We start from the raw sequence: 110,175 nt of genomic DNA on the forward strand, positions 1-110,175 counted from the left end.
AGCTATTGTCATCTTCTGGTGGCGCGTTACCAGCACCGCCGCCTTTGGTGCCCAGGTTAAACGGCAGAAAGAACGTCTCTTTACCCGCCAGCTGGGTGGTCATCGCCACTTCTGCTTGGCTGACGGCAAAATGCACTAGTGCGCCGCGCTTAAACGCTAGCAGCGGCTCTATCTTGCGAGTAATTGGGTCTTTTAGTGGACGATCATTGCGGTACTGACGCTTGGCATTTTCTACGGACTGCTTGAACTCGCTTTTCAACTCCAGCGTAGCAGTAGGTATGCCGTTAACAAATAGCACCAAATCCAGACGCGGGTTGTAGCTTTGATCACCGCTCCCTTTTTCACGCGCATGGGGTGAATAGGAGACTTCTGGTACCACGCGGAGACGGTTGGCGCGGTAACGGGCGAGTGCCTCGGGGTTCATAGCGTGGTCAGGCTGGAAACTGCACAGGTCGAACGCCACCCCCGGCACTTTAAAGCCATGGCGCAGCACTTCCAGAGTGCCCACCCGCTCCCGCTCACGCACCACCTTCTGCACAAACACCTGTTCGGAGGCTTGTGGGTTGGCCTTACAGAATTTTTCCCAGCGCTCGGGCCAGGCCTCTCTCACATAACTCAGCAAGTCTTCAGTATAGAGCGCTGTGGTGCGGTCATAACCGCTGGCGGTGCCCACTTTCCAACCACCGGTAGCCATGGCGTCGATGATATCCTGCTGGAACCGGCCTTCCCTGCTATCGGCCATAAAACCCTCTGCGCTTCGCGTAATTATTCGTGACAGCCTACCGCTTCAGTGAGAAGAGGAAAAGCATACTTAGGCCGTGGTGTGTTCTATCGGCAAAGACGTAATAAGAGAAACTATTCGGCAAGATATACCTGGTCATAGCGGCAAACCAGGCCGCTGGTACCTAGCATGCTCAGACTGGCAATCGGAGTGAGTCAAAGCCATCGGCTTTTGATAATTGCCTGAATCACCACGTCCCGGTGCTGCATCTGCAGGCGCAGGATGGTTTGATTCATGTCTACTGCCCATTTCTCGAAAACTCTTAAGCTTGCAGGCCATGTTCAGCTGCGGCAGCGGCAGCGTTGACCTGTTGTTCCTGCCAATCGGCATAGGTCTGTCCCGTGGCCTCAACTTTCCAATCAACGCGGCCGTTAGCGGCGCGCCCTGCGACAGCGGCGGCGGCCGAGCTGGGGCTCGTGAATCCATAGTCACGCGTGAACGTCTTGAATCCATTACCATCGTCCATCAGCACACCTTCATCGCAAAGCTGCTTGTAGAGATGCCGGTAGTTGTGCTTCAGGTCTATCCACTCCCCCCTGGCGAGAGACCCCTCAAGAACGACAAACTCACCTTCAACTTCTTGAGCGAAGGCGACAATATTTTGTCTTTTAACTTCCATCTTCAGCCTAGGGCTTACTGAAATGCTTTGGTTTGGCTCTAGCTCTGTGAGTGCTTGACGCTCAAGGCCAGGACTTGGTGAAATCTTTGTAGTGCTGCGTAAAAAATCCAGACCAAGAACGGGAAGTACCGTGCGAACCTGCTCGATAAAAAAGGCCATATCGGCGCGATCAGATTCTGGAAGTCCCACATACTCATGTGCCGTACCATTGGCTAGCTTACAACGCCCAACAGCCCCCGCTTTCTGTATCAGCAAGCTCTCCAGATATTTCACATGTGCCTTGGTCAGGTTCTGGTCTTTACTCGTGATGAGACACACCTTCTCCCAGAAGTCCTTGCCTCCCTTATCCTCCGGTCGATTGTGCTGTTTAAGCCGTGTAGCAACATCATCACTTTCACCGATATATACCAAAGGGCGTAAATCACCCTCGGGATCTGTACCGACCAAAAAGTATATTCCGGTTCTCCCACACTCGGGGCGCTGAACTAACTCGCTGAGTCTGCTGCGCGGCCCTGTCAGCACATGCCCTGTCCAGTTCATAATCTCAGCGGTAAGCAGGCCATTAGGCGTGCCATCCACTAGAAACAGTCGGATGCTGCGTCCCTGTGTCATATCAACTCCGTTAGTGCTAGCCGTTCTCGCCATTTTGCGAGTTGGCTATACACACTTATTGGAATACTCAGCATTGCTCAATGGCGTGTCTTGCCCTGCTGATCATCATCGGAGGCTGTGTCGTCAGGATTGCGCGGAGCATCCTCACCGATGAAAACGGGCTTACCTTCCTGCCAAAACACCGCGTATTGCCCAAGGCGCCGCTTGCGCTCTAAGGTTTCGGCTACGGCTGTGCGAAGGCTATTGAGCATTTCCTGGGTGTCAGGTGGAAGTTGGGTCATGATTTTGCCTCCTGGGAAAGCGCGTCAAACAGTGAAGTATTAAACACCTGGCGTTGATTGCCATGCTGCTCGAAAACGGGTTCTGGTTGGTCTCTGTCATTCATGAAGCAACGCGCACGGCTGACCAATGGTGCATAAAGCGTCAGCAAATTATTCAAGCTGCGCGGGAAGCGCCGCTGAATATCTTTGAGCGCGATATTGTGCCCGCCGTGCGACACACGCTCTGCAACGCGCAGACGTGACATCTCAACGGAAGGTAACGCAAGATACACTAGCTCAACTTTCCAGCCTTCCGCTAGCAGGCGCTTTACCAGCCGTGAGTAGCCACGCCCCGAGAGCGTGGTTTCAAAGGCAAAGTCTTCTCGCTCATCAATCGCCTCGTTGATTTCGCGCAGAAAGATACGGCTAGCCGCGACAAGATCACGCTCAGGCGCAAACGGCGAAAGGCCAGCGGCAATCAAGTCAGCATTGATAAAGCGCGTACACTGGGCCACTTGTGGCAGATAGTTAAAGGCAAAGGTGGTTTTGCCCGCCCCATTGGGCCCGGCCACTATCCAGCATACGGGCGCTTGGGGTTCATTTTGCTGGGTCATACCGCCTCCATCTGAGTGGCCTCACCAGTAGCCACCACTGAATCTGCTGGCAGCTGCCAGCCACGCACATCAATCTTGCCTGTAACGGCGGCGGAGATAAGGGCGGAGCGGCGTTCAACTAACAAACTCTGTGATTTGTCCGCAGTCACAAGCAAACCTTTTATTTTATCTATCTCAGAGTCTATACAGCTTATAATACGTCGTTGCTCACTGATGGGCGGCAATGCCAAAGAAAAATCAAGCATATCTGTAACATTTAGGCTTGCTTGGTTGGCAGTGCCGTGAGCATTTAAATCTAAATGATCTCTATACCCACGAGATTGCAGCATAAAAAGAAGATACCCAGGAAGTATTTCTTTATCATCAATATCAAAAACAACTGTATTTTGATTAAGAAGCGCCCCATTATACTTCGCTGGAATGCTAGCAATTTGTCCGACCGCACTCTTTTTCACTACCGGGTTACTTCCTACTGTACTTAATACAATGTCACCAGTTTTGAGAACAGCTTTTGGGTGCTTCGATAAAAAATCTTTTGATATACAACTTGAAGTGTCTTTTATAGTCAATGATTTGATATCACTCGCCTTGACCACAGGAATACCAGCTTGTGAAAACTCAGACGCATTAAAAGCAACTCCCTTCCTTGTAGTTATATGGTATTTGAGGTTTGAAATAACCCAATGCTCAGGTACTTCCCCCAGCCACTCCACACCAGAGTCTTTCATCAGCACATCAGGGTCGAGCCCCTTGGTCACGGCATGCGAAATCACCGCCTGGCGCTTTTCCTTGAGTAGCTCGATCAGGCGCTGCTGCTCTTCCACCAAGGCGTCGATGCGGGCGGTTTCGTGGTCAAGGAATGCCGCAAGCTGAACCTGCTCTTCAATGTCTGGTACGTAAAAACGCACTGCGCCTATCAGCTCTTGATTTAAAAGCAATGCTCCGTATATGTTCTCCCTACCATACTTAGGAATGAACTGAGGTGCAGCATAGCTCCAATATTTCAAGTCAAGGTTTTCGTTAGGCTCAAAGGAAGCGATAGCTTCATTTGTGTATGCTGGCAGGCCAAGAAAGGAGACATTACCAACAGTCAGCTTGAATGAAAAAAGCATGCTCCCAGCAGGTGATAGTCTCCCACCTCTATCATCTACAGCTTTGTTGCTAATTTTTGATTTGGTGTCAAAAATTACTGGCTTGTTCAAATCAGCTATCGTCACCCAAAGGTTATCGCCATCGTAATATTCCTCTTTTCCTGAAGAGGGTGTCCATCCCACCGAATAAGGAACATGCCAAGCTATCTTTTGTAGTCCCCAATGCGCTGGCACTTCCCCTAACCACTCAACGCTAGAGTCCTTGTATTCGGGATAGGCAGGATAGCTCATGCCGATAGCCCCTCGATCATCTGCTTGATCTTATCGGTGCAGGCTTTGAGGTCGGCGTCGATCTCTTCCAGCGGGCGCGGCGGCGTAAACGTATAGAAATGGCGGTTGAACGGTATCTCGAAACCGACAATGCCGATGCGGCCATCTAGCTCGTCGCGTTTTTCTTCGTCTATCCAGGCATCCGGCACGTGGGGTTTAACCTCACGCTCAAAGTAGTCAAACACCGATTCGTTATATGGCACGTTTTCATTATCGCGCAGACCGGTGTCTGGCTCGGGGTTGCCGTTTTTGTCGAGGCAAATATCTGCCCCGGCGTCGCGTTCGGACAGCGCGTTGAGAATGGCCTTCTGTACCGGCGTGCTAACCTTCAAGCCTTCAGCCTTGAGCGCTGCATTCAAGGCCTTGGTAAACGCTTTGCGATTGGTGTAGCGATGCTCACCTAATTGCTCGCAGGCAGCTTTGAGCGCGGCTTGCTCGCCTTCATCCAGTTTCTGGATGGCTTTTTCGTCGTACAGCTTGGCTAGGCGTTCTGGGCTGGCTTCGAAGTTCAGGCGCAGAGGGCGCTCGACGGTAATACGCCGGTAGCCAAAGGTTTCTATCGGGAAGATTTTGCTCTCGTCGTTTTCTTCAAAGGCGCCATAGCACCGCACTATGTCGTCAATATCGCGGTCGTTAATGTATTGGCGTTTGCTGCCCAGCGACTTGCGCATCTTACTGGCGCGGCCAGTGGCGTTAATCAGCTGTACTTTGCCTTTGCGCTCGGCGGGTTTGTTGTTGGAGAGCACCCATACGTAGGTGGCGATGCCGGTGTTATAGAACATATCCGTGGGCAGGCCAACGATGGCTTCCACCATGTCATGTTGCAACAGATAGCGGCGAATTTCGGATTCCCCACTGCCCGCGCCGCCGGTAAATAGCGGCGAGCCGTTAAGAATGATGCCAATCCGCGAGCCGCCGTCTTGGCGGTTGCGCATTTTGGCCACCAGGTGCATCAAAAACAGCAGCGAGCCATCGGAGACACGCGGCAGGCCAGGGCCAAAGCGGCCATCGTAGCCGCGATGCTTGTGCTCATCAGTGACTTGCTTCTGCACCTTTTTCCACTCGACGCCAAATGGAGGATTGGAGAGCATGTAATCAAAGTGCCCGCCCGCCAACTGGTCATCAGAGAGCGTGTTGCCCAACTTGATCTGCTCGACCTCCTGCCCCTTTACCAGCATATCGCCCTTACAGATAGCGTAGGATTCGGGGTTGAGTTCCTGACCGTGCAGCGAGACGGTTACGTTCTGGCTGACCTGCTGAATGTAGTCGTCGCTTTCAGAAAGAAACCCGCCAGTGCCCGCAGTCGGGTCATATACGGTGACGATGCTGTTGGGCTTGAGCTTGGCTTCTTGCCCGGTAAGCACTAGAGAAGTTGTTAAATGAACGATATCGCGGGGTGTAAAGTGCTCCCCGGCCGTTTCGTTGGAGCTTTCGGCGAACTTGCGAATCAACTCTTCAAAGATGCCGCCCATGCCGTGATTGGTCACCCGCGCCGGGCTTAGGTCAATGGCTGCGAATTGCTGTACCACCTTATAGAGCAGGTTATTGGCGCTGAGCTGCTGTACGAAACTCTCGAACTCGAAGTGCTCGAAAATCTCCCGAGCGCTTTGGCTGAACGACTGCACATAGCTCATCAGGTCGTCGCTGGTCTGGGTATCTGACAGGCTGATCAAGCTAAAGGGGGAAGCATTAAAAAATGGCTGATTGGCTGCGCGCAGCAGCAGCTTCTCACGCACTGCCTCGGGCTTGTTCTGGTGGTCTTCAGCGGCTTTAAGCACCTCGGCCTTGGTAGGCTCCAATACGCATTCCAGGCGACGCAACAGCGTAAACGGCAGAATGATGCGGCCATATTGGGACTGCTTGAAATCACCGCGTAGAAGGTCAGCGACCGACCAAATAAAAGCAGCAAGCTGAGAGTGACTTTCCGTGTTCACGGATGCTTCCCCAAATTCAGTGAAAATTAATGAGCCCTATCATACACATCTGTGCCGCTAACCGAGTAGCTTCTATGCTAAGTAGACCCCTTACAAGCGGCATGGTAGCTTTAATAAAAACTCATATAAAAACGTCAAAGGAAAGCATCATGTCTCGAGTGTCTCTAGGGGTTGCTACCGTTTTAACATCGTTAATGTTCGCCCTGCCCGCCTATTCTGACGCCCCATTACGGCTGGCTGTTGACGTTCCCTTCGAACCCTTTCAGTACCGTCTTCCCGACGGCACGTTGACTGGCTTCGAGGTCGAACTCGGTGAAGAGGTATGTCGGCGTATTGAGCGGGAGTGTGTATGGGTCGAGCAAGGCTGGGATGGCATCATTCCCGGTCTATTGGCACGCAAATATGACGCTATTGTCTCTTCCATGGCGATTACAGATGCACGCCGTGAACAGGTGCTCTTTTCTGAGCCTTATTACAGCAACCCAAGTGTTTGGGTAACACCAGTAGACAAGGAAATCGATATTGAAGACCGAGACGAATTGGAAGGGTTATCGGTAGGCGTACAGCGTGGCACTATTCGTGATGCCTATATTACCGATACCTACGGCGATCTGGTTGTTGTGCGCCGCTATGCGACCGGGGAAGATTTAGCGGTCGATGTTCAATCCGGACGCCTAGACGCAGCGTTTATGTATTACCCGCTCGCGCTAGCGTCTCTTCAAGTTAATCAGGAAGGCAGTGACATTGTTACCAGCTCGCCGTTGATTCGTGAGCCCAAACACTATTTCGGCCACGGCGTCGCTGCTGCTTTCCATCCGCGAAACGAAGCATTAGCTGAGCAGTTCAATGAGGCGCTGCGTGAGATTAAGGAAGACGGTACCTACGACGAGCTGATGCATAAGTACGTCGATTACGACATCAAAATCTAAGGCTGATTTCGCAGTTCTTTACAAGCCACGTTGTTAAAAGGGCAACATCTCTGTGTTGTCCTTTTGCTAACGAAAATAACCAAGATCTATTCATAGTCTCAGCTCGACAGCTTTAGCTACTCTCATTTGTGACCACGAGTGTCGCTGACCTACATTGTTTCCAAACAAAAAAAGCCCCTGACGAATCAGGGGCTTTAGTATCGAGGTGGCGGAGGGACAGGGATTCGAACCCTGGATAGGCTATTAACCTATGCCGGTTTTCAAGACCGGTGCATTCAACCGCTCTGCCATCCCTCCGGCTTACGGGTGCATATACTAACAGCTTTCCCTTGGAAGTCAACGCCTTTTAATACAAACGTAAACCTATGCGCGTTATTTTTCCGCCTTCCATATCGCTCACGACCCAATGAATACCATGCCAGTCGACATCGTCACCTACGACCGGATGCCCACCTACCCGCAGCGCGACGAAGTCAGACAATGTCATGTCCTGCTCTCCAGGGCTCAAGGTCAGACCATACGCTTGGGCAACATCCTGCATGCGCGCACTGCCATCCAGAGTAAACGTACCGAAGAAGGCGCGTTCCTGCTTCAGTTTAGCGTCACCATTAAATAGTCGGTTAAGGGCGTACAAGTCTTCTGAACGGCCAATCACACAAATCACGTCGCCTAGCTTTAAGCGGGTGCTGCCTTTTGGATGAAGCATGGTGTGGTTGCGAAACAGCGCCGAGATCAAGGCGCCAGAAGGGAAACGCAGAAGCCTAATGGGCACGTCCTCTAAATCCTGGTTCTCAACCCCATACACGAATAGCTCAAAGTCGTTTTCAGGCAGAATACCCAGAGGACCACGCCGATTAGGTACGGTGCCCACCGGCACTTCTACCCTGAGCCACTTGGCCACCAGCGTCAGCGAGCCTCCTTGAATTAGCAGCGACATCAAGACCACCGCAAACGCGACGTTAAAGTACAGCGACGCATTCTCGACCCCACCGATGACCGGAAAAATGGCCAGTACAATAGGGACGGCACCGCGCAAGCCGACCCAGGCAATAAAAAAGGTTTCTCGCCAGCGGAATTTAAAGAAAGGCTTGATAGAAATGAATACGGCCAGCGGGCGGGCAATAAAGATAAGTGCCAGGGCGACGAGGCTTGCAGGCAGCGCTACTTCCCATAGCTCACTCGGTGTCACTAATAACCCAAGCACGAGGAACAAGCCGATTTGGCTTAACCACGCTAAGCCGTCGTGGACAGGCAGAATAAAGTTAAGGTGGCGTCCTGGTTGATTACCAATCATTAAACCCGCCAGGTAAATCGCTAGAAAACCACTACCGCCGAGCACACTGGTTAACCCGAACACGCTGAATCCAAGCGCTAAAGCCAACATCGCATAAAGACCTGGCGCGAGATCAAGCCAGCGGAGCAGTTTGGCACTCAGCCAGCCCCCGCCAAGACCAACGATTAAACCGACACCAAACTGTGAAACAAAGAAAATCAGCGTATCAATGGGGCCGCCAATATCCCCTACGAGCAGCTCAACCAGCATTAGGGTGAGGAAAATGGCCATCGGGTCGTTGGTGCCCGACTCTATTTCAAGCGTCGCCCCTACCCGCTCATTAAGGTTGACGCCTCGACCACTCAGCATGGAGAAAACCGCCGCCGCATCGGTCGAACCGACAATGGCACCGACCAGCAACCCCTGCACAATACTAAGATCAAAGACCCACATTGCGATAAAACCGACTATCGCACTGGTGATAAAGACACCGAAGGTAGCCAGAGACAGCGCTGGCTTGAAACCTACCCGAAAGGTTTTAAGGCGAGTGCGCAGGCCACCATCTAACAGAATCATGGCCAGTGCCAGGTGGCCAATCGCAAAGGCCATTGAGTAGTCATCAAACTCAACGCCCAATACGCCCTCTTCACCCGCCAACATGCCTAGTGCCAGGAAGATCAGCAGTAGCGGCACGCCCATAATGGACGATAAACGACTGGCCAGAATGCTCAGGGCCATCAAGCAGCCACCGACTAAAAAGAACGTATAAATTGCGTCCATGAATCTCCGTCTCTACATCGTTATAGCACCATTATTACATGTAACCGTTGAATTTACTGTGCCTTCTCGGCGCTCTGTTATCGTCAAAAAGCTAGTCAGGCACTTTCTCTGGCGGCTACACTTCGCCGTTACAACTGTTGGAGTTACTGACTATGTTGCGTTGCCTATCACGCTATTGGCACCCTGTGCTGTTTAGTCTCGTTGCTACATTATTGTTTTTTCATACCGCCTGTTATGCAGACGAAGAGAACGATACAAGCGCTCAAGAAGCGTCTTCCCTGTCGCTTGATACCGATGTCGAGGTGCCGCCTACGCTGTGGCAAAACGATGATAGTGAAGAGACCGAGCTGGTCGTGCCTACCATGGCCCTTGCTCCAGCGCCTCCTCTTCAGCCGCCACCGATGACAAGCGTATCGGTGATGCTGGATTGGTATTTGAGCCCCCAGCACGCAGCCTTGTTGATTGCGAAAGAACGTGGCTTGTATGCCGCCCAAGGACTTGACGTTGATATTCAGTCGCCCGCCGACCCCTCAATTGCCATCAAACTGTTAACGGCAGGCGAAATCGACTTGGCGTTAACACGTCAGCCACTTCTGCATTTGCATGCCCATCAAGGCGCGCCGATTACGCGTATTGCGACGTTAATTGAAACCCCACTAACAGCTGTCATTGTAAGAGGCGAACCTACCCCAGACGCTGAAACCACATTGGCGGGGTTACATTATGGATATACCACTGCTGAAGGACGCGATCTGAGCATCCCGCGATTAGTGCCACGCTCGGTGCAACAAACAGACGATTTCAGTCCACCGGTTAACTTGCATTTCGACCCCATTAGGGCAATGAGAGAAGGCCAAATTGATGCGATAGCGGATGGTTTTTATCACTATCTACCCGAACAGCTAGCGACTGAGGGCATCGACACGCACGTTATTCGGTTCAACGAGTTAGATATACCAAACAACGACGGATTGATCGTCGTGGCCAACAGCGATAGCTTGGTTCGCCGCGCCGAGACCTGGTCACGCTTTGTCGTCGCTATTGAGCAAGCGAGCCATTGGATCATCGACCATCCTAGCGAAGCATGGGATATGCTGATCAGTGCCTACCCTGTGCTGGAAAACGACATTGACGCCGCAGCCTGGGAGGATATTCTACGCCGCATAGCGCTAACGCCATCGGCATTGGATAGTCGGCGCTATGCCGGGTTTGAAACCTTTTTGCATCAAATGGGCCTTACTGATGCAATGCTTCCTGTTTCTCGTTTAGCGGTAGATCCGCACTTACTGTAACTTTTTCACCATGGCGATGCATGACCGAACCCGCTTTAATTTTTATCGACGTTGAGACAACGGGGACCCGCGCAACTCGTGACCGGATTACTGAAATAGCCGCCCTAAAAGTCGTCAATGGACAGGTGATCGACCAATGGTCGAGTCTAATTAACCCAGCGTGCACTATCCCCGCCCAAATCAGCCACCTTACCGGTATTCACGCTGAGATGCTTATTGACGCTCCACGCTTTGGGCACATCGCAACGGCATTTCGGGAGTGGCTGGGCGATGGGCTATTGGTGGCTCACAATGCGCGCTTTGACTACAGTTTTCTGCGCAATGAATTTAAGCGCGCCGGGCAGGATTTTCGTGCCTCGTTGATATGCACCCTGCGCTTATCACGCCGACTAGCACCTCAAGAGCGCCAGCATAACCTCGCCGCGCTGCTTGACCGCTACGGTATCACCACGATTCGTCATCACCGTGCTGAAGACGATGCGAAAGCGCTATGGGCACTTTGGCAGGCCTGGCAGGAAGAACATAGCCAAGCAACTTGGCAGCGCCTGTTAAGCGATGAGCGTCGGCACCGTACGCTGCCCGCGAATTTGGATAGTGCACAGCTAGAAGGACTGCCCACGCGCCCAGGCGTTTATCTTTTTTATGGCCACAATCGGTTGCCCTTGTACGTAGGCAAAAGCGTTAATTTACGCAGCCGTGTATTGGGCCATTTTCAGCGCGACCATCAAGACGATAAAGAAATGCGTCTTGCCCAGCAGGTACAGCATATTGAGTGGGAGGAAACAGCGGGCGATTTAGGTGCCCAATTACGTGAAGCACAGCTGGTTAAAACCTTAATGCCCATTATGAACCGGCAGCTACGTAAACAACGCAAACTGACCACTTGGCATTGGCCTCACGCTGGCACGCACCCGGAGCTACTCAGCGGCGACGCCCTGCTTAGTCAGCCACTGAGCGGTACGTTATATGGTTTATTCCGTAACGCACGGGATGCAAAGAACACGTTGCGTGCCATTGCTGAGGATCATCAGTTGTGTCCTCGCGTGCTGGGGCTTGAGAAAGGCAAGGGACGCTGCTTTGCCAGTCAGGTTGGTAAGTGCCGGGGGGCGTGCTATGGCCAGGAGCCGACTGAACTACACGCCCAGAGAGCGAAGACCGCACTGGCAGAACTTCAGGTGTCGGTATGGCCCTGGCCAGGCAGCATTGCCGTTAAAGAGCAACCAACCGGCACTGCAGTGGCTGCATGGTACGTTGTTCGCCAATGGTGTTATTTAGGTAGCGCAGCCAGTTTGGAAAAAGCACAAACGCTAACAGATGTTCCCGCAAGCTTTGACCTGGATAGCTACCGTATCTTGAGTCGTTTTTTGCGCTATCCAGATCAGCACGGGCTCACCATCACGCCGCTTTAAGCATTTTTAAGCATTACCCGCTTGAGCATCAATAAATGCCGTCACCGCCTGCTGGAAGGCCTCCGGTTGGTCAGCATGAAGCCAATGGCCAGCATTTTTGAGCGTCACGACACGAACACGTGGCATGACATCGCGCAGCGTAGGCAGCATGTCATCGGCGACATAGTGCGAGTCAGCCCCGCGCAGCACCAGTGACGGCCCCTCGAAAGGCTGCTCACCATCGGGTTCGCCAATAATATCGCTATAGCCGCGCTTAATTTGATCTAACCCCACTCGTAATGCCATCACGTTATCGTCGTTGCGAACAAGATTGGTCGCTAAAAACAAGCGCGTTGGCCTTGAATCTACATATTCACTAAGCAAATCATCGGCTTCACGACGATTAGCGGGCTGACCTTTTTGTACGTTAGCTAACGCGGCAAATACATCATCGTGGCCATGTTCATAAGCGACCGGGGCGATATCCGCCACTATTAACGAGGCCACACGCTCAGGCGCCAGACGAGCCAGACTAATCGCCACTTTCCCGCCCATTGAATGACCCAGCACGTGCGCTTGCTCAATCGACAGCTTATCAAGTAGCGCCACCACATCCCCCACCATGTCGGTGTAACGCATGCCCTCGGTGTGGGGAGAACGTCCGTGGTTACGTAAGTCGACCGCGATGACACGTCGGAAACGCTGCCAACCTTTTATATGCGAACGCCAATTGTCGGCACTCCCCAACAAGCCATGGATCACCAGCAGCGGCGTTGTATCCGTTGCGGCATCCTCGGCGGGCATGTCGATAAAATGAAGATCAACGGTAGCAGTGTCACTCATGCTAGCTCCTAAGCCTTGGCACAATGGGGTAACGCTTTTTAGGCATTTTCTTTAGGTAATGTCTGTTAAGCACTGCCTTTTAGGCCGTGCGCGGCGAGCTATCCACCTGACCTGTCCAAACGACCAGCCGACGCGTTAGCCAGGCAAGCAGCAAGCCGTAGAGAGGCAAGAAAAATAGCAGGCTGATGGCAAGCTTGATGGCATAATCGACAGCGGCGATTTCTACCCAATTGGCGGCCATAAAGGGGTCTGGGCTGTTATAAAACGCCACTGAGAAAAACGCAAAAGTGTCAGCCAGGTTACCCAGAACCGTGGAACAGACTGGCGCTACCCACCACGACCATTGGCGTAGCCGGTCAAATACCTGTACATCCAGCAACTGACCAATAACGTAGGCTAAAAAACTGGCCATGGCGATACGGGCAACAAATAAATTCCACTCAGTTAGCGCTTCAATCCCGGCAAAACTGCCGCGCGGAAAAATGACCGATACGCTGTAGGAAATAAGCAGCGCGGGCAACATAACGCGTAGGATAATGGCTCTCGCAGGCCCTTTACCAAATAAACGTACCGTCAGGTCGGTGGCCAGGAAGATAAACGGAAAGCTGAACGCTCCCCAGGTGGTATGAAAGCCAAATAGCGTAAAGGGAAGCTGAACCAGATAGTTACTGGCGGCAATAATACCAATATGGAAAGCCACCATTACCATGAGGCAACGGCGATGCTGAGTCTCACTCAATGCAAACATGCAGATAGACCTTTTTTTAACAAGAGAGGGGTTAGGGAACCCTCGAGGTAATAAGCGCAACCAGTATGATTAAGCGGCGCCATGCTGGGGAGCGGTATTATACGGCTTCTGTGTACTATTAAAAGTCGGGGAATCAATCAGCCTTGGCTTAGAGCTGCCTGCTGACATTCTCTGCAGCGATGCTATATGGATTACGGTTGGAAATGGGCCTACCGTTTTGTCGCCCTACGCCAATAATGATTAGCAACGCAAACTGGCGCCTAACCTTCATGGCTATGAACAGACCACGACTCTTACGTTAGCCAAGGGTAAGCATGGTCGGCAACATGAGCACACAGCCCTACCATTGATTAAGCGTTAAACCACAGTTTGGACAAAACTCGCTAAATTATTGATCATTAAATAACGTGATCCTCGCGACGCGACGATAGACGATGCCTGACAATTTATAATAATGCTGATAAACACGTTGCCGTAACCAGTGTAGGCAAGGAGATCATTATGTCTGCTTCTACAAGCGCCGCTACAAGACTGCTTGAACACAACTGTCGCGCTATTGAGGCAGGAACCAACCTGCTCAAGGCGCTTGCAAACGAAAAACGCCTACAAATTCTCTGCCTTCTTGCTGAGAAAGAGCTATCGGTCACGCAAATTAATCAAAAACTTGCGTTAAGCCAGTCAGCCCTTTCCCAGCATCTGGCCATTTTGCGACGCGACGGACTGGTGGATACACGACGAGAGTCTCAAACGATCTATTACTCAATGAGCAGTGAAAGCGCCAAAGCAGTGATTGCTACCTTGGCGCATCATTATGCTGCATAAACTTAACCATTTACCGGCGCAGAGTAGGCCGTGCAGCGCTGCCCATTAAATTTTACTGTTTTGACATTCACCGCCGCTGCCAGCCAGCGGCATCAATTAACCCCAGGGTTTTGATCACGGCTTTTTCTACCCCTTCTGAAATTGCCAAACCTAACTTACGCGTGACGGTTTTAGGCGGCTCAAGTTTTACTGTGAATACCTGAGCCTGGGCCATGCGCTCAACCAGATAGGCTTCGCTGGTACCTATGCTGTCGACCAACTGTTGAGACACTGCTTCACTCCCATACCAAATTTCCCCTGTGGCGAGGGCATCTATGTCCATCGCAGGCCGACGCTCTGATACATAGCGTTTGAACAACCGGTGCGTATTTTCTAAATCTTCCTGGAATTTCGCTTTTCCCTCGGGGCTATTTTCACCTAGCACGGTTAGCGTGCGCTTATACTTACCGGCCGTTAGTAGCTCAACATCGATATCGTGGCGTTTAAGCAATCGATGTACATTAGGGACTTGCGCCACCACACCGATGGAGCCGATGACCGCAAATGGAGCTGCTTTGATGTGCTGGGCGGTACATGCCATCAAGTAACCACCACTCGCCGCTACTTTATCGATACATACCGTGGTGGTTAGACCTGCCGTGCGAAGGCGGTCTAACTGAGCCGCCGCCAGTCCATACGCATGTACCAGCCCACCGGGTGACTCCAACCGGACAACCACCTCATCGTCATGGGTCGCCACCTCGATAATAGCTGACACCTCTTGTGCGAAATGCTCGGTTTGCGAGGCTTTAAGATCACCATGAAAATCGAGCACCCAGACGCGTGGTTGTGTTTCAACCTCAGCCTCTTTTTTGTGAGCTTTGTGGCGCTTTTTGTCTTCGTTACGAAACGCTTTTAATAATTTTTTGCGCGCACCCACCATGGTTGCCGCTAACCGCAAGCGCCGGGCGCGACGCCGACGCTGGTCATTAAGCGGCTCAATAAAAAGTTTTAGGTCGTTCTCTTTGTCCTGTTTCGTTCGCGCTAACATCAGCAGACCGATACCTACCAAGGCAAGCACGATAGTCGTTTGCACAATAAAAGTGCCTATTTCTGCTAGCCACTCATTCATTCATGTTCTCCATAAGAAGGGTGTTGTGTTTACCATTGGCGATAGGCTAGCCCGTATGTGAAGCGTTACGCTAGCGCTTGATTGAAACGATCGTATGAAATAATCTTACCTGCTATTACCGTTGTTTCTTTTAACGACTATCGCTAGTCTGTGCTGAATTTACATAAAGAGAGAGTTGGCATGTCAAACAATACCCTCGAGAAACTAAAAGCACGTTTTAACCCTGAGGCAGCTCAGGGCATGGACGAAGTATTCCAGTTCCATTTTACCGACGCTGGCAGCTACTATCTAAATATCCAGGATGGCACGCTAGATGTACAAGAGGGTGAACATGATGATCCTTCGGTTAGTCTGAGCCTCACCACCGAGACGCTAAAAGGCATCATGAGTGGCGAGATCAATGGCATGACTGCTTTCATGACCGGAAAGTTAAAAGCCACCGGCAATGTCATGCTAGCCACTAAGCTAACCAGCTTATTCCCCAGTCAATAACCGAAAAAGCATGGCTTAACCCCCATTGGGCACGCGGCGCTACTTAGCGCCAGCGTGCCAGATGAGTTTCGATCAGCTCACGCGATATCGAATAGGGAGGTGGCAGCGAGGGCAGCTGGCGAGGAGAAAACCACGCAGCATCGCTGATTTCCACCCCATCAATCCTGATGCGACGAGTCGTAGCCTCAGCGAAATAACCGAACATCAGTGAGTGAGGAAAAGGCCAGGCCTGGCTTTGATAATAACGAAGCTGATCAATATACACGCCCACTTCTTCGAACACTTCGCGATGCACCGCTTCTTCTGCTGACTCACCTGGTTCAATAAACCCGGCTAATGTGGAGTACCGCCCTGCCGGAAAGCGCGGGCTGCGTGCGAGTAGCATCGCCTCTCCACTGGTCACCAACGTGATGATGCATGGTGAAATGCGCGGATAGTTACGGTGCCCGCAAGCATGACAGTGCATGGCAAACTCGGAGGTCAGCTTGGTCGCCGGGGCGCCACAGCGACCACAGAAACGATGATTCTCAAGCCAAGCGCCTACCTGTAATGCCGTGGAAAGCAAGCTGAACCAGGTGACAGGAAGCTCGCTCATCCATTGACGACCGTCAATCCAGCCATTCCCCGCCTGGGGCTCAACCTGTAGCGCTACCGGCTCGTTGTCCCAATAGCACAGCGGCTGCATGTCCGCGGTCCAGGGTTGATAAGGCTGCAGTGGCGTAAGAACCTCATTGGCCGTCACTGGCGCCGGCGCCAACATACTGCGCGATAAACGAATGACTCGCCCGGCCTGTTCCTGGAAAGGAATTTCTCGCCTAAGCATCACTAACCGAACCTTTAAACCAATTCAATTGAAACGTCTCACACTTGGCCTGATGCGCTGCCTTTTCTTGCTCGCTTGGACGTACGACACGCAACTGGCCCGGCGTCAACGAAAGTCGTTGAACCGACAGCCCCTCGCTGGACGTGTCGGTCTGCTCCTGCTCGGAGGCTGAGGCGGTATCTAAGGTCAGCGCAGTCTGCCCGCCGGTCATTGCGAGATAGACCTCAGCGAGGATTTCCGCATCCAGCAAGGCGCCGTGAAGTACCCGATGACCATTATCGATATCGTAACGTTTACAGAGCGCATCGAGGCTATTGCGCTGGCCGGGATGCATTGCCCGTGCCATGGTCAACGTATCTAAAACAGCACAGTAATCGCGTACCGGGCCTAACGCGGACGCGCTACGCTGGCGGTTCAGCATGCCTAATTCGTGATCGATAAACCCCACATCGAAGGGGGCGTTATGAATGACCAATTCGGCCCCTTCAATAAACGCCCAAAATTCATCGGCAATTTTGGCGAAAACCGGCTCGTTGGCGACTTTGGCATCATCGATCCCGTGAACAGCGACCACTTCGGCGTCAATATGGCGTTCGGGATTGATATATTGGTGATAGGTACGGCCAGTGAAGCGTCGATTGACCATTTCAACAGCCCCAATCTCTACCAAGCGATGGCCATCTTTAGGGTCGATACCGGTGGTTTCAGTATCCAGAATCACTTGGCGCATCATGCTCTCCTCTTTTGATGCTCATCAATGGCTTCATTGGCCAGCGCGTCGGCGCGCTCATTACCGGGATGGCCGCTATGACCCTTTACCCAATGCCATTCGATCTGATGACGCTGGGTTTCTTCATGCAGGGTTTTCCACAGCTCAGCATTCTTAACGGGTTGCTTAGCGGCGGTTTTCCAACCCCGCTTTAACCAGTTATGAATCCATTGGGTAATACCTTGGCGGACATATTGTGAATCGGTCCATAACGCGACTTCACAGCGAGTATTTAGGGTACGTAGTGCCATGATCGCAGCCATTAATTCCATACGATTATTCGTCGTATCTGCTTCGTACCCTTTTAAGGTTTTCTCATGCTGCCCACTCGCCAGCACCACTCCCCACCCACCGGGGCCGGGATTACCCCGACATGCCCCATCGGTATACACGGTCACGCGGGGTAAAGGTTCTGCTTCATTCGTCACACTGTTGATTCCTGGTTAGATGCGGTTGAGCTAGATCCGTTTGAGCTGGATGCTCATGATGTAGATGCTCTTGATATAGAGGGTAGCGGGCCGACGAGCCTGAGCGGGTAACACCTAGCGATGCGGGGGAAACAGGTGCTTTTAAGCCAAACTTCAAGCGCTGCACCGGCGCCTGGCGCTGTCGCCTGCGCGCTTGGATCATATAGCTTTCACCCAGCGGCAGATTATGCCTGCGCCCCAGCGACTCCCAGTACTCGCTACAGGCAGCGCTCGTACGGCCACGAAAACAACAATAGTCTACCCGCTCCACCTCAAAATCGACAAACGTCAGCCAGTCGCGCAGGCGATTGGCAGAGCGCCATGTTCCATTCCAAGGAAACTGTGGTTGGCGTTTACGCCACTGGCGTACCAAGCCCCCTACCCCTATTGGGTTAAAGCCAAACAGTACGAGAATTCCGTTATCAGCGGTTACCCGAGCAGCCTCCTGCAGCGTGAAGTGAGCATCGGTCAGGTGCTCAAGCCAGTGGTGAATAACCACCGCATCCAAGCAGCGATCAGGCAGCGCCAGGTGATCTGGCGGACAGACTAGCGTGGCGTCGCTAAGCGCCAGATCACGGGTGGGCGCCCAGCAAATAGCATGAGAAACCGCCGACATGGTCATTAACGCAGGCCCCATGCTCATTTCCAAGCTATGACCACCCACCCGCGTTTCAACCACCGGCCCTAGACAGGCGCGCTGTGTTTCCCACAGCGAATGCCCCGCCTCTGTTTGCCAATAAGGCTGACTCATGGTTAAGCGCTTAGCGAGTGTTGAGGCCGTTGTCGAATTTGACATAAACAGCGCTTCCCTCCACAGTGACGGTTTTTCAACGCCTTATTTAAACCGATTAAACGGCATAATAAGCGCCATATTGTGCGTGATGCCGCATGTTGGTTACTGACGTCAGTATTTTGCAATTTAAAGTTAAAGGATCTCGCCGATGATGAGCGTGACACCGATCCCTGCCCTTAGCGACAACTATATTTGGCTACTAAGACAAGATAACAGTCAACGTGTTTGCGTAGTGGATCCTGGAGAAGCAGCGCCAGTGATTGAATTTCTAGAACGCGAGTCGCTGACGCTGGAAAGTATTTTGATTACCCACCACCACCATGATCATACCGGTGGGTTGGCAGAATTAATTAAACGCTATTCACCCTACGTCATCGGTCCAGACAATCCCAACATTGAAGGTATTGATGAACGAGTGAGTGATGGCGATGAAGTGCGTATTATGGGTCGCCTGTTCGACGTTATGGCGACACCTGGGCATACGCTGGATCACATTAGTTACTTTACTGCTGGCATTCCGGCCCTATTATTTTGTGGTGATACGCTTTTTTGCGCTGGATGTGGCCGGCTATTTGAAGGCACCCCAGAGCAGATGTACACCGCACTCAAACAATTTGCGGAACTCCCGGAAGATACGCTTGTCTTTGCAGCGCATGAATATACACAAGCGAACCTGACGTTTGCGCGTGCTGCGGACCCTGACAATGACGATGTTAAATACGCCTTGCAGGAGTGTGAAAAGGCACGGGCACTGGACCGCCCAACCTTACCCAGCACGATAGGACGCGAGCTGACCATTAATCCCTACTTGCGTGTGAGCACTGAAAGCGTGCGCCAAGCGGCAGGTACCCAGGGAGCTAATGATACTGATCTCGCGACGTTTACCACTCTACGAGAGTGGAAAAACCGTTTTTAAGAACGCTATCGACACTAAACGAATGCAACTATGACCTATCGAACGATTCGCCAGCGAGTGATGCTGAGCGCTGGCAGTACCGTCATTATGAGCCTGTTGTTAGCCGCTGCTGCAAACTCTCAGGCTTCAGACCCCGCATCAACTGGAGGGAAAAGCGCGTCAATCGCTCCTACAGCGTTTGCTTCAGATAGAGCGATTACTACCTCAACACCCAGCGCTGCGCCGTACAACTCACATTTTTGGGAGGCGTTGCTACTGGAGCCGCAAGACGCTTGGACCACGTTGCGAAATAGCTTTCAGTGGCAAGAAAAAACATTGCCAGTGGCAGCTCAAGCACGTGTGGATGAGTGGATTGAACACTACCGTTCAAGCCCAGAGAACATCGCTGCGATTACCCAGCGCGCCGCGCCTTGGCTTGCCTGGATTACTCAGCAAGTGAGTGAACGGGGCCTGCCGGGTGAAGTGGCGTTAATTCCCTTCGTAGAAAGCTCTTTTGATCCAGGTGCGCGAAGCCATCGCGGTGCCGCCGGGTTATGGCAATTCATGCCCGGCACGGGTGATGCCCTAGGGCTGGTTCGTAATGGCAGTTACGATGGCCGACTTGATGTATTGACGTCTACTCAGGCTGCCCTGACCTATTTGGAAATGCAGGCGGATCAGTGGTATGAGGGCGATCTCATGTTATCTCTGGCCGCTTACAATGCGGGCGCAGGTACGGTTAACCAAGCCCAGCGGCAAGCCCAGGCGCAAGGTCTTAACGGTGAGTATTGGGACCTCTCTCTACCTTACGAAACCATGCAATACGTGCCCAAGCTCAAAGCCATCGCGACAATCATCAATAACCCCGAGCAGTACAACGTTAGCTTACCGGACATACACGTCGACCCAGCGTTTGCGAAAGTAAAACTGGGGCATCCGGTCAGCCTTTCTGAAGCATCGCAATTGTTGGATGTCAGCAAAGCGTCGCTGGTCGAGTTAAACCCAGGTTTGCTGAACGGCAGTATAGACCCGCGTAGCGCGCAAACATTGTTGGTTCCTGAAGATGTGGATACCCAAGTGTTAGCGCAGCTTTCACAGGGTAACGACCAGACGTTAGCCCAAGCTGATGCGGCGGCGACCTATCGGGTTGAACGCGGCGACAGTATTTCCGCGATTGCCGCACGCTATGATGTCGACCAGCAAGACCTTATACGCTGGAACTCGCTTGATCGCCCCAGCGCTATCCGACCCGGTCAACTGCTGACACTGTCGGGGCGATAACCCCCTATGACGGAAAATGCGATTGGCTCCCTGTCAGCTCATTATCGAGCTCAAATGCCTGATGGGGATCTAAACAAAGAGCTGGTCGCTTATTGAGGAAGGCTTTAAGGCTGGATTAAAAAATACGCTGTTAAGATAGGGTCGAAGAGTTGGTTTTGCTCACATAGGATGTCACCAATGGCGCGTGATTTTTTTTTGGCGAAAACGCTTTCATTACTGTTACTGATGTTCGCCAGCCTCCCGTTACTGGCGGATGAAGAAACAAGCGATATAAACGCCTCTTCACCCCCTGCCAGCACGAGTATCGTGGGTGACCTGCATACGGATGAAAATAATGGCGTGCCGGTGAAGACGGTGCACGGTCTATCGCTTTACGACACGCCAGAACTACCCGCTGACTTCCCCTACTTTCCCCATGTTAATCCTCAAGCGCCCAAGGGCGGCACTATTGCGCATACCGCCGTGGGCAGTAGTTTTGATTCAACCAACCCTTTTATTATTCGCGGCACGCCCGCCACCGGTATCTCAAATATTTACGATACCCTGATGGTCAGCAATCCTAACGAACCCTTCAGTGTCTATGGCCTGCTGGCGAAGGGAGTGCGCCTGGATCCGGACAGGCAATGGATAGAGTTCGACCTGCGCCCAGAAGCGCGCTTTCAAGACGGCGAGCCGGTGACGGCCTACGATGTGGTGTTCTCTTTCAATCTTCTTCGCGAAGAAGGTAATCCGTTTTATGGCAGCTACTATGCGGGAGTCGACGAAGCCATCGCAATTAACGAGCATCAGGTGCGTTTTACCTTAAACGATACCGAGTCCCGTGAGCTGCCGTTAATCGTCACTCAACTGCCGATACTCCCACGTCACTACTGGGAGCCCCGCGATTTTACATCCCCCACACTGGTCGCTCATCCCGGGTCTGGCCCTTACCAGATCAGCGAAGTCGACCCGGGCAGGCGGATTGTCTATCAGCGTGACGAAGACTACTGGGGTAAAGATTTACCGGTCAATGTCGGGCGTTACAATATTGATCGTATCATTTACGACTATTACCGCGATCGCGATATTGCCTGGGAAGCATTTAAAGCAGGCCTGACTGACTTTCGCGAAGATGCGCGCGCGGCCACATGGGCCATTGGCTATAATTTTCCCGCCTATGAGGAAGGCCTGGTGAAGCGACTGACGGTGCCAGATGTCAACCCATCGATGATGCAGGCGTTTGTGTTTAACCTGCGCAAAGAGAAATTTCAGGATCCGCGGGTGCGAGAAGCATTGAGTCTTACCTTCGATTTCCCCTGGCTCAATACCAATATTTTTTACAATACCTATCGGCGGACCAACAGCTATTTCCAGAATTCAGAAATGGAGGCCATCGGCCTGCCCTCAGAAGAGGAACTGGCGTTGCTGGCGCCCTTCCGAGAAGAGTTGATTGCCTCTCACGGCTCCGATCGTCTTTTTACACAGCCGCTGCCCATTGAACAGCCCACCGACCTGCGCGAGCGTCTGCATAAAGCGCTGGAGCTACTACGCGAGGCGGGTTATCGCGTTGAGGATGGCACTCTGGTTAACCAAGAGACCGGTGAACCACTACAGCTTGAAGTACTGCTGTACGATTCAGGGCTTGAGCGGGTAGTCCAGCCGATGCTGCGCAATATGGCCCGCTTGGGCATCCAAACCTCGCTACGCATCGTTGATATCAATCAATATTTAAACCGGCAGCGCAATTACGACTATGACATAGTGGTTAGCCATTTCCCGCAGTCGAATAACCCGGGCAATGAACAGCGTGATTTTTGGACCAGTGCCGCCGCTGAGGCACCGCAAAGCCGCAACCGAATGTCGCTGGCGCACCCCGCAGTGGACGCCCTTGTGGAAGCGATCATTAGTGCCGAAAGCCGTGAGGAGCTAGATACTGCCACGCGCGCCTTGGATCGAGTGCTGCGCTGGGGCTTTTATGCCATTCCCCATTACCACTCAGGAGAAAAACGCATCGCGATTTGGGATAAATTTGGCTATCCCGACCCGTTCCCTGCCTACGCTATGGATTTAGATGCATGGTGGGTTGACGCCGAACGTGAAGCAGCGCTACAGCAACGACAACGCGGTCGCTGAACCTGGCTTATTCACACTGATTGATGGAGTGCGCTGTGGCACGCTATACCCTACGCCGTCTTCTACTGATGATTCCGACGCTGTTCGGCATCATGTTGCTTAATTTCATCATTGTACAGGCGGCGCCAGGCGGCCCCATCGATCAAATGTTGGCCCGCTTTGAGGGGGCTGACGCCATGGCCAGCACGCGTCTGGACATGGGCGGCGCCGATCTTCAGGTCAACGATGACTCCCGAGGGGCTCGAGGCATCGATCCCCGCTATATCGAGCAACTCGAGCAACAATTTGGTTTTGATAAACCGGCCCATGAGCGGTTTTTAGGCATGATGGCCGATTATCTGAGTCTAGATTTCGGCACCAGCTTTTTTCGAGATCGCCCGGTCACCGAACTGATCATTGAGCGTTTACCGGTGTCTATTTCATTAGGTCTATGGGCCACACTGATCGTCTACTTAATTTCCATTCCTTTAGGCATACAAAAAGCACTGCGTCATGGTTCTAGGTTTGACGTATGGTCATCAGGGCTGGTGATTGTCGGCTATGCCATCCCAGGCTTTCTGTTTGCCATTATGCTCATTGTGGTCTTTGCAGGCGGGACGTATTGGGATTTATTTCCCTTACGTGGTTTAACGTCTCCAGACTTTGCTCAGCTCTCCGCCTGGGGAAAGGTAAAAGACTACTTCTGGCATATCACTCTTCCAGTTATTGCCACGGCCATCGGCAGCTTTGCGACACTCACCATGTTGACCAAAAACAGCTTTCTCGATGAAATTCATAAGCAGTATGTGATCACTGCACGCGCAAAGGGAGCTGACGAACGACGTGTACTCTATGGGCATGTATTTCGTAACGCCATGCTGATTATCATTGCCGGGCTGCCTGCTGCCATGATCGGTATTTTCTTTACCGGTGCGCTCCTCATTGAAGTTATCTTCTCGCTGGATGGCTTAGGACTGCTGGGCTTTGAAGCAGTCATGCAGCGTGATTATCCGGTTATTTTCGGTACATTATTTGTCTATACCGTGGTCGGCTTACTGCTCAAATTAATTTCCGATTTGACCTACGTGTGGGTAGACCCGCGTATCGACTTTTCGACGCGGGAGTCATGATGATGGCCTCTTTCTTACCTCCGCTATCGCCCATTACCCAGCGCCGTTTGGCGGCCTTCAAGGCTAACCGTCGAGCTCATATATCACTCTGGCTGTTTGCCATACTGTTTGTCATGAGTCTGTTTGCCGAACTGATTGCCAACGATAAACCCGTCATTTTGAAGTACGAAGGCGAATGGTATCTGCCGATGCTGGTAGATTATCCAGAAACTGAATTTGGTGGCTTTCTGCCCACTCGAACGGACTATCTGGCCCCCTTTGTTCAGCAGCAAATCAACGACCATGGCTGGGCGCTATGGCCACTGATTCCCTTCTCGTATCAAACGCTGGATATGAACATGAGTCGGCCTTCGCCGGCGCCGCCGGATAGCCGCCATTGGCTGGGAACCGATGACCAGGGGCGAGATGTTCTGGCGCGCGTTATTTACGGTTTTCGCCTCTCGGTGGCCTTTGCGCTGGTTCTCACCACCGGATCGTTAGTGATAGGCGTCGTGGTTGGCGGAATTCAGGGATATTTTGGAGGCAAAATTGATTTGATTGGCCAGCGTTTCACCGAAATATGGTCGGGGTTGCCCGTACTGTTCCTGCTGATCATCTTGGCCAGTTTCGTCCAGCCAGGTTTTTGGTGGCTGCTCGGCATTATGCTGCTGTTTTCGTGGCTGGGACTCGTGGATATCGTACGCGCAGAGTTCCTGCGCGCGCGTAACTTGGAGTATGTACGTGCTGCAAAAGCCATGGGTCTACCGTCGCGCTTGATCATGTGGCGCCATGTGCTGCCCAACGCCATGGTCGCTACGCTGACGTTTATTCCCTTTTTGTTTACCGGCGCCATTGGCACCCTAACCGCGCTGGATTTTCTCGGTTTCGGCTTACCGCCCGGTGCTCCCTCGCTCGGCGAGCTGGCGGCGCAGGGCAAAAACAACCTGCATGCCCCCTGGCTTGGCATCACGGCCTTCATGACACTGGCCATCATGCTTTCGCTACTGGTATTTATCGGCGAGGGTCTGCGCGACGCCTTTGACCCCCGTCATGTTCAGCAACGCCGTGTCGCCACTGCCCAGGAGACCCACCATGCCTGATCCTCTCCTGCGGATTGAAAATCTCAACATCAGTTTTGACGAAAGCCCGGTTGTTAACTCTCTGTCACTGACACTTAACGCGGGTGAAACCCTGGCCATTGTCGGTGAATCCGGGTCAGGTAAATCAGTCTCGGCTCTTGGTATGGCCAATTTACTGCCCAGTAATACGCTTATTCAAGGTGAGCGTTGGCTGGAGGATACCAACCTTGCCAACTTGACCGAGACTCAATGGAATGCCGTGCGTGGTAATCGTATCGGGTTTGTCTTTCAAGAACCCATGACCTCGCTTAATCCACTTCATCGTGTCGGTAAGCAAATTGGGGAAACCTTGCGTTTACACCAAGGACTACGCGGCCAAGCCGCCCGTCAACGCAGTAAAACGCTGCTTGAACAGGTCAAGCTGCCACGCCCTGACGAGTTACTTGATGCCTGGCCTCATCAGCTGTCCGGCGGCCAGCGCCAGCGGGTAATGATTGCCATGGCGATTGCCAACAACCCAGCGTTGCTGATTGCCGATGAACCCACCACCGCTCTGGATGTGACGGTTCAGCAGGACATACTCGCATTGTTACGTGAGCTACGTGATCACCATGGCATGGGGATGCTATTTATAAGCCATGACCTGAATCTTGTCCGCCGCTACGCGGATCGTGTTTGCGTCATGTACCAGGGTCAGATACAGGAAATAGGTCCTGTTGAGCAGGTCTTTCAGCACCCACAAAGTGACTATACCAAAGCGCTGCTAGCCGCCGAGCCCGAAGGCAGACCGCAAGCAATTACTCCTGCACCTGCGCTGTTAACCGCTAAACAGGTAAGTATCAGCTTCAAGCGCCCTAGCCCCGGCCTGTTCAAGCGCCAACCGCCTCCTTTTGTGGCGGTACAACCCGTTGATTTTGAGATAGCCCCCGGGGAGACTCTCGGCATCGTGGGTGAATCCGGGTCGGGTAAGACCACCCTGGCGTCGGCAGTGATGCGGCTAGTGTCTAGTCAAGGTGAGATCACCTTGGGCAATGATCAGCTCAGTAGCCTCAGCGGCGATGCTTTACGTCGCCAACGTCACCGCCTACAGATGGTGTTTCAAGACCCCTATGGCGCGCTCTCTCCACGTATGCCGGTATTCGACATTATCAGCGAGGGGCTACGTTTTCACTATCCCCATCTCAGCACTGAGGAGGTGACCCGCCGGGTCAATCAAACTCTCCACGAGGTGGGACTACCCGAAAGCTGTGCCTCCCGCTATCCACACGAATTTTCAGGCGGTCAACGCCAGCGTATTGCAGTAGCAAGAGCGATTATTTTAGAACCGGAACTCCTGGTGCTCGATGAACCTACCTCGGCCTTGGATCGTACCGTTCAAAAACAACTGGTAACGCTGCTGCGCGACCTTCAGGCGCGTCGCCAGCTGAGCTATTTGTTTATTAGCCATGATTTAGCTGTTATACGCGCCATGGCGCACCGCATCATGGTGCTCAAGGATGGAGAAGTGGTCGAACAAGGCCCCTGCCTTGAGGTGCTTTCATCGCCTCAACACAGTTACACCCAGGGTTTGATCGCGGCAGCCCATCTGAGCTAGCTTCCTGCGTCTGCTAACGGCCAGGTCAATAGACATGGCCGTTAATCGTTGACTCGCCTACATAACCACATCAACCCGGCTGCTCTGTCCTGCCTATTTCACTTACATCGCCCTCACTGTCCTGTTTTCTTTCTGCCGGTTGCTCATCACTTGCTCCTATCTCCATTAATTTGCAAAGCAAGATAACGGTATAAAATACTCCCTATTAGACAATAATAGATCCTGTTAGACACAAAAATGCCGCCTCCTGATCAGGAAGGCGGCAGCTGCAACGCTTCAATCAGACTTAGAAGCGGGCAATCTCATCGGCGGTTAACTCACGCCACTCACCGGGGGCCAGGTTTTCATCCAAGCTTAAATCACCGATGGCACTTCGGTGCAGGGAGTTCACATGGTTGCCAAGCGCAGCAAACATTCGTTTGACCTGATGGTAACGGCCTTCGCTGATGGTCAGCTCAGCCTGAGTAGGCGACAGCAATCTGAGCGTCGCCGGTTGGGTAAGCGTTTCTTCACCGTCGAGCATCAACCCCTCGGCTACCTGGGCCATCGCCCACTCGACCGTGGCCCCTTCCATGGGCTCTGCAAGCTCGGCGAGATAGACTTTAGCGCAGCGATGGCGTGGCGACGTCACCCGATGCGACCACTGCCCATCGTCGGCTAACAACAGCAGTCCCGTTGTGTCGACATCCAAGCGCCCTACTGGCTGTAAACGATCAACCTTGGGTAGATCAATCAGATCGATGGCCCGAGGATAGAGTCCACGGCGAGCATTACATTCAACATCTACTGGCTTATGAAGCATGATGTAACGCAAGCCGACTAGCGCCAGCCGCTCACCGTTGAGCACCACGACGTCATTGTCTGTATCAATTTGGGTAGCCGACTGTTTAATCGGCTCACCGTTAAGCGTTACTTCACCGTTTTTAAGTGCCCGCTTGGCTAAGCTGCGGGTTAAAGGCGTTGTTTCACTCAAAAAACGATCAAGTCGCATCATTGACCCACTCCAGGCAGTAGCTCAAAACGGTCGGCATCTTGCCAGGCAGGGAATTTTTCACGAAAAGCATCAAGGGTAGTTTTATCCAGCGTGCCCGTTTCAATAAACGGGGTATGGGCAGGTTGATCAATGAGAGGTTCACCTTTGAAGTCCACCAACAGGGAGTCGCCGCTATAGGCGAGTCCTTTGGCATCCTCTCCAACGCGGTTGACACCAATCACATAGCTTAGGTTTTCGACCGCTCTGGCTTGAAGCAGCGTACGCCATGGATGACGACGCGGTGCTGGCCAATTGGCAATACACAGCAGAGCATCATACTCGAAATGCTCCCCTTCTGCTGGCTGCTGGCGCATCCACACCGGAAAGCGCAGGTCGTAGCAAACACTCAAGAGTATTTTAAAACCGTTCAGCTCGACGATTTTGCGCTCATTGCCCATGCCGTAGCGCTCATGTTCGCCGGCCATACGAAACAGATGACGCTTGTCGTAATGGTCTATCTGGCCGTCGGGCATGGCCCAAATCAACCGGTTAAAAAAATGACCGTCTGCTTTAATGGCCACACTCCCGGTCATCACGCAATCGCGAGCTTTTGCTTGCGCCCGTAACCAGGCAACGCTTTGGCTGTCCTCCATTGGCTGAGCCATTTCACGGGAGTTCATGGTAAAGCCGGTGGCAAACATTTCGGGCAATACAATAAGGTCTGTGTCACGACTATTCAGATCACCGAGTAGATGCTCCAGATGCTCATGATTAGCCGCAGGATCCTCCCAACGCAGATCGCATTGGACAAGGCTGGTTCTAAGTTGACCGGCGCTAGCTTCGCTATCGTGTGGTTTACTCATTTAACATCTCCATTCCACCAGTGTTATGGGCATGTTTATGCTAGATTAGCATTTTTAAATTAATGAGGCTGCTATGCTTCCTACTCCAACACGCGATCCCGAAGCAGTCAAAGGGGTAATGTTCGGGCTTGCTGCCTACACCATGTGGGGCTGTTTTCCGTTATTTTTTGCCCTGTTTGATGGCGTGCCGGCATTTGAAATTTTGATTCATCGCATCCTCTGGGCATGCTTGTTTCTAGTAGGACTGATCACCTTATTACAGCGCTGGTCTCCTGTGGTAGCCGCACTCAGTGAACCTAAGCGTCTTGGTCGCGTATTGGCATGCGCAATATTGATAGGGTTTAACTGGGGGCTCTATATCTATGCGGTTGAGTCCAAACAGGTATTGCAGGCAAGTCTAGGCTACTTTTTAACGCCCTTGGTCAACGTTGCCTTGGGCATGCTGGTATTGCGGGAAGTGATGGCAAGGCTTCAGCTGGTAGCTCTTGGTTTAGCCAGTATCGCCATTGTGACGCAGTTTGTAATGCTGGGCGAGCTGCCCTGGATTAGCTTGTTATTAGCATTCAGCTTCGGCAGCTACGGGCTGTTTCGCAAACAGGTTCCTCTGGATGGTTTATCAGGTCTATTTGTTGAGACTCTGATGCTTTTCCCCCTCGCCTTGGTGGCCATAACCTGGTTAAGCTGGAACGGTAGCTCACACTTTTTACAAGACACCTTCCATACGAGCCTGCTAGTTGCCAGCGGCGCGCTAACCGCGCTGCCGCTGATGGCGTTTGCAGGTGCGGCCCGCCGACTGCGCTTGGCAACCTTGGGATTTTTAATGTACATCAATCCCACTATTCAATTTCTAATTGCCTTAACCGTATTCGGCGAACCGTTGGGCGCCATTCAATTAGCGACCTTTGTGCTGATCTGGATTGGGCTCGCGCTCTACTCGTGGTCGGCGTGGCAATCACGCCCGCGCTATGCGGCGGCTAGTCAAGGCTAATGGCGCTGGCAAGGCTGACTCAGCGGCATTTTCAGACGTCGCCGCTGGGGCTTCATTGCGTTCAGGCTGGTAGCCAACCCGGAAGCCGCCCCAATGCTTACCCAGTACGTAAACCGGTACAGAAAGATCATGCATGATCTCGCCGGTATCGCGCTTGTACGTTTGTAGCAACAACGGCTTTTCATGGGCACCGCAGCGGCTACCCGTCGGGTCATCAAAAATACGTTTGCTGCGGCAAAATTTTAAATCATGCTGATAGTCGCCCGTTGGCGCCAGGCTTACCGCGTTGTTATGAGTGGGCACATACCCTTTTCGATCACAGGCAATGGCATAGCTTAAACCGTACTGACTGAGAAGAGGCTCTTGCAAGCTTGGTAAATGCCTATCGGTAAAGGAATCAAACTCCGTTTTGTACAACGGGGGTTGGGTTCCAGGTATCTTTTCATAGTGAGCGTCGAAAAGTGCCGATTGCGGAATTTCACCGCTGGCAATCGCTTTTTCCAACAGCTTGCCTAATGCATCCGCCGTGGCACGCGCGGCAATAAACACCTGCTGGTGGCGACCTTCAAGATGCTGCTGAGCAAGTTCCGCGTCGACCCCTTCAGCGGCATCCATTAATGCACGCGCCTGTTCGGCCAAATCGTGCATATTACGATTACCCTCATCCACGTCCGTCTGCAGCTGGTTAAGACTGTCTGCCACGGTTTGGCTGTGTTGGCGGGTATTTTCCATCGCATCAGCCACTCGGGTAATTTCGCTTTGTACCTGGTCGAACTCACCTGTCATGGTCCCCAGGCTGTTACCGACAACCTGCAGCCCCTTAGCGCGCTCACTAACGCGCGTCATTAAATGCCCCATTGTGGTCACTACCGACTGACCACTTTCATGCATATCCTTAACTAACTCATCGACATTCTGGGTCGCGGTGGACGTCTTCAACGCTAAGTTACGTACTTCCCCCGCTACCACGGCAAACCCTCGGCCATGCTCACCAGCGCGCGCGGCCTCAATGGAGGCATTGAGCGACAGTAAATGTGTCTGTTCGGCGATATCTTCAATCATCGACGTGACGTTACGCACCCGCTCAATTTTATTGTTTAGCTCGGTCAGCATCTCCAACGCTTGATGTGAACGCACGGAGACATCACTCATGTCCTGAATAATATCATCCAGTTCGGCATGGTTATGGTGACTGGCATCTCGGGCGCTCTCGGCTAGCGCTGCCACTTGGCTGGCGCTGGCACTGACCTGCATAATGGCCGCATTAATGGCTGTCATGCTGGTCGAGGCTTCGCGAGTCATCGTTTCTTGCTGGGTAAGTCGCTGATCCATAAGATCGGCGTAGTGCGATACTTCCGCTGAAGCAATGGCGGTACTGCTGGCACGGTTCATCAAGCGATAGGCCATGGCCCGCAGTGAGCGGTAATCACGCAGCGGTTTCAAACCACGTTGACGCTGCTCTAGGCGTCGTTGATCAGCACGGTAGATACCCTCCAGCGCGTTGAGCAACACGCCTGCGCCCCCCAAGGCGGCACTAAACAGTGCTACAAACCGCCATATACCCCCTTGATCGACAATACCGACAGATAGAACCAACAACATAATCGGAACCAGCAATAGCATTACGCGCATGAGCTGCACTCTTTATTGTTTATTGAGTTAATGTTTTTTGAGCATCTAAGACGTGAGACAAGAAACACTAATTTCCCTTTACGCCTAAGCTTAACGGGTTACGCTTGCGAATGAAGTAGCACTTTGGGGGAATAAAAAGGTATTAATCATTTCGGCATTCTTACCTCTGCGTAGAAGCGATCAATATAAGCGCTGAAACGAGATGAAATATCCCTTACCCTCTGTCTATTGCTTCACACGACATCTGGAATCCATGCTAAAGCGATACTTGCCAATTCTGACGTGGTTACCCCACTACCACAAACGTCTGCTCGGTGCTGATCTGCTGGCTGGCTTGATCGTCACCGTGATGGTCATTCCTCAGTCATTGGCTTACGCGCTGCTGGCAGGCCTGCCCGCGGTAGTAGGCCTTTATGCCAGTATTCTCCCGCAGTTAATTTATACTCTGTTTGGCACCAGCAAGACGCTGGCGGTCGGGCCGGTGGCCATTATTGCGCTGATGACCGGGGCGGCGCTATCGTCGGTGGCTGCCAGCGGAACAGAGACCTATTTACAGGCAGCCCTAATATTGTCCCTGCTGTCGGGGGCCATGCTAGTGATTATGGGCCTGCTAAAAATGGGCTTTTTTAGCAATTTCCTTAGCCACCCTGTTATTTCCGGCTTTTTAACAGCCTCGGGTATCTTGATTGCAGCAAGCCAGCTGGGCAGTTTGCTAGGTGTGCAAAGCAGTGGGTTCACGCTGGTCGAGCGTCTCATGACGTTAGTACCCAATCTCGATGCCTGGCATATGCCTACCTTTTTGATCGGCAGCGGCACCTTATTGTTCTTAATTGTCATGCGTCGTTACGGCAAAGCTACCCTACATAAGATGGGGTTGCCGCTTCCCTTAGCGGACCTGATCGCCAAAGCAGGCCCTGTTTTCGCTGTCGTCATTACTACCTTAACCACCTGGCACTGGCAGTTGGCTTATACCGGCGTGGACGTGGTGGGCCAGATCCCCAGCGGCTTACCCTCTTTCAGCTTTCCATGGGCAGACTACTCCTTATGGCGGTCGTTGGTGATCCCCGCCCTGTTGATCTCACTAGTCGGCTTTGTGGAATCAGTCTCCATGGGCCAAATGTTGGCAGCAAAACGGCGCCAGCGAATTTCGCCCAATCAAGAATTAGTTGGCCTGGGAGCCAGCAACCTAGCTGCCGGTTTTTCAAGTGGCATGCCGGTCACAGGTGGTTTATCCCGTACGGTTATAAACTATGATGCCGGTGCTCAAACCCCCGCTGCTGGGGCATTTGCGGCACTGGGCATTGCCCTGGTAACGATGTCGTTTACCGGCTGGCTCTACTACCTGCCTATCGCCACCCTGGCCGCGACCATTACCGTGTCGATATTGACACTCGTTGATATTGCGATGCTTCGCCGAACATGGCGCTACTCAAGAAGCGACTTTGCCGCGATGGCGGTGACCATTCTGCTGACATTAGTTGAAGGGGTCGAAGCAGGCATTATCAGTGGCGTCACCCTTTCTATTGCGCTTTATTTATATCGTACGAGCCGCCCACACAGCGCGTTAGTCGGTCGTGTTCCCGGTACCGAACACTTTAGAAACACGACGCGCCACGATGTCGAAACGGTTAATAAAGTGGCTCTGCTGCGTATTGATGAGAGTCTCTATTTTGCTAATGCCCGCTATTTGGAAGATACCGTCTATAACTTGGTGGCAAGCCACCCCGAGCTAGAACACGTCGTGTTGATCTGTTCAGCGGTTAATCTTATTGACGCATCGGCATTAGAGAGTCTGGAAGCGATCAATGCTCGCTTAAAAGACTCCGATGTAAAAATGCATTTGTCTGAAGTGAAAGGTCCCGTCATGGACCGGCTCAAAAAAAGCGACTTTTTGGATTCCCTGACGGGACGCGTCTTTCTCAGCACCTACGCTGCCTGGCGGGAATTTTCCTAGCCCTTTATTTTCCAAGCTCTCTTTTCCAACCCATCTTTTCCAACCTATTGAAAACCAGGCACTCGCCTGGTTTTTTTTATGATAATTAGCGGCTATTCAAGTCGCCTTGTCAGATCAGCGTTGACACTCCCCCCTGCTCTTACCTACTATCACTCGACCACCAAGCAGAACCAGATACCGCACAGCAAAACAAAAAGTAAAGAAACGTAACTAAAATCACAGTGCAACAACCACAATAAAGAGGCATTTCAATGCGTCCACTAGCTCAACGCCTACTCATTGCCGCACTTCCCCTTTCACTGTTGGGTGCAGCTGTCAGTCATGCAAGCGATGTCGACTTGCCCAACACAATGGCCTGGACGGCCTACGGCACCAACTCGAGTGGCTACGCCCAGGCCGTGGCTATCGGCAACATGTTGCAGAACAAATACGATTCGTCAGTGCGAATTTTGCCGGGGGATAACGATGTTTCCCGCATGACACCGCTGAGACAGGGCCGCGTTGACTTGTGCGCCTGTGGCATTGCCAGTTACTACGGTGCTGAAGGGGTCATGATGTTCGCGGACCGCGACTGGGGCCCTCAGCCCCTTCGCGTGATTACCACCTCCACCGCCTCGTTTGGCCTCGCGCTGGCAGTGGCCGGTGATTTGGACGTCAAGACTCCCGCCGACCTGGCCGGTAAGCGGATCGCCTATATTCGAGGAGACGATGCCTTGAACAAGGGCACCGAAGCCTACCTGGCCTTTGGAGGTTTAACCTGGGATGACGTTGAACGCGTTGACTACCCAGGCTACGCGCGCTCTTTTGACGGCATTATTGCCGGCGATGTGGATGCCTCGTTCACCACTACCGTCACGCCGCCTGCCCAGCAGCTTGCCAGTAGCCCGCGGGGTATCAGCTGGCCGGTGCTGGACCCCGACGATGAAGCAGGCTGGGAGCGCATGGCAGCAGTGGCGCCTTACTTCCGCCCTCACGAAGTCACTGCGGGGGCAGGCGGCATTAGCGCTGACAACCCGGTGCCCAGCGCCAGTTATCCGTACCCCATCGTGGTAGCTAACCAGGACCTTGAAGATAACGTTGCCTATGGCCTGATCAAAGCGATGCAGGAAAACTTTGACGACTACAAGGACAACGCACCCGGTGCCGCGGGCTATGCCTTTGAGCAACAGGACCTTCAATGGGTAGTGCCGTTTCACGATGCGGTAGTGGAGTACTACAAGGAAGTCGGGGTATGGACCGAGGAGATGCAAGCGCACCAGGATGAACTCGTGGAGCGCCAGAACGTGCTGTTATCAGCGTGGGATAGCTTTATGCAAGACGCCCCCGATGATGATGAAGCCTTCACCTTCCAGTGGATGGAAGCCCGGGCCAGTGCGTTAAGCGACGCTGGCTTCGAGCCGATCTTCAAGTAATACCCCACGGGCGGCGTCAGCCGCCCCTGCTGAGTGACGGAACGCCCTATGACCACCGAGACCACCCCTGCCAATAGAGAGCAGGCTAAAGAAAAGATCAGCCAGGTTCGCGAGCTCCCCGCCGCCCTTCGCTGGATACCCGCCACGGTCACCGTCATCTTGATGCTGATGACGCTGGATTACCTGTTCAATACAGGCTTGCTGACCTTCGTCACCGGGCTGGAAACGCAGTTTTATTACGCGGTAGTGGCACTATTACTACCACTGGTTTTTCTGCTTTGGCCGCTGCGTAGCCGCCAACAAGAGCAGTCCATTCCCTGGTATGACTATATTCTGAGCGCCATCACGCTGATTGTTGGCGGTTACTTTGTTTATAACGCAGTCCCTATTCTGGAGCGTGGTTGGGCGTTTGACGCCCCCCAGTTAGCTATCTATGCAAGCTACGCTTACTGGCTGCTCATTATAGAAGCGGCTCGGCGCGCTGGCGGTTTGCCAATCGCCATTATCGCGGGGCTATTCTCTCTTTATCCGCTGGTGGCTGACATCGTTCCGGGCCCCATCCAGGCGTTCCCCTCGACCCTGGAACAAACCGCCATGTACCACACCATGAGCACCGAAAGCATCATGGGAGTTCCGCTGCAGGCATTCGCGGGCCTGGTCATCGGCTTTCTGGTGTTTGGCGTGGTGCTTCAAAAAAGTGGTGGCGGCAAGTTTTTCATTAACCTGGCGTTTGCCCTGCTTGGCCACGTGCGTGGAGGCCCGGCCAAAGTCTCCATTTTCTCCAGTGGGCTGATGGGCTCCATGAGCGGTAGCGTCATCAGTAACGTGCTGACCACCGGCGTGCTGTCCATTCCGGCTATGCGTCGTATCGGCATGAGCCGGTCGTTTGCGGGTGGCGTGGAAGCCTGCGCCTCGACCGGTGGTGTACTGATGCCCCCGGTCATGGGTGCCACCGCGTTTGTAATGGCCATGTTCCTGGATATTCCCTACTCGGCCGTTGCCCTGGCGGCGGTCATTCCGTCGATTCTCTATTTCCTGGGTCTGTTTATCCAAATCGATGCGTACGCTGCTCGCAACGACATCAAGGGCTTGCCTGCCGTTGAGCTGCCTTCCATTAAGCAAACGCTCAAGGAAGGCTGGTACTTCATTTTCGTATTCGGCCTGCTGGTATGGATGCTGCTGGTGATGCAACGCGAAGCCGTCGCGCCTTTTTATGCGACTGCCCTGCTGCTGGTGCTCAACCAGCTTTCTAAACACAACCGTTGGGGCTGGAAGGATGTCACCGAGACACTGTCGTCAGCGGCCAAACTGTTTGCCGAACTCATCGCCATTCTGGCTGGCGTAGGCATGCTGGTGGGTGCGCTCTCGATGACCGGCTTGTCGGGCACCATTGCCAACGACTTTATCAATATCGCCGGTGGCAGCGTGCCGCTGCTACTGATCATGGGCGCGGTCACCAGCTTTGTCCTGGGTATCGGCATGACCGTCACGGCCGCTTATATCTTTCTGGCGGTGGCACTCGCTCCCGCGCTGATTCAAGGCGGCGGCCTGGACCCGATGGCGGTGCACATGTTCATTCTCTACTGGGGCATGCTGAGTTTCATTACCCCACCGGTGGCATTGGGCGCCTTTGCTGCTGCCACGGTTGCCGGTGCCCGTCCGATGGAAACCGGCCTGCAGGCCATGCGTCTGGGTAGTGTCATTTACTTTATCCCCTTCTTATTTGTGCTTAACCCCGCGCTGATCATGCAGGGCGAGCCGCTGATGATCGTCGCCGTCTTTATCCAGGCGGTCATCGGCATCATCTTGTTTGCCTCAGCGATGCAAGGCTATCTGATGGGAGTGGGGCGCTTAGGCTACGGCGCGCTACAGGAGCTGGTTATTCGTGCGTTGATCCTGGTCGCCGGTCTGCTACTGGCACTACCTGGGGGCGGTATGGTGCCGTTAAGCCAATGGGAATTGATTGGGTTAGCCGCCGCGGCACTGCTGCCGGGCGTGGCGCTTGCCCGTCTTAGCCAGCGCCACCATCAGCGCTCGCTGACAGCCAGCGTTTAATAGCAACCCTATATTCCACACAACGAATTCCACAAAGCGAATGCCAGACAGCGCATTTCACATAGCAATATAAGGGAGCCACTATGAGTGTTCACTACCAGCGACATGGCGAGGTTGGCGTTATTTGCATCGCCAATCCACCCGTCAACGCGTTGAGCCAAGCGGTGCGTAGCGGCTTAGTTAGCGCCCTTGAAGAGGGAGTGGCCGATCCACAGGCCAAGGCGCTGGTGGTGATGGCAGAGGGACGCACCTTTATCGCCGGGGCCGATATTCGAGAATTTGGCAAGCCATCCCAAGCACCGTTGCTACCTGATGTGATCGCCCAGTTGGAAACCTGTTCCAAGCCGCTCATCGCTTCGCTACATGGCACCGCTCTGGGCGGTGGTTTGGAGGTAGCGCTTGGCTGTCACTACCGCGTTGCACTTGCAGGCACGCGTGTGGGGCTACCGGAAGTGAAGCTGGGGCTGCTGCCCGGTGCGGGGGGCACACAACGGCTGCCTCGCTTGGTAGGCGTAGAACGCGCGCTTGAAATGATCACCAGCGGTCGTTTTGTAGACGCAGAAGAAGCGCTTGATAGCGGTGTTATCGATGCCATCAGCGCAGCAGGTACGCCTCTGGAAGCGGGATTGGAGGCGGCTCAAGCGGTACTGGCCGGTCAACGGCATGCTCGTGTCACTGGTCAGTTACCCGCACCGGAAGCAAATCCTCGGGCGGTGGTCGAGATGCGCGAACAGCTTGAAAAGACAACACCTGAGCTATTTTCGCCGTTTCGCATTGTGGAAGCCGTTGAGGCCTGCAGCATGGCGGCATCGCTTGATGAAGGCCTGCTGCGTGAACGTGAACTGTTTCTAGCCTGCATGGATTCCCCTCAGCGTGCCGGACTCATTCATCTTTTCTTTGCCGCCAGAAACCCGCATATCGTCCCTGGGGTGGAAAACGCGACACCGTTTGAGCATGTCGCTCTCGTTGGCAATCATCCCTTGTTTGAGCAGCTTCATAAAGCCGCCCAGCGCGCCAATGTTCAACTCACTCAGGCACCTGAAGACAGCACCGAGCTTTGCCTGCTTGCCTCCGACGTGGACGCCATCAGCTTACCCGCTCACGCTATCGCAGTGTCATTACAGTCGTTAACCACGGAGCCATTAACCGCAGGCGCGCCCGCCACTCCGCTTAGCCTTGTGCTCACCGAGCAAAGTCCGTTTTGTGAGCTGGTAAATCAGGATGCTAGCGCCGATACCCAGCAGCGGACAGCGCTGACGTTAAAAGCGTTGCGGGTCAACGTGGTGGTAAGCAAGTCGCGTAGTGTGCTCACCACCCTGTACCAGGCCGCCGAGCAAACGCCCAACGACACCCAACCAGCACTTGAGCAGGCGAGCCTAGCGCTTGCCCAACAAGGCGCCTGTTACCGCGAAAGCGATATCGATTTACTCGCTGTGGAAGCCCTTGGCTACCCGCGCCATTTGGGCGGGCCGCACCGCCAAGCCACGCTGTTATCGGCTCACTCAGCCCATGACGAAACGACGCCTTCCAAGGATGCGCAACCATGAACCTGACATTTAGCCCTGAAGAGCAGGCATTCCGCGAGGAAGTCCGCCGATTTTTAGCCGATGCGTTACCCAGCGATATTCGTGACAGGGTTCGCCTTGGCCGTCATCTACCCGCCGAGGACCATCTGCGTTGGCAGAACATTCTCAGCGACCAGGGGTGGCTTGCCGCGAACTGGCCCACCGAACAAGGCGGCCCTGGCTGGGGGCCGGTACAACGGCATATCTTCGATGAGGAGTGCGCAGCCGCTCACGCCCCTACCGTGGTGCCCTTTGGTGTCAACATGGTAGCGCCGGTCATTATGAAGTTCGGTAGCCGTGAACAGCAGCAGTACTATCTGCCGCGTATTCTCAGCAATCAGGATTGGTGGTGCCAAGGCTATTCCGAACCGGGCGCTGGCTCGGATTTGGCAGGTTTATCGACCCGCGCCGTGCGTGATGGCGACCACTATATCGTCAATGGTCAGAAAACATGGACCACGCTTGGCCAACACGCCAACATGATGTTTTGTCTGGTACGCACCGACCCCGCGGCTAAAAAGCAGGCAGGTATCAGTTTTCTGCTGATCGACATGCAGTCTCCCGGCATCAGCGTTCGTCCGATTTTCACCCTCGACGGCGCCCATGAGGTAAACGAGGTGTTTCTGGACAATGTACGCGTACCGGTAGACAACCGTGTAGGCGACGAGGGCCAGGGGTGGACCTGCGCCAAGTTCCTGCTGACCCACGAACGCACCGGCATTGCAGGACTCGGACACGCCAAACAAGCGCTACGTCATTTGAAAGCCCTGGCTTCTCGGGTCAAGCATCGTGGCAAGCCGCTGCTGGCGTTGGAAAGCTTTCGCCAGCGGGTGGTAAAAGCTGAGCTGGAGTTGATGGCGCTGGAAGTGACTAACCTGCGTGTCATTGCCGCTGCTCGCGATGGTGGTCTGCCCGGCGCGGAAAGCTCGTTACTCAAGGTGCGTGGCTCTGAGCTTCGCCAGGAAATCAGCGAACTGACGCGCCGCGCGTTGGGGCCCGCTGCCCTGCCGTTCTTCCCCGACTTTCTGCATGGTGATGAACCGCTGGATGACGACTACGCACTGAGTGCTGCTGCCAGTGCTCAGTATTTTAATCGTCGCAAACTGTCGATTTATGGCGGCGCCAACGAAATACAAAAAAGCATTGTCGCCAAAACCATTTTAGGTATGTAAGGAGGTCACCATGGATTTTGCACTTACCGACGAGCAACGCATGCTCGAAGAGACCCTCACCCGTTTGGTGGCCGACCAGGTTTCCCCCGAGCAGCGCCGCGCCATGCTAAAAGCCCCTTCGAACGAGGCCAGCCCGCTTTGGCACACTTTCGCGGAGTTGGGTCTGCTGCACATGCCGTTCAGCGAAGAAGTGGGCGGATTAGGCGGGGACGGCACTGATCTTATGATCATCATGCAGGCCCTGGGGCGCGGTTTGGTCCCCGAAGCCTACCTGTTTGGCCTGGTGATGCCGGGACAGCTGCTCGCCCTATGCGCCAACCAGGCGCAGCAAGAGAGCTGGCTTGCCCCGTTGCTTGAAGGCGATCACCAGCTCGCTCTGGCCTGGCAGGAGCATAGCGCCCGCTATGACGCTTTTGACATCACGACGCAAGCGAGTCAACAGGGTGACCAGTGGCAGCTCAATGGCCGTAAGGATGTGGTGATGAACCTTGAGAACGCCGCAGCGTCGCTGGTCACCGCCAAGCTGCCCAGCGGCAAGTTGGGACTATTCCTGGTACCCGCTGGCATTCAGGGGATATCGACACATACGTATCGTACTCTGGATGACCAGCCTGCCGGCGATCTGAGCTTGGATAACGTTACCCTGCCGCCGGAGCACTGCCTAAGCGATGATGTGACTGATGCCCTGGCGGAAGTACTGGCCCTTGGCCGAGCAGCGCTGTGCGCAGAGGCTATTGGCGCAATGGAGACCGCCTGCGATCAGACGCTTGAGTATTTGAAAGAGCGCAAGCAGTTTGGGCTGCCGCTGTCGACATTCCAGGCGCTGCAGCATCGTATGGTGGATATGCACCTGCATTTGGAGCAGTCACGCTCCATGGCTATTCTGGCCGCTACCAGCCTGACATTGCCGCCCCAGGAGCGTGATTACAAGATGGCCGCTGCCAAGGCCTACTGCGGCGAGTCTGCACGCTTTATTGCAGAACAAGCCATTCAGCTACACGGTGGGATGGGCATGACCGAAGAGTGTTATGTTGCTCACTACGCGAAACGCCTGGTCATGTTCGATCACTACCTGGGGGATAGCGACTTCCATCTCGAGACGGTCAGTGAACAGATAGGCACCGCCGCCTAAGGAGAAAGGCATGGACGATACCGCTAATCCCCCCGTACGCCTTGATTATACTGACGATGGTATTGCCGAGATTACCATTGCGCGCGCTAACGTGCGTAATGCGCTCGACGAGCTCACTGCCCTTGCATTGAACAAGGCACTGGCAAGCGTTGCTGACGACCACCAGGTACGCTGTGTGATTCTAAGCGGTGAAGGTAGCTCATTTTGCGCCGGTGCCGATTTGGCAGAGTTCGAGAAGGCTAACGCTCAGCCTGCCAGCGAGCGGCTGGAGACGCTGTTCCTGCCCGCGCTGCGCAGCATGATGGAAATGGAAAAGCCAGTAATTGCAGCGGTGAGCGGTGCCGCCGCAGGTATTGGCGTTTCCTATGTGCTGGCCAGTGACATGGTGGTGATGGGCCGCTCTGCTTATCTTAAACTCGCGTTTATCAATATTGGCTTGATTCCCGATGGCGGTGCCTGCTGGCACTTGGTACGCACGCTTGGTCATGCTCAAGCCTTTGAAATGGCGGCACTGGCCACCCCCATTGACGCCGAGCGCTGCGTGTCACTTGGTTTAGCCAACCGGGCAGTGGAGGATGATCAGGTGTTAGCGGAAGCTCGCGCGCTCGCGCACGCCCTGGTCGCTCAATCACCTCAAGCGTTGAGGGCCACTAAACGGGCTATGCGGCAAGCCGCTACCCTGTCACTCAACGACACTCTTCAGCTTGAGGGCAAGCTGCAGGACGACTGCAAGGACTCAGACGATTTTCAAACGCGGGTGGCCGCGTTTCGTCAAAGTCGCCGTAAGTGATCTAGCGCTTTTTGATAATCCTCGCGCAGCGTGGCCACTTCCTCAGCCACGCTGTTGCGGGTATGAACGCCGCCGACCCCCTGCCCGGCGCCCCAAATATCGCGCCACGCTTTTGCCTTGCTGCTACCACCCGAGCCATAGCGCATAGCAGTTTTATCGCTTTCTGGCAGTGCATCTGGGTCCAACCCCGCAAGCTCAATACTCTGACGCAGATAGTTACCGTGAACGCCGGTAAACAGATTGGTGTAGACAATATCCCCCGCCGTTGCCTCCAGCACCATCTGCTTGTAAGCGGCTTGTGCGTTGGCTTCCTGGGTGGCAATAAAGCGCGTGCCCATATAGACCAAATCAACGCCCAGGGCTTGGGCCGCCACAATCTGCTCGCCTTTGGTGATGGCTCCTGCCAGTACCAGGGGACCCTCATAAAACTGCCTTACCTCGGCCACAAAAGCGAAGGGATTTAACCGTCCGGCATGGCCGCCCGCCCCCTGACAGACCAAAATCAACCCGTCGACCCCGGCATCAATGGCTTTCTTGGCGTGCCTTAGCGTCGTCACATCATGAAAGACGAGGCCTCCATAGGCGTGTACCTGTTCGACCACACGGTTGGGCGCATGCAGGCTGGTAATGATCAATGGCACCTTGAACTCAGCGCATAGCGCTATATCGTGCTCGAGACGATCATTGGTGGGGTGGACAATCTGGTTCACCGCGAACGGCGCAGCGGGCTGTTGCGGGTGTCGGGCGTTATAGTCTGCCAGCGTAGTGGTAATCTTCTCAAGCCACTCTCTCAGCGCCTCGGCGGGCCTGGCATTAAGCGCTGGAAACGCGCCAATGATGCCTGCCTGACACTGGGCAATCACCAGTTCAGGACCAGAGATGATAAACATCGGAGAGCCAATTACCGGCAGCGTGGTTGAAGCAGTCAGTTGGGTTAGCATGGAAAACTCGCTAGTTATTATTGTGAACCAATACTGCAAAAGGCCCCACTGGGCCCTTCGATAAGATGTCACACTGCAGTGGCATGGTCGGAACAACCCTACGCAGGGGCGCTGTGAACCCATCCATGGGCGCTACTTTCGCCATCCATGGCGAAAGCCCCCGCTACGGGTTATTCCGACCAAGACCTGGATGCAAGAAGCTTTTACAGCTTGCTTTCAAGCTCGGGCAGCAGCTCGAACAGATCGCCCACCAGACCGTAGTCGGCCACCTGAAAGATCGGTGCCTCGTCGTCTTTGTTGATCGCGACGATCACCTTGGAATCTTTCATGCCCGCCAAGTGCTGAATCGCACCGGATATACCCACCGCAATGTACAGCTCGGGGGCGACGATCTTACCGGTCTGGCCGACCTGCATGTCGTTGGGCACGAAGCCGGCGTCGACCGCCGCACGGGAAGCGCCAATGGCAGCGCCCAGCTTGTCGGCAATGCCGTCGAACAGCTTGAAGTTCTCGCCGTTGCCCATACCACGACCACCGGAGATGACGATCTTGGCGCCACCAAGTTCCGGGCGGTCACTCTTCGCCAGCGCCTCCTTGACAAAGCTCGACTGGCTGTTTTCCACCACCACATCGACCGCTTCGATAGAAGCGCTGCCACCTTCACCGCCTCTATCAGGGCAGGCATCAAAGCCAGTGGTGCGAATGGTGATGACCTTGAGTGTATCGTCACTTTTCACCGTGGCGATGGCGTTACCGGCATAAATCGGGCGCAGGAAGGTGTCGGCACTCTCGACACCAATCACGTCGGACAGCTGGCTGACATCCTTGAGGGCGGCCAGGCGCGGCAGGACGTTTTTACCCGTGGTGGAAGCGCTCGCCAGCACGTGGCTGTAATCATCGGCCAGCTCAACCAGCAGCGCGCCCATGGGCTCGGCGAGCTGGTGGGCGTAAACGGCATTATCCGCCACGCGCACCTTGCTGACGCCATCGAGTTGGGCGGCGGCCTCGGCGGCCTCCTGGACGCCTTCACCGGCAACCAGCACGTCGATATCGCCACCGATGGCTTGGGCCGCGGCCACCACGTGGGCAGTCGTGCCCATCAATTGGCCTTCGTGTACATCCGCAAGAACCAGAATGCTCATGGAATCCACTCCTTTCAAAGCTACAGAACTTTGGCTTCGTTTTTCAGTTTGTCGATCAACTCGTCTACCGAGGCCACTTTGATACCGCCTTTACGCTCGGCGGGAGATTCCACTTTCACCAGGCTGACCCTGGACGCTACCTCGACGCCGTAATCGGCGGGGGTCTTGACGTCCAGCGGCTTTTTCTTGGCCTTCATGATGTCCGGCAGCTTGGCGTAGCGCGGTTCATTGAGGCGCAGGTCGGTGGTGACAATCGCGGGTAGGGTTAGCGAGATGGTTTGCAGACCGCCATCAATTTCCCGGGTCACATTAAGCTTGTCGCCGTCCACCGCCACTTCCGAGGCAAAGGTGCCTTGCGGCAGACCGGTCAGCGCAGCGAGCATCTGGCCGGTCTGGTTGTTGTCGGTGTCGATCGCCTGCTTGCCGAGAATGACCAGGCCGGGCTGCTCTTCATCCACAACTTTGGCCAGCAGCTTCGCGGCGGCCAGCGACTCAACTCGCTCGTCGGTTTCAATATGAATGGCGCGATCCGCCCCCAGCGCCAGCGCGGTGCGCAGCTGCTCTTGAGCGGCTTTGGGCCCTACCGTCACGGCGACGACTTCGGTGGCGGTGCCCTTCTCCTTGAGGCGAACTGCTTCTTCCACGGCGATTTCGCAGAAAGGGTTCATGGCCATTTTGACGTTGGTCAGATCGACGTCAGAGTGATCCGCTTTAACGCGAATCTTGACGTTGTAATCTATGACGCGTTTTACCGCGACGAGTACTTTCATAAGGCGTGCTCCAACAATTGAAGGAATAGCGCTACTATTTCGCATAGCAAAACAATATTTTACTTTATACTAATAACAATAAAAAAACGCCTGTCAAAGGTCAAGCGCTTATTCAAGTCCCGGAGGTGCAGATGTCTGGAATGGATACAGGCACCCGCTAATCAGCGAGCCAGGCCACCGCGAGTCAGAACGGCGACTTGCCAAACCATAATGCGAGCAGCGGTATCGCCGCGATCAGAAACCGGCCATTCCAGCGGTAGCCAATCCTGGTGGCGGGTAGGCCCGTAAAGCGCGAGAGAATCAGCATCGAAGCGGTCATTGGCGAGGACATCAACGCCAGCGCCCACCCCACCATTAACGATGCCCCGATCAGCTCGGGCGTAAGCCCTTCAATTGCCAGCGTCGGTAACAGACCCACCAACAGCGTCACTGTCACAATGGGGTTAATCCCGACTTGCGCCAGCCCTACCACCATCAACATGGCGAAAACGGCATTCAAGGTGCCCAGCGGGTCCAGTACTGACAATAGCGGTGCGAGCTGCTGGGTATCCACCAAGCCAACGCACACATGCCCTAGATACCCCGCCGCACCCAACACCACTATCTCATTGGCACTGGGAGTAAGCAGCCAGGGCAGTTGGCGATGTAGGGTCATTAAAGCGGCAGGCAAGCCACCATAGCCAAGCCTGCGGCGCTGCCAGGCAAGCCAAATCAGCGCCGCACTGGGCGCGCCTAACAGCGCGGCAATGGGCAGGCGTAGGTCAAGCAGCCAGGCAATGGTGAACACCAGTGCCACAATACTTATCAGCAACACGCTAAACTGCGCCAACGGGCGTAACGAAGGCGGCACCTTTGCCTTATTGGCGGGCGGATGCGGGCCGGTCAGGTAATCTATCCCCCACCCCACCAAAAAAAGCAGCCCTGCGGCCCCCAGAATATAGGGCGCAAGCCCAAGCCAGGTCACCTGTGGAAGGCTTGATAGCACCACCGCCACCCCGATCCCCATGGGGGAAATCAACGGCGCCAACGAGAATCCACGCAGCAGTGCCAGCATCATTCGCCGTTGACGTGCCTCTTGTACCCAGGCCCGCCCCTGGGCCGCGCTCAAAGTGTTGCTCTTCTCGATCATGGCGGCAAACAGATTGAGCACGCCGATATTCAAAATGATGCCAAATAGCGCAGAGCCAAGCGATAAAATGGGATAGCGACGGCTGGGTGGTTGAAGCAGCATGCTTTGCCCACACCGGCGCACTAAGCGTGAACGATAAGCGGGTAAACGCAACATGCTTAACGCCACCACAAAGGTCGCAAAAAAGGCGAAACGTCCGCTCGCCTCAAACAGTAGCTGGCCAGGAGTGGGTGAGCGCCACAATGCCAGCACCGTCAGTACAAAAGCGGCGAACAGCAGACCCTTGGCCATCCGCGTAAGCTGCCCTGCCAGGGTAGTTAAATAGAGCAGCAGCGCTGCAATGCCAGCGGTTTGCCACGCCACGCTGCCACCCACTAAATGAATCAGTGTCGCCAGCGTGACCAGCAGCAAACAGGAGACCCGCAGGCGGGCTTGGCTCACTCCTCAGGCTCCCCCAGCAGTGGGTCGGGAATACCTTGCGAGGTTTCGCTGCCGCTGCGACGACGAAACGAGCCTTCGCCCATGGCAACAAGATTGCCCTGTTCGTCGACGATGTCACCGCTGCCCATGTAGGTTTTTTGGCCGCCCCCGCGCAGAGTGCCCGTGGCGCGCAGCACGCCCTGCTTGGCTGGCCCGACAAACGTGGTGGTGAGGGATAGCGTCATACCACGACGAATATTGCCCGGCACATCACAGTGAAGTCCCGACAGGCTTAATGCACTATCGAGCATCGACGTCAGCACGCCGCCATGCACATTGCCACTGCGGTTAAGGTGCTTGGGCTCAATGGTCAGCTCAACCACGGTGCGCCCTGCCTGCCACTCCACTACGTGCAGGCCCAAAAGCTCGTGATAGCCCATCAGCGCCTGTGGCGTGGTCGATGAAGGAGTGCTCTCAGACTCGGTCATGAAGCGCTCTCCTGCTGAGCCAAGTCTCTTAACCGGCCTTTTAATATCTTGCCAGTGGCGGTTGAGGGCAGCGCATCCATCAAGATAATTTGTGTAGGCCGCTTGTAGGGCGCTAACCGTTCGGCAATAAAGCCTTTGAGTTCCGCCATATCCACCTCTACACCCGGCTCACACTGCACAAAGGCCACCACTTCCTCATTGCCCGCCACCTGTCGTCCCACCACCGCCGTCAAGGTCACCGCCGGGTGTTCGTTGATGACCGCCTCCACATCCGGGGGGTAGATATTGAAGCCCGAGCGAATGATCAGCTCTTTACTACGCCCGACAATATAGAGCTGGTCGTCGTGGTCCAGCTTGGCGATATCACCGGTGTTGAGCCAGCCATCGTCAGTCAGGGTGGCACGGGTAGCTTCCGGCTGACGGAAATAGCCTTTCATGATATTGGGGCCACGCACCCATAGCTCACCAATTTCCTCGCCCGCCTTTTCGCTGGTGCCGCTACTGCCCAATGGCTCCAAGCGATACTCCAGCAGCGGCAGCACGCGACCAACGGTACTACTGGTATGGCGATCTTCGATACGCGTCTGGCTAATCGTCGGGCTCGCTTCGGTGAGACCGTAGCCGTTATGTAGCGTTAAGCCAAAGGCGGCTTCCACACGGGTTTTGGTATCGCTATCCAGAGGCGAACCGCCCGCTGAAATATAGATAAGCTCGGGCGCTTCTAAAGCACGCTGTTCGCGTTTCAGGTACTCCAACGCGCGAGCGTACATGGCAGGCACGCCCTGCAATACGGTGATGCGTTCCTCTTTAAGCGTTGCCAGTAGTTGCCTCGCGTCGAAACGCGGCACGGTATAAAGGCAAGCGCCATTATAAAGCGACCCCATGCAGACCGAGGAAAGCCCAAATACATGCGACATCGGCAGCACGCCATACACCCGCTGCCCTTCGCTTAAGTGGCGCATACCACCGGAAATCGACGCGATATAGAGAATGCCTCGATGAGTGAGCATCACCCCTTTTGGAGTGCCGGTAGTGCCGGAGGTGTAGATCATCGCCGCTACCTGCTCAGCGCCACTGGCATGAACGGGTTCGGGGTCGCTAGCAAACAACGGTGAAATCGCCAGGCCGCCTAGCTGCGGGTGCTGGTAGTGGTCAGCCACGTTTCGCTCGGCGTGCTGGCTCGCTTCGGGGGAGGCTTCGCAGGTATAAAAGACACGGCGCGGCAGGCAATTGCCCTGGATCAAATCCACTTCCTGAGCCGAGAGGCGCGAATTGACGATCGCCACCCATACGTCCATTTCACTGGCGGCCAATAGCAGAACCACCAGCGCACGACAGTTCTCGCCGACCGTCATGATGCGATCACCAGGGCGCACGTCCAGCGTGCTTAACCAGTGACAGGCTGCCTGTATCTCCTGACCCAGCTCGGCGTAGCTCCAACGAACAGCGTCATCCACGATGGCGGGCTGGTCACCCAGCCGACGAGCGTTTTCCAGCACGCGAGTACTCAGACGCTCAGGCAGCTCAGCCATCAGTTCACTAGCCAGGCGGCCGAAGATATCTTCGTCGGGGGCTTGGTAAGGGAACGAAAGAGCCATCAGGACGCCTCCCGCACCATGTTCCGGGCGATCACCAGTTGCTGAATCTGGGTCGTTCCTTCGTAAATACGGAACAGGCGAACATCACGATAGAAGCGTTCAACGGCATATTCAGACATATAGCCTGCCCCCCCATGTACCTGCACCGCACGATCAGCCACCCGGCCCACCATTTCGGCACAGAACAGCTTGCAGCAGGAAGCGAGCGTGGAGACGTTTTCCCCCTCATCCTTGCGTCGTGCGGCGTCCATTACCATGGTCTTGCCTGCGTACGCCTCGGTCTTGCTGTCGGCCAGCATCGCCTGCACCAACTGATGCTCGGCAAGGGCGGCACCAAACTGCTTACGCTCCATGGTGTAGCGCAGCGACTCTTCTACCAGGCGCTCGGCAACGCCCACGCAGACGGCTGATATATGCAGCCGACCGCGGTCTAGCACTTTCATGGCGGTTTTGAATCCCTGCCCCTCTTTACCACCGATAATGTTTTCGGCGGGGACTCGGCAGTTATCAAAAATGATATCGCAGGTATGTGCGCCCTTTTGGCCCATTTTATTATCCGCCGGCCCGCGCACCAGGCCGGGGGTATCACCTTGAACGATAAACGCAGAAATACCGCCAGCACCCTTGTTATCAGGGTCGGTACGCGCCATCACGGTAAACAGGTCCGCTTCCGGGCCGTTAGTGATATAGCGCTTGGTGCCGTTCAAGATATAGTGATCACCGTCACGCACAGCCGTGGTGCGCAGGCTAGCCGCATCGGAGCCTGAGTCGGGCTCGGTCAGACAGAACGAGCTCAGTATCTCGCCGGTGGCTAAACGCGGCACATATTTGGCTTTCTGCTCTTCAGTGCCATCGATCAAAATACCCTGGGCGCCAATGCCATTATTGGTGCCAAACACCGAGCGAAATGCCGGTGAGGTCTTGCCGATTTCCATCGCCACCAGGGCTTCTTCTTCCATGGTGAGACCCAAACCGCCGTACTCTTCAGGAATCGACAGCCCAAACAGGCCCATCTCCTTCATTTCTGACAGAATCTCAGGAGGCACTGCATCTTCTTCAGCCAGACGGGCCTCATTGGGGATCAAACGCTCCCGGACAAAACGGGCAATGGTATCAACCAACTGGTTCAGCAGTTCGGGATCACGGATCATAACGGCTCCTGGCGGCAACGGTTTTTTATGATTGGCGTTCGCACGGGCAGTTAGGGCTGCCAGTATTTTGCATAGCGAAACTACCGTTCACTCTCTTGTCAGGCACTTTTGCATAGCCTAGGATGGCAGTCAATAAACGAAATGCTATTTTGCAATGCAGAACAAAACACTTTTGCAGCGAGGATTTGACCATGTCCAACGACGCAGCCGCTCATGCGTTTAGCACCCTGGGTATTGTTGGCACCGGGGCCATGGGCCGAGGTATCGCTCAGCTAGCCGCTCAGGCCGGGCTTAATGTCATCCTGTTTGATGCCAAGGAGGGGGCGGTAAAAGAAGCCACCACCTTTATCAATGGCCTATGGCAGCGCAGCGCCGATAAACAGCGCATCACCCAAAACCAGGTGCAGCAGTACAGCGAGCGGCTGATCGAAGCCAGTGAACTATCCGCCCTTGCTCCCTGCGATATCGTGGTCGAAGCCATTATTGAAAAGCTTGAGGCAAAACAAGGGCTGTTCAGCGACCTGGAAGATATCCTCAGCCAGGAGGCCGTATTAGCCACCAATACCTCCTCACTTTCGGTAACCGGCATTGCGGCAGCCTGCCAGCACCCTGAGCGCGTGATTGGCTTTCACTTCTTCAACCCCGTTCCACTAATGAAGATTGTTGAAGTGATTCCAGGGCTACGTACCGCTGACGAGGTGACCCAACGAGTCAACGCACTGGGCACTGCCATGGGTCACTTTACCGCCCAGGCCACCGATACGCCGGGCTTTCTCGTGAATCACGCCGGACGCGCCTTCGGCACTGAAGCGCTACGGATCCTCAGCGAGAGCGTAGCCGACCCCGCCACCATCGACCGCATCATGGTCGACCAGGGCGGCTTTCGGATGGGGCCTTTCACCCTGCTGGATCTAACCGGTCTGGATGTGTCCCATGCGGTAATGGAGTCGGTATATCACCAATATTATGAAGAGCCCCGCTTTCGACCTTCCCCATTAACTCGGCAGCGTCTCACGGCAGGCTTGCTGGGACGTAAAACCGGTGAGGGGTTTTATCGCTACGTGGATGGTCAGCAACAAATGCCGGATGAGCCCGCTATTTCGCCGGCCTCCCCCTGCCCGGTATGGATCAGCCAAGACGACCCTGAAAGCGCCAGCCAACTGGCCGAACTGGTAACGGCCGCGGGCTGGTCTCTGGAAACGGCTGAAAACCCCTCTGCACAAGCGCTCTGCCTGCTGACACCGCTTGGTGAAGACACCACCCAATGCGCCCTGCGTCAGGGCTTGAAGGCGCAACAGTGTGTCGCGGTGGATATGTTGGCGGGGCTGGAAAAACGCCGCAGTCTGATGGCCTCACCGATGACCCGGCCAGAGGTGATTAACGCTGCTGCCAACCTGATGCAGGCTGACGGCACACCAGTCAGTACGCTTGATGACAGCAACGGTTTTGTACTGCAACGCGTGGTTGCCTGCATCGTCAATGTGGGGGCCGATATTGCTCAGCAGGGGGTGGCAGCCCCCACCACCATCGACCGAGCGGTGGAACTTGGCCTGGGCTACCCGTTTGGCCCACTGCGTATGGGCGATCATTACGGTGCTTCGCGCATCCTGACCATCTTGAACAACCTGCTGGCGGCTACCGGCGACCCCCGCTACCGCCCTAGCCCGTGGCTACGTCGCCGCGCCGCGCTCGCTATGCCCCTCACTGACGGGCCAACAGCCATGACACAACTAGGCTTGACAAAACCAGGAGAATAACGATGCAAGACGCCTATATTTACGATGGATTACGTACCCCTTTTGGTCGTCATGGTGGCAGCTTGGCGGCTATTCGCCCTGACGAGTTGCTGGGTCTTACATTAAAAGCGCTGGTGGCACGCAACCCCTTCGCCCCAGAAAGCTATGAAGAAGTGCTGGCAGGCTGTACCAACCAGGCGGGTGAAGACTCGCGTAACGTCGCCCGTCACGGCGCTCTGTTGGCGGGGCTGCCTATCGAGGTAGCTGGGCAAACCGTCAACCGCCTGTGCGGTAGCGGATTAGCCGCCATCATGGATGCTGCCAGAGCCAGCAGGCTGGGCGAAGGCGAGCTATTCTTGGCAGGCGGCGTCGAATCCATGTCGCGTGCGCCTTACGTGCTGGGCAAAGCAGAGTCGCCTTACGCTCGCAATCAGCCCATGTTTGATACGGTGATTGGCTCTCGTTTCCCCAACCCATGGATTGCCAAAGAGTACGGCAGTCATAGCATGCCCGAAACGGCCGATAACATCGCACATGATCTCAACATAGGTCGCGATGCCAGCGACGCCTTTGCTGCCCGCTCTCAGGCACGCTATGCAAACGCGCTAGCCAACGGTTTTTACGACGGCGAACTGCTAGGCGTCGAAGTGCCCCAGGGGCGTAAACAGCCCCCGCTATTGGTGGATAAGGATGAGCACCCTCGCCCCGAAAGTAGCGAAGAGAAGCTGGCCAAACTGGGAGCACTCTTTGAAGACGGTGTTGTCACGGCGGGTAACGCTTCTGGCTTGAACGACGGGGCCGCGGCAATGATCGTGGGTACCCGCGCGGCTGGCGAACAGGCTGGGATTGCCCCCCGTGCCCGTATTGTGGCGAGTGCTGTAGCAGGCGTTGCCCCGCGTGTGATGGGGCTGGGTCCAGTGCCCGCCTCACAAAAAGCGCTGGCCCGGGCTGGCCTTTCGCTTGAGCAGATGGATGTCATTGAAATTAACGAAGCTTTCGCGGTTCAGGTACTTGGCTGCGTTCAGCAGTTGGGACTTTCCGTTGACGACCCTCGCCTGAATGCCAACGGCGGAGCCATCGCCATTGGCCACCCGCTCGGTGCCTCCGGGGCACGCTTGGCGCTCACCGCGTTGCGTCAGCTAGAAGCCGTTGGCGGCCGCTACGCGCTGGTTACCATGTGCATTGGCGTAGGCCAGGGTATTGCCACCATCATCGAGCGTCTGGACAGTTAGCCACTCTCCACTGGCGGCGCTGCCTCGCAGCGCCGCCAGTCAAGCGTTGACTAAATTCTGCAATAGCGCTTTGCAATGCCCTGGCGCAGGTATGAGATACTTGCCCTTCAATGATTGATTAGCCGAGACGCTTGATGGAACCGACCGATGCTGCCGCTGAAGAGCCACAGTCACCTGAAAAAGATCGCAATTTTGTCACCGCCCTAGCGCGTGGCTTAGAGCTATTGAGAGCCTTTGGCACAGGCGAGGAGTACTTGGGGAATGCGGAGCTTTCTAACCGCACCCATATTCCACGCCCAACGGTGTCGCGGTTAACCTACACGCTGACCCAGCTAGGTTACCTGCAGCACAATCGTCATCTTGAAAAGTACCGTTTAGGGCCCGGCGTGTTGGCCTTGGGCTATCGGTTTCTCGCCAATATGGGTATTCGTGAGATTGCCCGTCCGCACCTGCAGCACTTTGCCGACGCTACCGACTGCAACGTCAGCCTGGGAAGCGCTGACCGCAGCGATATGGTGTATCTGGAAACCTGCCATGGGCATGGGCCGCTGATCATTCGCCTGGATGCTGGCTCGCGGCTACCTATTGCTACGTCCGCCATTGGCCGTGCTTGGCTATGTGGGTTAACCAGCGAGCGTCGCCAACAGGTAATGCGTGAACTGGCTGAGTTCCACGCTAACGACTGGCCGCAGCTTGAGGCGGGAATTGAGCAGAGCTTGCGCGACTACGCCGAGTACGGCTTTTGTTTTTCAGAACAGGATTGGCAACGCGATATCAGCGCGGTGGCCATGCCGTTGATTCTGGAAGATGGCGCCGAAGTCATGGCGATTAACTGTGGCGGCTCCAGCCTGCGTCTGGATCATGATCGTCTCGTCAATAATCTTGGGCCACGATTAAAAGAAGTCGCTGCCAAGATCAAGCAGGAACTGTCTCCAAGATATCGTGTACCACGTTAAGGAACCACGACTTATCTTTCACTAACGCTCGTTTGAATGCATCATAGACCTCCGCTGTCATGTAAAGGCAATGATGAGGAGCACGGATGCCAAACGAGTGGATCACTCAAGAGAGTGGGAATGTCTCGCTGCATGGCGAATGGACCCTGCGCCACTACGCTGAACTAAAGCGCACCCTACAGCAACACGACAAGCTAAATCCCGAGACAGTGACGCTACCAGGGTTTGAGGGGTTGGACACCGCTGGTGCCGCGCTGATCGTCGAGCTGATGGGTGTTGAGAAGACCAAGCAGATTGACGAATGGGCTAGCGACTTGCCTAGTGCCCAACAGGCACTGCTGGTGCGCATCGCTGAGGCGATGGACGCACCGCTTGAGAGTAATCAACAGCGCCCTAATCGAATAACGGAAGCGCTCGCTACGGTGGGGCAACAAATGCTGGCACTGTGGTCTCAACAGCGCCAATTATTAGCGTTTATTGGCCTTGTACTGGCGACGTTTGCCTCCCTTGTTTTCCGCCCTCGCCGCTGGCGCATAACCGCGACGGTTGCCCATATACAACAAAGCGGCTTGAATGCGGTGCCTATCGTTGCGCTGTTAACCTTCATGGTCGGCGCTGTGGTGGCGTTTCTTGGCGCCACCGTGTTGCAGGACTTCGGCGCAACGGTTTACACCATTGATCTGGTTGCGTTTTCGTTTCTGCGCGAATTCGGGGTATTGCTTGCCGCGATCTTATTGGCAGGCCGCACCGCCAGTGCCTTTACCGCCCAGCTCGGTGCGATGAAATCCAACGAAGAGGTCGATGCGCTAAAAACACTGGGGCTAGACCCTATCGAGCTGCTGGTGCTTCCTCGCGTCATGGCAATGCTGATCAGCCTTCCCCTACTGGCCTTTGTAGGCATGCTGAGCGGCCTGGTAGGCGGAGCGGTAGTCGCCACCCTCTCGCTGGATATATCTGTCAGTCAGTTCATGACCACTCTGCAAAAAGACGTGTCGGTCACTCACTTTCTGGTTGGCTTGAGCAAGGCGCCGGTGTTTGCCTTCGTGATTGCGGTCATCGGCTGTCTGGAAGGGTTCAAAGTCAGCGGTAGCGCCCAGTCGGTGGGTGCCCACACCACCTCAAGCGTCGTGCAGTCCATCTTCATGGTGATTTTGATAGATGCCTTGGCAGCACTATTTTTTATGGAGATGGGCGCATGACGGAATCAAGAGAAAGCACTTCACGCGACCATCACGACGACGAAGCGGTCATTCGTGTGCAAGGACTGGTTAATCGCTTTGGCTCCACTACCGTTCATGAAGGCCTGGACTTGACCCTCTACCGAGGTGAAATTCTCGGCGTGGTGGGTGGTTCTGGTACCGGCAAATCAGTGTTACTTCGCAGTATCGTGGGCTTAAAGCGACCTGACGAGGGCACTGTGGAGGTGCTCGGCAAGCGGTTGAATGAGCTAAGTGATTCACAGCGCAGCCAGGTAGAACGACGTTTTGGGGTGCTGTTTCAGCAAGGCGCGCTGTTCAGCTCGCTTAGTTTGCAGGAAAACGTGGCGCTGCCCTTGATTGAGCACGCTAACCTCTCCCGAGAAGAGGCCGAATACCTGGCGCGCATCAAGCTGTCGCTGGTGGGCCTTCCCCCTGACACCGCAAGGCAGTTTCCCGAGTCGCTCTCTGGCGGGATGATCAAGCGCGCAGCACTTGCCAGGGCGTTAGCGCTTGATCCGGATATCTTGTTTCTCGATGAGCCTACCGCAGGACTAGACCCTATTGGCGCCGCCGCGTTCGACCAATTGCTGGTCACGCTACGCGATGCGCTGGGCTTCAGCGTGTTTTTGGTCACTCACGACCTCGATACCCTTTACGCTGCCTGTGACCGAGTCGCCGTGCTGTCGCAAAAGCACGTACTCGTTGTCGATACCATTGAAAACGTCGCCAAAACCGACGATGAGTGGGTTCAAGATTACTTTAACGGCCCGCGTGGACGCGCTGCACAGCGCTCTGCAGGCTCAACACCATCACAGGAGTGACGCCCATGGAAACCCGCGCGCACCACATTTTAATCGGCCTGTTTACAGTGTTAACAGCCGCCGCCGCCCTGCTGTTTGCCTTATGGATGAGCTATGCCGCAGGCGAACGCGACTATCAGCCTTACCGCATTCTGTTTGAGCGCAGTGTTAGCGGTCTGTCGGTAGGCAGTACCGTGCAATACAACGGCATTGAAGTGGGCGATGTCACCGAGCTTACGCTTAATCCCGATGATCCAAGGCAGGTAGTTGCCCGCATTCGCGTCTATGAGGATGCCCCCATCAAAGTCGACACGCGCGCGAAACTGGCCTTTGCCAGCATTACCGGGAGCATGTCCGTGCAGTTGCATGGCGGCACCCCCGAGAGCCCTCGCCTGCGCGAGCAAAGCGATGATGATGCTCCGTTCATTGATGCCGATCCTTCGCCTATTGCCACGCTTTTTGATGAAGGCGAAGAAATGATTGAGAACGTCAATTCGATCTTGAAAAACGTCAACGAACTATTTGACGATAACAACCGCGAACAGGCTGGCAACATCCTGACCAATATCGCTCAGATTACCGATATGATTGCCTTGCAGCAGGCAGCATTAGACGAGAACATGGCACTGTTTGGCGATGTATCACGCCAGGCAACGACCACCCTTGAAAGTATCGAATCGCTTAGCCAGGAGGCGAATCAACTGCTGGGCCAAGAGGGTCAGCAGGTAATGCGCAGCGCTGAAAATGCCAGCCGCGATGTAGCAAGAGCTGCCCAGCGCATAGAACAGTTGGTGAACGACAACGCGGCGGCAGTGGAAAGCACGTTGCAGACCACCAACGACATTGCCCCCGCGCTTGCTGCATTGCGCTCAACGTTTGCGACACTTGATCGCATTACCCGCCAGCTGCAAGAGAGCCCCATGGACTTTTTCCTGGGCCGCGATCAGGTAGAGGAGTTTAGTCCATGATGATTAAATCGTTACGCATTAGCCTTGGTCTAGGCGCTTTTTTAACAATATCGGGCTGCTCAATTCTGCCTGAGAGCGACCCAGCCACCCTGTATCGTTTACCAGATGCATCAGCAGGCAGTGACCCAATCGCCGACACCCTCCCGTTCCGGCTTGGCATCGCCACTCCTGAAGCGGGCTACCTGCTAAGCAGCAATCGCATCGTGGTGTTTCCCGAAGGCAATGTGGTGAATGTGTATGAAGGCGTACGCTGGCATGAAGATGCCCCGGACATGCTTCAGGCCCAGTTGATCACTGGCCTGCAGCAACGCGACCTGTTCGCCAATGTAGGCAGTGACCGCCTGCCTCACGATCTTCAGCTGTTGAGTGAGCTGCGTCACTTTCAAAGTGAATACGATGACACACCACCCAGCGTCAACCTTCAGCTAGACGCTCAATTGCTAGGAACTGATCAAACGCCTTTGGCGTCTACCAGCTTCGCCATTAGGGAGCGCGCCAGTAGTGCGGATATACCCGATGTGGTCAACGCGTTTGGCCAGGCAACCGACCGCTTGACCGAGCAGTTGGCTAGCTGGTTAGCCACGAACGCCCCTGATTCATAGACCTCGTATTACCCGTGCGTTGAAGGCAGCGAGCATTTTCTTAAATACTCCCGAGGATCCTTGGGATAGAAGTGCTCCGGCTGCCGCTCAAGGTGAGTGAAAAAACGCGTATCTTTATAAGGCATCTTCATGAAGCCAGACACCCCCAGCCCCTCGATCTGGCTGACAGAGGCCAGTATTCGGCTTAACAGACGTTGAAACTCCTGCTCACGGCGAGGGTCCAGCAGCCGATAATAGCTATGGATCTTCAAATGCCTGGGCAGCGCTTCAAAGATAATCATACCGGTATGGTGGATGTCGTTAAGCTGCTGAAGCACCTGCATGATCGCCTCTGGCAGCATTAACAGCTCTTCCGGGTCGGGGCCATCTTCAAAATAACTGTGCTGACGGCTGCGATCCTCCAGTTCGGGGACAGCACTCAGCTCATAGCCAATCGCCATGTCCGGTTCACTGACGAATGCTTCTTCGGCAAAATCGCGCTCCAGATGAAGGGTTTGCCTGGCATTGAACAGGCAGCTTTTAAACACACCCTGGCGATGAATGGCCCGCGCCAGGTGGACCATGTTATTGACCGCTTCAATAAAGGCAGGCTTCAGCGCGGGGTCGTGAAGATTCAGCGATGAATCGATATACACCCCTTCCCGCTCCCAGCGCACTGCCAGCCCGCCCACGACAGGATACTTCCCTAGCCGACTTACCGAGGCCAAAAAGGCCTTTTCGGTTTCCCCCATGCCCTGCATGAACTGCTTGTAGTAACGGTCAAGCTGCACATCGTTGACATCATTAAGCGTCTCTTGCGCATTGGCTTCACGTAGAAAGGCTTTGCGTGAGCTATACACGACGGTATCAATTTCCTGATGAGCGGGACGCACCCATACCGGCACCAACGGCACCTGCACTGGAGCAGGTAAATCGATCATCACCACCCTGGCCATTTGTGCCATATGGTTCAAAAAGTAGTTGCCCGCCTTGCGCCGAACCAAGGGATCGGGGTCCAACATACCATCCAACGTACGCGCAAAGGCCATGGGCAGTCCTAGCGAACTTGCCGGAATGGCCCGGTGACCAAAGCGGCAGGATTGCGCCGACGCCAAGGCATACAGCGTGCCCGCCATTCCCTGCTCATCGAACCGCGGCGAAGAGAGCGCACCGTTCAACTGCTCCTCCCCAATAAAATACACATCGCCCAGACGCGCATTGGTTTGCTGCAAATTACCCGACATCAACTCCATGACATTGGCGCCGACAAACTGCAGTTGTGCATCAAGCTGAGCAAACACCGACGAGCCCCAGTCAATCAACGCGATGGTTTCATTAGTGGCGTCGAATACCAAATTGGAGGGCTTGATATCACCATGCACGACAGGTCGCGCGTTAGGTCCTGCTTCACGCCGCAGCGCCAGCAGAATATCCGCCAACTGCGCCGCTATACGTACGATCAAGCGTGGTGAGAGGCGCCCCTGCTTAAGCGACACTTGTTCTAGATTCCAGCCCGGAGCCCGCTCCATGACGAGAATGGATTGTCCACGGGAGCGTTGGTAGCCGATCAAGCCAGGAATAAGCGGGTGCGATACCTGCTCGAGCATGAACGCCTCTTCCTCAAGGCGCTCCTGCAGGTGGGTCGGTAGGGTAATACGTGAAAACTTGAAAACGTAATGAGCAGTTTTGCCCTTTTCCAGGGCACTACCGGCAAACACAAAGCCGTAGGCCCCTTTGCCAATTAGCTCAATGCCTTGATACCCCAACTGGGTAAGCTGTGCCTGGCACAGCGCCACCCAGTCCTTGAGTTTACGGGCATCGTGATGGTTCAGCAGATAGACCGATTGCTCTTCGGGGATATAAAACTGCTGAAGCGGGGCCTGGGACATAATGGCTAGGCCAAGTGAAGCAGCATGGCGTCCGGCTCCTCCAGAAAGGCTTTCCAGCGATTGCAGAACCGCGCGATCGTGCCGCCGTCGATAAAGCGATGATCGCCTGCCCAGGTAACGGTCATGATCGCACGGCGCTGAACGGCCCCCTGTTCGTCAAACCGCGGCAGCCACTGGGATCTGCCAATCGCCACGATGGCAGCCTCAGGGGCGTTAATGATGGGGGCGGCGTAAGTGCCGCCCAGCGCACCGATATTGGAGATACTGATGGTGCCGCCCTTCAGATCCGCCTGATCTACGCGCCCTTCTCGCGCTGCATTCGTGAGCCTCCCCACCTCCCTGGCGATCTCCAGCAGGGTCAAGCGCTCAACGCCTTTGACGTTAGGTACCATCAGCCCTGCCTTGCTATCAACCGCCATGCCAATATTGCACTGGGAGTAATAGTGCAGCTCATCCCCAGCGGTATTTAATTGCGCATTGAGAATGGGCGTTTCGGCAACGGCCAGGGCCATCGCTTTCATGAAGAATGGCATCAGCGTCAGGCGTTCGCCCTGCGCCTCGGCGATTAGTTTTAAACGCTCCCGTAGCGCCAGCAACTCAGTGACGTCGATCTCTTCGCCATAGTGGAAATGGGGGATTGAACTGGCGGATTCGACCATCCGCTTCGCCATCACCGCCCGCACGCCGCGCAGCGGCTCTACCTTGTCAGGCTGTAAGCCTGAGGCCGATGAAGACGTTGAAACTGCAGACGTTGAAACAGAGCTTTGCTGAGCTGACCCCGTAGAGGCAGCGTCCAGATGCGCCAGCACATCTTCCTTGAGCACGCGTCCCTCTTTTCCGCTACCGGCAATGTCATTTAGCGCAAGTGAATGTTCGCGGACCAGCCGTCTGACGGCCGGGCTGGCGGGTACTTTTCCGACCGCTCCTTGCTGACCATCGCGGGCTGAACTCGTCACTGCCTGAGGCGCTACTGCCTGGCCGTCAGGCTTACCTTGAGCACTCTGTTGACTGGCGTTTGATGAAGCATTTGAGGCGTTTTCTTCCTTGCCTTGAGGGCTTGGCTCTTCTGCCTGCTCATCCGACTGGTAGGCGTAAAGGGGTGCATGCACTTTAGCCACCTGCCCCTGGGCCACATACAGCTTGGTGACCACTCCTGCTTCGTGGGCGGTAATTTCCACGAGGGCCTTATCGGTCATGACCTCAACGATCGGCTGGTCTTCGGCAATCGTGTCGCCCTCGGCCACCCGCCACTCAACCACTTCACATTCGACAATGCCTTCGCCAATATCAGGCAGTAAAAAATCGCTCATTGTTATTCTCTCCATGCGTTCTTGGGCACGTAAAGCGGTTAGAAATTAACGCTTTCGCGAATCGCTTCAAAGATTTTCAGGTGATCAGGCAGATACTCTTTTTCCAACACCAGCGGGAAAGGCGTATCAAGCCCTGTCACCCGGGCAATGGGCGATTCCAGGTAGAGAAAACAACGCTCTTGAATAGTCGCGGCAATTTCGCCTGCAAAGCCACCGGTTAACGGGGCTTCGTGACTCACCACCAGACGGCCCGTTTTCAGCACCGACTCAACCACGGTGTCCGCATCCCAGGGCAGCAGTGAGCGCAGGTCGATCACTTCACAAGCGATGCCCTGCTCTTCGGCCAATTCAACCGCCTTGCCGATCACCTCCATCTGCGCGCCCCAGCCCACCACGGTGATATCGGATCCTTCCTTGATGACCTCGGCCTCACCAATGGGCAGTTGGTAGTCTTCTTCAGGCACCTCGCCCACGGCGGCGCGATAGAGCCGTTTAGGCTCTAGAAACAACACCGGATCGGGATCGCGGATAGCCGCCAGGAGTAGCCCTTTGGCTTGATAGGGATTGCGTGGCACAACCACTTTCAAGCCAGGCGTATGGGTGAAATAAGCCTCGGGTGATTGGGAGTGATAAAGGCCGCCTGCGATTCCGCCGCCGTAAGGTGTTCGAATGGTCAGTCCGCCGACATTGAAGAGATCTCCAGAGCGATAGCGAAACTTGGCGGTTTCATTGACGATTTGATCAAACGCGGGAAAGATGTAATCCGCAAACTGAATCTCCGCGACCGGAACAGACCCTTGAGCCGCCAAGCCATTGGCAAAGCCGATAATGCCCTGCTCTACCAGCGGCGTATTGAAACAACGCGCCTTGCCGTACTTCTCCTGCAAGTGGCTGGTGGCACGAAACACGCCGCCGAAAATACCCACGTCTTCACCAAAGCAGATCACCTTTTCGTCCTCTGCCATGGCGATATCCAGCGCATTGTTAATCGCCTGGAGCATATTCATGGTAGCCATGTTACGCCTCTCCCTGAGAATCAGTCTCTGTACCCACGTCCAGATCCAATGACCGTGCACCACGGGGGTACGCCTCTGGATAGCGACGAATATGGCGTTTCAAGTGATCGAACTGGCGCTGTAGTGCCGGGGTGATATCGGCGTAGACATCGCTTACCAGGCTATCCAGTGTCGGCGAGGGGCGCTTTTCAGCCCGTTTCAAGGTTTCCAGCACCTCACGACGCAGCGATTCCTGCTGAGAGGTTTCTTCCTCTTCACTCCACCACTGCTTTTTCAGTAGCCATTTTTGCATTCGCAGCACGGGATCTTTCAGCCGCCAGACCTCCTCTTCATCTTTCGAGCGGTAGCCCGAAGGATCGTCGGACGACGAGTGGGCGGCAAGGCGATAACTCATGGCTTCAATCAGGACAGGCTGATTGCGTTCAACCGCGATCTTGCGAGCCTGGCGGGTCGCCTCAAAGACCGCCAGGATATCGTTGCCATCCACCCTGATCACATGCATGCGATAACCAAACGCACGCGGTGCGATACCGTCTGCCGCGAACTGCTCGACAGCAGGCGTTGAAATGGCGTAACCATTATTACGGCAGAAGAAAATGACCGGCACTTTATGCACCGACGCCATGTTAAGCGCAGCGTGAAAGTCGCCCTCGGAGGCAGCGCCTTCACCAAAGAAGGTCAACGTACAGTGGCCGTTACCTGCCAGTTTTTGGCCGTAAGCGTAGCCCGTTGCTTGAGGTATCTGAGTTGCCAGGGGAGAAGAGATGGTCATGTAATGCAGCTTACGCGACCCATAATGAACCGGCATTTGGCGACCCTTGCCATAATCCAGGTCGTTGCCAAACAGCTGATTCATGAACTCATCAATCGAGAAACCGCGATACAGCAACGCCCCCTGCTCTCTATACTGCGCCATGATCATATCGGCATCATCAAGAGCAGCGGTAGCCCCGACCACAGCGGCTTCTTCGCCAGTGCACTGCATATAAAAGCTAAGCCTACCCTGGCGCTGGGCAGCCATCATGCGTTCATCTAACAGCCGGGTAGCCAGCATCGCCTGATACATACGCCGCGCGTGGTCTCGCTCAAGCGCCGGTTCAGTAGCACCATCATAGAGCTCGCCTTCCGGTGTCAGCAGGCTAAAGGTGGGAATAGAGAATTCATCACCGGTCATGAAATCCGGCTGGTACACATATTGAGTCATCATTATTGTCCTTGTTTTACCCCTTGTGAGGGCATTGTTGTTGGTATTAGCCGATTATGCCAGTGGGTTTAACTGGCATGGACCAACACAACACCTGCGACAATAACGCAGAGCAAGGACTTTAGGGATACAACTTAAGATGCAGAAAGGCGGGAACGCAGCTGACGTTGAAGTACTTCAAACAGGCTATCGATGAACAGGGCCAACAATGCAATCAGCAGTGCCCCCTGAATGACGTAGGCCATATTACTGTTGACGATACCGGAAATGATCGGATCACCCAGATTGCTGGCCCCGACCGTCGCGCCTAGCGCAGCGGTCGCAATATTGATCGTCACTGACGTGCGGATACCGGCGAGGATGATCGGCGCCGCGAGCGGCAGTTCAACGTGATAAAGCGTTTGTATCGGCGTCATGCCCATGGCGTGCGATGCGGTTTTAATATCTTCATCCACTCCCTGCAGGCCGGTTATGGTATTGCGAACAATCGGCAACAGGCCGTAAAGCATCAACGCAACGATAATGGGTAAGGTGCCAAAGCCCAGCACGGGGACCGCCAGAGCAAGCACGGCGACGGGCGGAAAGGTCTGCCCAAGTGACGCCAACTGACTTACCAGGGGTAAAAAATCTTTGCCCCACGCTCGAGTAACAGCAATACCCGCCAGTACCCCCACCACGATCGTTGCCAGTGCTGCCACCCCCACTACCAGGAGGTGACGGCCAAGCAACACATAAAAATCGGCACGGTCGTAAATCACTTGGCGAGCATCAGTCTCTATCCATCTGAATACGGGCTCAGCCGACGACATAGCCACGAGGCTAACGACTAACAACGCGCCCCAAATCGCAGGCCATCGCCATCCTGACCCGCGCTTAAGTGGTAGTGAAATACTGAGCGAATTAGTCACGCGCGCTTCCTTTCTCGACCTGAGCTTCTTTGATAATCCGGCGTAACGACAGCTCTCCGATAGGCATATCATGCTGGTCAACTACTGCCAATCTATCGCTATGATCGCGCAACATCATAGAAAGCGCCTGACGTAGAGAGTAATGGGCGGGTATACGTGACTGTGCGGGCAACATAGGGCCCATGGGGGTCATATGATCTTTAACCCGCGTCAAGGCAGCTTGTTTCAGACCTCGTTCAAGCCCGCCCAGCATTGATTCAACAAAGGTATCGGCTGGATGCTGAAGTAACGCCAGAGGTGACCCCTGCTGCACGATTTTACCGTCACGCATCACCACGAGATGATCCGCCAGTTTCAATGCTTCATCCATATCGTGCGTCACGAACACGACGGTTTTATGCAGCTTTGCCTGCAGCCTGGCAAGCTCCTCCTGCAGTTTCTCTCGGGTGATAGGATCAAGCGCTCCAAAGGGCTCATCCATGAGTAGAATATCTGGGTCTGCTGCCAAAGCCCTAGCCACCCCCACTCGCTGGGCTTGACCTCCGGAAAGCTGATGCGGGTACTTATGGGCAAATTCACCGACCGGCAGTCCCAGCACGTGCATCAACTCTTCCACGCGCGCCTGCACATCGGAGGTGGCCCACTTCAATAAACGCGGTACCAGCCCAATGTTCCTCGCGACACTCCAGTGGGGAAATAGCCCCGTATGCTGGATCACATAACCAATCCGACGACGCAATTTAACCGGGTCATACTCTTCTATCGGCTGACCATCAAGGGTAATGGTGCCCTCACTGTGGTCAATCAAGCGATTGATCATGCGCAATGTGGTCGACTTACCGCACCCAGAGGTGCCGACCAAGGCGCAGAATTTACCTTTGGGAATTTGTAGCGAAATATCATCGACAGCGTTTGCCTCGCCAAAGCGCTTGGATACGTGGGAAAGCTCAATCATTTCATTCCTCCGGGGCGCAGCGTTTCGGCAAGAGCGCCTAAACCTGCATCCACCATCAGCGCCAGCATTAAAATAGGCAGTGCGCCGAGTAGCACCATATCCATGGCCGCCTGGCCTAAGCCTTGAAAGATAAACGTACCAAGCCCCCCTGCGCCGATCAGGGCAGCAACGGCGGTAAGACCAATGGCCTGAACGGTGGTGATCCGCACCCCTTCCAACAGCACCGGTAATGCCAGCGGTAGCCGCACCTGCCAAAAGCGCTGGGCGCCTCGCATCCCCATCCCCTTGGCGGCGTCCAGCGTTGCCGGGCTAACTTCTTCAAGGGCAATGTACGTGTTACGCACCATGGGCAGCAGGCTGTAGGCAATGAGCGCTATCAAGGCAGGTGTCGTGCCAATGCCGCTAACCCCTAATTGATCAAGCAATGGAAAGGTAGCTGACAACCAGGCAAGCGGTGCCAGCAGCAAACCAAAGAGGGCAATACTGGGAATGGTTTGTAGAAAATTAAGCACAGCGAACATCCCTTTCTGCAACCGTTCATAGCGGCGCATCAGCATGGCCAGCACCATGCCTGCTACCACACTGATGCTGACCGCAATTCCGACCAGCGTCAGGTGCTGGCCGATGGCGCGAAAAAATTGCTGTTCACGTGCGTTGAACTCCTGCACCAGGGCAAGGCTGTCAAGCCAAAACGCACCACATAGCCACCACACCATGGCGATACCTACCAACAGCAGTGTGGGCCATAGTCGCGTCAGATTTAAGCGTAAGCGTAGCTCCACCAGGCATAACAGCAGGATAAACAGGACAACCCAATAGGCAGCCCCCAAGCCCAAACGCGCTTGGGGTAGCTCAGGATCAATCAACAGGTAACTGCTAGCGATCAAGCCAACTGGCATCAGCGCCATCGCCAACACGACCGCTGCCACCAGGGCGCGATAGTGCTGGTGGCTGGGTTGCCAGGCGAGTATTGCTATGCTGGCAAAAAGTAGCGTGGCTAATAGCGCACCGGGCCAGCCAAACGCCTCCAAAACACCATGACCCGTTCCCAATACGATTCGATTGGGGGCCATGCTGACCACATCGAGTACCCACAGCGCCGCCAGCATGACAAGACTAAGGCTTACCAGCACAACATTGGGGTGCTGCCCTTCCCGCTGAAGCCGCGGAGTAGGCAGCGCGTCCAGTAACGACATTAATTAGTTATCCCGAATGGCGAGCATTATTGATCCAGTGTATCAAGATAGTCGCTGGCCACTTGGGAAGGAGACAGTCCGCTAACGGCTACATCGGCATTTAGCGTTTGCAGGGTAACCAAATCCAGCGAGCTAAATACCTCATTGAGCAGCGGCTCAATTTCAGGATAGGCCTCAAGCACTTCTTCACGTACCACCGGCGCAGGCTGGTATACCGGCTGAACGCCCTTTGAATCTTCCAAAACCACTAGACCCAGTGCAGTTAAACCGCCATCAGTGCCATACGTCATGGCAGCGTTAACACCGCTGGTTTGCTGAGCGGCTGCACGCATCGTAGCGGCCGTATTGCCCCCGGAAAGCACTAACAGTTGATCGTCACTTAAATCAAAGCCGTAGGCTTGTTGAAACGCTGGCAAGGCCTGTGCAGACTCCACAAATTCAGCACTTGCTGCAAACTTGAACTCACCGCCTTCATCCAGATAGTCAGCCAGATCTTCCAGGCTTACCAGATCATGCTCTTTGGCAACATCTTCGCGGATACTCATGGCCCACGTATTGTTAGCGCTAGCAGGTTCCAGCCATATCAACCCTTGTTCCGCATCGAGCTCTTTTACGGTTTCATGGGCCTTGTCAGCATCATTCCAAACTGGGCTGTCGGTCATATCATAAAAAAAGGCGCCATTACCGGTGTATTCTGGATACAGGTCAATTTCGCCAGCGAGTAACGCAGAGCGAACAATACTAGTGGCGCCCAGCTGTAAACGGTTTTCGGTAGGAATGCCGTTTCGTTCCAGTGTTTGAATAACCAGTTCGCCCAATACCGAACCTTCCGTGTCGATTTTGGAGGCCACTACCACTGGCTCATTAGCATTGGCTTGAGAAAAAGTGATAGCGGATACTGCACAGGCCATCATTAAAGGCTTCATGGAAAAGCGCATCTTAATATTCCTTTTGAGTGGGCTTTTGTCAGTTGAGGCTCTTATCCAGTATAAGAGCCATTAGCGTTTAAGTCAGAGCCATCAGCGTTTAAGTCAGAGCCATCAGCGTTTAAGAGAGAGCCATCAGCGTTAAAGTGAGAATCCCTGTTAAAGCGTAACTCCTCACCTGGTCGTTATCTTAACGGCTAAGAGGTCTTCTCGATTACCCAGGTCGTCCCTTCCCGAGAATCTTTTAGAATAATGCCCAGTGCTGCCAGTTCATCGCGTATGGCATCCGCTTGAGCAAATTCTTTATTTACTTTAGCTTCCTGTCGCTGAGCGATTTTAGTATTAATCTCGCTCTCGGTAAGCGGCATGCTCTGTTGTTGGGTGCCCTGCAGAAATGCCTGAGGAGATTGCTGAAGAAGCCCCAAAATAGACCCTAACTGCTTTAGCTCTCCTGCCAGCAAAGCGGCGTCAGGACGCTGCTCTTGTTTGGCACGATTAACCTCGCGGGCCAGCTCGAACATTACCGCCAACGCTTCAGGGGTATTAAAGTCATCATCCATTACCTGCATGAAGCGATGACGATAAGCTGACGCCTCACTAGTGGTTGAACTAGCAAGCTCACTTCCTTCCAGCGCGGTGTATAGCCGTGTCAGCGATTTACGCGCCTCGGTCAGCGAATCGACCGAATAGTTAATCGGACTCCGATAGTGGCTGGCTACCAATAGAAAGCGGACCACCTCTGGGTCATGTTCGGCCAGTACGTCACGAATGGTGAAGAAGTTGCCCAACGATTTGGACATCTTTTCCTGGTCCACGCGTACCGCCCCTGCGTGCATCCACGTATTGACGTAAGTTTGGCCGGTGGCCGCTTCACTTTGTGCAATCTCGTTCTCGTGATGCGGAAAGGTTAAATCAGGCCCACCACCGTGAATGTCGAAGGTATTACCCAGGCAGCAGGTCGACATCGCCGAGCACTCGATATGCCAGCCCGGCCGACCGTTGCCCCACGGCGAGGCCCAATGAGCCTCGCCTGGTTTAGCGGCTTTCCAGAGCACAAAATCCAACGGGTCTTCTTTATGAATATCAACATCCACTCGGGCGCCCGAGCGCATATCATCGAGTTGACGATTATTGAGCTTCCCGTATTCAGCAAATTTGCGCACTCGGTAATAGACATCACCATTATCGGCTGCGTAGGCAAAACCTTTATCTATCAGCGTTTCAATCATATTCACGATATCGTCAATATGACCAGTGGCGCGAGGCTCATGACTAGGCGGTAAGACATTCAGACGTGCTTCATCTTCATGCATCGCCTCAATCATACGCTCAGTCAGTGCAGTGATGCTTTCGCCATTTTCATCGGCGCGCTTGAGAATCTTGTCGTCAATATCGGTAATGTTACGCACGTAGTTAACGTCGTAACCGCGCTCACGTAGATAACGAGTAATAACGTCAAAGGCGACCATCACCCGGGCATGCCCCAGGTGGCAGTAGTCATACACCGTCATGCCACAGACATACATGCTGACCTTGCCCGCGTTGATCGGGGTAAAAGGTTCTTTGCGACGCGTCAGTGTATTGTAAATATGCATATGGCTATCCATGTTTGTCTTAGCCCTTCTGCTTGATTTTAGCCCAGCTATCTTTCAATCCCACGGTGCGGTTGAACACCAGGTGCTCAGGCGTTGAGTCATGGCGATCCGCACAGAAGTAGCCGACGCGCTCGAACTGGAAGCGAGACTCAGGCGTTGCAAAGGCAAGGCTTGGCTCACCAATCGCCTGGCAAACGACCAGCGATTCGGGATTTAGATGCTCCAGGAAATCAACATCCTTGTCGCGATCGGGCTGCTCGACGGTGAACAGGTTGTCGTATAACCGCACTTCCATGGGGATCCCGTGGTCAGCGCTGACCCAGTGAATGACGCCTTTCACCTTGCGCCCTTCGGGGTTCTTGCCCAACGTATCAAAATCCACCGAGCAGTGTAGCTCGCTGATCTCACCCGCAGCGTCCTTGATGACGTCATCACAGCGAATCACGTAGCTATTGCGCAGGCGTACTTCCTTGCCCGGTGCCAAGCGGAAGAACTTTTTAGGCGCATCTTCCATAAAGTCGTCTTGATCGATATACAGCTCGCGGCTGAACGGCACCTTGCGCATGGTCATGTCTTCACGCGCCGGATGGCCAGGCACGTCATACTCTTCTTGATAATCTTCCGGCACGTTGGTAAGCACGACTTTCAGCGGCTTTAACACGCACATTGCTCGAGGTGCATTGTCTTCAAGGTCCGAGCGAATCGCGTGGGTGAGCATGGCGATATCCACCAGGCCGCCATCGGCACGGGTAACACCAATCATTTCGCAAAATTTACGAATAGAGGCAGGCGTGTAGCCCCGGCGACGCATACCAGAAATAGTAGGCATACGTGGATCGTCCCAACCATCAACAATCTGTTCATCCACCAACAGTTTCAGCTTACGCTTGGAAGTCAGCGTATAGTCGAGGTTGAGGCGCGCAAACTCGATTTGCCGCGGCTTGGCGGGTACCGGCAAATTATTTAAAAACCATTCGTAGAGCGGCCGGTGATCCTCAAACTCCAACGTACAAATCGAGTGAGTGACGCCTTCAATGGCATCCGATTGCCCATGGGTAAAATCATAAGAGGGATAAATTTTCCATTTATCGCCGGTTTGGTGGTGGCTGGCGTGACGAATACGGTAAAGAATAGGGTCACGCAGATTGATATTGGGCGAGGCCATATCAATTTTAGCGCGCACCACTTTTTCACTCTCGCCGAACTCGCCCTCACGCATGCGCGCTAGCAGATCCAGGTTCTCGTCGACGCTACGCTCCCGATAAGGGCTAGGGGTACCTGGTGCGGTCAGCGTGCCGCGGTACTCACGAATTTCATCCGGCGAAAGGTCGTCAACATACGCCTTGCCTTCACGCATTAAATGCTGCGCCCAGGCATAAAGCTGGTCGAAATAATCAGAGGCGAAACGAACCGGCCCCGCCCATTCAAAGCCTAGCCAACTGACATCTTCCTTGATCGCATCAATATACGCCTGCTCTTCTTTAGCGGGATTGGTGTCATCAAAACGTAGATGACACTCGCCACCCATCTGCTCAGCCAGCCCGAAATTTAAACAGATCGACTTCGCATGCCCGATATGCAAAAAGCCATTAGGCTCGGGAGGAAAACGCGTCACGATTTTAGTGACCTGGCCGCCCTCGATTTCGTCGCGTACTTGGTTGCGAATGAAGTTCGGCGCTGGGGTGGTCTCGTTGGTCATGATGGTGTTGATAACCTCGTGGTGGATGGCGTACTGAGCCGTGAAAACATAGGATAACCCTATGGGCCTTCGCGGTGCAGGGCAAAACAGCTATTATAACGTGACGCCGATGCACAGCGCCAAGGCGAACGTCTTTATTGAACAGGAATTTATCAATGATCGTATTACAGACGAACCACGGTGACATCACCATCGCCCTTAATCACGAAAAAGCGCCTATCAGCGCGGCGAATTTTGAACAGTACGTTCGCGACGGCTTTTATGACGGCACGTTGTTTCACCGCGTCATTGATGGCTTTATGGTGCAAGGTGGCGGTTTTGATAAGGATTTTGAGCAAAAGCCCACCCGCGACCCGATCGATAACGAAGCTGACAACGGGTTAAAAAATACCGTGGGTACATTGGCCATGGCCCGCACCCAGGATCCACACTCTGCCACCGCGCAGTTTTTCATCAATGTGGGCGACAACAACTTCCTGGACCATAGTGGCAAAAACCTACAGGGCTGGGGCTACGCCGTTTTTGGCGAAGTCGTTGAGGGCATGGACGTCGTCAATGAGATTAAAAACGTGACCACGACACGACGTGGCATGCATGCCGACGTGCCCGCTGAGGATGTAGTCATCGAACGCGCTTATGTGAAGGACGCGGAATAATACTGGGAGCCTTATGCGCACACTGCTTGTTGCCGACCTGCATTTAAGTAGCGATACCCCTGAGCTTAATCAGGGGTTTTACCGCTACCTAGAGCACACCGCCCCGGGGGCAGAGGCACTTTATATCCTGGGGGATCTTTTCGATGCCTGGATTGGCGACGACCTACTCGATGCCACTCAGCACCCTCTTAACCATATTGCCCAAGAGGTGATTAAGCGGTTGCACACCCTTAGTAGCGATGGCACCGCTGTCTATTTAATGCATGGCAATCGTGATTTTTTACTTGGCGAACGGTTTGCGGCTGCTTGCCAGGCAACACTGTTCGGTGATGTTGAAGAAGTAGAGCTTCAAGGAGTCGCTGCGCTACTGCTCCACGGTGATAGCCTATGCACCCAAGATGACGCCTATATGGCTTTTCGTCAGCAGTCGCGTGACCCAGAATGGCAGGCACAAATGCTGGCCCTGCCGCTGGAGCAGCGCCTGGAACTTGCCAAAAGCCTACGGCTGCAGTCGGGCGAAGCCAACGCAAACAAGGCTGACGCCATTATGGATGTCACCCAGCAAGAGGTGATCACCCTAATGGAACGCCACGGCGTGGCCACGATGATTCACGGTCATACTCATCGTCCCAAGGTACATACGCTTAGCGTTGAAGACGTGCCGGCCACGCGGTATGTGCTGGGTGACTGGGACAGCGAACACGGCTGGGATATTGTCATTGAGCGTTCAGAGCACACGGCGCCACAGCTACGCCAGTTCCCACTGACGGCACTACCTGAGGCATAAGCCACCTCTTGGACTTAGGACGCCTCACCCTTCAACTGACATAAAAAAAAAGCCGATCTTGCGATCGGCTTTTTATTGGCGCTGGCTAGCGTGGCGCCTCTATCTTTTCCGTGCTACCGCTCTATCTCAGCATCGCTGCGGAGATCTTCAATCAAGCCCTGAAGCACCGATTGAGCACGCAGCTGTTCAGACATTTGTGACACAAACGTTTCCATTTGCTCATCGACCTCGCCCTCACTGACACTATCCAAGGCGACAACGGCAACCCCTTGAGGTAGCTCAACTGTCTGATAGCGACTCTCGCCCTCGTCAGGACGCGGCAGTCGGAAGGCTTCCTGGATAATTGGCTGAGGTACGTTAGTATCCGCTTGGCGGGTCAGGTTATTGGCTTGCTGCCACTCAACCTCCACCGACTGACCTTCACGTAGGTCTGCCACCAGCGCTTGCGCCTCTTCGCGCAAAGCCTGCTGCTGTTGCTCAGCGGCTACCGATATTTCAACATCTTCACGAACTTCATCCAGAGACAGCAGCGCTGCCTCACGATGCTCAGCAACGCGAAGTACCAGTCGGCGATCCTGATCTAACTCAATGACCTCACTGTTATAGCCTTCCTCAAGCACATCGTCACTGAAAGCGGCCGACATGACGCCTGGCTCAGACAGCACGCCTTGTGTTTCAGAATCGCGCGCAATCCATTGGCTTTCATTAAGCGACAAGCCAATGCTATCGGCAACGCTTTGCAAGTCATCGGCCGCAAAGCTTTCATCAATCAGTTGCTGTACGCGCTGATTAAACTCGTCGTCAACTTCCTGCAGGGCCACTTCTCGCGCTAATTCATCGCGCTGTTCTTCAAACGTAGGGCCCTGAATATCGGTAACCTGAATGATATGGAAAGCGTTATCCAGCTCAACGGGCTCAGAGACGTCTCCTTCGCTAAGACCAAAAGCAGCCTCATCAAAGGTATCACCAAAGAAACCTCGACTGATGACCCCGAGATCACCACCCTCTTCTGCACTGGCCGTGTCATCCGAGTAGCGTAAGGCGGTCTCAGCGAAAGTCTCACCTTCATCCAGCGCTTCGCGAGCGGTCTCAGCCAATGCCTGCGCTTCATCACGCGTGCGCTCATCACCAAACATGATCATGATATGAGATACACGGCGATCAGCATCACGATTCTGTTCACGCCAGGCTTGGCGTAAAGCGCTTTCGTCTACATCGCGCCCTTCCGCCATGGCTTGGCGATCAATCAGCACATACTCAAGGCGTACTTGTTCAGGACGCTCATAACGCTCTTGGTGTGCGTCATAATAAGCTTGCAATGCGTCTTCGTTCAGGTTGACGTCGGCATCTACGTCATCATTATCCAGTATCAGGTAACGGACGCTCCGCTGTTGACGCTGAAGTGCTGCCAGCTGTTCCTGTTCGCTGGGTAGACTAAAATCGCTGAAAGCTAAGCCTTGCTGTAAATGCTGACGCTGAATATCGACGCGTAGCTCTTCACGAAAGGACAAAGGCGTATAGCCAGCCCCTGCTAAGCGGTTGCGAAAAACCTCGGGTGAAAAACGACCGTCCTGATCATGAAATTCAGGCAAACTCACAATTAACTGATCCAACTGCTCCTCAGAAACGGTAAAACCACCGTCCTCAGCATATTGAGAGAGTAACTGCTGGGTAATTAGTTGCTCGAGAATGTCGTTGCGTAAGGCTCGCTCCTGCTCTGGCGGCACTTGCCCTGAACGTAACGCACGTTGAACTTCAAGCTCCACCTGCTGACGCATAATCGGCTGGCCGTTGACACTAGCTACCTGGTTCGGATCGCTGCCAAAAAGCCCAAACAGTGACTCAATCCCGAAAAGCGCCATGGCCGCAACCATAACGCCGATAATAATTTTGGCACCCCAGCTCCTGGAGCCATCTCGAATACTTTGCAGCATGCTAGCCTCAGATAGTCACAGCCAAACACATCGGCCCACTAATCCTAACCAATTAGGGAGCCAGAAAATAACATGGGCGCACCGCCAGTGCGATGCGCCCATAAGATTAAAGCAGACCAGCCAAATTAGTTGACGGCGTCTTTCAGCGCTTTACCTGCTTTGAAACTTGGAACTTTAGCAGCGCTGATCTGGATTGGCTGACCCGTTTGCGGGTTACGGCCAGTTCGAGCTGCACGCTCTTTAATCGCGAAAGTACCAAAGCCTACCAGAGATACGCTTTCGCCTTTTTTAAGGCTATCGGTGACAGACTCCACCATGGCATCCAATGCGCGTGTCGCCGCTGCTTTAGGAATATCGGCAGACGCGGCAATGGCTTCAATCAGCTCGGACTTATTCACTCTTCACCCCTTGACTGTTTTAAAAAATGGCTCTGAACGGCATGATCACCGATAGGCTCAACGAACAAAGCGTAGCTGCGTTTTATAGCAACGCCCTGAAACACCTGTCAAGCAACCATGCCTTGAGATACCCGCCACGCAAGGCTGCGGGCAAATATTAAGTATTATTAAAGACCGCAAAGGACTTTAACAGCTTAATGAGTATTAGCAACTACGTTACTACTAAACGATGCTTCGGTATTTTTGAGCGACGCACCGTCTTCAACTTTATCAGTGAGTGCTAAGGCTAGGACATCATCTATCCAGCGTACCGGACGAATATCAAGCGCACCTTTGATGTTATCAGGTACTTCCTTGAGATCACGGCGGTTTTCCTCAGGAATCAGCACCATCTTTATACCACCGCGGCGAGCTGCCAGCAATTTCTCCTTCAGCCCACCGATGGGTAATACTTCACCGCGCAGATTCACTTCACCGGTCATGGCCACATCACAACGAACTGCCCGCTGCGTGTAAGCAGAGACAATCGCGGTCACCATGGCAATACCAGCACTAGGGCCATCCTTTGGAGTGGCACCCTCGGGCACATGGATATGCAGATCCTCTTTCTCAAACCGCTCAGGATCAATCCCATGGGCCGCTGCTCTGGCACGCACTACCGTATGGGCAGCACTGACAGACTCTTTCATTACATCGCCAAGTGAGCCGGTTTTATTAACCCGTCCTTTGCCTGGGGTCACAACAGACTCGATGTTGAGCAGTTCGCCACCAACGGAGGTCCATGCCAGCCCCGTTACTCGGCCTACCTGGTCATCCTCTTCAGCTAAACCATAGCTGTAGCGACGCACCCCTGCGTAGTGCTCAATTTGCTCGGCAGTTAAGCTCTGGTTCTCTGACGTAGCACTGGGATCCTGCTCTTGCTCCAGGCGCTCACGCAGCACTTTACGCGCGACCTTAGCCACCTGCCGCTCCAGCTCACGCACACCTGCTTCACGAGTGTAGTATCGAATAAGCTCTAAAAGTGCGCTGTCTTCGAGCGCTAACTCATCACCTTTTAAACCGTTAGCCTCCAACTGCTTGGGCAATAAGTAGCGTTTGGCAATGGCCAGCTTCTCATCTTCGGTGTAGCCCGGCAGACGAATAATCTCCATACGATCCAGCAGAGCACTGGGGATATTCATCGAGTTAGCGGTACAGATAAACAGTGTTTCAGAAAGATCGTAATCAAGCTCAAGATAATGATCACTGAAGCTGTTATTTTGCTCTGGATCAAGCACTTCAAGAAGCGCGGAGGCGGGATCACCACGATGATCCATCCCCAGCTTATCAACCTCATCTAACAAGAACAGCGGATTCTTGACACCCGCGCGGCTCATCCGCTGCATTAACTTGCCCGGCAATGAACCAATATAGGTACGCCGATGGCCACGAATTTCGGATTCATCACGCACACCACCTAGCGCCAGCCGCACATATTTGCGGTTGGTAGCGCGGGCAATGGATTGTCCAAGTGAGGTTTTACCTACACCAGGAGGCCCTACCAGGCATAGCACAGGGCCTTTCATCTTGCGTACACGTTTTTGTACCGCTAAATACTCTAAAATACGTGCTTTAACTTCTTCCAGGCCGTAATGGTCTTCATCCAGCACCTGCTGTGCTTTAATCAGGTCATGCTTGACACGTGTCCGTTTTTTCCATGGAACAGCGATTAGCCAATCCAAGTAAGAGCGCACAACAGTGGCTTCGGCAGAGTTTGAAGCCATCATTTTAAGCTTATTGAGCTCTTGGGTGGCTTTCTCAGATGCCTCCTTTGGCATGCCGGATTCTTTGATCGCCTGCTCGTACTTCTCGGCTTCATTAGGCACATTATCCAGCTCACCCATCTCTTTCTGGATGGCCTTCATTTGCTCGTTGAGATAGTACTCGCGTTGAGTCTTCTCCATCTGCTCTTTTACACGGGAGCGAATACGCTTCTCTACCTGGAGCAGATCAATCTCGGACTCAATCAAGGCCATCAGGTGCTCGATACGATCACGCACCCGATCCATCTCTAGCAGTTCCTGCTTGTCACCAATCTTGAGCGACAAATGCGCACAGATGGTATCCACCAGACGGCTGGGATCTTCAATTCCCGACAGCGAGTTAAGCACTTCGTTGGGGACTTTCTTGGAGAGCTTAACGTACTGTTCAAACTGGTTAAGCAAAACGCGAACGAGCGCTTCCTGCTCACGACTCGTCAGCGGTTCACTTTCACGGGGCGTTAAGTGCGCCTGGGTATAACCTGCCTCATTCTCTTCGACATCAAGCACATCTGCCCGGAAATTACCTTCAATGAGCACTTTAACCGTGCCATCGGGCAACTTAAGCAGCTGCATAATGTCCGCCACGGTGCCCATGGCATAAAGATCAGCATTATCCGGCTCGTCCTGAGACGCTTCGCGCTGAGCTACCAATAACACACGCTTATCAGCCTCCATGGCTGCTTCTAGCGCCAGGATAGACTTTTCACGCCCTACAAATAGAGGGATAACCATTTGCGGATATACAACCACATCGCGCAACGGTAAAAGGGGTAGACATTGTGTCTGTTCGGCGTTCTGCTGCATCGCAGACGTTCCTCGGCAAATCGGATGAGTACTTGAAAGAGTACTTAGAAAAGTACTGCCTACTTTTCTATGCCTGCGCCTGATAAATGCGCAGGGAATAGTGTTTGCAGTAACACTTCACGAACTAACGCTTATAGCGATGCGCCATAACAACAAGGGGTCGCCTAGGCGACCCCTTGGACTAGCGCAAGCGGGTGAAGCTGGGCCGCGATATTCGACTACACACTAACCATCAGTGCCGTCGACCCGTGCTTCATCCTGCTGAGAGTAGATCAATAGTGGCTCGCTCTCGCCAGCGATAACTGAGGCGTCGATAACGACGTTGCTAACACCTTCAAGCGATGGAATTTCGTACATGGTATCCAGCAGCACAGACTCAAGAATAGAGCGCAGACCACGTGCCCCTGTTTTACGTTCCATGGCTTTTTCAGCAACTGCACGTAACGCGTCTTCTCTAAACTCAAGCGTTACACCCTCCATCTCAAACAGCTTGACGTACTGCTTGATCAGCGAGTTCTTCGGCTCTGTCAGGATCTGCACCAGGGCATCTTCGGTGAGCTCCATCAGCGTTGCAATAATAGGCAAACGACCAACGAACTCAGGAATCAAGCCAAACTTGACCAAATCTTCCGGCTCGACATCGGCCAGCAGCTCGCCAACTCCACGAGAGGATTCTTTGCTCTTCACCGCCGCATTGAAACCGATACCACCTTTTTCAGCGCGATCACGAATCACCTTATCCAGACCCGCAAAAGCCCCACCAACGATAAACAGGATATTGCCGGTATTTACCTGAACAAATTCCTGCTGTGGGTGCTTGCGCCCGCCCTGTGGCGGCACTGATGCAGTGGTACCTTCAATCAGCTTCAACAACGCCTGCTGAACGCCCTCACCCGACACATCACGGGTAATAGACGGATTGTCTGATTTGCGTGAAATCTTATCGATTTCATCAATGTAAACAATGCCACGTTCCGCTTTTTCGACGTCGTAATCACACTTCTGCAACAGCTTCTGAATGATGTTTTCAACATCTTCACCGACATAACCGGCTTCCGTCAGCGTGGTCGCGTCCGCAATGGTAAAAGGTACATTCAGTAACCGTGCCATGGTTTCCGCCAGCAGCGTTTTACCGCTGCCGGTGGGGCCAATCAGCAGAATGTTTGATTTACCTAGCTCAACATCACCTTCGCGCACATCTGTTTTCAGACGCTTGTAGTGGTTATATACCGCTACTGAAAGCACCATTTTGGCACGATCTTGCCCGATGACGTAGTCATCCAACGTATGACGTATTTCGCGAGGCGTAGGTAAACGCTCCTCATCGCTCTCGGCATCGGCTTCGAGAACTTCCTCGCGAATAATGTCATTACATAAGTCGACACACTCATCGCATATATATACGGAAGGACCCGCAATTAGCTTACGTACTTCATTTTGATTTTTTCCACAAAACGAGCAGTAGAGCAGTTTGCCACCTTCGTCTTTGCCTTTGCCGTCGGCCATTAGCATACCTCTATCACTGCGGCGGCATAAGCCGCCGGAAAAGCTCGTTAGAAAAGCATAATCCTACTACGCTATCAGGATGTAGGCCGCTTATCCAGCACTGCATCAATCAAGCCATAATCTTTAGCTTTAGTAGCGCTCATGAAATTATCCCGATCCGTATCGCGCGAAACAGTTTCAATATCTTGCCCTGTATGATGAGCAAGAATTTGATTTAGCTTCTCACGAATACCCAGGATCTCACGGGTATGAATTTCAATGTCAGATGCCTGCCCTTGGTAACCGCCCAATGGCTGGTGAATCATTACCCGCGAATTAGGCAGACAATAGCGCTTGCCAGCGGCCCCTGCGGTCAATAACAGCGCGCCCATGCTGGCCGCCTGACCTATACAAACCGTCGACACATCAGGCTTGATGAACTGCATGGTGTCATAAATCGACATGCCCGCCGTAACCGAACCGCCCGGTGAATTGATATATAAATGAATATCTTTATCCGGATTTTCCGATTCCAGGAAAAGCAGCTGTGCGACAACCAGATTCGCCATGTAGTCTTCTACAGGCCCTACCAAAAAGATCACGCGCTCTTTTAACAGGCGTGAGTAAATGTCGTAGGCTCTTTCCCCTTTGGCGCTCTGCTCAACCACCATGGGCACTAAACCGCCGGCGTTTTGAATATCAAACTCACTCATTCAGGTGATTCCTTGCGTCCGGGAAGGGAAAGGCGCACCGACATAGAGGTGCGCCACGTTCCAGAGTGTTAGGCGCTTGCTTGCTCGCCCTCTTCAACACCCTCATCCTGCTCAGCCTGCTGCTGTGCAGCGGCAAGCGCTTGCTGATATGACATTTCAACATCTTTGATGTTCGTTTGCTCGAGCAACTTAGCGACCGCTTTCTCTTCGAGAATGGCGGATTTGACCTGAGTCTTCAGCTCATCATTGCCCATATAGTAGCTAACGACTTCCTCTGGATCTTGATACTGCTCAGCCAATTCAGCCACTTTCGCCTTAATCGCCTCATCGTCAGCATCAAGTTCGTTAGACTTGATCACTTCGGCCAGCAACAAGCCGACCTGAACACGGCTCTTCGCCTGCTCTTCGAACAGCTCGTTAGGCAATTGGCTAACATCAAAGTCTTCACCCAAGCCAAACTGCTGCGCTGCCTGACGTTTCATGCCGTCAGTTTCCTGTTGAACAAGCGCACTGGGCACAGGAATGTCATTGGCCTTTTTCAGTGCATCAAGCACTTGCTGCTTGATACGGTTATCAACGGCCTGCGACGCTTCACGCGTCATGTTCTTTTTGATTTCAGCGCGGAATTTTTCCTGATCACCGCCTTCAACACCGAAACGCTCGATGAATTCAGCATCCACCTCAGGCAGCGTTTGGCTGCTGACCTTGTGAACAGTGACCTTAAAGGTCGCCTCTTTACCGGCTAAATGCTCTGCCTGATAATCTTCCGGGAAAGTAACGTTAAGCGTTTTTTCTTCGCCTGCTTTGGCACCGATCAACTGCTCTTCAAAGCCGGGAATAAAGCTGTTGGAACCAATGACCAGTGAATGGCCTTCGGCGCTTCCGCCTTCGAATGGCTCATCATCAATGTAGCCTTGGAAATCAATAGTCACTTGATCACCGTCAGCGGCAGCAGCGTCCACCTCTTCCCATGCGGCATTTTGCTTACGCAGCGTCTCAATCATTTCTTCAACATCAGCATCGCTGACGGAAACGACCGGGCGCTCAACCTCAGTACCCTCGATTGAGGCAAGCTCAACTTGTGGGTAGATCTCCATCACCGCCACAAACTCTAAATCTTTGCCTGACTCATTGACTGAAGGCTCAATCTGGGGGAAGCCAGCCGGGTTTAAACCCTCTTCAGTAATCGCGCGAACGTAACGCTCACGCATCACTTCACTGACCACCTCGTTACGGACGTCTTGACCGTAGCGCTGCTGGACTACTGCCATTGGCACCCGGCCCTGGCGAAAACCATTCAAACGAACATTTTTCGCGGTGTCTTTCAAGCGAGCACTAACGGCCTCGTCAATGTCGGCAGCCGGCACTTGAATAGTAATGCGACGTTCGATTGGGGAGGTTGTCTCGACAGAAACTTGCATGAATAGTCCTCTAACGGCTGGGCGTTTTGTTGATTGCATGTAATAAGTTCATGGGGGCAATTTTAAGAACCCCAACGCATGGTGGCAAGCGCCATGATCGCAAGATGGGGGCGCAGCCGTTAATTACAAGGCGGCAAGCGACTTATTTGTTACTTTTCGGCCCTGGATCACTGATACATTTATCTTATGCGATATGCTACTTGTCATTAATTGCTCATTTACCAACTATCGTACCGATACTCATGACGACTCATCAAGATTTACCTATATCACGCGTGATGCAAACCAGCATCTTGCACTGCAAAACGAACACCCCTTTGTGTGAGGCGGCCAAGCGCATGGCTGAGCGTCACTGCAGCTCCATTGTCGTTATGGATAATGACACGGTGGTTGGTCTGTGGACTGAGCATGACGCTCTAACCATCAACTTTAGCACACCCTCTTCACTTGCCCGGCCAATCGCTGAATTCATGTCGTCACCGGTTTATACTGCACCGGGGCAGATGCTTTTAAGTGAAGCTGCCCTGCTTCTCAATAGCCATAAGCTACGCCATCTCGTGGTGGTTAATGAGGCGCAGCATCCCGTTGGCATCTTATCGCAAACCGATATTGTCATGAATCAAGGCCTGGAACCCTACCTGCGGCTTCGAGAAGTGCATACCACCATGCGGACTAATCCGCTGATGCTTGAAAGCTCGCTTAACGTTTCTGAAGCCGCCCATCAAATGCGCATTCATCGGCAGGATGCGGCCATCATTGTAGGCAATCAGCAGCTGGGCATCATTACCGAGCGGGACATCGTGTCATTTATCGCGAATCAGCCCGAGGACATGCCAATCATACAGCTGGCCAGCCAGCCGGTGCTCAGCGTCAACGAAACGTCCCCTCTCATTAATGCTCGTGACCTGCTTATCGATCACCACATTCGCCACCTGGTCGTTCGTGACGAACAAGGCGCGATCACTGGCCTGCTCAGCTTTGGCGACATCTTGGCCGGCGCCGAATATTTATACCTCTCTGATTTACGCGACGCTCTGGATCAACGGGATATGGCCCTCGCGCGCTCCAGGCAGAACCTGCAGCTAGCCGAGCGCGTCATCGATTCATCCCTAGAGGGGATTATCATCACCGACGCCGAAACGCGCATTGAGTTTGTCAATCCCGCTTTCACCCACCTAACCGGCTACACCTTAGAGGATATTGCCGGCAAAAAGCCCAGCGTGCTGGCGTCAGGACGCCAGGGCGCCACTTTTTATGACCAGATGTGGGAGTCTCTCAAAACTAGCGGCTACTGGCGCGGCGAAGTGTGGAATCGCCGCAAATCCGGCGAGCTTTATCTTGAGCTGTTGACCATCACTGCGATAACCAATGATGAAGGCGTTAACCAACACTACGCAGGGCTTTTTTCAGATATTACTCATGTCCGGGAAAACGAAGAACAGATTCGGCATTTAGCCTATTACGATGTGTTGACTCGACTGCCCAATCGCCGCCTGCTTGAAGATCGCATTACGCTGGCAATCCGTCATGCCCACCGCGAGGCCCAACAGCTGGCCATCATGTTTATCGATCTGGACCATTTCAAGCAGGTTAACGATACGCTTGGTCATGCGTTGGGCGATGAACTATTACTCGACGTTGCTGCACGGATGACAGCGAAATTACGTGAAGACGACACGCTAGCTCGCCTGGGTGGTGATGAGTTCATTGCCTTACTCCCCAATATTAACGGCTTTTCTGAGGCCACCACCGTTGCAAAACGTCTCATTGAATCGGTAAGCGCGCCCTATTTACTGCAGGGACATAGCTTTCGCATTGGCTGTAGTATCGGCATCAGCCTATACCCGGACGATGGAAACACCCCAGAACCCCTCATCCAGCATGCCGACGCCGCCATGTATCGTGCCAAACATGAAGGCCGCAACACCTACCGCCTTTATCAGGCCGATATCGATCGCAAGGCCCGTGATCAACTAAGCATGGAGACAGCATTGCGTAATGCTGTTGAAAATGGTGAAGGGTTATATATGGCCTACCAGCCTTTAGTAAGATGCGATAACAGGCTATTGGCATCGGCTGAGGCCCTGGCACGCTGGACGCATCCAGAACAGGGCGCTATTGCCCCTACCGAATTTATTGCCTTGGCTGAGACTGCAGGTCTGATTGTAGCGCTGGGCGATAGAGTCATCGATTTGGTACTAACAGATATGGCCCGTTGGCGTGCTGAAGGTAAAAAACTGGTGCCCATCGCTATCAACTTATCCGCAGCGCAATTCTGGCAATCCAATTTTGTGAGCACTATCACGCGTAAATTACAGGACCATGATATCCCGGCGTCGTTGATTACATTTGAACTGACCGAAAGTATATTACTTAACCGTCAGGCCGATGGCGCAGCGCTACTAAATCAACTACGTTCGCTAGGCTGTGGCATCGCCCTGGACGATTTTGGTACCGGTTACTCGTCGCTAAGCTATTTGCACAACATACCTGCCCACAGCCTTAAAATAGACCGTAGCTTTATTGAAGCGTTAACCCATGACGAAAACAATAGCCGCACCATTGTGGCGGCCATCTCAAGCCTTGCCCGAGAGCTAGGCCTTAACGTCGTCGCAGAAGGCGTTGAAACCGAACAACAGTGGCAACTGCTTGATGGCTATGCCATCGATTTTATCCAAGGATATCTTTTCTCCAAACCGCTACCACAAGAGCAGTTTGCTGAGTATCTAGGGTTCGATGAGCCACTTGGTCATTAGCAAGGAGACTGCCGCGTCTCACAATAAGCTATTCCTGACGCTTGTCAGTCCAACCAAGGCTTAACGCATGAAGAATGAGACCGAGCGTTGCGGCATGAGAAATAAACACCTGCCAACTGATCCAAGTGGTGAATAAGGCGTGCCATAGGCCCATTGCGACAAGGCCTACCACCATCATCAACGCCAGCCTTTTAAGCAGCGGCGGTATCCTTTGGCGCGCTTCGACGCCAAGAAGCCGCCACTGGAGAAGCACAACTGATGCCACTACCGCCAACGTGATGCCGATAAGCGTCTGGCGGGTTTCATGACCGCCAGCGACATAGCGAGGCAATGCCGCCAACATCAATACACACAAGCCGACGGCGACGCTGATGCGCTCGGCTGAAAAAGGAGCTCGCTTCATCGCTTAAACTACCTTTAACTGCTGTTCGTCAATCCACTCTTCAACCCATGGTATGGCAGCATCGTCGGCCATGAACGTTTCCATCGCATCGATCTCTAAACGCTCACCTAAACGAGTCGCGCCATGATCGGCCAGTAGTGCGTCTAGCGCTCTACCAGCGCCACAAAAGGTATCTCCATACGAGCTATCGCCTAGCGCAATAAGGCCGTAACGCAACGAACTGAGCGACGGACTTTGATCTCGCAAATGACGCACAAACGGGACAAAATTGCCGGGAAAATCGCCACTGCCCGTCGTTGACACACAAAACAGGGCAATATCCCCCTCATTACTAACGAGATCACCCACCATAGGTTGCTCGTGAATATCGACGCTATAGCCTGCCTTTTCGAACAACGGCTTTACCTGCTCCGCGACGTCTAACGCTCCTCCATACATCGTACCGACTAATATCATCACCTTCGGCATCGTCACTCCCCTGTCAAAGTGTCACAGTGCCAACCGTCAAGTCGACAAATACCCGATTAATTTGCTCAAATATTATCATGGCTCAATAGAATGAAACACACTACCGACAGCAAGCATTATTCATACGAGAACAGGAGTGACTATGCAGCAAACCTTCGAGGCTTGGATCACCCCATTAATGATCGGCGGTTTAATGATATTTATGTGCTTCATTATTTGGGATTTGGCTAAAAAGTCGAATGCCGGAAAATTTGGCACCATTATGCTGTTTGTGGTCCTGGGTGCGGGCATGCTGGGTTACGTTTTCAAAGTGGTGATTGCATGGCTGATTGAACGTGGCGGCATGTAGCGCACGCCTGCATATCAATGTCGCACTCACTTAAACTGCTCTTATACCTGTATTTTTATAAACCGGGCCTTTTATAGGCAGAGCTCTTAGAGACAGGGCTTTTAGAGACAGGGCTTTTAGAGACAGGGCTTTTATAGACAGAGCTTTAAGCAAAAAAGGAGCGCCCAGGGCGCTCCTTGAGAGACTGCGAACGAGTAACAAGCAGTAGCTCGCTCTCACTGACAGCTATGACGACTCACTACCTACATAGTGCTCAACCTGCTGCTTCAGCTTCTGTCCGGGACGAAACGTCACCACACGCCGGGCAGAAATGGGAATTTCCTCCCCGGTTTTCGGATTACGGCCTGGACGTTCACGCTTATCCCGCAAATCGAAGTTACCAAACCCCGATAGCTTCACCTGCTCATTTTCACGCAGGCAGGCTCGAATCTCTTCAAAAAAAGCTTCGACCATGGCCTTCGCTTCTCGCTTGGACAGGGCCAACTCAGCATGCAAATGTTCAGCTAGCTCTGCTTTGGTCAACGCACCCATAAGGCTTCTCCTTATCCTTGAAGCAAATACTGCAGCAAACGCACTGCATCAAATGTACAGTAGCAACGCATTGCCAAGAACGTGATAAGCATCGTGGCGTGGCCTAGGTACTTATGGACTAGGTACTTAGTGACTAGGTTCTTATTGAGATAGTCATTAGCCGCGCAGCTCAGCATCCAGCTTGACACGCACTTGTGTCACTATTGAATCGACCAACTTGTTGATTTCTTCATCGTTTAGCGTGCGCGATGGATGCTGCCAGGTCAAGCCCAACGCAACACTCTTATGTCCTTCGGTAACACCTTTACCTACGTAGACGTCAAAAAGCTTAACATCTTGCAGATATTCACCTGCCTCTTGCTTAACGCTATCCAACAGCGCCTGCACCGTCGTAACTTCCTTGAGTATAAACGCTAGATCACGGCGCACCTCAGGGAAACGTGAGAGCGGCTCAAAGGACGGAATCTGTCCTTGGCTTAGCACATCCAGGCGTACTTCAAACAGCACGGCATCCATCTTTAAGCCGAGCGTTGCGCGTACCTGAGGATGTAGCGTGCCTAACCAGCCCGCCGGCTCACCGTTATACATCAGTTGCGCACTTTGTCCTGGATGAAGTGCAGGGTGCTCTGCCGGCTCAAACCGCCAAGCTTCAAAGTTACCACCCAGCGCCAGCAGGCTCTCTAAATCGCCTTTCAGATCATAAAAATCAACGCGCTCTTTTGCGCCGCTCCACCCTTCTGCTTCACGCGCCCCACATACCAGCGCGCCCAGCATCGGCACCTGTGACAAATTATCCAGCTCACCGTTAAAGACTAGCCCGGTTTCAAATAAACGCACGCGGGTTTGCTGACGATTAAGGTTGTGCTCCATCGCGCGTACCAAGCCAGGAAACAAGCTAGCCCGCATGACGGATAAATCCATAGAAATAGGATTAGCCAGCACAGGGCTGACCGCGTCTGGCAATATTGTCGACTGTAGCTCGGGCGCAACAAAGCTATAGGTGATCGCCTCCTGAAAGCCACGTGCTACCATCTGGCGCCGCAGCCGCGCTTGCGTCAATGTACCCTCGTCAGCTGAACGCAGCGCTAAACGTGCCGCAGGGCGACGTACCGGCAGATTATTGTAGCCATGGATACGTGCAACTTCCTCGATCAGATCTTCTTCAATCGCCAGGTCAAATCGCCAGCTGGGAACTACCACGCTCCAGCCTGTATTTTGCACGCTTACCTCAAGTCCCAGGCGCTGCAAAATATCGGTCACATCATCGGTTTCTAGCGCCTTGGAAAGGGCCTGCTCCAAACGCTCACTGCGCAACATAATTGTGCGCGCTTGAGGAATATGCTCGGCACTGACTACGTCTACCACGGGGCCTGGTTGACCACCGCAAATCTCGACCAGCAAGCGCGTTGCCCGCTCGATCGCCAGGGGCGTTAACTGTGGATCAACGCCGCGCTCAAAGCGGTGCGAGGCATCGGTATGCAACCCGTAGGAGCGGGCCTGACCGGCAATAGCAAGCGGTGTGAAGAACGCCGCTTCTAGAAATATAGTGTGCGTGTTTGTATTGACGCCTGAATGCTCACCACCCATCACTCCGGCAATCGCTAACGGACCGGAATGGTCGGCAATTACCAGCGTCTCAGGACGCAGTGCGATATCGCTGCCATCCAGAAGCGTCAGGCACTCACCCGAGGAGGCCATGCGCACCACAATGCCCTCACTGAGGTTATCGCGGTCAAAAGCGTGCAGCGGCTGGCCCAGCTCAAGCATCACATAGTTGGTGATATCCACCACAGGATCAATCGAGCGCACACCACTTCTACGTAAACGCTCAACCATCCAAAGAGGCGTTTCAGCTTGAACATTCACCCCTTTAATCACCCGCCCCATGTAGCGCGGGCACTGTTCAGGGGCTTCTACGCTGACCGGATAACTTTCCTCGACCTCAGCAGCCACTGGCTCAATGGTCGGCCCATTCACCGGCAGTCGGTTAAGCACCCCCACTTCACGTGCCAGCCCCTTGATGCTCAAGCAGTCACCGCGGTTAGGCGTCAAGTCAACCTCGATGGTCATATCATCAAGGTGCATAAACTCACGAAAATCAGTACCCACCGGCGCAGACTCAGATAGCACCAGAATCCCCGGTGACGTCTCTTCTTCTAGCCCCAACTCTGAGGCAGAGCAAATCATGCCGAACGACTCGACGCCCCGCAGCTTGGCTTTCTTTATTTTAAAGTCGCCCGGCAGCACGCCACCTACCGTGGCAAACGGAATCTTTTGTCCTACATCGACGTTAGGGGCGCCGCAGACCACTTGAACAGTGCTACCACTGCCATCATTGACGGTGCACACATTAAGCTTGTCCGCGTCAGGGTGTTTTTCTTTGCTCACCACCTCTGCCACGACCACCCCAGTAAAGGAAGCAGCCACCGACTCAACCGCGTCGACTTCCAAACCTGCCATGGTGATTTGATCGGCCATTGCCTGTGTATCAAGCTGCGGCGACACCCATTCACGCAGCCACTGTTCTGAAAATTTCATTGTTGATCCTGTATTCGGCGGCAGTCTTAAGCGAATTGACGTAAAAAACGCAGATCGTTTTCAAAGAACAGGCGCAAGTCATTCACGCCATAACGAAGCATTGCCAACCGCTCGGCCCCCATACCGAAGGCAAAACCGGTATAGCACTCAGTATCGATACCCGAGTGACGGAAAACTTCAGGATGCACCATTCCGCACCCCATCACTTCAAGCCAACCACTATGCGAGCACACACGACAGCCTTTACCGCTACACATGACACACTGGATATCGACTTCTGCGGAGGGTTCGGTAAACGGGAAATAAGAGGGGCGAAAACGGACGGATAAATCGTCGCGCTCAAAAAACGCTTGTAAAAAATCCTCAATCGTCCCTTTGAGGTCGGCAAAACTGACCCCCTCATCAACCAACAATCCTTCTACCTGATGAAACATCGGGGTGTGAGTAAGGTCGGAATCGCTACGATAGACACGCCCTGGGCAAACGATTCGAATCGGCGGCTCGCTACTTTTCATGGTACGCACCTGCACCGGAGAGGTGTGCGTACGCAACAAGCGTGTCGCGTCGAAATAGAACGTATCAGCCATACCACGGGCCGGATGGTGGGCAGGAATATTGAGCGCTTCAAAGTTGTGGTAATCATCTTCAATTTCAGGCCCAACCGCCACATCGTACCCAATACGCGTGAAGAGCCCTTCAATACGCTCAAGCGTTCTTGTGACAGGATGCAAACCGCCCTGGGCCTGCCCACGCCCTGGCAGTGTGACATCAATACTTTCAGCGGCGAGACGAGCATTCAGCGCCTCACTCTCCAACTGCTGGCGTTTGGTATCTATTTCATTGGCCAACGTTTGTTTGGCCTGATTAATACGCTCACCCGCTGCGGGGCGCTCTTCTGCCGAGAGTTTTCCCAGGCCTTTCAGCAAGGCGGAGACCTCACCTTTCTTACCTAAGTAGCGTACTCGTAACTCGTCTAGTGCAGCGACGCTCTGCGCAGCCTGAATGGCATCGCGAGCCTCAGATACCAGAGTAGGAAGGTGATCCATCCGTTTCACTCCGAATTAAGCGGTGTCCATCCCATAAGATGGCGTGGCATGGTGACGGTGACAAAAAAACAGGGGAAGAGCGGCTGCTCTTCCCCTGGATGGGTCACACTTAAATGACCTCAGGCACGCTGCACGGGCAATCGCCCAGTGCAAACCAGCTTATTGGGCAGCCTTGGCTTTTTCCACGATGGCAGCAAAAGCGGCCTTCTCGTGTACTGCCAAATCGGCCAATACTTTACGGTCGATTTCAATACCGGCTTTCTTGAGGCCACCAACAAAGCGGCTGTAAGACATACCGTTAACACGTGCACCAGCGTTAATACGCTGAATCCATAGCGCACGGAACTGGCGCTTACGGTTGCGACGGTCACGATAGGCATACTGACCAGCTTTAATAACAGCCTGCTTGGCAACACGGAACACACGCGAACGCGCACCGTAGTAACCTTTAGCAAGTTTCAATACTTTTTTATGGCGACGACGCGCTACTACGCCACGTTTAACTCGAGTCATAACACACTCCTGACTTTAAGGCTGAGGCACAAAAAATAGGCGCTCAGAAAAACGAAATCCCGACTTATAAATTCGGCAGCATACGCTGGATAAGCGCTTTATCAGAGGCGTGGATCTGCTTCATCCCACGCAATTGACGCTTACGCTTGGTCGATTTCTTAGTCAAGATGTGGCTACGGAAAGACTGCTTGTGCTTGAAGCCATTAGCGGTCTTTTTAAAGCGCTTGGCAGCGCCGCTGTTGCTTTTGATTTTCGGCATGAGGAAAACTCCGCTCGATATTTTTTAGAAAACCCAGGGCCGACCACCGTTTGCACGATGGCCCGTTTACAACGCCGTTGGATCACTTCTTCTTCGGGGCAATAATCATGATCATCTGGCGGCCTTCCATTTTCGGGAAGGACTCTACCGCTCCGATCTCTTCCAGGTCTGCCGCGATCCTTTCCATCAGCTTGCGGCCGATGTCCTGGTGCGCCATTTCACGACCACGGAAGCGCAGTGTGACTTTGCCCTTGTCACCACCTTCCAAAAAGCGCGTCAGGTTTTTAAGCTTAACCTGATAATCGCCTTCGTCGGTGCCAGGACGGAATTTGACTTCCTTGACCTGGATTTGCTTCTGCTTCTTCTTTTGAGCCGCTTTCTGCTTCTTGCTCTCAAAAACGAACTTGCCGTAATCCATAATCTTACAGACGATGGGGTCGGCATTCGAAATTTGCACGAGATCCAGGCTTTCAGATTCAGCACGTTCTAATGCTTCAGTAGTGGGGACTACACCTAGCTGCTCCCCGTCGCTACCGATAAGACGTACTTCTTCTTCAACAATTCGCTCGTTCATTGGTGGGCGTTTGTCTGCTGGACGCCCGCGCTGGTTGCTTCGCTTGATCGTTCTGTCTCCTTAGGCAATTGACGATGTCGCCAGGGCTGCTCTCTCCGCACTCAGATGCTCAATAAGTTCATTGATTGTCATCGTGCCAAGGTTTTCGCCGCTGCGAGTTCGCACGGCCACTGAGTCAGCTTCGACTTCCTTATCTCCCACCACAAGGAGATAGGGAATCTTCTGTAACGTATGTTCACGGATTTTAAAGCCGATCTTCTCGTTCCTCAAGTCCGCTTTAGCCCGTAAGCCATTTTTTTGCAGGCGTTGCTCTAATTCAAGCGCATAATCGCGCTGCGCATCGGTGATCGTCATCACCACTGCCTGCTGAGGCGCCAACCATAATGGCATAGCGCCCGCATAATGTTCAATAAGGATGCCGATGAAGCGCTCCATGGAACCTACAATAGCACGATGTAGCATAACCGGTGGCTTACGTTCACCCTCTTCGGTCACATATTGAGCGCCAAGACGCTCAGGCATCATGAAATCGACCTGCATGGTGCCCACCTGCCACTCACGGCCCAGGCAGTCTTTCATATGATATTCAATCTTGGGCCCATAGAACGCACCTTCGCCAGGAAGTTCCTGCCACTCAACGTCGCACGCTTTCAGCGCACCTCGCAGAGCATCCTCAGCGCGATCCCAGACGTCATCGCTACCAATCCGCTTTTCAGGTCGTAAGGCAATTTTAATAGCAATGTCTTCAAAACCGAAGTCGTTATATACCTTCAAGGCCTGGCGATGAAAGCTGGTCACTTCAGGCTCTACCTGCGCTTCCGTACAGAAAACGTGGCCATCATCCTGAGTAAAGGCACGCACACGCATGATACCGTGCAATGCGCCTGATGGCTCGTTCCGATGGCATCCGCCAAACTCACCAAAACGCACAGGCAGTTCGCGGTAGCTGCGCAAGCCGGAGTTAAATACCTGCACATGGCCAGGACAATTCATGGGCTTGAGGGCATACTCACGCTTCTCGGATTCGGTAAAGAACATGCCGTCCGCGTAGTTATCCCAATGGCCTGATTTCTTCCAAAGCGAGACATCCATGACCTGCGGGCAACGAATTTCCTGATAGCCGCCCTCTTTATAAACGCCTCGCATGTACTGCTCGACCTGTTGCCAAAGCGCCCATCCATTGGGGTGCCAAAAGACCATTCCAGGCGCTTCTTCCTGCATATGAAAGAGATCAAGGCGACGGGCAAGCTTACGGTGATCGCGCTTTTCAGCCTCTTCGAGCCGCTTGAGGTAAGCCTTGAGCTGCTTCTTGTCGCCCCATGCTGTGCCGTAAATACGGGTCAACATAGCGTTCGAAGCATCGGCTCGCCAGTACGCACCGGCTAGCTTGGTTAGCTTGAATGCCTTGAGATGACGCGTATTGGGCACATGAGGGCCACGGCACATGTCCGTGTATTCTTCATGGTGATAAAGGCGGATCTCGGCGCCTTCCGGTATCTCGCGAATAATTTCCTGCTTGTAGGTTTCATCACGATGCAGGAAGGTCAGCATCGCCTTGTCGCGATCAACGTATTCACGAACCACATCGTATTCTTTTTCGATCAACGCCTGCATGCGCTTTTCGATGGCCTCGACATCTTCTGGCGTGATGGAGCGGCCAAAATCGATGTCGTAATAAAACCCGTTATCGATCACGGGCCCAATCGCCATCTTGGCATCGGGGTAAAGCTGCTTCACCGCATGCCCAATCAAATGCGCACAGGAGTGGCGAATAATTTCCACTCCTTCAGGATCTCGCGCAGTAATAATTGCCACGCTTGCATCGTGCTCGATGACGTCTGCAGCATCGACTAAAACGCCATCTATCTTTCCAGCAACACACGCCTTAGCCAAACCAGGGCCAATGGACTCAGCAAGTTGCATGATGGATAGAGGCGCTTCAAATGTTCTTTCGCTACCGTCGGGTAGTGTGACAATCGGCATTCAGATATTCCTTGAGCGCAGTGGTGATCCATACCAAGGATCACATTTCGCTATCAATGGGCTTAGGAGGTGCATTGATTAACAGTATAAAAAACAGCGGTAAGATTAGCAGAATTAGTCTCTGCTTAAAATAAAAACGGGAGGCATATGCCCCCCGCTTCTTTATGCTGCGATTACCCTTACCTCATGTTAGGCAATTAGTAATCTCAGAGTGATAAGTGGAATTATTTCCACTCATCCAGTTCAACACGACGGTTCTGGAAGCGACCTTCTTCAGTTTCGTTGGTCGCAATCGGGAACTCTTCGCCGTATCCCACTGCCTGCATGCGGTCAGAGCTAACGCCACGCTGGTTAAGATAAGTGGCTACCGACTGGGCACGCGCTTGTGACAAGTCTTTGTTGTACGCATCAGAACCACGTGAATCGGTGTGGCCTTCGATGCTTACACGTACACCCGGGTTGTTGACCAGACGCTCAGCAACACCATCGAGCACGCTCTGTGCAGTTGATGTCAACTGTGCAGAATCAAACTCAAAGTTAACTTCTTTCAGGATAACGCTATCAGGGCAACCCAACGCGTTAACTTCTACGCCGGCAGGCGTATTCGGGCACTGGTCACGATAATCCGGCACGCCGTCGTTATCGGAGTCGAGCGGGCAGCCATTGGCGTTAACTTCAACACCGGCAGGCGTACCTGGGCACTGATCACGGTAATCCGGAACGCCGTCACCGTCTGAATCTAGCGGGCAACCTTCAGCGTCAACTGCGACACCGGCAGGCACTTCGCCGTAGGTTGGGCACTGCGGAGCAACCGGCTCAGGCGTACGATCTGCGCACAGCAAGCCGCCGATGGCCGCGCCTGCCGCAGCACCAGTAGCGGCACCGTTCTCTTCGTCGGACTCGCCACTAGTGGCATAACCAATGCTGCCACCAATCAGACCACCAGCTAAACCACAAACAGCTGGGTGTTGATACCAGCTGCGGTCGCTACTAGCGGATGATTGGCTGGAAGACTGTGAGGCTGAGCTGGCACAGCCAGAAAGACCTACTACCAGGGCGGAACCGATTAGCAAGCCAGTCGTTGATTTTTTCATGCAAGACTCCTTCTTGATCCAATGCTGGCTTAGCCATGAGCGGCCAAGCCTATCCAATGCTTCTTATTGCGAGAGCATCCTTTTTTCGCCTGTTCTGTATCGTTGGCGACGCTGTTAAGCATTTTGCAATACCCAACACGGTACCGGATCAATACACAACGGTGTGCCTATCATTAACGCTTAAGCGTAAGAAGGCAACAATGCCTTTATATCAACTTGTTGCTGATACCGGCATCACTCAGCATAGCAAAAGTGTCACAAGGGACACCAATTAATAAGTTCGCTATACCGCTTGGCGGCTTAACACCGCTCAACTTTAGCGCTCAATGCAGCGCACTGGGGCCTTTAGCTCGCCATTCTAACACTGCTTTGGCAGCGGCTAATACGGCCTCGCGCATCTCATTTTCAGCCATTAAGCGCTCTTTATCTTCTTGCATGCGTTCACGAGGCGACAATTGCTGACGTGCAGAGTGCGTTTTCAAATGCTGGGTGCGCTGATAGTGGTCAGCAAAAGCCTGAAACTCAACTTTCTCGGTCAAGCTCGGGTCAATAATCTCAAGTAGTACCTTACAACGCCAGGCACCCTCGGTAATATCCACCTGTTCTTGAACTAACGCACTTGCCACATAATCCAGGTTTTCTAAGCTGTTTTGTTGAGCACGAGCATCCTCATCGCGTCGATAAGCTTCACGCCGCTTAACTTCCTTACGCAAGGACCACGCATAGAGGCACAACCCAACAATCACAGCCATCGCCACTACCAGCACTATCAGCGCTACCGTCGAGTTCATACAACTCCTCACTTACTATAAAAAATATTTGACTGAAATTGTACACCCTAATAGCTCTGAACGACTAATGTTCGCTATATCGTGATCGCTTTTGTACTAGTGAATAGCAACATGACCTGGGAAGGCGTGCTGGCTGGGAGGGGGAGCCATAGCCAACTGATACCGCCAATGCCACCACGCCCACATCAGCGCAGCGGCCAAGGCAATAGCGCCAGCGGTATGCAACAAAGCCAACCATAGCGGTAGCCACAATATGACATTGGCAATACCTATGATGGCTTGCAGTCCATAGAGTCCAACAACGATTGCCAGTGGCGTTGCGACGTTCTGCCAACGCCGGTAGCGCCACCAAAGCGCTATTATTGCGGCTCCAAGTAACAACGCCCCTAAACGATGAGCAACATGAATCGCCGTACGTGCAGCGGCATGTAACTGACCATGTAGATAATTTGGCCCTACGGTCTGGGAAAGATGAAAGCCTTCACTAAGATCCATGTCGGGCAACCATTGCCCATTACAGCTTGGAAATCCTTGGCAAGCGATACCGGCATAATTGCTGGATACCCACCCCCCCAACGCTATCTGCATCACTAATAGAAAAGCCACCACGCCCCACCAGCCGGTTGACGGTCGAGGAGAACTAACAAGGTTTATCCCAGCATGGCGAAGATGAAGATGCAGCCATAGAAACAGCAGTAGAACGACCATCCCTCCCAACAGGTGGAGAGTCACTACTTGAGGCCATAACTGAAGAGTTACTGTAAAAGCACCAAAGGCGCCTTGCAGCGCAATAACAGCGAGTAGCGCCACGCTTAACCGCCATGGATAATCTTGAACATGACGCAACGGCCAGCCAAGCGCCAACACGCCCAACACCACTATCCCCAGCAAGCTGGCAATATAGCGATGGATCATTTCCATCCATGCTTTAAAAGGCTCTAACGGGGCATCAGGGTGGCGCAGCGCGGCATGGGTACTATCAGGAACAATCAGCTTGCCATAACACCCAGGCCAGTCGGGGCAGCCTAAGCCAGCATCGACCAGGCGCGTCCAAGCGCCGGCCAACATCACCACGGCGGTAAGCACCGTCCCCAACAGCGTTAATCTTACTAACCAGCGCAAGCGGCGCTCAGATAGAATCTGCATGGTGTTTTCCTTAACAACCTACGACCGTGCGTATTACTGAGGATTTACCTTAAACAAGTGCTGGATGTCCTCAAGTAAATACTTAGTTTCCATGTGAGGGCTAAACGCCAAAGCTGGGCGCCCCACTGGATCCAATAACCACACTGCGTTCGCTTCACGCCATGGCGGCAGATGCTCCCACTCACTGGTTAGCTCACCGGGAAGCGGTTGCGTATCACCGCCGATACGCAGTCGCACTAACCGAGGCGCGTCTTTTCCGAGTGCACGATGCAGACGCCACAGTTGATCCTTGCGATGCTCACACGCCTGGCTGCAATCAAACGCTAGCGTCCATGCGTCCTGCTGACTATCACTACCAACGCGCTGTTCCAAAGGCCATTCATTAAGCATAGGCAACGCTGGATCAATAGTGCCGTGCGCCGTATGGCGATCAGGAATGCCAATTCGTAGCTCTACCATTCCCCACGCGGCAATAATGGGAGCTGCGAATATTACAAAAATCAGTAATAACTTTAGCCGCTGTCGACGAATATGCTTGGCATCCTGCATATTATTAATCTCTGTTTATTTTTATTGAATAGCATTTTTTATCGCCTGTCATCGTGACGTAATTTTTGCCCGCCGATGACCATCGTTATCAATGCTGCTATCGCTAATCCCCACCATTGCAACGCGTAGCCTATATGGCGACTGGGTGGCATGGTATTGGCTTTCCACCAGGGAATTAATATGCCGTCTCCCTGGCTGGCATGTACCCACCCAGAATAACTAAATGCTCCTAACGACACATTCCAAGGATCAAGGCTTAGCTGCTGTAGTCTAATCCCCTCTCTATTCTCGCCGTATAACGGCCCACCCGCCTGGGCCTCCTGCCACTCTCCCATTAACGTAACGCTACCACTGGGGGTTGCCACCTGGGGCGGCTTACGATCGCCCCCGGTGTCTAAAAAACCACGTTGGATCAGCCAAAGCTGCCCATTGTTATCTCTCAATGGAGTGAGTACAGCCACCCCAACGTGCCCATTAAGAGTACGATTGTCTAAAAAAAGCGTATGTTCCGGCAGATATTCTCCCGACAAGGTTATTTGAGCTCCTTGTGCAGGCTGTTCGGCAGGCTGTGTCATAGCCACGGCGTTTTCACGGGTGGCGATGGCTAAACGCTTGTCCTCTGCCCGCTCCCACTGCCATAGTCCTAAATAGATACCGATTACCACCAGCAAGCTCCAGAAAACATACCAGCTATAAATAAGTCGTTGCCGAGAGGGTTTTATCATGTGGTTACAGCTACTCATTGCCGCCGTTTTTATAGCGATGGTTATCAGCTTAGCGATGGGCGCAGGCTTTCTACTCCGGGATAGCACCTCATCTCGTCGCCTACTTACCTCTCTTAAATGGAGAGTGGGGTTAGCATGCCTACTCATGGCACTAATTCTGTTTGGCTTCTGGTCGGGTCGGTTAGGCTAATTTGCTTATAAAACATAGACAAAGATGAACAACCCAACCCATACCACATCGACAAAATGCCAATACCAGCACGAGGCTTCAAAGCCAAAATGATTTTCGTCGGCAAAGTGACCTTTAATAATACGTATCAGCATAGTGGCTAATATTACCGTACCGATAATGACGTGAAGACCATGAAAACCGGTTAAAATAAAGAATGTCGCGCCAAAAATACCAGCCTCCAAGGTAATGCCGTAATGCGCATAAGCCTCATAATATTCAACGCCCTGAATCGCGATAAAGCAGCTCCCTAACAGGACGGTGCCGGTTAACCAGTATCGGCATGTCTGGCGATAGCCCACTTTCAAGGCTTCGTGAGCCACCGTTAACGTGATGCTAGAGGTCACCAATACCAGTGTATTGACAAGCGGTAACTGCCAGGGGCTGAACACTTCACGGGGGCCTGCAATGCTGGCATCCGGTGGGTTCATCAATGGCCATTCAGGAACAAAATCCGGCCATAGCAGTGCTGATACGCCCTTTGCGCCCTCCCCGCCCAGCCATGGCAAGGTAAACATACGCACGTAAAAAAGGGCGCCAAAAAAGGCCGCGAAAAACATCACTTCCGAGAAAATAAACCAGGCCATTCCCCAACGAAACGAACGGTCCATCTGAGCGTCGTAAAGTCCACCTCGAGACTCACTGATCACGTCCCGAAACCAGAGCGCCATGATCACAATAATGCCTGCCACTCCGACGAGCACAAACGGTAGACCTGTGTCATAGACCAGTTTGATGCCAATGCTAACCATCATGGCGCCAAGTGCCAGGGAGCCGAGTACAGGCCAACGGCTGCTTGGCGGTACGTAATAACTACCGCTACTCATATCGCTTCTCCCCATGCTTTAGTGTTTTTAAAACGACGCTCGATGGCGCTGTCGGCGTGACGGCTGATGAGACTATGTACCAGGCCGGGTTCGGGTCGACCGTCACGTGAAGCCTGGTGTAATTCAGATGCAACGGGGTAAAGCGTGTACACCAACGTCACGGTATTAATATCGACAGGAAGATCGCGTGATAATTGAAATACCAGTGGGATAGTTAAACGCTCATCGCCTTGCAGGCGCTGCTCCTGGAAGCAAAAACAGCTTATTTTACGCAAGTAAGGCGTGGCGGCAGAAGGCGATACGCTAGGCACCGCACGCCCCCAGCTGTCACGGTGGCTATTATTGGTGAAGGTGAAATCCACCTCAGCCAATTGTCCTGGGTGAACGCGCATCTGGTTTACTTCCACACTCATCTGCCACGGCAGCCCTGGACTGCCACGAGTGATGAACTGCACATTGATGTAACGGGCGTCGTCTACTTCTTCATGAACGATAGCCTGCGCAGTAGCATCCACTTTGCCGTTAATACCGGTAATGCGACAGAAAACGTCATAGAGCGGCACTAACGCAAAAGCAAAGGCAAACATACCGACCAGTACCGCCGAGGTCCTGATCACAGTACGTCGAATACCCGGCTGATTCTGCTCTCGACTGTCCATAACACCTCGCGGCCATACTGACCTAGGCGGCTTTATGCCTTTCTTAATGGGAAGTACGGTGCATTACCGGAGGCGTTTCAAACGTGTGCAAGGGAGCGGGACAAGGTACCGTCCATTCTAAATCTGTTGCTCCCTCCCACGCTTTTGCTGGCGCCTTTTTGCCGCCTCGAACACACATGACGATTCCCGCCACGAACAGCAACTGGGAGGTACCGAAGAAAAACGCGCCAACGCTGGAAAGTAAATTAAAGTCAGCAAACTGCAGAGCGTAATCGGGAATACGCCGGGGCATACCCGCCAAGCCAGCAAAATGCATCGGAAAGAAGGTTAAATTAACGCCGATAATCGAGAACCAGAAGTGCCACTGGGCCAGCCTTTCGTTGGGGTAATGCCCAGTCCATTTAGGCAGCCAGTAATACACCGCCGCCATGATGGCAAAGATAGCACCGGGCACTAACACGTAATGAAAATGGGCGACCACAAAGTAGGTATCGTGGTATTGAAAATCAGCTGGGGCAATCGCCAACATCAGGCCTGAAAACCCTCCGATGGTGAATAGCACCACAAACGCCAGTGCAAATAACATGGGCGATTCAAAACTTATTGAGCCACGAAACAGCGTGGTCACCCAATTAAAGATCTTTACCCCGGTCGGTACCGCGATCAGCATCGTTGAATACATAAAGAACAGTTCTGCCACCAACGGCATGCCGACCACGAACATATGATGCGCCCAAACCAGAAAGGACAACAACGCAATGGCGGCGGTGGCATAAACCATCGATGCATAACCAAACAACGGTTTGCGTGCAAAGGTGGGGATGATGGCCGAGACAATACCAAAGGCAGGTAAAATCATGATGTACACTTCGGGGTGACCAAAGGTCCAAAACAAGTGCTGGAACAGGACGGGATCGCCACCTCCAGCGGCATCAAAAAAGCTGGTACCGAAGTTAATATCCATCAGCATCATGGTAATTACCGCGGCTAATACCGGCATCACCGCAATCAGTAGAAAAGCGGTGATCAGCCACGTCCACACAAATAGCGGCATATCCATTAAGCGCATGCCAGGGGCACGCATATTCAATATCGTCGCGATGATATTAATTGCGCCTAAAATCGAGCTAATACCGGCCATATGCAAGGCAAGAATAAAAAAGGTGGTGGAGGCAGGCGCATACGTCGTCGATAGCGGTGCGTAGAAAGTCCAACCGAAATTAGGCCCGCCCCCTGGCATCAACAAGGTTGAAAGTAATAACGTGAAGGCCACGGGTAGCAACCAGAAACTGAAATTATTCAAGCGTGGCAGTGCCATATCCGGCGCACCAATCTGTAACGGTATCATCCAGTTAGCCAAGCCAGTAAAGGCGGGCATGACGGCCGCAAATACCATGATCAGGCCGTGCATGGTGGTCATCTGGTTAAAAAATTCTGGCTGTATCAACTGCAGGCCCGGTTGGAAAAGCTCAGCCCGCACCACCAATGCAAATATCCCGCCGATAAAAAACATCGTCAGCGAGAAAATAAGGTAAAGAGAGCCGATCTCTTTGTGATTAGTCGTTAGAAGCCAGCGCAAGATACCGCTGGGTGGCGCGGAATGGCTTTGCTTCTCGCCATCGGCAGCAGCGACGGTGCTGTGTTGAAGAGGATACTGAGGGGGTAGCTTAGGCGCCATGAGACACTCCTAAAGATGATGAACCACCGTCATTATTGTGCGATTAATTCAGCGACTGTCGTGGGCTGTACCAACTCACCGGTATCGTTTCCCCACGCATTGCGCGTATAGGTCACCACCGCAGCGATTTCCACTGGATTTAAGGTATTACGAAAAGCTGGCATTGCTGCCCCGGATACGCCGTTGATAACCTTGTTGAGATGCCAGTCCACGTCACTTATCAGTTGTTCATTATTCGCCAACGCGGGAAAAGCGGGAGGGGCACCTTGTCCTTCGGCCTGATGACAGGTGGTACAGATTGACTGATAAACGACTTCTCCTCGCTCAATCAATTCGTCCATTTCCCATACCCTATCAACCCCTAACAACTCTTGAGCTGCGGCCTCTTTCCGCTCGGCCAGCCATTCATCGAACGCCTCTTCTTCCATCGCTTGAACCACAACGGGCATGAATCCATGGCCGATACCGCAAAGTTCGGTACATTGACCGCGGTAAATCCCAGGTTCATTTATCTTTACCCAGTTCTCATTGACAAAGCCTGGGATGGTATCTTGCTTAACGGCTAACGCTGGCACCCACCAGGAGTGAATCACATCGTCGGAGGTCATCAAGAAACGAATTTTTCGGTTAACAGGGAGGACTAATGGCTCATCTACGGCTAATAAATAATGCTCTTCTCTAGGGTCCTCTCCATCGATTTGCGCTCTCGGCGTGCTCATATTCGAGTTGAATGCAACATCCTCTCCCAAATACTCATAGCGCCAGCGCCATTGCTGACCAATGACCATGATGTCTAAGTCAGCGTCGGAAGTGTCATACATGTTTTTCAAGGTGGCGGTGGCAGGCACCGCCATACCAATCAAAATTAAAATAGGAATCATGGTCCACACCACTTCAACGCGGGTGTGTTCATGGAAATTGGCGGCTTTAGCGCCTTTTGAATTACGATAACGGTATAAGCAGTAAAACATGGCGCCAAATACCACCACACCAATGACCACACATATCCAAAAGATGGTCATATGCAGTCCGTAGATATCGCTGCTCACGTCGGTCACACCAGTGGTCATGTTCCAGCTATTCGCCTGAACGTGTGAGCCACTTACGACCAGTAATATCGACGATTGCCACCACTGCCAAGACCGCATATAGGCCTCCAGTATTGTTGTTATTATGGCATCACGTTAGTTAAGGTAGATTTAGGTAAGCTATTTGCAGTATAGAAAACATATGGGATAAGTCACGGACTAGCTTCAATAACCCTCTCAGCAATGTTCAGCGGGCCACCACTGTTGCCAGTACAATAAGCGCCAACACCAACAAAAATGTAATCACCACGCCAATAACAATATAGGCGATGGGCCTGCCACTACTAAAGTCATCCTGCCATTTCTGGCTGCTCTGCACACCCAGCAGGGCTGCTAACACCGACTTCACCATGGACCACATACTACCTCCAGGAAAATTCAGCCTTTAACGACCGCTCAAGAATGAACAGCTAATCATTTTTAGCATAGGCCTATCTGGCCAGAACGTCAGCTTTACAGACAGTTTTGAGGTTTTGTTTTGAATACCAAGCGTGTCGCATAGGGCAATTTTTAAACCAATTGTGCGATACTTGGCTTCCTAGGATTAAGTGCCACTAATGGAGCGCCTCATGTTCAAGTACTGCCACTCAAGCAAAGTCAAATGTGCCTTTGTGATGTCTTCGCTACTGTTACTGGCTGGCTGTACTACCTACACGTGGCCAGATGGTTCACAGAAAACCGTTATCGGTGTCGTGCCACAGGATGAGAATCAACGCTATGAAGAAGAGCAAATTGAGCCGATTCGCTATCGTGTACCGGACGAAATTCCAGAAACACGTAGTGAGTAACGGGTAATGCACGGCTAGCAATATGGGTGGGTATCATAGTGAGTTTAGTGGTTTGATTTACGCTTCGTTAGAGCAGTAGCAGGCGCTGTGAAGGGATCTTCGGGCCATGGATGTTTGGGATATCGGCCGCGCATTTCCTTGCGCACCTCTGGGTAACCATGCTGCCAAAAACTAAGCAAATCCTGAGTGACTTGCAGCGGCCGTCGAGCAGGTGAGAGTAAATGAATCATGACAGCCACAGACTCGTTAACGACGCGAGGTGTCTCACGCCATCCAAACGCCTCCTGAAGCTTCAATGCTAAAACGGGTGGACGTTGGTCAAGACACTGGCGGTAATCCAAACTCACCCGCTTGCCGCTTGGAACCTCAAGCTGGGCGGGAGTTAACTGCTCTATCGTTTGCTGCTGCTCCCAACTTAGCGTATTGATCAAGTAGCAATCCAGCGGCAATGCTTCTATATGCGCCAAACGATTGATACCCGACAGGTACGGCGCCAACCAGTTCTCAAGAGAGGCTAACAGCGCCTCCTCGGACCAATCGGGCCAATCCTCCCCCAGGTTTTCACGTAGAAGCGCCATTCGACCGCACAATTGCTGCATATTGTCGTTAAACAGACGCCCGGGCTGTTGGCGCAGCGCGGTTATTAACGCCTCGGTCACATCTTCCTCGGGTAAATGAGCCAAGGGACGCTTGGCAATCACCAGACTGCCATGCACCTGCACTTCTTCGCCGATTAAGCGCCCTTTTTCCTGCGACCAGGTTACGCGCGACTGCCACTGAGTAATCGCTGGGTATAGCGCAAGCAAGGAGTCAATTGTCAGCGGCTCAGCAGCGATGATACGTGCTTGAGTTCCCGGCAGATCATGCAATGCGACCACCACTAGATACGATTCATGAGCCAAACTGTCGTGTAGAGGTAGCGTGGCCGTTTTGCCATTGGCAAGACGAAAATTACCCGCACTTATTTGCTGCCCAATGCGGTCCGGGTATGCCAGCGCTAACAGCGACCCAACCACACCACCGTCATAATCGAGGGTAATACCGGCTCTTTTCGCTAACCTGAGCGCTTCGCGCTGCCAAACCGGAAACTGTTTAGGCTGGCGAAACCGCTGTGCTAACGCCTCGCTTATGGAGCGCTCATGGCTATCCCGCTCTTCAAGCAAGGCTGCCAGCCCACAAGCCATTGACGCCGCTTTTAAATCCAATGACCGCTCCAGCATCACCGCGAGGCGTGGCTCAACGGGCCACCGCGCACAGCGTGTGCCCAAGGGCGTTAGCGTTCGTTGGGCATCTAATATGCCTAGCTGTATCAGCAACGCCTGGCCACTTCGCCAAGCGCCCTCTGGAGGCGGGGTAACCCATGCAAGCTGTTGGGGCGACGCTACCCCCCAGCGAGCCAACTCAAGCACTACCGATGATAGGTCCGCTTGCTGAATATCAGGTTCAGCGTAAGGGGCAAGAGGCTGCTCTTGGGCCCACAGACGCAAGCATGTGCCCTCGCACTGCCGCCCTGCCCGTCCGCGACGTTGATCTGCACTAGCGCGGTTAATTTTTCGCGTGGTAAGCCGGGTTAGCCCCGTACGTGGCTGAAACAGAGGCACCCGCTCTAAGCCTGCGTCGATGACCACATTCACACCCTCCACCGTGATACTCGATTCGGTGATGGCGGTGGACACAATAATACGCTGCTGATGGTTACCGACCGCTAATGCCGCCTGCTGCTCAGCAACACTCATCCGGCCATGCAAAGGGCGTATCGCTAGCTGAGGTTTGGCTTTTGCCAATAATTGAATTAAATGATTTATCTCGGCAACGCCTGGCAGGATCACCAGAATACCCTGGGTTCCCGGCATTGAAAGCGCCTCGTCAACGACCCTGAGCTGATGACTAATACTCTCTTCACGTGGTAAAGACGGGCGATACAGGGTTTCTACCGGGTACTGACGGCCATGACACTCGATGATAGGGACCGCCTCGCCCATTACCCGCTTGAGCGATTCAACATCCAGCGTTGCCGACATCACTAACAGGCGTAAATCATCGCGGATACTCGTTTGCACATCCAGCGCCAGCGCTAACCCTATGTCAGCTTCGAGACTACGTTCATGAAACTCGTCAAAGATAATCCCGGCGACGCCTTCCAGCAGCGGATCATCTTGCAGCATGCGAGTGAGCACCCCTTGAGTCACGACTTCCAGGCGAGTTTGTGCACTCACGCAACTATCACCACGCATGCGATAGCCCACCGTTTGGCCCACCTTTTCGCCTAATTGTTGGGCCATAAAGTTAGCCGCCAAGCGAGCCGCAACGCGCCTTGGCTCTAGCAGAAGTAGCCTCTGTCCGTTGGCCCATGCAGCGTTTAACAGCGTTAGCGGAACGCGTGTGGTCTTGCCCGCACCCGGCTGGGCGATCAGCAACAGTCGGTTGGTGGTAGCAAGGACAGTGGTCAGCTCATCAAGATGCTGATCAATCGGTAAACCGTTCATTCAATAATCACGCAATGCCTGGTGAGCGTTAGTCTGGGTGATACCACAGCCTTTTAAGATGACCTGCTCAAGAAAGGTCGAGATTGACTCCAGGTCATCGTCGGTTAATGCCTTGCGTCCTAAAATGCCGCAGACTTGGGCGCTATATTCCGTGTAATGCTGCGTGGCGGACCAAATTAAGAAAATTAACCATCGCGGGTCAACAGCATCCATTTTCCCTTGGGCAGACCACTGGCGAATAATAGCAGCGCGTGAAGCGACCCATTCACGCAATTCACCCGCCAAATACTCGTTTAAGAAAGGAGCGCCCGCCAAAATTTCCGCTGCAAACAGCTTTGACCCTTCTGGATAACGCTGACCCAGCACCAATTTAGTGCGAATAAAGTCACTCAATACCTGTGCCGGGTCGCTAGCCGGAGTGATATCTTCGAGTACTTCATTCCAGCGATACATCATACGATTAAGCAACCGTACATAGAGTGCCTGCTTACTGCCCATGTAATACAAGATATTGGCTTTCGGAAGTTCCGCACGATCAGCGATCACTTGCAAGCTAGCACCGCGGTAACCGTGTTGTGCAAACACCTGCTCAGCTGCCTGCAGAATGCGTGTTTCTCTTTTTTCGCGGCTCGGGGTTTCATTAGTGATGGAAGCATCGGGCATTAACAGAGTTCCTTAGCTAAATGAGTCAACAGGCTGAATGCCCCAAAAACTCGCATTTTATATGAGCTTGCCTCACTCCCGTGCAACGATCAAATACTTGCAAGGTAGGGCATTTTGTCTCAAGCTCAACTCACATTGACCGATCGGTCAGCATGACCACGATCTATACCACGACAGCTCAATACAACTATATCTCAATACAACTACAGCGGAGTTCGGCATGGCAACGATTGCGTTCCTGCTCAATGGCGTTCCTCAGCGGTGTGATGTTTCGCCCGACACCAGTATTTTAACCTTATTACGTGAAGAGTTGGGTCAAACGGGCACTAAAGAGGGCTGTGCCTCTGGTGACTGTGGTGCATGTACTGTCGCCATTAGCGATGTAGCAACCGAAGGCCACCGATTTCAAAGCGCCAATGCGTGCATTACGCCCGCCCACCAACTTCACCAACAACACTTGGTAACCGTTGAAGGATTAGCTAATAAAGGGCAGCTTCACCCAGCTCAAAAGGCAATGATCGACTGCCACGGTAGTCAGTGCGGCTTTTGTACGCCGGGCATTGTCATGTCCTTATTTACCCTGCATAACGAGCTTAACCAGCATCCTACGCCGCTAACGCCAGCACGACTTGAGGCAACGCTTGGCGGCAACTTGTGTCGCTGTACAGGTTATCGCCCCATTCGCGATGCAGCACTGCGCATGAACGATATCCACTACGAACGCCCATCATGGCTTGACGCAAAACAGCATGACGCGACACTACCTGACACGACGCTAATGAGCGACGTCAGTGAGCCGCCCTCCCATGATCCTGCGGATAAATCTTTTTACGCTCAACCAGCCTCGCTTTCCGCCTTACTTGAACTACGCCACGAGGCTCCCCAGGCACGCCTAGTGGCCGGCGGCACCGACCTTTGGCTGGAAAGCACTCAGCGTCTGTTAGCGCTGGAGCAGTTAATTGATATTACCCGGGTGACCGAGCTATTGGCGCTTGAAGAGGCCACGCTTGAACAGCAAGCGGGTTGGTGGGTCGGTGCGGGGGTTACGTATACTCAGCTTGAACCGCTATTCGAACGACATTATCCGGCTTTTGCTCACCTGCTTCACCGTCTCGGCTCACAGCAGATTCGCAATCGGGCAACGCTTGGCGGCAATATTGCCAACGCCTCCCCCATCGGTGACACGCCGCCTGTTTTGTTGGTTTTGGGTGCGAAGGTTGAGCTTGCCAGTGTGAAAGGAACGCGCTGTATTCCGCTTCAACACTTCTTTTTAGACTACAAGAAGACTGCGTTAGCTGACGATGAAGTCATTACGCGTATTTTCATCCCTCGCTGTGATAACGCCACCCAACTGCGGGTATGGAAGCTATCCAAGCGTCGCGAGGATGATATCTCTGCCGTGCTCGGTGCATTTAGCTATCGCATTGAACAAAATGCACTACACGATGTGCGCATTGCGTTTGGTGGGATGGCGGCTATCCCCAAACGTGCCCAAGCGGTCGAAGCGATACTCGAAGGTAGCCCTATCAACCAAACGACGTTTCGCTCTGCCCAGCAAGCCCTGGACGAAGACTTTCAACCAATGAGTGACGTGCGAGGTAGCCAGCAGTATCGCCAGCAAGTCGCCAAGAACTTACTTGAACGCCTATATCTTTCGCTTTCAGCGCCTGACCAAGAGGTGATGCTCCATGCGTACGCTCACTAAACTGGACGGCGATAGCCGCCGCGCCCGGCGTGAATTACACAATCACATTCAAGGCTCTGGGCCCCTGGCACGCCATACCGTCGACAGTGCTGGTCAACGACAGGCAGGCAGCTCATGCTTTCACGAAAGTGCTGAAAAACACGTTACCGGTAAAGCCAGTTATATTGATGATCTAACGCTAACAGCGGGTGCACTGCATGTAGCGTTAGGCTTGGCCCCAGTGGCCCACGGCACGGTAACCACACTGGATCTTAGTAAAGTCAAACAGGCTCCTGGTGTGATTGATGTCATTACCTTCAATGACGTCCCTGGCCATACGGATATCGGTCCTGTTTTTCCAGGTGATCCCATCTTTGTCGATCAGGAGATCAGCTACGCCGGTCAGTGCCTATTTGCGGTCGCTGCAACCTCTCTGCAGGCCGCGCGTCGAGCTGTCACGTTGGCGGTTATCAGTATCAATGAGCAGCCTGCAAGTTTAGATCCCGTAGCTGCCACTGAACGCGAAGAGTTCGTGCGCCCTACTCATACCCAGAGTCGTGGTGATTGGCAGCAGACGCTTGACCAAGCGGAACAGATTATTGAAGGCGAACTATTCGTCGGCGGCCAAGAGCACTTTTACCTGGAAGGCCAGGCATGTGTTGTCCATCCTACCGAAGACGAAGGTGTGATCGTCCATACCTCCAACCAGCATCCGAGTGAGACTCAAAAGCTGGTCGCGGAGGTGCTTGATATTCCCTTTCATGCGGTGACGGTTGAAGTACGCCGCATGGGTGGCGGTTTCGGCGGTAAGGAGACACAGGCTTCTCCCTGGGCGTGTATCGCTGCGATTGTTGCTCGCCGTACAGGCAAAACGGTTCGCTTACGGCTACCTCGCAGTGAGGATATGCGCGCCACAGGGAAACGCCATCCCTTCCATAATCGCTACCAATTAGCCATTGATGCTCATGGCGTTATTCAAGGCGGCGATATCACCGTCATCGGTGACTGCGGTTACTCTCCCGACCTCTCGGATGCCATTGTCGATCGCGCCATGTTTCATACCGACAATGCCTACTCTCTGGGCAATGCCAGAGTGGTAGGTCACCGAGCAAAAACGCACACGGCTTCCAATACAGCATTTCGCGGCTTTGGTGGCCCGCAGGGAATGATGATTATTGAAGCAGCGATGGACGATATAGCCCGGCGGACAGGCGAAGATCCGCTCACCATCCGCAAGCGCAATTTCTATCGAGATGGTCGCGATGTGACCCACTACGGTCAGCAGGTCGATCAACGCCAGTTGCTGCATACCCTCGTTGAAACACTCGAAAACGATAGCCGGTATTGGGAGCGCCGCAATGCGATCAGCCATTATAACGCTACCAGCAGTGTCATTAAGAAAGGGCTAGCGCTCACACCGGTTAAATTCGGTATCTCCTTTACGGCGCAGCACCTTAACCAAGCGGGCGCACTCCTGCACGTGTATACCGATGGGAGCGTGATGATTAATCACGGTGGCACGGAGATGGGTCAGGGTTTGCATACTAAAATTTGTCAGGTGGTGGCTCGCGAACTGGGTCTGGATCTTGAAAAAGTACGTATTACCGCCACACGGACCGATAAAGTACCTAATACCTCTCCTACCGCGGCGTCTAGTGGCGCTGACTTAAATGGCATGGCGGCACGCGACGCGGCCAGCAAATTACGCGAACGACTTTTTGATTTCGCTGCCGAGCATTTTGCCGAGGGACTGGACCGCGAAGGCATGCGCCTTGAAGATGGCATGCTGGTCGCAGGGCTGGGCGAAAGCGAACGCCGCGTACCCTGGGGTGAGCTGGTTCAAACCGCCTATCTCAACCGTATTTCACTGTCTGAAAAAGGCTTTTATGCCACACCTTTGATTCACTATGATCGCTCCACTGGACAAGGACGGCCATTTTATTACTATGCATTTGGCGCAGCAGTGGCGGAAGTAAGCGTGGACACCCTTAGCGGTGAGTATCAGGTTGACCGTGTCGACATCTTGCATGATGTAGGCGACTCCCTTAATCCGGCCATTGATATTGGCCAGGTTGAAGGTGGCTTTATTCAAGGAATGGGATGGCTGACTAGCGAAGAGCTTAAATGGAACGAGCAAGGCGTGCTTATCAGCGATGGACCGGCCACCTATAAGATTCCCACTTTTGGCGATCTGCCGGCAATTTTCAATGTCGCCCTACTTGAAGGCCACCCCAACTCCATGGCGAGCCTGTACCGCTCAAAAGCAGTGGGCGAACCCCCTTTTATGCTCGCTATTTGTGTATGGTCGGCCCTTCGCGACGCACTTTCGAGTATGACTAATTACACTGTTTCCCCGCATCTAGATACGCCCGCCACTCCAGAGCGTGTCTTGCTGGCGGCCCAAGCGCTTAGGAAATCATCACTGTGAGTCATCATTTGCCTACTGCGGAAACCTGGCATGCAGCCTTGCATCGCTTACAGCGAGAGGGTACGCCGCATGTCTTAGCCACTCAGGTAACGAGTGCAGGTTCAACCCCTCGCGAACCGGGGGCACGTATGGTGATTACCGATCACGCTATCTTCGACACGCTGGGTGGCGGAACGTTTGAATGGCAAACGATTGCCGCGGCTCGCGCCTGTTTAGCTGAGAAGCACTATGGGTTCAGCCTTGAAGCGTTCTCACTGGGGGGGCGAAGCGGACAATGCTGCGGCGGATTCGTCAATATATTGCTAGAAGCGTTTCCTGGTGCAACGGCGCATATCGCCATCTTTGGCGCCGGCCATGTAGGGCGTGAAATTGTAAAGCTAAGTGCTCCACTGCCCTGGCAATTGCATTGGTACGACAGTCGTAGCAATGTATTCAGTGAACAGGATCAGCATCAAGCACGCTTGGCCTGCCACTCTCTTTTGGATATAGAGCAAAGTGTTAAAGGCTTGCCTGCCAATACCCATGCACTGGTATTAACGCATAATCATGACGAGGACTATGCGCTTATCACGGCGCTGCTTGAACGCGATGATGTGGGCTCTATTGGGCTAATTGGTTCTGACAGCAAATGGGGGAGCTTTAGAGGGCGGCTTAAGCGCGAAGGATACACCTCTCAGCACATCAACCGCATAAGAAGCCCGATTGGCCGCCTACAAGACTCAAAGCTCAGTAATAAGACACCTTATGCGATCGCCCTGACGGCAGTGACTGAGCTACTTTGGCTGACCGATACCTCCTCTTCTCAAGAGCATCGCGGGCTTGCCCCCCAGGCCTTGCAAACCCTACTTTCTGATCCCCCGACTACCACGAGTTAATATGAATTCTTCTACCGATACGCTTATTCGTGCCGAACTGGTTAGCTTTCCACGCCACCCAGGTGATGGGGATATGCCACAACCCGGCAGCCTTGAGCATTATGGGGACGGCCTGCTGTGGTTGAAAGGTCAGCATATTCATGCGGTGGGACATTTTAAAGAGCTATTGCCATCGTTACCCAACGGATGTGACGTTCTCGACTACCGTGACAAACTCATTATGCCGGGGTTTATTGATTCCCACGTGCACTATGTCCAGTTAGATATCATGGCGTCCTATGGACGCCAACTACTTGATTGGCTGAACGAATACACGTTTCCAGAAGAGTGCCGTTTTGCCAATCAAGCGCATGCAGAAGCGCTATCAAATGCATTTTTAGATGAAATGTTGCGCTCGGGTACCACGACTGCACAAGTATTTGGGTCTAGCCACCCAGGCTCTATGGACGCCTTTTTCGCAGCATCCCAAAAATGCCAGCTGCGAATGCTGGCTGGCAAAGTACTGATGGACCGCAATGCACCCGAAGCATTGATGGATGGCAAAACGGGCATTGCCGATAGTGAGCGATTAATTGCCGACTGGCACGGCCGTGACCGCTTAGGCTATAGCGTAACACCTCGCTTTGCGCCCACCTCTACTAAAAGGCAAATGGATGCCGCAGGGGCACTACTACGTAACGACAAAAGCCTATGGTTACAGACACATCTAGCGGAAAATAGCGGTGAATTAGATTGGGTTGCCGAGCTATTTCCCGGTAGCCGTGACTACTTGGCTGTTTATGAAGAGGCTGGTTTAGTAGGCCCACGCAGCACCTTTGCGCATGGCATTCACCTAGATAACGATATGCGCAAGCGCTTGGCGGACCAAGGTGCAAATATTGCCTTCTGCCCCAGTTCTAATCTTTTTCTTGGCAGCGGTTTATTTGACCGAGAAGCCGCCAACCAGACCGGTATGGCGTTTACGTTTGCCAGCGATATTGGCGCAGGTACAGACTTATCTGGTTTCGCAACGCTCAAGGCCGCTTATCAAGTTGGCCAACTGAAAGGGCAACCGCTTACTGCTTGGCAAGGTTTTTATGGCTTAACCATGGGAAATGCGAAGGCGCTTTCTTTGGATAGCTATATAGGTCAGCTCGCCCCGACGCTTGAAGCTGATTTTGTGGTGATAGACACCCAGGCAACATCTCTACTAGCTCGGCGTATCAACCGCTGTACAACGCTTGGAGAGCGTTTATTCGCATTAATGATGCTAGCTGACGACCGTGCTATCTATGAAACCTGGTCTGCCGGACAGTGCCAGCATCGCCGGGATAAAGTCTAATACAGCGGCGCGGCGACTTGGAGAAGATAGCTTCTGCTCGCGATGGCGTAATGTCATCGCGAGCGTAGCGTGGCGATCTGGGGTTGTCTGTCATGGCGAGCCCAGTGCGGCAATCTTGGTGCGGTGCCACCAAAACCGAGATGGCCGCGTCGCTGCGCTCCTCGCCATGACAGGCTTTATTACCTCAACCACCGCACTACCGTTGACTCTGTCATTGCGAGCGTAGCGCGGCAATCTGGGGTGAGGGGCACTTTCTTTCAGGCAACAAAAAGCCCCGAACACACTGTGCTCGGGGCTTTTCTTAATAAGTGCCTGACGATGACCTACTCTCGCATGGGGAGACCCCACACTACCATCGGCGCTAAGCGGTTTCACTTCTGAGTTCGGCAAGGGATCAGGTGGTTCACGCGTGCTATGGTCGTCAGGCGTAACTTTAAATGTACATCATGCTGATGCGTACTTGCTAAATGGTGATCGTCTCATTGCTTGCCACCCTTGCGTTTGCTTGGGCCACACGCTGCATATCCGGCTTTTTCGTTGATCGCTCAACGTTACGTTA

General features: G+C 53.6%; 97 protein-coding genes, 1 tRNA gene and 1 rRNA gene (1 of these 99 only partly in view). 36 read left to right on the forward strand and 63 right to left on the reverse strand.

Going from position 1 to position 110,175, the window contains the following annotated elements; translation table 11 throughout:
* The 6 genes from ACFFLD_RS01145 to ACFFLD_RS01170 form a co-directional block, all read right to left on the reverse strand.
* Positions 1-742: the start of a type I restriction endonuclease subunit R gene (locus ACFFLD_RS01145; protein WP_386040685.1), read on the reverse strand. The gene continues 2,456 nt to the left of window position 1, outside the view; only the first 742 of its 3,198 coding nucleotides appear in the window; it begins with the start codon at positions 740-742; its stop codon lies off the left edge, out of view.
* Positions 743-1,043: 301 nt separating this feature from the next.
* Positions 1,044-2,012: a GIY-YIG nuclease family protein gene (locus tag ACFFLD_RS01150; protein WP_386040687.1), complete on the reverse strand. Its 969-nt coding sequence runs from the start codon at positions 2,010-2,012 to the stop codon at positions 1,044-1,046.
* A 77-nt stretch (positions 2,013-2,089) separates the two neighbouring features.
* Positions 2,090-2,293, reverse strand: a complete 204-nt coding sequence (locus tag ACFFLD_RS01155) for a hypothetical protein (RefSeq protein WP_386040689.1) — start codon at positions 2,291-2,293, stop codon at positions 2,090-2,092.
* A complete protein-coding gene (locus tag ACFFLD_RS01160) occupies positions 2,290-2,886 on the reverse strand; it encodes a zeta toxin family protein (RefSeq protein ID WP_386040691.1) in 597 nt (198 codons plus the stop codon). The genes ACFFLD_RS01155 and ACFFLD_RS01160 overlap by 4 nt, the downstream gene beginning before the upstream one ends.
* Entirely contained in the window at positions 2,883-4,268 is a 1,386-nt protein-coding gene (locus tag ACFFLD_RS01165) for a restriction endonuclease subunit S (RefSeq protein WP_386040693.1), read from the reverse strand. The genes ACFFLD_RS01160 and ACFFLD_RS01165 overlap by 4 nt, the downstream gene beginning before the upstream one ends.
* On the reverse strand, positions 4,265-6,241 hold the full coding sequence (locus tag ACFFLD_RS01170) for a type I restriction-modification system subunit M (RefSeq protein WP_386040695.1): 1,977 nt from the start codon (positions 6,239-6,241) through the stop codon (positions 4,265-4,267). Before ACFFLD_RS01170 ends, ACFFLD_RS01165 begins: the two co-directional genes overlap by 4 nt.
* Positions 6,242-6,390: 149 nt before the next feature.
* Here ACFFLD_RS01170 and ACFFLD_RS01175 point away from each other — a divergent pair, with 149 nt between their 5' ends.
* A complete protein-coding gene (locus ACFFLD_RS01175) occupies positions 6,391-7,170 on the forward strand; it encodes a transporter substrate-binding domain-containing protein (RefSeq protein WP_386040697.1) in 780 nt (259 codons plus the stop codon).
* Positions 7,171-7,376: 206 nt separating this feature from the next.
* Here the strand turns inward: ACFFLD_RS01175 and ACFFLD_RS01180 are convergent.
* Positions 7,377-7,467 (reverse strand) — tRNA-Ser (locus tag ACFFLD_RS01180).
* Between the two features lie 49 nt (positions 7,468-7,516).
* Complete coding sequence (locus tag ACFFLD_RS01185) at positions 7,517-9,223, reverse strand: potassium/proton antiporter (protein ID WP_386040699.1); 1,707 nt, start codon at positions 9,221-9,223, stop codon at positions 7,517-7,519.
* Positions 9,224-9,375: 152 nt separating this feature from the next.
* On the opposite strand from ACFFLD_RS01185, the gene ACFFLD_RS01190 reads away from it, so the two are divergent.
* Positions 9,376-10,515 (forward strand): ABC transporter substrate-binding protein, encoded by a 1,140-nt coding sequence (locus ACFFLD_RS01190; RefSeq protein ID WP_386040701.1) that lies wholly within the window; start codon positions 9,376-9,378, stop codon positions 10,513-10,515.
* A 20-nt stretch (positions 10,516-10,535) separates the two neighbouring features.
* Positions 10,536-11,924 (forward strand): 3'-5' exonuclease family protein, encoded by a 1,389-nt coding sequence (locus ACFFLD_RS01195; protein WP_386040703.1) that lies wholly within the window; start codon positions 10,536-10,538, stop codon positions 11,922-11,924.
* A gap of 6 nt (positions 11,925-11,930) precedes the next feature.
* Here the strand turns inward: ACFFLD_RS01195 and ACFFLD_RS01200 are convergent, their stop codons facing one another.
* Together ACFFLD_RS01200 and ACFFLD_RS01205 are read right to left on the reverse strand one after the other, a co-directional pair.
* The gene (locus ACFFLD_RS01200) at positions 11,931-12,746 is read right to left on the reverse strand and encodes an alpha/beta fold hydrolase (protein ID WP_386040705.1); all 816 of its coding nucleotides are present in this window, start codon (positions 12,744-12,746) and stop codon (positions 11,931-11,933) included.
* 79 nt (positions 12,747-12,825) lie between these two features.
* A complete protein-coding gene (locus ACFFLD_RS01205; protein ID WP_386040707.1) occupies positions 12,826-13,494 on the reverse strand; it encodes a 7-cyano-7-deazaguanine/7-aminomethyl-7-deazaguanine transporter in 669 nt (222 codons plus the stop codon).
* A gap of 501 nt (positions 13,495-13,995) precedes the next feature.
* On the opposite strand from ACFFLD_RS01205, the gene ACFFLD_RS01210 reads away from it, so the two are divergent.
* The gene (locus ACFFLD_RS01210) at positions 13,996-14,316 is read left to right on the forward strand and encodes an ArsR/SmtB family transcription factor (RefSeq protein WP_386040709.1); all 321 of its coding nucleotides are present in this window, start codon (positions 13,996-13,998) and stop codon (positions 14,314-14,316) included.
* 67 nt (positions 14,317-14,383) lie between these two features.
* Here the strand turns inward: ACFFLD_RS01210 and sohB are convergent, their stop codons facing one another.
* Positions 14,384-15,427: a protease SohB gene (sohB, locus tag ACFFLD_RS01215; RefSeq protein WP_386040711.1), complete on the reverse strand. Its 1,044-nt coding sequence runs from the start codon at positions 15,425-15,427 to the stop codon at positions 14,384-14,386.
* 180 nt (positions 15,428-15,607) lie between these two features.
* Between sohB and ACFFLD_RS01220 the strand changes: the two genes are divergently transcribed.
* On the forward strand, positions 15,608-15,919 hold the full coding sequence (locus ACFFLD_RS01220; protein ID WP_386040713.1) for an SCP2 sterol-binding domain-containing protein: 312 nt from the start codon (positions 15,608-15,610) through the stop codon (positions 15,917-15,919).
* A 43-nt stretch (positions 15,920-15,962) separates the two neighbouring features.
* On the opposite strand, the gene nudC is transcribed toward ACFFLD_RS01220, so the two are convergent.
* From nudC to ACFFLD_RS01240, 4 genes are read right to left on the reverse strand one after another with little or no spacing between them, the layout of a single operon-like run.
* Positions 15,963-16,742: an NAD(+) diphosphatase gene (gene nudC / locus ACFFLD_RS01225; protein WP_386040716.1), complete on the reverse strand. Its 780-nt coding sequence runs from the start codon at positions 16,740-16,742 to the stop codon at positions 15,963-15,965.
* Entirely contained in the window at positions 16,735-17,472 is a 738-nt protein-coding gene (gene dnaQ / locus ACFFLD_RS01230; RefSeq protein WP_386040718.1) for a DNA polymerase III subunit epsilon, read from the reverse strand. The genes nudC and dnaQ overlap by 8 nt, the downstream gene beginning before the upstream one ends.
* Positions 17,472-17,939 (reverse strand): ribonuclease HI, encoded by a 468-nt coding sequence (gene rnhA / locus ACFFLD_RS01235; RefSeq protein ID WP_386040720.1) that lies wholly within the window; start codon positions 17,937-17,939, stop codon positions 17,472-17,474. The genes dnaQ and rnhA overlap by 1 nt, the downstream gene beginning before the upstream one ends.
* Positions 17,929-18,774: a class I SAM-dependent methyltransferase gene (locus ACFFLD_RS01240; protein WP_386040722.1), complete on the reverse strand. Its 846-nt coding sequence runs from the start codon at positions 18,772-18,774 to the stop codon at positions 17,929-17,931. Before ACFFLD_RS01240 ends, rnhA begins: the two co-directional genes overlap by 11 nt.
* Before the next feature lie 145 nt (positions 18,775-18,919).
* Between ACFFLD_RS01240 and gloB the strand changes: the two genes are divergently transcribed.
* The 6 genes from gloB (at position 18,920) to ACFFLD_RS01270 (ending at position 26,820) form a co-directional block, all read left to right on the forward strand.
* The gene (gene gloB / locus ACFFLD_RS01245; protein WP_386040724.1) at positions 18,920-19,687 is read left to right on the forward strand and encodes a hydroxyacylglutathione hydrolase; all 768 of its coding nucleotides are present in this window, start codon (positions 18,920-18,922) and stop codon (positions 19,685-19,687) included.
* Positions 19,688-19,717: 30 nt separating this feature from the next.
* The gene (locus ACFFLD_RS01250; protein WP_386040726.1) at positions 19,718-20,947 is read left to right on the forward strand and encodes a transglycosylase SLT domain-containing protein; all 1,230 of its coding nucleotides are present in this window, start codon (positions 19,718-19,720) and stop codon (positions 20,945-20,947) included.
* A gap of 177 nt (positions 20,948-21,124) precedes the next feature.
* The gene (locus tag ACFFLD_RS01255) at positions 21,125-23,059 is read left to right on the forward strand and encodes an extracellular solute-binding protein (RefSeq protein ID WP_386040728.1); all 1,935 of its coding nucleotides are present in this window, start codon (positions 21,125-21,127) and stop codon (positions 23,057-23,059) included.
* A gap of 35 nt (positions 23,060-23,094) precedes the next feature.
* Positions 23,095-24,168, forward strand: coding sequence for a microcin C ABC transporter permease YejB (locus ACFFLD_RS01260; protein WP_386040730.1), 1,074 nt, complete (start codon positions 23,095-23,097; stop codon positions 24,166-24,168).
* Positions 24,168-25,247, forward strand: coding sequence for an ABC transporter permease (locus tag ACFFLD_RS01265; RefSeq protein ID WP_386040732.1), 1,080 nt, complete (start codon positions 24,168-24,170; stop codon positions 25,245-25,247). Before ACFFLD_RS01260 ends, ACFFLD_RS01265 begins: the two co-directional genes overlap by 1 nt.
* The gene (locus ACFFLD_RS01270) at positions 25,240-26,820 is read left to right on the forward strand and encodes an ABC transporter ATP-binding protein (protein WP_386040734.1); all 1,581 of its coding nucleotides are present in this window, start codon (positions 25,240-25,242) and stop codon (positions 26,818-26,820) included. The genes ACFFLD_RS01265 and ACFFLD_RS01270 overlap by 8 nt, the downstream gene beginning before the upstream one ends.
* A gap of 286 nt (positions 26,821-27,106) precedes the next feature.
* On the opposite strand, the gene ACFFLD_RS01275 is transcribed toward ACFFLD_RS01270, so the two are convergent.
* Together ACFFLD_RS01275 and ACFFLD_RS01280 are read right to left on the reverse strand one after the other, a co-directional pair.
* Positions 27,107-27,811 (reverse strand): pseudouridine synthase, encoded by a 705-nt coding sequence (locus ACFFLD_RS01275; RefSeq protein ID WP_386040879.1) that lies wholly within the window; start codon positions 27,809-27,811, stop codon positions 27,107-27,109.
* Positions 27,811-28,656, reverse strand: a complete 846-nt coding sequence (locus ACFFLD_RS01280; RefSeq protein ID WP_386040736.1) for an amidohydrolase — start codon at positions 28,654-28,656, stop codon at positions 27,811-27,813. The genes ACFFLD_RS01275 and ACFFLD_RS01280 overlap by 1 nt, the downstream gene beginning before the upstream one ends.
* 73 nt (positions 28,657-28,729) lie before the next feature.
* Here ACFFLD_RS01280 and rarD point away from each other — a divergent pair, with 73 nt between their 5' ends.
* Positions 28,730-29,644 (forward strand): EamA family transporter RarD, encoded by a 915-nt coding sequence (gene rarD / locus ACFFLD_RS01285; RefSeq protein WP_386040738.1) that lies wholly within the window; start codon positions 28,730-28,732, stop codon positions 29,642-29,644.
* On the opposite strand, the gene ACFFLD_RS01290 is transcribed toward rarD, so the two are convergent.
* Complete coding sequence (locus ACFFLD_RS01290) at positions 29,609-31,276, reverse strand: methyl-accepting chemotaxis protein (protein ID WP_386040740.1); 1,668 nt, start codon at positions 31,274-31,276, stop codon at positions 29,609-29,611. The genes rarD and ACFFLD_RS01290 overlap by 36 nt on opposite strands.
* A gap of 253 nt (positions 31,277-31,529) precedes the next feature.
* Between ACFFLD_RS01290 and ACFFLD_RS01295 the strand changes: the two genes are divergently transcribed.
* From ACFFLD_RS01295 to ACFFLD_RS01325, 7 genes are all read left to right on the forward strand, one after another.
* A complete protein-coding gene (locus ACFFLD_RS01295; protein ID WP_386040742.1) occupies positions 31,530-33,230 on the forward strand; it encodes a SulP family inorganic anion transporter in 1,701 nt (566 codons plus the stop codon).
* A gap of 251 nt (positions 33,231-33,481) precedes the next feature.
* Positions 33,482-34,642 carry a TAXI family TRAP transporter solute-binding subunit gene (locus tag ACFFLD_RS01300; RefSeq protein WP_386040743.1) on the forward strand — a complete coding sequence of 387 codons (1,161 nt, stop codon included), beginning with the start codon at positions 33,482-33,484 and terminating at the stop codon, positions 34,640-34,642.
* Positions 34,643-34,690: 48 nt separating this feature from the next.
* Positions 34,691-36,697 carry a TRAP transporter permease gene (locus ACFFLD_RS01305; RefSeq protein WP_386040745.1) on the forward strand — a complete coding sequence of 669 codons (2,007 nt, stop codon included), beginning with the start codon at positions 34,691-34,693 and terminating at the stop codon, positions 36,695-36,697.
* A gap of 83 nt (positions 36,698-36,780) precedes the next feature.
* On the forward strand, positions 36,781-38,244 hold the full coding sequence (locus ACFFLD_RS01310) for an enoyl-CoA hydratase/isomerase family protein (RefSeq protein WP_386040747.1): 1,464 nt from the start codon (positions 36,781-36,783) through the stop codon (positions 38,242-38,244).
* The gene (locus ACFFLD_RS01315; protein WP_386040749.1) at positions 38,241-39,434 is read left to right on the forward strand and encodes an acyl-CoA dehydrogenase family protein; all 1,194 of its coding nucleotides are present in this window, start codon (positions 38,241-38,243) and stop codon (positions 39,432-39,434) included. The genes ACFFLD_RS01310 and ACFFLD_RS01315 overlap by 4 nt, the downstream gene beginning before the upstream one ends.
* Before the next feature lie 10 nt (positions 39,435-39,444).
* Positions 39,445-40,566: an acyl-CoA dehydrogenase family protein gene (locus ACFFLD_RS01320; RefSeq protein WP_386040751.1), complete on the forward strand. Its 1,122-nt coding sequence runs from the start codon at positions 39,445-39,447 to the stop codon at positions 40,564-40,566.
* Positions 40,567-40,576: 10 nt separating this feature from the next.
* Positions 40,577-41,356, forward strand: coding sequence for an enoyl-CoA hydratase/isomerase family protein (locus tag ACFFLD_RS01325; protein ID WP_386040752.1), 780 nt, complete (start codon positions 40,577-40,579; stop codon positions 41,354-41,356).
* Here the strand turns inward: ACFFLD_RS01325 and ACFFLD_RS01330 are convergent.
* From ACFFLD_RS01330 to ACFFLD_RS01360, 7 genes are all read right to left on the reverse strand, one after another.
* The gene (locus tag ACFFLD_RS01330; protein ID WP_386040754.1) at positions 41,338-42,297 is read right to left on the reverse strand and encodes an NAD(P)H-dependent flavin oxidoreductase; all 960 of its coding nucleotides are present in this window, start codon (positions 42,295-42,297) and stop codon (positions 41,338-41,340) included. The two genes, ACFFLD_RS01325 and ACFFLD_RS01330, sit on opposite strands and share 19 nt — an antisense overlap.
* A 203-nt stretch (positions 42,298-42,500) precedes the next feature.
* A complete protein-coding gene (locus ACFFLD_RS01335; RefSeq protein ID WP_386040756.1) occupies positions 42,501-43,439 on the reverse strand; it encodes an electron transfer flavoprotein subunit alpha/FixB family protein in 939 nt (312 codons plus the stop codon).
* 20 nt (positions 43,440-43,459) lie between these two features.
* Positions 43,460-44,209: an electron transfer flavoprotein subunit beta/FixA family protein gene (locus ACFFLD_RS01340; RefSeq protein WP_386040758.1), complete on the reverse strand. Its 750-nt coding sequence runs from the start codon at positions 44,207-44,209 to the stop codon at positions 43,460-43,462.
* Between the two features lie 184 nt (positions 44,210-44,393).
* Complete coding sequence (locus ACFFLD_RS01345) at positions 44,394-45,779, reverse strand: hypothetical protein (protein WP_386040760.1); 1,386 nt, start codon at positions 45,777-45,779, stop codon at positions 44,394-44,396.
* Entirely contained in the window at positions 45,776-46,246 is a 471-nt protein-coding gene (locus tag ACFFLD_RS01350) for a PaaI family thioesterase (RefSeq protein WP_386040762.1), read from the reverse strand. Before ACFFLD_RS01350 ends, ACFFLD_RS01345 begins: the two co-directional genes overlap by 4 nt.
* A complete protein-coding gene (locus tag ACFFLD_RS01355; protein WP_386040764.1) occupies positions 46,243-47,844 on the reverse strand; it encodes a class I adenylate-forming enzyme family protein in 1,602 nt (533 codons plus the stop codon). The genes ACFFLD_RS01350 and ACFFLD_RS01355 overlap by 4 nt, the downstream gene beginning before the upstream one ends.
* Positions 47,844-48,995, reverse strand: coding sequence for an acyl-CoA dehydrogenase family protein (locus ACFFLD_RS01360; protein ID WP_386040766.1), 1,152 nt, complete (start codon positions 48,993-48,995; stop codon positions 47,844-47,846). The genes ACFFLD_RS01355 and ACFFLD_RS01360 overlap by 1 nt, the downstream gene beginning before the upstream one ends.
* 191 nt (positions 48,996-49,186) lie before the next feature.
* Between ACFFLD_RS01360 and ACFFLD_RS01365 the strand changes: the two genes are divergently transcribed.
* The 7 genes from ACFFLD_RS01365 (at position 49,187) to ACFFLD_RS01395 (ending at position 56,488) form a co-directional block, all read left to right on the forward strand.
* Entirely contained in the window at positions 49,187-50,752 is a 1,566-nt protein-coding gene (locus ACFFLD_RS01365) for a 3-hydroxyacyl-CoA dehydrogenase (protein WP_386040768.1), read from the forward strand.
* 2 nt (positions 50,753-50,754) lie between these two features.
* A complete protein-coding gene (locus tag ACFFLD_RS01370) occupies positions 50,755-51,963 on the forward strand; it encodes a 3-oxoadipyl-CoA thiolase (RefSeq protein WP_386040770.1) in 1,209 nt (402 codons plus the stop codon).
* Positions 51,964-52,097: 134 nt separating this feature from the next.
* Positions 52,098-52,919: an IclR family transcriptional regulator gene (locus ACFFLD_RS01375; RefSeq protein WP_386040772.1), complete on the forward strand. Its 822-nt coding sequence runs from the start codon at positions 52,098-52,100 to the stop codon at positions 52,917-52,919.
* A gap of 86 nt (positions 52,920-53,005) precedes the next feature.
* The gene (locus tag ACFFLD_RS01380) at positions 53,006-54,118 is read left to right on the forward strand and encodes an MlaE family ABC transporter permease (protein WP_386040774.1); all 1,113 of its coding nucleotides are present in this window, start codon (positions 53,006-53,008) and stop codon (positions 54,116-54,118) included.
* Complete coding sequence (locus tag ACFFLD_RS01385; RefSeq protein WP_386040776.1) at positions 54,115-54,939, forward strand: ABC transporter ATP-binding protein; 825 nt, start codon at positions 54,115-54,117, stop codon at positions 54,937-54,939. Before ACFFLD_RS01380 ends, ACFFLD_RS01385 begins: the two co-directional genes overlap by 4 nt.
* A gap of 5 nt (positions 54,940-54,944) precedes the next feature.
* Positions 54,945-55,886 (forward strand): MlaD family protein, encoded by a 942-nt coding sequence (locus tag ACFFLD_RS01390; protein ID WP_386040778.1) that lies wholly within the window; start codon positions 54,945-54,947, stop codon positions 55,884-55,886.
* The gene (locus tag ACFFLD_RS01395) at positions 55,883-56,488 is read left to right on the forward strand and encodes an ABC-type transport auxiliary lipoprotein family protein (RefSeq protein ID WP_386040780.1); all 606 of its coding nucleotides are present in this window, start codon (positions 55,883-55,885) and stop codon (positions 56,486-56,488) included. Before ACFFLD_RS01390 ends, ACFFLD_RS01395 begins: the two co-directional genes overlap by 4 nt.
* An 8-nt stretch (positions 56,489-56,496) precedes the next feature.
* On the opposite strand, the gene ACFFLD_RS01400 is transcribed toward ACFFLD_RS01395, so the two are convergent.
* From ACFFLD_RS01400 to ACFFLD_RS01445, 10 genes are all read right to left on the reverse strand, one after another.
* Positions 56,497-58,356 (reverse strand): protein kinase domain-containing protein, encoded by a 1,860-nt coding sequence (locus ACFFLD_RS01400; RefSeq protein ID WP_386040782.1) that lies wholly within the window; start codon positions 58,354-58,356, stop codon positions 56,497-56,499.
* Between the two features lie 5 nt (positions 58,357-58,361).
* Positions 58,362-59,666, reverse strand: coding sequence for a 2-oxo acid dehydrogenase subunit E2 (locus ACFFLD_RS01405; protein WP_386040784.1), 1,305 nt, complete (start codon positions 59,664-59,666; stop codon positions 58,362-58,364).
* Positions 59,667-59,704: 38 nt separating this feature from the next.
* The gene (locus ACFFLD_RS01410; RefSeq protein ID WP_386040786.1) at positions 59,705-60,682 is read right to left on the reverse strand and encodes an alpha-ketoacid dehydrogenase subunit beta; all 978 of its coding nucleotides are present in this window, start codon (positions 60,680-60,682) and stop codon (positions 59,705-59,707) included.
* Position 60,683: 1 nt separating this feature from the next.
* Complete coding sequence (locus ACFFLD_RS01415) at positions 60,684-61,886, reverse strand: thiamine pyrophosphate-dependent dehydrogenase E1 component subunit alpha (protein WP_386040788.1); 1,203 nt, start codon at positions 61,884-61,886, stop codon at positions 60,684-60,686.
* Positions 61,887-62,020: 134 nt separating this feature from the next.
* Positions 62,021-62,794 (reverse strand): ABC transporter permease, encoded by a 774-nt coding sequence (locus tag ACFFLD_RS01420; RefSeq protein WP_386040791.1) that lies wholly within the window; start codon positions 62,792-62,794, stop codon positions 62,021-62,023.
* Positions 62,787-63,749 carry an ABC transporter ATP-binding protein gene (locus ACFFLD_RS01425; RefSeq protein WP_386040793.1) on the reverse strand — a complete coding sequence of 321 codons (963 nt, stop codon included), beginning with the start codon at positions 63,747-63,749 and terminating at the stop codon, positions 62,787-62,789. Before ACFFLD_RS01425 ends, ACFFLD_RS01420 begins: the two co-directional genes overlap by 8 nt.
* Entirely contained in the window at positions 63,746-64,945 is a 1,200-nt protein-coding gene (locus tag ACFFLD_RS01430; RefSeq protein WP_386040795.1) for an ABC transporter permease, read from the reverse strand. The genes ACFFLD_RS01425 and ACFFLD_RS01430 overlap by 4 nt, the downstream gene beginning before the upstream one ends.
* Positions 64,946-64,971: 26 nt before the next feature.
* Positions 64,972-65,883: a glycine betaine ABC transporter substrate-binding protein OsmF gene (gene osmF / locus ACFFLD_RS01435; protein ID WP_386040797.1), complete on the reverse strand. Its 912-nt coding sequence runs from the start codon at positions 65,881-65,883 to the stop codon at positions 64,972-64,974.
* A gap of 185 nt (positions 65,884-66,068) precedes the next feature.
* Positions 66,069-67,466 (reverse strand): cysteine--tRNA ligase, encoded by a 1,398-nt coding sequence (cysS, locus tag ACFFLD_RS01440; protein ID WP_386040799.1) that lies wholly within the window; start codon positions 67,464-67,466, stop codon positions 66,069-66,071.
* 19 nt (positions 67,467-67,485) lie between these two features.
* Positions 67,486-69,165, reverse strand: a complete 1,680-nt coding sequence (locus ACFFLD_RS01445) for a glutamine--tRNA ligase/YqeY domain fusion protein (protein WP_386040801.1) — start codon at positions 69,163-69,165, stop codon at positions 67,486-67,488.
* Positions 69,166-69,320: 155 nt separating this feature from the next.
* Here ACFFLD_RS01445 and ACFFLD_RS01450 point away from each other — a divergent pair, with 155 nt between their 5' ends.
* Together ACFFLD_RS01450 and ACFFLD_RS01455 are read left to right on the forward strand one after the other, a co-directional pair.
* Entirely contained in the window at positions 69,321-69,821 is a 501-nt protein-coding gene (locus tag ACFFLD_RS01450; RefSeq protein ID WP_386040803.1) for a peptidylprolyl isomerase, read from the forward strand.
* 13 nt (positions 69,822-69,834) lie between these two features.
* A complete protein-coding gene (locus ACFFLD_RS01455; protein WP_386040805.1) occupies positions 69,835-70,608 on the forward strand; it encodes a UDP-2,3-diacylglucosamine diphosphatase in 774 nt (257 codons plus the stop codon).
* 113 nt (positions 70,609-70,721) lie between these two features.
* On the opposite strand, the gene ACFFLD_RS01460 is transcribed toward ACFFLD_RS01455, so the two are convergent.
* The 6 genes from ACFFLD_RS01460 to tig all read right to left on the reverse strand — a co-directional run bounded on the left by ACFFLD_RS01460 (position 70,722) and on the right by tig (position 79,165).
* A complete protein-coding gene (locus tag ACFFLD_RS01460) occupies positions 70,722-72,542 on the reverse strand; it encodes a SurA N-terminal domain-containing protein (RefSeq protein WP_386040807.1) in 1,821 nt (606 codons plus the stop codon).
* A gap of 125 nt (positions 72,543-72,667) precedes the next feature.
* Entirely contained in the window at positions 72,668-72,940 is a 273-nt protein-coding gene (locus ACFFLD_RS01465) for an HU family DNA-binding protein (RefSeq protein WP_007114333.1), read from the reverse strand.
* A 194-nt stretch (positions 72,941-73,134) separates the two neighbouring features.
* Positions 73,135-75,546: an endopeptidase La gene (gene lon / locus ACFFLD_RS01470; protein ID WP_386040810.1), complete on the reverse strand. Its 2,412-nt coding sequence runs from the start codon at positions 75,544-75,546 to the stop codon at positions 73,135-73,137.
* A gap of 225 nt (positions 75,547-75,771) precedes the next feature.
* Entirely contained in the window at positions 75,772-77,052 is a 1,281-nt protein-coding gene (clpX, locus tag ACFFLD_RS01475; RefSeq protein WP_386040813.1) for an ATP-dependent Clp protease ATP-binding subunit ClpX, read from the reverse strand.
* Between the two features lie 74 nt (positions 77,053-77,126).
* On the reverse strand, positions 77,127-77,744 hold the full coding sequence (gene clpP, locus ACFFLD_RS01480) for an ATP-dependent Clp endopeptidase proteolytic subunit ClpP (protein ID WP_386040815.1): 618 nt from the start codon (positions 77,742-77,744) through the stop codon (positions 77,127-77,129).
* A gap of 68 nt (positions 77,745-77,812) precedes the next feature.
* The gene (tig, locus tag ACFFLD_RS01485; RefSeq protein ID WP_386040817.1) at positions 77,813-79,165 is read right to left on the reverse strand and encodes a trigger factor; all 1,353 of its coding nucleotides are present in this window, start codon (positions 79,163-79,165) and stop codon (positions 77,813-77,815) included.
* 278 nt (positions 79,166-79,443) lie between these two features.
* Between tig and ACFFLD_RS01490 the strand changes: the two genes are divergently transcribed.
* Positions 79,444-81,921, forward strand: a complete 2,478-nt coding sequence (locus ACFFLD_RS01490; protein ID WP_386040881.1) for an EAL domain-containing protein — start codon at positions 79,444-79,446, stop codon at positions 81,919-81,921.
* A 28-nt stretch (positions 81,922-81,949) separates the two neighbouring features.
* Here the strand turns inward: ACFFLD_RS01490 and ACFFLD_RS01495 are convergent, their stop codons facing one another.
* Positions 81,950-82,324 (reverse strand): hypothetical protein, encoded by a 375-nt coding sequence (locus ACFFLD_RS01495; protein ID WP_386040819.1) that lies wholly within the window; start codon positions 82,322-82,324, stop codon positions 81,950-81,952.
* Positions 82,325-82,327: 3 nt separating this feature from the next.
* Positions 82,328-82,792 (reverse strand): flavodoxin, encoded by a 465-nt coding sequence (locus tag ACFFLD_RS01500; protein WP_386040820.1) that lies wholly within the window; start codon positions 82,790-82,792, stop codon positions 82,328-82,330.
* A gap of 142 nt (positions 82,793-82,934) precedes the next feature.
* Between ACFFLD_RS01500 and ACFFLD_RS01505 the strand changes: the two genes are divergently transcribed.
* Positions 82,935-83,141: a DUF2788 domain-containing protein gene (locus tag ACFFLD_RS01505; protein WP_386040823.1), complete on the forward strand. Its 207-nt coding sequence runs from the start codon at positions 82,935-82,937 to the stop codon at positions 83,139-83,141.
* Positions 83,142-83,366: 225 nt separating this feature from the next.
* Here ACFFLD_RS01505 and ACFFLD_RS01510 read toward each other — a convergent pair whose 3' ends face one another.
* The 12 genes from ACFFLD_RS01510 to ACFFLD_RS01565 form a co-directional block, all read right to left on the reverse strand.
* Positions 83,367-83,672 carry an integration host factor subunit alpha gene (locus ACFFLD_RS01510; RefSeq protein WP_386040825.1) on the reverse strand — a complete coding sequence of 102 codons (306 nt, stop codon included), beginning with the start codon at positions 83,670-83,672 and terminating at the stop codon, positions 83,367-83,369.
* Between the two features lie 156 nt (positions 83,673-83,828).
* Positions 83,829-86,210 carry a phenylalanine--tRNA ligase subunit beta gene (gene pheT, locus ACFFLD_RS01515; RefSeq protein WP_386040827.1) on the reverse strand — a complete coding sequence of 794 codons (2,382 nt, stop codon included), beginning with the start codon at positions 86,208-86,210 and terminating at the stop codon, positions 83,829-83,831.
* Between the two features lie 26 nt (positions 86,211-86,236).
* Positions 86,237-87,256 carry a phenylalanine--tRNA ligase subunit alpha gene (gene pheS, locus ACFFLD_RS01520; protein ID WP_386040830.1) on the reverse strand — a complete coding sequence of 340 codons (1,020 nt, stop codon included), beginning with the start codon at positions 87,254-87,256 and terminating at the stop codon, positions 86,237-86,239.
* A gap of 159 nt (positions 87,257-87,415) precedes the next feature.
* Positions 87,416-87,769, reverse strand: a complete 354-nt coding sequence (gene rplT / locus ACFFLD_RS01525) for a 50S ribosomal protein L20 (RefSeq protein ID WP_007114344.1) — start codon at positions 87,767-87,769, stop codon at positions 87,416-87,418.
* A 64-nt stretch (positions 87,770-87,833) separates the two neighbouring features.
* Positions 87,834-88,028 carry a 50S ribosomal protein L35 gene (gene rpmI, locus ACFFLD_RS01530; protein WP_009724291.1) on the reverse strand — a complete coding sequence of 65 codons (195 nt, stop codon included), beginning with the start codon at positions 88,026-88,028 and terminating at the stop codon, positions 87,834-87,836.
* A gap of 82 nt (positions 88,029-88,110) precedes the next feature.
* Positions 88,111-88,602: a translation initiation factor IF-3 gene (infC, locus tag ACFFLD_RS01535; RefSeq protein ID WP_308323196.1), complete on the reverse strand. Its 492-nt coding sequence runs from the start codon at positions 88,600-88,602 to the stop codon at positions 88,111-88,113.
* A gap of 60 nt (positions 88,603-88,662) precedes the next feature.
* Positions 88,663-90,585 carry a threonine--tRNA ligase gene (thrS, locus tag ACFFLD_RS01540; protein WP_386040836.1) on the reverse strand — a complete coding sequence of 641 codons (1,923 nt, stop codon included), beginning with the start codon at positions 90,583-90,585 and terminating at the stop codon, positions 88,663-88,665.
* Between the two features lie 224 nt (positions 90,586-90,809).
* A complete protein-coding gene (locus ACFFLD_RS01545) occupies positions 90,810-91,679 on the reverse strand; it encodes an OmpA family protein (RefSeq protein WP_386040838.1) in 870 nt (289 codons plus the stop codon).
* 323 nt (positions 91,680-92,002) lie between these two features.
* Positions 92,003-92,470, reverse strand: a complete 468-nt coding sequence (locus ACFFLD_RS01550; protein ID WP_386040840.1) for a DUF2489 domain-containing protein — start codon at positions 92,468-92,470, stop codon at positions 92,003-92,005.
* A 96-nt stretch (positions 92,471-92,566) separates the two neighbouring features.
* Positions 92,567-93,616, reverse strand: coding sequence for a COX15/CtaA family protein (locus ACFFLD_RS01555; protein ID WP_386040842.1), 1,050 nt, complete (start codon positions 93,614-93,616; stop codon positions 92,567-92,569).
* A gap of 33 nt (positions 93,617-93,649) precedes the next feature.
* On the reverse strand, positions 93,650-94,165 hold the full coding sequence (locus tag ACFFLD_RS01560; protein WP_386040844.1) for a hypothetical protein: 516 nt from the start codon (positions 94,163-94,165) through the stop codon (positions 93,650-93,652).
* 38 nt (positions 94,166-94,203) lie between these two features.
* Positions 94,204-94,890, reverse strand: coding sequence for an SURF1 family protein (locus ACFFLD_RS01565; protein WP_386040846.1), 687 nt, complete (start codon positions 94,888-94,890; stop codon positions 94,204-94,206).
* Between ACFFLD_RS01565 and ACFFLD_RS01570 the strand changes: the two genes are divergently transcribed.
* Positions 94,889-95,080 carry a DUF2909 domain-containing protein gene (locus ACFFLD_RS01570; protein WP_446753349.1) on the forward strand — a complete coding sequence of 64 codons (192 nt, stop codon included), beginning with the start codon at positions 94,889-94,891 and terminating at the stop codon, positions 95,078-95,080. The genes ACFFLD_RS01565 and ACFFLD_RS01570 overlap by 2 nt on opposite strands.
* 5 nt (positions 95,081-95,085) lie before the next feature.
* On the opposite strand, the gene ACFFLD_RS01575 is transcribed toward ACFFLD_RS01570, so the two are convergent.
* The 5 genes from ACFFLD_RS01575 to ACFFLD_RS01595 all read right to left on the reverse strand — a co-directional run bounded on the left by ACFFLD_RS01575 (position 95,086) and on the right by ACFFLD_RS01595 (position 99,732).
* Complete coding sequence (locus ACFFLD_RS01575; RefSeq protein WP_386040848.1) at positions 95,086-95,946, reverse strand: cytochrome c oxidase subunit 3; 861 nt, start codon at positions 95,944-95,946, stop codon at positions 95,086-95,088.
* Positions 95,943-96,605 (reverse strand): cytochrome c oxidase assembly protein, encoded by a 663-nt coding sequence (locus ACFFLD_RS01580; protein WP_386040850.1) that lies wholly within the window; start codon positions 96,603-96,605, stop codon positions 95,943-95,945. The genes ACFFLD_RS01575 and ACFFLD_RS01580 overlap by 4 nt, the downstream gene beginning before the upstream one ends.
* A 43-nt stretch (positions 96,606-96,648) precedes the next feature.
* Positions 96,649-98,283 (reverse strand): cytochrome c oxidase subunit I, encoded by a 1,635-nt coding sequence (ctaD, locus tag ACFFLD_RS01585; protein WP_386040852.1) that lies wholly within the window; start codon positions 98,281-98,283, stop codon positions 96,649-96,651.
* 32 nt (positions 98,284-98,315) lie between these two features.
* The gene (gene coxB / locus ACFFLD_RS01590) at positions 98,316-99,431 is read right to left on the reverse strand and encodes a cytochrome c oxidase subunit II (protein ID WP_386040854.1); all 1,116 of its coding nucleotides are present in this window, start codon (positions 99,429-99,431) and stop codon (positions 98,316-98,318) included.
* 127 nt (positions 99,432-99,558) lie between these two features.
* Entirely contained in the window at positions 99,559-99,732 is a 174-nt protein-coding gene (locus ACFFLD_RS01595) for a DUF2970 domain-containing protein (RefSeq protein WP_386040856.1), read from the reverse strand.
* Between the two features lie 208 nt (positions 99,733-99,940).
* Between ACFFLD_RS01595 and ACFFLD_RS01600 the strand changes: the two genes are divergently transcribed.
* Positions 99,941-100,159 carry a hypothetical protein gene (locus ACFFLD_RS01600; RefSeq protein WP_386040859.1) on the forward strand — a complete coding sequence of 73 codons (219 nt, stop codon included), beginning with the start codon at positions 99,941-99,943 and terminating at the stop codon, positions 100,157-100,159.
* A gap of 44 nt (positions 100,160-100,203) precedes the next feature.
* On the opposite strand, the gene hrpB is transcribed toward ACFFLD_RS01600, so the two are convergent.
* Together hrpB and ACFFLD_RS01610 are read right to left on the reverse strand one after the other, a co-directional pair.
* On the reverse strand, positions 100,204-102,645 hold the full coding sequence (gene hrpB / locus ACFFLD_RS01605; protein ID WP_386040862.1) for an ATP-dependent helicase HrpB: 2,442 nt from the start codon (positions 102,643-102,645) through the stop codon (positions 100,204-100,206).
* On the reverse strand, positions 102,646-103,308 hold the full coding sequence (locus ACFFLD_RS01610; protein WP_386040864.1) for a TetR/AcrR family transcriptional regulator: 663 nt from the start codon (positions 103,306-103,308) through the stop codon (positions 102,646-102,648).
* A 220-nt stretch (positions 103,309-103,528) separates the two neighbouring features.
* Between ACFFLD_RS01610 and xdhA the strand changes: the two genes are divergently transcribed.
* The 4 genes from xdhA to guaD are packed head-to-tail and all read left to right on the forward strand — an operon-like array spanning position 103,529 to position 109,616.
* The gene (gene xdhA, locus ACFFLD_RS01615) at positions 103,529-105,013 is read left to right on the forward strand and encodes a xanthine dehydrogenase small subunit (RefSeq protein WP_386040867.1); all 1,485 of its coding nucleotides are present in this window, start codon (positions 103,529-103,531) and stop codon (positions 105,011-105,013) included.
* Positions 104,997-107,420 (forward strand): xanthine dehydrogenase molybdopterin binding subunit, encoded by a 2,424-nt coding sequence (xdhB, locus tag ACFFLD_RS01620; RefSeq protein ID WP_386040869.1) that lies wholly within the window; start codon positions 104,997-104,999, stop codon positions 107,418-107,420. Before xdhA ends, xdhB begins: the two co-directional genes overlap by 17 nt.
* Complete coding sequence (xdhC, locus tag ACFFLD_RS01625; RefSeq protein ID WP_386040871.1) at positions 107,417-108,295, forward strand: xanthine dehydrogenase accessory protein XdhC; 879 nt, start codon at positions 107,417-107,419, stop codon at positions 108,293-108,295. Before xdhB ends, xdhC begins: the two co-directional genes overlap by 4 nt.
* Before the next feature lies 1 nt (position 108,296).
* On the forward strand, positions 108,297-109,616 hold the full coding sequence (guaD, locus tag ACFFLD_RS01630) for a guanine deaminase (RefSeq protein ID WP_386040873.1): 1,320 nt from the start codon (positions 108,297-108,299) through the stop codon (positions 109,614-109,616).
* A 310-nt stretch (positions 109,617-109,926) separates the two neighbouring features.
* Here the strand turns inward: guaD and rrf are convergent.
* A 5S ribosomal RNA gene (gene rrf, locus ACFFLD_RS01635) occupies positions 109,927-110,042 on the reverse strand.
* Between the last annotated feature and the right edge of the window lie 133 nt (positions 110,043-110,175).

The sequence above is a fragment of the Vreelandella sulfidaeris genome (assembly GCF_042429665.1).
Classification (GTDB): Bacteria; Pseudomonadota; Gammaproteobacteria; order Pseudomonadales; family Halomonadaceae; genus Vreelandella.

Bases quoted from the DNA above. Each gene is read 5' to 3' on its own strand.
- xdhB (WP_386040869.1), top strand. From the start codon at position 104,997: ATGCGTACGCTCACTAAACTGGACGGCGATAGCCGCCGCGCCCGGCGT.
- tig (WP_386040817.1), bottom strand. From the start codon at position 79,165: ATGCAAGTTTCTGTCGAGACAACCTCCCCAATCGAACGTCGCATTACT.
- ACFFLD_RS01455 (WP_386040805.1), top strand. From the start codon at position 69,835: ATGCGCACACTGCTTGTTGCCGACCTGCATTTAAGTAGCGATACCCCT.
- ACFFLD_RS01430 (WP_386040795.1), bottom strand. From the start codon at position 64,945: ATGTCGTTACTGGACGCGCTGCCTACTCCGCGGCTTCAGCGGGAAGGG.
- ACFFLD_RS01150 (WP_386040687.1), bottom strand. From the start codon at position 2,012: ATGACACAGGGACGCAGCATCCGACTGTTTCTAGTGGATGGCACGCCT.
- ACFFLD_RS01305 (WP_386040745.1), top strand. From the start codon at position 34,691: ATGACCACCGAGACCACCCCTGCCAATAGAGAGCAGGCTAAAGAAAAG.
- ACFFLD_RS01210 (WP_386040709.1), top strand. From the start codon at position 13,996: ATGTCTGCTTCTACAAGCGCCGCTACAAGACTGCTTGAACACAACTGT.
- ACFFLD_RS01445 (WP_386040801.1), bottom strand. From the start codon at position 69,165: ATGACCAACGAGACCACCCCAGCGCCGAACTTCATTCGCAACCAAGTA.
- ACFFLD_RS01290 (WP_386040740.1), bottom strand. From the start codon at position 31,276: ATGCGCGTAATGCTATTGCTGGTTCCGATTATGTTGTTGGTTCTATCT.
- ACFFLD_RS01390 (WP_386040778.1), top strand. From the start codon at position 54,945: ATGGAAACCCGCGCGCACCACATTTTAATCGGCCTGTTTACAGTGTTA.
- ACFFLD_RS01425 (WP_386040793.1), bottom strand. From the start codon at position 63,749: ATGATTGAGCTTTCCCACGTATCCAAGCGCTTTGGCGAGGCAAACGCT.
- ACFFLD_RS01555 (WP_386040842.1), bottom strand. From the start codon at position 93,616: ATGCAGATTCTATCTGAGCGCCGCTTGCGCTGGTTAGTAAGATTAACG.
- ACFFLD_RS01395 (WP_386040780.1), top strand. From the start codon at position 55,883: ATGATGATTAAATCGTTACGCATTAGCCTTGGTCTAGGCGCTTTTTTA.
- ACFFLD_RS01575 (WP_386040848.1), bottom strand. From the start codon at position 95,946: ATGAGTAGCGGTAGTTATTACGTACCGCCAAGCAGCCGTTGGCCTGTA.
- ACFFLD_RS01155 (WP_386040689.1), bottom strand. From the start codon at position 2,293: ATGACCCAACTTCCACCTGACACCCAGGAAATGCTCAATAGCCTTCGC.
- dnaQ (WP_386040718.1), bottom strand. From the start codon at position 17,472: ATGCGCCAAGTGATTCTGGATACTGAAACCACCGGTATCGACCCTAAA.
- ACFFLD_RS01595 (WP_386040856.1), bottom strand. From the start codon at position 99,732: ATGTGGTCCATGGTGAAGTCGGTGTTAGCAGCCCTGCTGGGTGTGCAG.
- ACFFLD_RS01160 (WP_386040691.1), bottom strand. From the start codon at position 2,886: ATGACCCAGCAAAATGAACCCCAAGCGCCCGTATGCTGGATAGTGGCC.
- ACFFLD_RS01550 (WP_386040840.1), bottom strand. From the start codon at position 92,470: ATGAACTCGACGGTAGCGCTGATAGTGCTGGTAGTGGCGATGGCTGTG.
- ACFFLD_RS01310 (WP_386040747.1), top strand. From the start codon at position 36,781: ATGAGTGTTCACTACCAGCGACATGGCGAGGTTGGCGTTATTTGCATC.
- sohB (WP_386040711.1), bottom strand. From the start codon at position 15,427: ATGAATGAGTGGCTAGCAGAAATAGGCACTTTTATTGTGCAAACGACT.
- ACFFLD_RS01295 (WP_386040742.1), top strand. From the start codon at position 31,530: ATGCTAAAGCGATACTTGCCAATTCTGACGTGGTTACCCCACTACCAC.
- pheT (WP_386040827.1), bottom strand. From the start codon at position 86,210: ATGAAATTTTCAGAACAGTGGCTGCGTGAATGGGTGTCGCCGCAGCTT.
- cysS (WP_386040799.1), bottom strand. From the start codon at position 67,466: ATGCATATTTACAATACACTGACGCGTCGCAAAGAACCTTTTACCCCG.
- clpP (WP_386040815.1), bottom strand. From the start codon at position 77,744: ATGAGTGAGTTTGATATTCAAAACGCCGGCGGTTTAGTGCCCATGGTG.
- ACFFLD_RS01175 (WP_386040697.1), top strand. From the start codon at position 6,391: ATGTCTCGAGTGTCTCTAGGGGTTGCTACCGTTTTAACATCGTTAATG.
- ACFFLD_RS01380 (WP_386040774.1), top strand. From the start codon at position 53,006: ATGCCAAACGAGTGGATCACTCAAGAGAGTGGGAATGTCTCGCTGCAT.
- ACFFLD_RS01610 (WP_386040864.1), bottom strand. From the start codon at position 103,308: ATGCCCGATGCTTCCATCACTAATGAAACCCCGAGCCGCGAAAAAAGA.
- infC (WP_308323196.1), bottom strand. From the start codon at position 88,602: ATGAACGAGCGAATTGTTGAAGAAGAAGTACGTCTTATCGGTAGCGAC.
- ACFFLD_RS01375 (WP_386040772.1), top strand. From the start codon at position 52,098: ATGGAACCGACCGATGCTGCCGCTGAAGAGCCACAGTCACCTGAAAAA.
- ACFFLD_RS01265 (WP_386040732.1), top strand. From the start codon at position 24,168: ATGATGGCCTCTTTCTTACCTCCGCTATCGCCCATTACCCAGCGCCGT.
- rarD (WP_386040738.1), top strand. From the start codon at position 28,730: ATGCTTCCTACTCCAACACGCGATCCCGAAGCAGTCAAAGGGGTAATG.
- ACFFLD_RS01570 (WP_446753349.1), top strand. From the start codon at position 94,889: ATGTGGTTACAGCTACTCATTGCCGCCGTTTTTATAGCGATGGTTATC.
- ACFFLD_RS01355 (WP_386040764.1), bottom strand. From the start codon at position 47,844: ATGGCTCTTTCGTTCCCTTACCAAGCCCCCGACGAAGATATCTTCGGC.
- ACFFLD_RS01405 (WP_386040784.1), bottom strand. From the start codon at position 59,666: ATGAGCGATTTTTTACTGCCTGATATTGGCGAAGGCATTGTCGAATGT.
- ACFFLD_RS01600 (WP_386040859.1), top strand. From the start codon at position 99,941: ATGTTCAAGTACTGCCACTCAAGCAAAGTCAAATGTGCCTTTGTGATG.
- nudC (WP_386040716.1), bottom strand. From the start codon at position 16,742: ATGCTTAGGCGAGAAATTCCTTTCCAGGAACAGGCCGGGCGAGTCATT.
- ACFFLD_RS01490 (WP_386040881.1), top strand. From the start codon at position 79,444: ATGCAAACCAGCATCTTGCACTGCAAAACGAACACCCCTTTGTGTGAG.
- ACFFLD_RS01195 (WP_386040703.1), top strand. From the start codon at position 10,536: ATGACCGAACCCGCTTTAATTTTTATCGACGTTGAGACAACGGGGACC.
- ACFFLD_RS01280 (WP_386040736.1), bottom strand. From the start codon at position 28,656: ATGAGTAAACCACACGATAGCGAAGCTAGCGCCGGTCAACTTAGAACC.
- ACFFLD_RS01560 (WP_386040844.1), bottom strand. From the start codon at position 94,165: ATGCAGGATGCCAAGCATATTCGTCGACAGCGGCTAAAGTTATTACTG.
- thrS (WP_386040836.1), bottom strand. From the start codon at position 90,585: ATGCCGATTGTCACACTACCCGACGGTAGCGAAAGAACATTTGAAGCG.
- ACFFLD_RS01220 (WP_386040713.1), top strand. From the start codon at position 15,608: ATGTCAAACAATACCCTCGAGAAACTAAAAGCACGTTTTAACCCTGAG.
- lon (WP_386040810.1), bottom strand. From the start codon at position 75,546: ATGCAGCAGAACGCCGAACAGACACAATGTCTACCCCTTTTACCGTTG.
- pheS (WP_386040830.1), bottom strand. From the start codon at position 87,256: ATGGATCACCTTCCTACTCTGGTATCTGAGGCTCGCGATGCCATTCAG.
- ACFFLD_RS01400 (WP_386040782.1), bottom strand. From the start codon at position 58,356: ATGTCCCAGGCCCCGCTTCAGCAGTTTTATATCCCCGAAGAGCAATCG.
- ACFFLD_RS01185 (WP_386040699.1), bottom strand. From the start codon at position 9,223: ATGGACGCAATTTATACGTTCTTTTTAGTCGGTGGCTGCTTGATGGCC.
- ACFFLD_RS01410 (WP_386040786.1), bottom strand. From the start codon at position 60,682: ATGGCTACCATGAATATGCTCCAGGCGATTAACAATGCGCTGGATATC.
- rpmI (WP_009724291.1), bottom strand. From the start codon at position 88,028: ATGCCGAAAATCAAAAGCAACAGCGGCGCTGCCAAGCGCTTTAAAAAG.
- ACFFLD_RS01500 (WP_386040820.1), bottom strand. From the start codon at position 82,792: ATGCCGAAGGTGATGATATTAGTCGGTACGATGTATGGAGGAGCGTTA.
- guaD (WP_386040873.1), top strand. From the start codon at position 108,297: ATGAATTCTTCTACCGATACGCTTATTCGTGCCGAACTGGTTAGCTTT.
- ACFFLD_RS01270 (WP_386040734.1), top strand. From the start codon at position 25,240: ATGCCTGATCCTCTCCTGCGGATTGAAAATCTCAACATCAGTTTTGAC.
- ACFFLD_RS01240 (WP_386040722.1), bottom strand. From the start codon at position 18,774: ATGTCAAATTCGACAACGGCCTCAACACTCGCTAAGCGCTTAACCATG.
- ACFFLD_RS01415 (WP_386040788.1), bottom strand. From the start codon at position 61,886: ATGACTCAATATGTGTACCAGCCGGATTTCATGACCGGTGATGAATTC.
- ACFFLD_RS01580 (WP_386040850.1), bottom strand. From the start codon at position 96,605: ATGGACAGTCGAGAGCAGAATCAGCCGGGTATTCGACGTACTGTGATC.
- ACFFLD_RS01545 (WP_386040838.1), bottom strand. From the start codon at position 91,679: ATGAAAAAATCAACGACTGGCTTGCTAATCGGTTCCGCCCTGGTAGTA.
- ACFFLD_RS01330 (WP_386040754.1), bottom strand. From the start codon at position 42,297: ATGCTAACCCAACTGACTGCTTCAACCACGCTGCCGGTAATTGGCTCT.
- ACFFLD_RS01365 (WP_386040768.1), top strand. From the start codon at position 49,187: ATGTCCAACGACGCAGCCGCTCATGCGTTTAGCACCCTGGGTATTGTT.
- ACFFLD_RS01350 (WP_386040762.1), bottom strand. From the start codon at position 46,246: ATGACCGAGTCTGAGAGCACTCCTTCATCGACCACGCCACAGGCGCTG.
- ACFFLD_RS01510 (WP_386040825.1), bottom strand. From the start codon at position 83,672: ATGGGTGCGTTGACCAAAGCAGAGCTAGCTGAACATTTGCATGCTGAG.
- ACFFLD_RS01320 (WP_386040751.1), top strand. From the start codon at position 39,445: ATGGATTTTGCACTTACCGACGAGCAACGCATGCTCGAAGAGACCCTC.
- ACFFLD_RS01315 (WP_386040749.1), top strand. From the start codon at position 38,241: ATGAACCTGACATTTAGCCCTGAAGAGCAGGCATTCCGCGAGGAAGTC.
- ACFFLD_RS01565 (WP_386040846.1), bottom strand. From the start codon at position 94,890: ATGATAAAACCCTCTCGGCAACGACTTATTTATAGCTGGTATGTTTTC.
- ACFFLD_RS01325 (WP_386040752.1), top strand. From the start codon at position 40,577: ATGGACGATACCGCTAATCCCCCCGTACGCCTTGATTATACTGACGAT.
- ACFFLD_RS01190 (WP_386040701.1), top strand. From the start codon at position 9,376: ATGTTGCGTTGCCTATCACGCTATTGGCACCCTGTGCTGTTTAGTCTC.
- ACFFLD_RS01300 (WP_386040743.1), top strand. From the start codon at position 33,482: ATGCGTCCACTAGCTCAACGCCTACTCATTGCCGCACTTCCCCTTTCA.
- ACFFLD_RS01360 (WP_386040766.1), bottom strand. From the start codon at position 48,995: ATGATCCGTGATCCCGAACTGCTGAACCAGTTGGTTGATACCATTGCC.
- ACFFLD_RS01250 (WP_386040726.1), top strand. From the start codon at position 19,718: ATGACCTATCGAACGATTCGCCAGCGAGTGATGCTGAGCGCTGGCAGT.
- gloB (WP_386040724.1), top strand. From the start codon at position 18,920: ATGATGAGCGTGACACCGATCCCTGCCCTTAGCGACAACTATATTTGG.
- ACFFLD_RS01205 (WP_386040707.1), bottom strand. From the start codon at position 13,494: ATGTTTGCATTGAGTGAGACTCAGCATCGCCGTTGCCTCATGGTAATG.
- ACFFLD_RS01495 (WP_386040819.1), bottom strand. From the start codon at position 82,324: ATGAAGCGAGCTCCTTTTTCAGCCGAGCGCATCAGCGTCGCCGTCGGC.
- ACFFLD_RS01165 (WP_386040693.1), bottom strand. From the start codon at position 4,268: ATGAGCTATCCTGCCTATCCCGAATACAAGGACTCTAGCGTTGAGTGG.
- coxB (WP_386040854.1), bottom strand. From the start codon at position 99,431: ATGCGGTCTTGGCAGTGGTGGCAATCGTCGATATTACTGGTCGTAAGT.
- ACFFLD_RS01275 (WP_386040879.1), bottom strand. From the start codon at position 27,811: ATGCGACTTGATCGTTTTTTGAGTGAAACAACGCCTTTAACCCGCAGC.
- xdhA (WP_386040867.1), top strand. From the start codon at position 103,529: ATGGCAACGATTGCGTTCCTGCTCAATGGCGTTCCTCAGCGGTGTGAT.
- ACFFLD_RS01460 (WP_386040807.1), bottom strand. From the start codon at position 72,542: ATGCTGCAAAGTATTCGAGATGGCTCCAGGAGCTGGGGTGCCAAAATT.
- ACFFLD_RS01335 (WP_386040756.1), bottom strand. From the start codon at position 43,439: ATGAGCATTCTGGTTCTTGCGGATGTACACGAAGGCCAATTGATGGGC.
- ACFFLD_RS01200 (WP_386040705.1), bottom strand. From the start codon at position 12,746: ATGAGTGACACTGCTACCGTTGATCTTCATTTTATCGACATGCCCGCC.
- hrpB (WP_386040862.1), bottom strand. From the start codon at position 102,645: ATGAACGGTTTACCGATTGATCAGCATCTTGATGAGCTGACCACTGTC.
- rplT (WP_007114344.1), bottom strand. From the start codon at position 87,769: ATGACTCGAGTTAAACGTGGCGTAGTAGCGCGTCGTCGCCATAAAAAA.
- ACFFLD_RS01450 (WP_386040803.1), top strand. From the start codon at position 69,321: ATGATCGTATTACAGACGAACCACGGTGACATCACCATCGCCCTTAAT.
- clpX (WP_386040813.1), bottom strand. From the start codon at position 77,052: ATGGCCGACGGCAAAGGCAAAGACGAAGGTGGCAAACTGCTCTACTGC.
- ACFFLD_RS01505 (WP_386040823.1), top strand. From the start codon at position 82,935: ATGCAGCAAACCTTCGAGGCTTGGATCACCCCATTAATGATCGGCGGT.
- ACFFLD_RS01340 (WP_386040758.1), bottom strand. From the start codon at position 44,209: ATGAAAGTACTCGTCGCGGTAAAACGCGTCATAGATTACAACGTCAAG.
- osmF (WP_386040797.1), bottom strand. From the start codon at position 65,883: ATGCGCTTTTCCATGAAGCCTTTAATGATGGCCTGTGCAGTATCCGCT.
- ACFFLD_RS01255 (WP_386040728.1), top strand. From the start codon at position 21,125: ATGGCGCGTGATTTTTTTTTGGCGAAAACGCTTTCATTACTGTTACTG.
- ctaD (WP_386040852.1), bottom strand. From the start codon at position 98,283: ATGGCGCCTAAGCTACCCCCTCAGTATCCTCTTCAACACAGCACCGTC.
- ACFFLD_RS01385 (WP_386040776.1), top strand. From the start codon at position 54,115: ATGACGGAATCAAGAGAAAGCACTTCACGCGACCATCACGACGACGAA.
- ACFFLD_RS01370 (WP_386040770.1), top strand. From the start codon at position 50,755: ATGCAAGACGCCTATATTTACGATGGATTACGTACCCCTTTTGGTCGT.